This window comes from Streptomyces sp. NPDC005752 (assembly GCF_040630715.1).
Lineage (GTDB): Bacteria > Actinomycetota > Actinomycetes > Streptomycetales > Streptomycetaceae > Streptomyces.
Genome location: NZ_JBEXYB010000010.1, coordinates 112,816 through 212,392, shown reverse-complemented (window position 1 = coordinate 212,392; position 99,577 = coordinate 112,816). Strand labels below are relative to the sequence as shown.

Here is a 99,577-nt window from a genome sequence, read left to right as displayed (position 1 = left end):
CGGTCCGGCGCCGGGCCGGGCGGCGTGAATCCCGGCGCCGGGCCGGGCGGCGTGAATCCCGGCGCCGGGCCGGGCGGCGTGAATCCCGGCGCCGGGCCGGGCGGCGTGAATCCCGGCGCCGGACCGGGGCGTGAATTCCGGCGCCCTCCGGCCCGAACGGCTCGTCCCTGCCCTGGTTCCGCTCAGCGGAGCCAGGGCAGATCCGCGTCCACGTCCTCCGGCTGCAGCCCGGTGGCGATGACCTGCATGATCTCGCCGAGGCTCTGCACCTGCTGGGGGCTGAGCCTTGCGAACATCGCCTGGCGCACGGCTTCGACGTGTCCCGGCGCGGACCGCGCCAGCATCTCGTAGCCCTCGTCGGTGAGGACCGCGTTCTGGCCGCGCTTGTCGGAGGGGCAGTCCTCGCGGCGGACCCAGCCGTTCTTCTCCAGCCGGGCGACGGCGTGCGAGAGACGGGATCGGGTGATCTTGGCGTCCTTGGCCAGTTCGGTCATGCGCTTCTGCCGCCGCGGGGCCTGCGAGAGGTTCACGAGCAGCCCGTAGTAGATGTGCGGCATGCCGGCGTCGCGCTGCAACTGGCGGTCGAGATGGTCCTCCATGAGCGTGGTGGCGTGCAGGTAGGCGCGCCAAACGCTCTGCTCTTCGTCGGTGAGCCACCGGGGCCCGCCGGGTGATGCCGTGGTCATGTACTCCACTGTACGACCTTTTCTTGAAAGTTGAACTAGATAGAGCTAAGGTCTCCGGTAGTTGGAACTTGAAGATTCAAAGATTCGGTCCCGAAGAGCCGATCCACCGAATCCCAGGTGCTCGCGCAGATGCCCGTTCCCGGTACCTGTAGTGAACACACATACCTTGATCGGCAGAGGAATGGGAGTGTCATGACAGTCGCGGAACGTATGCCCGCCCTCTATCTCTCGCACGGCGCCCCGCCGCTCGCCGACGACCCGGTATGGCCCGGGGAGCTCGCCGCGTGGTCGGCCGGGCTGCCGCGCCCCAAGGCGATCCTGATGGTCTCCGCGCACTGGGAGGAGGCGCCGCTCGCCCTCGGCGCCACCGCGGCCGTGCCGCTGGTCTACGACTTCTGGGGCTTCCCGGAGCACTACTACCAGGTGCGGTACGCGGCCCCGGGCGCCCCGGAACTCGCGGACGACGTCCGCAAACTGCTGCGCGGAGCCGGGACCCCGGTCCAGGACATCCCCGACCGCGGCCTCGACCACGGGGCGTACGTGCCGCTGGTCGAGATGTTCCCGGCCGCGGACATCCCCGTCCTCCAGATCTCGATGCCGACGCTCGATCCCCAGAAGCTGATGGCCATCGGCCGAAAGCTCGCCCCGTTGCGCGACGAGGGCGTGCTGATCGTCGGGAGCGGCTTCTTCACGCACAACCTGGCTGCGCTGAGGCATGCCGGCGGTGGCACTCCCGGCTGGTCGGCGGAGTTCGACGACTGGGGGAACCGGGCGCTCCAGGCCCAGGACGTCGACTCCCTGCTGGACTTCGAGCACGCCTCACCGGCGGGCAGGCTGGCCCACCCCCGCACCGAGCACTTCGCGCCGCTGTTCGTCACGCTCGGGGCGGCCGAGGCCGAGCTCGGTCAGGGGCGCAGTGTCATCGACGGTTTCTGGATGGGCCTGGCGAAGCGGTCGGTGCAGTTCGGCTGAGAAGCGGCTTCTCGTACCAGGACACGTCCCAGTAGCGGCCGAACTTCCGGCCCACCTCCGTGTACGTGCCGATGTGGCGGAAGCCGAAGGCGTCGTGGAGCCGGACCGACGGCTCGTTCGGCTGCGCGATCGCGGCGTAGGCGCGGTGGACGTCCTCGTCGGCCAGAGCCTCGAACAGTGCCTTGTAGAGAAGCGTGCCGATGCCGCGGCCCGTGGAGCCGGGAGCGAGGTACGCGCTCACCTCGACCGATGTGCCGTACGCCGCCTTCGGGCGGTACGGGCTGCTGGTGGCGTAACCGAGGGCATGGGGCGCCCCGACCCGGGTACCCGGGTCCAGAGCAACCAGCAGCCTGTAGGGACCGTCTTGCGGGTGGGAGCGCAACCAGGGCAGGCGCTCCGCAGGAGTGAAGGCGGTCATGTCGAATGTGAGCGCGGTCTCACGGACGTAATGGTTGTAGATGTCCGTGAGGGCCTCCAGGTCGGCTTCCACGCCCGGTCTGACCTGCACTTCTGTGGGTATCTGCACTGGATGTCCCCTTTCTGGGGGCGACAGGGTACTGCATGATCTCGGAAGTGAATGGGCGTCGTGGGAATTCTGTCCGGATTCCAGTCGTTGTTTCCATCGGATGCAGGGCACCCGGGAGGGTGTCGCGACCTACTCAGCAAGGGAGCACGCATGGCAACCCGTGCCGTCGCCCGTCGTTCGTCCGCCAGCACCGGCGGGACCAACCGGGCAAGCAGTGTTCGCGCCGTGGGCGGGGAGATCGCCGATCGCGACCTGGTCGGCATGTACCTGGACGAGATCGCCCGCACACCGCTGCTCGACGCCGCCAAGGAGGTCGAGCTCTCACAGACGATCGAGGCGGGCGTCTTCGCCCAGCAGATCCTCGACGGGGTGGTGGAGAGCGAAGCCGGTGGAGCGAAGCGTGAGGAGCTTCAGGCGCTGGTCGCCGAGAGCGAGCGCGCCAAGGACATATTCATCCGCTCCAACCTGCGGCTCGTCGTTGCCGTGGCCAGGCGCTACCCGAGGGCGGGCCTGCCCCTGCTCGACCTGATCCAGGAGGGGAACGCGGGCCTGGTGCGCGCGGTCGAGAAGTTCGACTACGCCAAGGGCTTCAAGTTCTCCACGTATGCCACGTGGTGGATCAGGCAGGCCATCACCCGTTCCATCGCCGACCAGTCGCGCACGATCCGGCTCCCCGTCCACCTCGTGGAGGAGCTCGGCAGGATCCGGCGCGTGCAGCGCGAGTTCAACCGCGAGCACGGGCGCGACCCGGAGCACGCGGAGATCGCCGCCGAGCTCGACTCCAACACCGAGCGCGTCGGCAACGTCCTGGACTGGGCCCGTGACCCGGTCAGCCTCAACATGTCGGTGGACGACGACGGCGACACCCAGTTCGGGGACCTGCTGGAAGACACCTCCGCCGTGTCGCCGGAACAGTCCGTGATGACGCTGCTGCGCAGTGAAGAGCTCGAGGACCTGATCGGAAAGCTCGACAACCGCACCGCCTCCATCATCAAGATGCGGTACGGGATCGAGGACGGCCGCGAGCGGACCCTCACCGAGGTGGGCAAGCAGCACGGTCTGACGCGGGAGAGGATCCGCCAGATCGAGAAGCACGCACTGCTCGAATTGAAGCGAATGGCTCACGACACGGGCTTTGACGCTGCGGCATGAGCGGATAACCCGTAATCTCACCATCAAGCCGGTTCGCACCGGCCCGACGACCGGTCTCCTGCCGGTCCCATGAGCTGAGTCCCGGCGCCCACCCCCCCCCGGCGCCGGGGCTCATTCATGTCCGCCCCGCCGCCCGCCCGGATGACGCGGCGCGGGACAGACGGGCACCCAGGACGCCGAGGTACTCCACCAGCTCCGGAGGGCCGTGCGCCTCGAACGCGCAGTCCACCAGGGCGAGCCGCAGGGCCACCCACTCCAGCGAGCTCATGGAACTCGTCCGAAGCCGGCAGCCGTGTTCCCCGCTCGGCTCCAGCGCGCCCAGCTCCGCGGGCAGCCGGGCCGCCACGAAGTCGGCCGGCGCCTCGAACGTCACATCGATGTGCACCCTCGGCTGTGTGCGGGACCTCGACCGGGCGAGAAGCGCCGCGGCGTCCTCGCTCCCGGCGGGCAGCTCGCGAGGCGTGAAGCGGGCCCCGGTGGCGACGGGCTCACTCACCCGGTCCACCCGGAACGTGCGCCAGTCCTCGCGTTCCAGGTCGTACGCCACGAGATACCAGCGGCTGCCCGTGCTCACCAGCCGGTACGGCTCGACCTGCCGCTTCGACGCGGCGCCGTCCCTCGCCCGGTAGCCGAAGCGCAGCCGCTCACGCCCGGTGACCGCCGAAGCGATCACCGTCAGCGTCCGGGGGTCGATGGTCGCGCCGTCCCCACGAGTGAGGGGCACCGTGGCGTTCTGCAGGGAGGAGACCCTGTGCCGCAACCGGGACGGCAGCACCTGCTCCAGCTTCGCCAGTGCGCGTACGGACGCCTCGTCGACGCCCTCGATGGCATGCCCGGCACCCGCCCGCAGCCCCACCGCGATGGCCACCGCCTCCTCGTCGTCCAGCAGGAGCGGCGGCATGGCGGAGCCCGCGACCAGGCGGTAGCCGCCGATCGAACCGCGCGACGCCTCGACCGGATAGCCCAGATCGCGGAGCCGGTCGATGTCGCGGCGGATCGTACGCGGGCTGACGTCCAGCCGTCCGGCCAGCTCGCCGCCCGGCCACTCCCTCGGCGTCTGGAGGAGCGACAGGAGTTTCAGCAGCCGTGCCGGGGTGTCTGTCATGGGTAGAGGATGCCCGTCCATCAGGTCATCATCTGACCTGATGGACGTCTAACTTCCTCCCATGACTTCTCCCGAATCCCCGTCGGTCACCGCTGCCGCCCGCACGGCGTCAGCAGGATCGGCAACATCGCAGGACCCGGCGGACCGGCGCCGCTGGATCGCGCTCGCGATCGTGATGACCGCGGCCTTCATGGACCTGGTCGACGTCACGATCGTCAATGTCGCCATCCCGAGCATCACGCGTGACACCGGCGCCTCGTTCACGTCGATCCAGTGGATCACCGCCGGATACGCGCTTGCCTTCGCGGCGGGTCTGATCACGGGCGGCCGGCTCGGCGACATCCACGGACGCAAGCGGCTCTTCCTCGTCGGCATCGGGGGCTTCACGCTGGCCTCCGCCCTCTGCGGCTTCGCCGCCAACCCCGAGATGCTCGTGGCCTCGCGCATCCTGCAGGGCGGAATGGCCGCGCTGATGGTGCCGCAGGTGCTGTCGATCGTGCACGCCACCTTCCCGGCGCACGAGCGAGGCAAGGTCTTCGGACTCTTCGGCGCGATCGTGGGACTCGGAGCGGTGTCAGGGCCCCTGCTGGGCGCACTGCTCACCGAATGGAACCTCTTCGGCCTCGAGTGGCGGCCCATCTTCCTGATCAACCTGCCGGTCGGCATCGCCGGGCTGCTGCTCGGGAAGAAGTTCATCAGCGAGTCCAAGGCGCCCAAGGCGCTGCGCCTGGACCTGACCGGTGTGGCCCTGGTGACACTCGGCCTCCTCATGCTGCTCTACCCGCTCACCAGGGGACGTGAGCTGGGCTGGCCGCTGTGGGGCTACGTGTCGATGGTTGCGAGCCTCCTGGTCTTCGTCGCGCTCGTCGCCGTCGAACGCCGCAAGGCGAGTCGGGACGGCTCGCCGCTCATCGAACTGTCGCTGTTCCGGGTGAAGAGCTTCGCGGCGGGCACCGCGGTGCAGCTGACCTTCGGGATCGTCATGGGGATCTTCTTCCTGGTCTGGACGCTCTACATGCAGATCGGACTCGGCTGGAGCGCACTGCGGGCAGGCACGACCGGCGTCCCGTTCTCGGTCGCCGTCTCGTGCGCCGCGGGAATATCGGTACAGAAGCTCGTGCCCCGCTTCGGCCGGAAGGTGCTGCAGGCCGGCGCGCTGCTGATGATCACCGGGCTGCTGCTCTACATCTGGGAGGCCGGGCGGTACGGACTGGACATCAGCTCCTGGCAGATGGCGCTCCCGCTGGTGGTCATGGGCGCGGGCATGGGGCTGATCGTGGCTCCGCTGACGGACGCCGTGCTCTCCGGAGTGCCGAAGGAGCACTCCGGGTCGGCGTCCGGGCTGATCAACACCGTGCAGCAGATGGGTACGGCGCTGGGGCTGGGGCTCGTCTCGGTCGTCTTCTTCGGCTCGATCAGTGACCGGCTGCCGCCGGAGGCGATGGGTCCGGCGTTCGTGAACGCCTTCCAGCAGTCGCTGTGGTGGGTGGCCGGGGTCCTCGTGGTGATCTTCCTCGTGATGTTCGCCCTGCCCCTCAGGCCCGGGGTGCACCTGGAGGCCGGCGGGGACGACACGGAGCCTTCGCGGGCTCAGGACGACGCGATCCTGAAGGAGACCGAGCCGGCGGGCCTGGCCGGGTGATCCGCTGACGTTGGGCCGCGGCCCGACGAGGTCGGCCGGCACGGCTCCGGAACCCGGGGCCGTGCCGTCCTGGCGCTCCGCCCGCGGCGTCCGCGCCTGTCAGCAGATCCGGGTGCGGTCCTCCATGGCCAGGCGCGCGGCCTGTTCGTCGTCGTAGACCTCGCACATGTGGCGGCCGTCGGGTGTGGCCGTGTGCTCGACCTCCCACAGGCTGGTCTCGCTGCCGTCCAGGAGGAGGAAGGCGTGCTCGTAGAGCGTGAATCCGGCGTCACGCCCGTCGACGCGGTACTGGCGGCCGAAGACCTGGGTGATGTGGTGGGCGAAGGCCGACCGGAGGAGACCGGCCGTCCGGGCGCCCGGACGGCCGCCGTTCTCCGCGCGGCGCAGGACGCGGCGGGCGTGGTCCGCCGAGTTGTCCGGGGCGTACATCCGGGGCAGGGGTGCCGGGGGGACGCTCATGAGCAGGGTGAGCGCCTCCAGGTCCTCGCGCAGGCTGTCGTCACCGAGAGCGGGGGTGTCCCGGAAGCTGCCCGCGAGGCGCGACGCCGCGATCTGTGCGTCGCCCTCGTCGTCGTACAGCTCGTGGCGGGCCGGGGCCGGGACATCCCTGCCGCCGCCGTGCACCAGCTCCCACAGGGTGAGTGCGGTGCCGTCGGAGAGCAGATAGGTGTGCCGGTAGGTCTCGCGGTGCAGGACGGAACTGTGGTGGGACGAGTGCAGAGCACTGCTGTGCGCCAGCGCCGTCCCGAGCCTGTCGACCGTTGCATCGGACAGGTCGAAGGAGTTGAGGGCGCATCGCAGGAGTCGCTCGAGGTGCTGCTCGGTTGTCTCGTACGGATCGCTCAAGGTGCTGTCTCCAGGCCGTCGCCGCGTGTTACCCGATGCGTGCATAACGTAGTCCCTGGGGCTGACATCGTGACCGGGGTTCGCAAAAAACGTACCGCGCACGCAGAAAGTTCCCGGTTTGTTCGGAACGGTCACCTGAGAGGCTCCCGGCCGCCTCAGGATGCGCCGTAGAGCTCGCTGTACGAGGGGAACGTGCCTCCGGGGCCGTCGACCCCCCGGGCCGCACTGGCGGCCTTCACGACGGCGCGGGTCAGGGCGTCCGCCCCCGCGGCCAGGATCTCGTTGAGCGCGGCCGTGGGCTCCGTGGGCATCGTCAGTCGGCCGGTGGAAAGGGCGAACACGGTGTCCCCGTCGGTGAGCAGGTGCACGGGGCGGACGGCGCGGGCCAGCCCGTCGTGCGCCGTGCCTGCGAGCTTCTGCGCCTGGGGGCGGGTGAGCGCGGCATCGGTGGCGACGACGGCGAGCGTGGTGTTGAGGACGCCGCCCCTCTGCCTGCCGCCCTGTCCGCCGCCCCCGCCGCCGGCCTCGGCGCCGTCGCCCCGGAGCTCGGCGAGCCGTCGGCGCGCGGCCTCGTGCACCGTGTGCGCGGGGTGCACGGGTGGCTCTCCCATGCCGTACTCGCCGTACAGAACCCCGGTGCGGGGATCGAGGACGGAACCCGCCGCGTTGACGACGGCCAGTGCCGCGACGGTGGTCCCGGAGGCCAGGCGCACGCTGGCCGTGCCGACTCCGCCCTTGATCTGCCCGGCCACCGCTCCCGTACCGGCTCCCACCGTGCCCTCGGGGACCTGTGTCCCCGGCCCGGACGCGGCGGCGTCCTCCACGGCGGCACGTCCGGTCGACGCGTCGGGCCGGGCCCGCCACGCGCCGCCCCGGCCCAGGTCGAAGAGGCAGGCGGCCGGAACCACCGGCACCACCTGCGAGGGGTCGGGGCCGACCCGGACACCGCGCCCCTGCTCCTCGAGCCACGCCATCACGCCGGCCGCGGCGTCGAGCCCGTACGCGCTGCCGCCGGTCAGGACGACCGCGTCGATCCGCTGCACCAGATTGCGCGGATCGAGCGCGTCCGTCTCCCGGGTGCCCGGCCCGCCCCCGCGTACGTCGACGGCGGCCACGGCTCCGCCCTCGGGGGCGAGGACGACCGTGGTCCCGCTCAGCGCGCCCTCGCCCGGCACCCGGGCGTGCCCGACGCGGATCCCGGCCACGTCAGTCAGTGCGTCCAGCGGACCCGGACGGGGCTGTTCCTCGGTCATGGTGAGCTCCTCCGGAGGCGGTGGTGCCGTGTACCGGCGAACGTACAGGCGTCGGCGCGGGATCCGGGGGCGTCAGCACGGGCAGTGGTGTGCGCACCGGGGTGGAGCGGCGGCCCGCCGGGATTGCGGGCCACCTGGGCGACGCGATCACACCATCGAGTCACATACGGGGCCAATCGCCCCGTAACGGTCCTACGGTGGCCGGGTGACCGAGCCACCAGAACCGCCCGCCGCAGCCGAGCCGTCCGAGCCCGGTGCCCCCACCGGCACGTCCGGTGGGACGGACGGCCCGCAACCCGGGCAGGGAACCCCTGCAACCGGGCCCTCCCTCGCGGCGAGGGTTGCGCAGAGGCTCCCCCGGACCGTCTCCGGCCGCGCGACGCTGGCCGGAGCCGTCGTGTCGGGCCTGCTGATTTTGGCGATCGTGTTCGGCAGCCGCCTGCTGCACGACTTCGACTCGGCGCTGCTGCCCTACGCCGTCGCCACCGTCTTCCTCGCCTTCGGGGTCGCCCACCGCTACACGGTCTGGGTCTCGGCCCCGGGCGCCCGGCGGCTCTTCAGGAACGGCTGGCGGAGCCTGTTCTCGGCCGAGAACTTCCGCACGGCACCAACCGCCCTGCCGAGGATGATCGCGACCTACCTGGGCTTCCAGAAGTTCCTCGGGGCCCGCTCCCACGCGCGCTGGGCCGCCCACCAGTTGATCTTCTGGGGCTGCGTCCTCGCCGCGCTGATCACCTTCCCGCTGACCTGGGGCTGGTTCACCTTCACCTCCGGCAGCGGCTCGGGGCCCGGCTACGAGATGCGCGTCTGGGGCATCAAGATCCTCGGCTTCGACTCGCTGAACTTCATCGGCTGGGTGATGTTCCACGGCCTGGACATCGCCGCGGTCCTGGTGATCCCCGGCGCCTCGTATTTCCTCTGGCGCCGGATGAAGGACCGCGGGGCCATCACCGGACAGCGGTTCGCCTACGACATGGTGCCGCTGCTCGCCCTGATCATCATCTCCGTGACGGGCCTGCTGCTCACCTTCTCCTCGATCTTCCTGCACGGCGGAGGCTACGAGTTCCTGGCGATCCTCCACATGGTCTCGGTGGTCTTCACCCTGATCTACATCCCGTTCGGGAAGTTCTTCCACATCGTCCAGCGCCCGGCGGCGGTCGGCATGCAGCTCTTCAAGTACACCGACCGCCAGGACGACGAGGTCTTCGCCTGCCGCCGCTGCGGTGAGGCCATCGACACCGGCCCGTACGTCGAGAACCTCCGCGGAACCATGCGGGACCTCGAACTCGGCTTCGACGCATGGGCCGAATACTGCCCGCGCTGCAAGCGGGTACTGCGCGGCAACGCCTATCTCACCCAGGTCAAGAAGGGCTTCAAGTGACCGCGGACCCACGCGCAGCCGACGGCCGTACGGTCGTCCCCCTCGATCCCTCGCTCGCTCCGCCCGGCACCCGCGGCTTCCGGGACGCGGGCGGGATCCCGGCCGACCGGTGGCACGCCGACCAGAACGGCGAGACGCTCGTCCCGACCCACTGCTGCTTCTGCGGTGTCCAGTGCGGGATGTATCTGCGCGTGGACCGCGGCGGCAAGGTCTTCGGCGTGGAGCCCCGCAACCACGACATCAACCGCATGCGGCTCTGCCCCAAGGGCATCAACGCCTACCAGCAGGTCAACCACCCGGACCGGCTCACGGCCCCCCTGATGCGGCGCTCCCGCGACGAGGAGTTGCGGGAGGTCTCCTGGGACGAGGCGCTCGACTTCACCGTCTCCGAGATCAGGCGTATCCAGGAGGCCCACGGGAGGGACGCCTTCGGTGTGCTCGGCGGGGCCAGTCTCTTCACCGAGAAGACGTATCTGGTCGGCAAGTTCGCCCGGGTGGCGCTGAAGACGCGGCACGTCGACTACAACGGCCGGCTCTGCATGGTCAGCGCAGCCGGTGCCAACAAGCTCGCCTTCAACATCGACCGGGCCGGCAACCCCTTCTCCGACATCCTGCTCACCGACTGCCTGCTGCTCGCCGGGGCCAACGTCGGCGAGTGCTTCCCGGTGCTGACCCAGTACGTCTGGGGAGCCCGGGACCGCGGCGCCACACTGATCGTGATCGACCCGCGTGAGACGGCGGTCGCGCGCACCGCCGACATCCACGTCGCGCTCAGGTCGGGCACCGACTCCGCCTTCTTCAACGCCGTGCTGAACGTGGTCGTCGAGGAGGGCCTCACCGACGAGGCCTACCTCGCGGCCCACGCCACCGGCTGGGAGGAGGTCAAGGCCGACGTCGCCCACTACCCCCCGTCCCGGGCCGCCGAGATCTGCGGGGTCCCCGCGGAGCAGATCGTCCAGGTCGCCCGCGCCTTCGCCCGCGCGCCCAAGGCCATGGCCTTCCACGCCCGGGGGATCGAACACCACACGCAGGGCGTGGAGAACTGCCTCAGTGTGATCAACCTCTGTACCGCCACCGGCCACATCGGCAAGCCCGGTGCCGGCTACGGCACCCTCACCGGGCAGGGCAACGGCCAGGGCGGCCGCGAGCACGGCCAGAAGGCCGACCTCCTCCCCGGCGGCCGCTCGATCCTGAACGAGGAGCACCGTCGGCAGATCTGCGAGATCTGGGGCATCCAGGAGTCCGAACTCCCGGCCGCGGGGACCTCGATGATGGAGATGGTCTGGCAGATGCAGCGCCGCGAGATCCGCGGGCTGATCGGCATCTGCAACAACCCCTTCGTCTCGCTCCCCAACTACGCCGTGGTCAAGGAGGGGTACGACACCACCGAGTTCCACGCCCAGTTCGACTTCTTCCTCTCCGAGACGGCCGCCAACGCGCACGTCGTCTTCCCCGTCACGATCTGGGCCGAGGACGAAGGCGTGATGGCCAACGCCGAGGCGAGGGTCGTCAAGCACAACAAGGCCCAGGAACCGCCCGCCGGCGTACGCACCGACACCTGGGTGATGTGCGAGATCGCCCGGCGCCTCGGTGAGGGGGACAAATTCACCTACGGCGGCTCCCGCGACGTCTTCGACGAACTGCGCAGGGCCTCCGCGGGCACCGTCATCGACTACTCCGGCATCACCTACGAACGGCTCGAGGAGACCGGCGGGATCTCCTGGCCCTGCCCGTCCGCCGACCACCCCGGCACCCCCCGGCTGTTCGAGGACGGAACGACCTACCACGCGGACGGCAGGATCCACCTGCAGGTCGTCGAGTGGCATCCGCCGGCGGACCCCTACGACGACGAGCACCCGATGACGCTCACCACCGGACGCACCGTCGCGCACTTCCTCTCCGGCAACCAGACCCGCCGGCTGGGCGCCCTCGTGGAGCAGACTCCCCGGCCCTGGGCCGAGGTCCACCCCTCGCACGGATTCCGCAACGGCGAACCCGTCCGTGTCGTCACCCGGCGCGGCAGCGAGGTCTTTCCCGCCCTCGTCACCGAGGCGATCCGGCCCGACACGGTGTTCATCCCCTACCACTGGCCCGTCCCCACAGCGGCCAACGCACTGACCATCGACGCCCTGGACCCACGCTCCAAGATCCCTGAGTACAAGGTCTGCGCCTGCCGCCTCGAACCCGCCGAAGCGATCGACGAGGTCCCCGCGCCGCCCGTCGCCCCCGGCCACATCGCCTACCCCGAGACCCAGGTCTCCCGTACCGACCCGTTGCCGCCCACCGCACCGCAGGGCCGCGGCACCTCGGAAAGGAGCTGATGCCCGGATGATGGGCAGAACGATGTTCATCGACCCGGGGCGCTGCATCGGCTGTCAGGCCTGTGTCTCCGCCTGCCGGGAATGCGACTCGCACCGCGGCAAGTCGATGATCCACCTCGACTACACCGACGAGGGTTCATCCGTCGCGTCCCTTCCCACGGTCTGTATGCACTGCGAGGACCCGGTGGCCCCCTGTGCCGAGGTCTGCCCGGCGGACGCGATCCTGGTCACCGCCGACGGCGTCGTGCAGCAGGCCGACACCACCCGCTGCATCGGCTGTGCCAACTGTGTGAACGCCTGCCCCTTCGGTGTCCCGAAGATCGACCTCCAGGCGAAGCTTCAGATGAAGTGCAACCTCTGCTACGACCGCACCGCGTACGGGCTCGCCCCCATGTGCGCCACCGTCTGCCCGACCGGCGCCCTCTTCTACGGCACCGTCGAGGAACTCCAGGCGGAACGCCCCGGTGTGCAGGTCGCCGACACCTTCGTCTTCGGCGAGAGCGAGGTCCGCACCGGCGTGGCCATGGTCGTGCCCGCCGAGCGGGTCCGGTGGCCGGTACCCGGCGGACTTCCCGTCGTCGAGATCAACGGGAAGGACGTCAGCCGATGAGCGTCACCGAACAGCAGCCGCCGGGCCCCGACCACGGCCCCGGGAGCGATCCCCGCGAAGCGCTGCACGACAGGATCGCCGCGGACTCGCTGACCACCCGGCGCGACTACCTCCGGATCGTCGCCACGGTCTCCGGCGGCCTCGCCGTGGGAGGTCTGGCCGTGGCGGGTGGAATCCTCCACCGGCACGGTGACGCCGAGGACGGGAAGGCGCCCGCCCCGAAGCAGATCGCCGCGCGACTGCTGCCCGGCGAATCCCTCGCCTTCCGCTACCCCGGGGACGAGGACCGCGCGGTCGCCGTACGGATGGACGACGGCACCCTCGTCGGCTACTCCGCCGTGTGCACCCACCTGGCGTGCGCCGTGCTCTGGCGCAAGGACCGGGGTACTGAGGGCGAGCTCTACTGCCCCTGCCACGAGGGAGTCTTCGACGCCCGCACCGGCGAGGTCACGGCCGGCCCACCGCCGCGCGGACTGCCCAAGGTAGCCCTGACCGAGCTCGAGGACGGCAGCATCTGGGCCGTGGGCACCACCCGCTCCGGAGAGAGCATCGAGGAGGGGCTGTGCCGACAGCTCGGCGGCGACCGCCCGGACCTCGCCGGACGGATCGGCTGCCCCGGCACCGGAGGCGGCGCGGAGGCGCCACCCGCGTCCGCTCCGTCCGGTGACGCGACGGGGAGGCGGTGATGACCGAGCCCCTGGACCCGGTCGAGCCACCGAGGCCCTCCAACCCCGCCGGATCGGCGTATCCCGAGTACCACCCGGGCAGCGCCCGCGCCGCGCTGAACCGTCCCGTCCACGACCGCTATCCCCAGATCAGGCCCACCAGCGGCTACGCGGACCCCCGGGTGCGCCACACCGGCCCGGGGCCCGGGGCGGGCTCGGAGCAGGAACCCGAGCGCTCCGCGAAGCTGACGGCCCGACTGGTGCTGGCACTGAGCGTCGTCGTCGGCCAGCTCTGGGCGCTGACGGAGGTCGTCAACGTGTGGATGGAGGGCGACACGGGCACGGCCTGGTGGGGTGCCGGCTTTCTCTGCCTGTCCTTCCTCGTCGTGCTCGGGTTGTGGATGCTCGATCCGAAGGACCGCTGAGCCCGGCCGTACCCTGGAGGTATGAGTACCGCCCCCGCCCCCGGACCGCGAGAGTCGAAACCGCAGCCGCAGCAGCGGCCGACGCAGGAGCCCAGGCCCGAGCCGTCGGCTCTGGTTTTCGACGATCCGATGGACCGGCAGTCCTCGGACGACACGGATCAGGGGTGGGGTGAGCGGGCTCCTACGGGCGGCGGCGCGGCCGACCTCGCACGCTTCCTCGACGAGAAGCCGCCTCACCACGTCTGACACCGGCGGCCGTCGACGCTTCCGGCTGACTACGCCTGACCCCGCTGGGCGACCAGCGCGTCCCGGATCTCCTTCAGCACCTCCAGCTCGCTCACTTCCAGCGTCTCCTGCACGCCCTCCTTCGCGGCCTGGGCAGCCGCCCGCCCGGCGAGATACTTCGCCATCGGCAGCACCATCAGGAAGTAGACGACGGTGGCGGTGATCAGGAAACCGAGGGCGGCACTGAGCACCGATCCCCACAGGATCTCGATGCCGTCCGTCGTGCCGGTGTCCGGATCCACGGTGCAGGGGCCCTGGAGACAGGAGGTGTACTTCTCCAGATCCTGGGTGCCGAAAGCGCCGACCACCGGATTGATGATTCCTTTCACGACCGCGTTCACCACGTTCGTGAACGCCGCGCCGATGACGACGGCGACCGCGAGGTCGATCACGTTGCCTCGCGTCAGAAAGGTCTTGAACCCGTCCAGCAGGCCGGCTTTCTTCTCGCTCACAGGTGAGCCTTCCTCTGTGCATGCCGTGGGGGGAGTGAACTGCCCAGCCACGTAAGGCCGCAGAGGACCTCGCTGTCCAATCGTGTAATCCGGACGGGCTAGGCGACGTCAAGTCAGTTCTCTTCGGCATGTGCCACCGCCACCGCGAGCCGTCCCGATGCTCCGGCACCCGCAAGGTCCGCCGCTGTGTCCCTCTCCACGGACAGGACCACCAGGGCGCCGCCCTCCGGGCCCGCCCCGCCCCCTGCCTCCGGGAACGCCGCGTCCCCGCCGCCCGAACCGCGCGGGACCTCCGCGACCCGGACATCGCGCGCCACCACCCGGGCCTCGGTGTCTCCGTCGATCGCGGCGATCACATCGACACGATCACCCGGCCGCAGGAGCCCGACCGTCGCCGCGTCGGCGATCCGGACCGGAGCGGACACCAGCTGCCCGGCCGGCCGTTCGTTCCCCGGTGGCGTGTCTCCGGGGACTGTGGCCGCTTCTCTCGCGCCGCCCAGCCCCGACGCGGCGAGCACGGCGGAAGTCAGCGCGAACCCCGCGGCCAGCGCCCGCCGCTGTCCACGCAGCGCCCGCCGGAGTCGCCGCCCGCCGCCACCCCGCACCCGCAGGGGCCCGAAGGACGGGACCCCGCACGGTGCGGGTGGCGCGGGACGTGTATCGGGCACCGAGGGGAACATGGCCAACACCACCTGCCGTGAGGGAAATCTGCCGAGGACATCCATGGGGATCGCGCTGACGCGGCACGACGAACGCGCGAACAGGCACGACGAACGCGCGAAGAAGGCACGAGGAGATGCCAGAGGAATGCGTGAGGGGAGTCCCGCGGGAATCCCCGCCGAACTCCCCTCACGATCCACCCTCCGCCGAAGTACCGCTCGGCCCTGTGGACAGCCCACACGATGTGGAAAACCCGGTCACCCCCGCAGGAGCCCGATGCCCTACGGCAGTTCGATCCCCGTGTCGATCCCGTCCAGTGCGTGCGCGCAGACGCAGTCGCGGTCCTCGCCCTTCGGCAGAGCGGCCACCGCGTCGAAGAGCACCGACCGCAGCCGGTCCACATTGGCCGCGAACACCTCCAGCACCTCCGCGTGGCTCACGCCCTCGCCGGCCTCCGCCCCCGCGTCGAGGTCCGTCACCAGCGTCAGTGTCGTGTAGCAGAGGTTCAGTTCACGGGCGAGTACGGCCTCCGGGTGCCCGGTCATCCCGACTACCGACCAGCCCATCGCCGCGTGCCAGCGCGACTCCGCGCGGGTCGAGAAGCGAGGGCCCTCGACCACCACCAGGGTCCCGCCGTCCACCGGTTCCCAGTCGCGTCCGCGCGCCGCCGCCAGGGCGGCCCTGCGTCCCTCGGGGCAGTACGGGTCGGCGAAGGCGAGGTGCACGACGTTCGGCTCGGTCCCGTCCGCGAGGGGCTCCCCGTCGTAGAACGTCTGCGTGCGGGTTTTGGTGCGGTCGACCATCTGGTCCGGTACGAGCAGGGTGCCCGGCCCGTACTCCGGGCGCAGCCCACCGACCGCGCACGGGCCGAGCACCTGGCGTACGCCGACGGAACGCAGGGCCCAGAGGTTGGCGCGGTAGTTGATCCTGTGCGGCGGGAGGTGGTGGCCACGTCCATGGCGGGGGAGGAAGGCCACCCGGCGCCCGGCGATCTCACCCAGGAAGAGGGAGTCGCTCGGAGCCCCGTACGGGGTGTCCACCTGGATCTCGGTCACGTCCTCCAGGAAGGAGTAGAAGCCCGATCCGCCGATGACACCGATTTCCGCTGTACCCGATTCTGCGTTCACCATGCGGTCACACTAACCGGGCGCGCACGACAGGGACCCCGCCGAGTGGATCAGCGGGGTCCCTGTCGAACGTGTGGTGTGTTCCCGGCCTTCAGACCGCCGACGTACCGCTCGACGACGTGGAGGAAGCCGAGGACGAGGCCGTGGACGAAGCAGCCGGCTTCGCGTCGGCCTTCGCGTCCGCCTTCGCCGGGGACGACCCGGTGGACGAGTCCGACGCCTTGGTGGACGACGACGTCGCAGGCGCGCTGCTCGACGAGGAGCCGCGGCTGTCGTTCCGGTAGAAACCGGATCCCTTGAAGACGATGCCGACGGCCGAGAACACCTTCTTGAGGCGTCCCTCGCAGTTCGGGCACACGGTCAGGGCATCATCGGTGAACTTCTGCACCGCTTCGAGGCCCTCGCCGCATTCGGTGCACTGGTACTGATAGGTCGGCACTTGCTCCTCCTGGCACTCTCACTCAATGAGTGCTAACGACGCTCCATACTGACCTATTCCGAGCGTTCAGTCCACCGTGACCGGCTCTCGGTGACCGATCCCACGTGCCACGGTCCTTCCCCCGGCCCGTGGCGTCAGCCGGGACCGCAGGGTCAGGAGGGTCGCCAGCGCCAGTGCCGTACCGGCCAGCGGGACCAGGAAACCGGTGCTCGCGCCACGGGCGTCCGCGAGCTGTCCGGCCACCGTGACGGCCACGGCCTGCCCGAGCGCCACGGCCCCGGTCAGCCAGGTGAAGGCCTCGGTCCTGGCGGACGGCGGCACCAGGGTGTCGACCAGGGTGTAGCCGCTGATCAGTACGGGAGCGATGCACAGTCCCACCAGGAGTCCGAGCCCTGCCAGCAGCGGTACGGAGTGCACGGCCCAGAGCCCGGACGCGGTCAGCGTCAGGGCCACGTAGCCGACGAGCAGCCGGCGGCGCGGGCCGCTCTTCCAGGCGATGGCGCCGCAGGCGATACCGGCGAGCATGTTGCCGGCCGCGAAGACCCCGTAGAGCAGCCCGTTCACGCCGGGCCGGCCGATCTCCTCGGCGAACGCCGTCAAGGAGACCTGCATACCGCCGAAGACGGCGCCGATGCCCAGGAAGGTCACCGCGAGGACCCGCACCCCGGCCACGGAGAGCGCCGAGCGGTGCGGCTCGGCCGCCGTGGCGGCCCCGCGCGGGGCGGGCTGGGTGGAACGCTGGGCCGCGAACAGGACTCCGCCCAGCAGCGTCAGCGTCGCCTCGGCTACCAGACCGGCCGCCGGGTGCACTCCGGTGCAGAGCGCCGTCGCGAGTACGGGGCCGATCACGAAGGTGAATTCGTCCGTCACGGACTCGAAGGCGGCAGCCGTGTCCATCAGCGGGGAGGCCGGGCGCCCCGGGGCGGCGCCGAGACGCGCGGCCCAGCGGGCCCGCACCATCGGCCCGATCTGCGGAATGGAGGCCCCTGTGGGCACCGCCGCGAGGAACAGCGCCCACAGGGGCGCGTCCGCCAGGGCGAGCGCCGTGAGGGCGCCGACGGAGGCCGCGTGCACCAGGACGCCGGGCAGCAGCACGGCGCGCTGGCCGAACAGGTCGGCGAGCCTCCCGCTCTGCGGTGCGAACAGCGCCATGGAGACACCGGAGACGGCGGCCACGGCACCCGCACTGCCGTACGAGCCGGTGGTGTGCTGCACCAGGAGCACGATGCCGATGGTCAGCATCGCGAAGGGCTGCCGGGCCGCGAAGCCCGGGAGGAGGAAGGTCCACGCACCCGGGGTGCGCAGCAACTGCCCGTAACCGGGGCGGTCGGAGACCGTGGACGCCACGGCCATGCCTTTCTGCCGCCTGGTGGCCGTGCTCCCGGAGCGGCCCGCACCAGGGTGCGGGGAAGCGTGCGGGAACTGCCGAGAGCTGTCCTCTTCGCGCGGAACTGCGGTAGATGCCGGGCGCTCGCTCCAGAGGCGAAGGCGCCACGACCGCCATACGGTCGCGCCAGCTCTGCGTCAGGCAGAGTTGGTCGATCAGGTTCGAATCATGTGGATCATGAGATCCGGTCCTTCATCTTACAGGTCCACGCCTCCGCACACCTGCGATCGCACACAGACGCCTGAGCTCCCGGCGCCGCCGCCGCAGGTCAGTGTGGTGTGCGTGTGCCGCCCGTCCTGTCTCCCGTACGGTCCCCGCCGCCCCTGCCGAGCTTTCTGGCCAGCTTCGCCAGGTGCGGCAGGTCGGCCGGGCCGCTGGCCTGTCTGCCCGCACCGCCGGTGCCCAGCCAGCCGGCCAGCTTGCCGCCCTCGCCGACCGCGCGCAGCCGTGCCTCCGTGGCGTCGCGTACCGGATCGGTGGCGACGACCAGCAGTTCGTCCCCGTGGCGCAGCACGGTCGAGGGCGCGGGGACGAAGCTCTTTCCTTCCCGCACCACAAGGGTGACCGCCGCACCGGCGGGCAGCCTGAGTTCGGCCACCTCCACGCCGTGCATCCTGGACCTGCCGGGCACCTCGACGGACAGCAGATGGCCGCGCAGCCGCTCCAGGGGTGCCGACTCGATGCCGAGGTCCGCGGTCTCGGACGGGTCGTCCGAGATTTTCAGGGCCTTCGCGAGCCAGGGCAGTGTCGGTCCCTGGATCAGCGTGTAGACGATGACGAGCACGAAGACGATGTTGAAGACGCGGGTGCTGCCCTCGATCCCGGACACCATCGGAATGGTCGCCAGGATGATGGGGACGGCGCCGCGCAGCCCCGCCCAGGACATCAGGGCCTTCTCGCGTTTGGGAAGGCGGAACGGCGCGAGGCTGATGAAGACCGACAGCGGCCGGGCCACGGCCGTGAGGACCAGTCCCACGACCACGGCGGGCCAGAAGTCGTCGACGAGGTCGTGCGGGGTGACCAGCAGTCCGAGCAGGACGAACATGCCGATCTGCGCCAGCCAGCCGAGTCCGTCCGCGAAGCCCCGGGTGGCGGGCCAGTGCGGCAGCTTGGAGTTGCCGAGGACCATCGCGGCCAGGTAGACGGCCAGGAAGCCACTTCCGTGGGCCATGGCGCCGGCCGCGTAGGCGGAGACCGCGATGGCCATCACGGCGATCGGGTAGAGCCCGGAAGCGGGCAGCGCCACATGGCGGATCCCGAAGGAGCCGAGCCAGCCCACCGCGAGGCCGATCGCCGCGCCGATGGCCAGTTCCAGGGCTATCTCGCCGACGAGTACGTACCAGTGCTCGACGGGGCCGACGGCGGAGAACGCCACCACCAGGATGACCACGGGGGCGTCGTTGAAGCCGGATTCGGCCTCCAGGACGCCGGTGATCCGGGAGGGGAGGGGGACTTTGCGCAGGACGGAGAAGACGGCCGCGGCGTCGGTGGAGGAGACGACCGCACCGATGATCAGGGCCTGCCGCCAGTCGAGGCCGACGAGGTAGTGCGCCGCGCTCGCGGTGACGCCCACGCTGATGCCCACACCGACGGTCGACAGGACGGCCGCCGCCGGCAGGGCGGGTCTCACTTCTTTCCACTTCGTGCCCAGACCGCCCTCGGCCAGGATGACGACCAGTGCGGCGTAGCCGATCACCTGGGTCAGCTCGGCGTTGTCGAACTTGACGTCGAAGATGCCGTCCTGCCCCATGGCGATCCCGATGCCGAGGTACAGGAGCAGGCTGGGGAGCCCGCTGCGGGACGAGATGCGTACGGCCGCCACGGCGACCAGCAGGACGAGTGAGCAGACGAGCAGAAGTTCGTTGAGCGCGTGGACAGTCAGGGTCCGTTCCTTCCCTGCGTGCGCCTTCCGGATCGTGCTCCGGCGGCCGGTACTTCGTTACCTTACCTAATCTTTAACGTTTTCTTGACGCCTTCGAGTGTTCGTGCGAACCGGTGCGCAAATGGATGCATCCCCATACCGCGTCCGAGTGGCTTCGGCGGGGCGCCTATGGTTGCTCCAGCACGCCCAGGACCACCCTGCCCCTCGAAGGACAGCGATGCCCGCCAACACAACCGCCCCTTCCGGGTCTTCCGATGCGAAGAAGACCGGCAGGAAGAAGGGGCGACGCGCCCGCCTGTTCGTGATCGTCCTGGTGCTGGCGCTAGTCGCGGGTGTCGGATACGGCGCGTACTGGTCCGTCTCCACGGTCCGGGGCTCGTACCCGCAGACCACCGGCTCCATAGACCTCGAGGGGCTTTCGGGCGACGTCGACGTCAGACGTGACGACTACGGGATCCCGCAGATCTACGCCGACACCGACAGCGACCTCTTCCGCGCCCAGGGATACGTCCAGGCCCAGGACCGCTTCTGGGAGATGGACGTCCGCCGTCACATGACGTCCGGACGCCTCTCCGAGATGTTCGGAGCCGGCCAGGTCGAGACCGACTCCTTCCTGCGCACGCTGGGCTGGCGCAAGGTCGCCCAGGAGGAGTACGACACCGTCCTGGACGAGGACACCAAGAAGAACCTCCAGGCGTACGCGGAGGGGGTGAACGCGTATCTGGACGGCAAGGACGGCAAGGACCTCTCCGTCGAGTACGCGGCGCTCGGCCTGACCAACGACTACAAGCCCACCGAGTGGACCCCGGTCGACTCGGTCGCCTGGCTGAAGGCGATGGCCTGGGACCTGCGCGGGAACATGCAGGACGAGATCGACCGCTCGCTGATGACCAGCAGGCTCAGCAAGAAGCAGATCGCGGAGCTCTACCCGGACTACCCGTACGAGAAGAACAAGCCGATCGTCGAGCAGGGCGGGATCTCCCCGGTCACCGGGAAGTTCGACCCTGCCGCAGAGCCGTCGGACGGCATCGGCTCCCAGACCGCCGAGGGCGCGACCGAGGGCCTGAACACCCAGCTCTCCGCGCTCTCCGACACCCTGGACGAGATCCCGGCGCTGCTCGGCCCCAACGGCAACGGCATCGGATCCAACTCCTGGGTCGTATCCGGCGCGTACACGACGACCGGTAAACCGCTGCTCGCCAACGACCCGCACCTGGCGCCGCAGCTCCCCTCGCTCTGGTACCAGATGGGGCTGCACTGCCGTCAGCTCTCGGAGTCGTGCCAGTACGACACGGCCGGCTACACGTTCTCCGGTATGCCCGGTGTGATCATCGGCCACAACCAGGACGTCGCCTGGGGCTTCACGAACCTCGGAGCCGACGTCACCGACCTCTTCCTGGAGAAGGTCTCCGCCGACGGCTACCAGTTCGAGGGCAGGACCGAACCCTTCATCGCCCGTGAGGAGACCATCAAGGTCGCGGGTGGCCGGAGCCGGAAGATCACCGTCCGCGAGACCAACAACGGTCCGCTGGTGTCCGACCGCAGCGGCGAGCTCGCGAAGGTCGGCAAGAAGGCACCGGTCACCACCAACGCGCCCGACCGCGGCGACGGCTACGGGGTCTCCCTGAAGTGGACGGCGCTGGACCCTGGCAAGTCCATGGACGCGGTGTTCGAGCTCAACCGTGCGAAGGACTTCACGAGCTTCCGCAAGGCGGCCTCGCACTTCGAGGTGCCGTCGCAGAACCTCATCTACGCGGACACCAAGGGCAACATCGGCTACCAGGCGCCCGGCAAGATCCCGGTCCGCCTCAAGGGCGACGGCACGACACCGAGTCCGGGCTGGTCCGCCGACTACGGCTGGGAGAAGGAACCCGTCCCGTTCGACGAACTGCCGTACGAGTACAACCCGGACCGCGGCTACATCGTCACCGCCAACCAGGCCGTCATCGGTGACGACTACGAGCACATGCTCACCCAGGACTGGGGTTACGGCACCCGCAGCCAGCGGATCAACGACCTGATCCAGAAGAAGATCGACGGCGGCGAGAAGATCTCGACCGACGACATGCAGACGATGCAGATGGACAACCAGAGCGCGATCGCCGCGAAGCTGGTGCCGGAACTCAAGAAGGTCGGCATCTCCGACAAGTACGTGCGTGAGGCGCAGAAGCTGCTGGAGGGCTGGGACTACACCCAGGAGTCCGACTCGGCCGCCGCCGCCTACTTCAACGGTGTCTGGCGCAACATCCTCATACTGGCCTTCGGCGACAAGCTCCCCAAGGAGATGCGGGCCAAGGGCGACTGCATCTACGTGGAGCCGGTCACCGGCACCGGACCGGTCGACGAGCAGGACAAGCTCGTACGCGAATGCGGCCAACGTGCCCCGGAAGCGGCGCAGCCGGACGGCGGCGACCGCTGGTACGAGGTCGTCGAGAGCATCCTGGACGACCAGGACAACGAGTGGTGGAAGGTTCCCGCCAAGGGGCGCGAAGCCGCCGTCGACAGCCGCGACGAACTCTTCGCCCGCGCCATGAAGGACGCGCGCTGGGAGCTGACGGCCAAGCTCGGCAAGGACATGAGCACCTGGAACTGGGGCCGGCTGCACCAGCTGACCCTGCGCAACCAGACGCTCGGAACCGAAGGCCCCGGCCTGCTGCAGCGGGCCCTCAACCGAGGTCCGTGGGACCTCGGCGGCGGCGAGGCGGCGGTCAACGCCACCGGCTGGAACGCGGCGGGCGGCTACGAGGTCATCTGGGTCCCGTCGATGCGGATGGTCGTCAACGTGGGCGACTGGGACAAGTCCCGCTGGATCAACCTCACCGGCTCCTCCGGGCACGCGTTCAACGCGCACTACACCGATCAGACCGACAAGTGGGTCGAGGGCGAGCTGCTCGACTGGTCCTTCGGGCCGGACGCGGTGAAGCGGTCCACGGTCGACTCCCTGACACTCAGGAAACCCTAGGCGTCGTCCCCGGGCGGAAGCGCCGCGCTCCGGCGGGCGTGACCACGGCATCCACGGGGTGGTCGTGCGGTTCCTCGGGAACCCGCGCGACCACCTCGTCGTCGTACAGCAGGACCATCAGGGCGGGATGCGCCCCGGCGGACGCGAGCCGGGCCAGCACCCGGTCGTAGCTGCCACCGCCACGCCCCAGCCGCATCCCGCGCTCGTCCACGGCCAGCCCCGGCAGCAGGACCACGTCCGCGTCCAGCACCGCCTGCGGCCCGAGGCGCTCGCCGTGGGGCTCCAGCAGACCGCGTCCCGCGGGCACGAGATGCTCAGCCCCCTCGAACACGGCCCAGTCCAGGTCGTTGTCCGCCATGAGCACCGGCAGCAGCACCCGTACGCCCCGTGCGCGCAGGGTGTCCAGGAGCGCGTGGGTCCCCGGTTCGCGGCCCACGGACACATAGGCCGCCACGGTTCGGGCGGCGGCGAGCTCGGGAACGGCCGAGGCGGCCCAGGCGAGAACCGCGGCGGTCCTCCTGACGTCCTCCGAGGTGAGAAGGCGCCGTGCGGCGAGAAGCTCGCCGCGCAGTATCGCTTTTTCGGACATGTCATGGTTCAACGGGTGCTCACATAGTTCGTTTATGTGGATGTATGAGAAGAAAGTTAACCGGACGCTCATCTTCCGCCCATTCGCACCGGTTAGAGTTCTGCGCATGACTCAGTCGCACCCCAGGATCAGCAAAGCTGTCATCCCAGCTGCAGGTCTCGGCACCCGATTCCTGCCGGCCACCAAGGCCACTCCCAAAGAGATGCTGCCTGTCGTCGACAAGCCCGCCATCCAGTATGTCGTCGAGGAGGCCGTCGGAGCCGGCCTCTCCGACGTACTGATGATCACCGGCCGGAACAAGCGTCCCCTCGAGGACCACTTCGACCGGAACTACGAGCTCGAGTCCGCGCTGACCCGCAAGGGAGACGCCGAACGGCTCCTGAGGGTCCAGGAGTCCAGCGACCTGGCCACCATGCACTACGTACGCCAGGGCGACCCGCGCGGCCTCGGCCACGCCGTCCTCTGCGCCGCGCCGCACGTCGGCGACCAGCCCTTCGCCGTGCTCCTCGGCGACGACCTCATCGACCCGCGCGACCCCCTCCTCGCCCGGATGGTCGAGATCCAGGAGCGCGAGGGCGGCAGTGTCGTCGCGCTGATGGAGGTCGATCCCGCGCAGATCCACATGTACGGCTGCGCGGCCACCGAGCCCACCGGCGACGGCGACGTCGTACGGGTCACGGGTCTGGTGGAGAAGCCTGACAGGGCCGACGCCCCCAGCAACCTCGCCGTGATCGGCCGCTATGTGCTGGACCCTGCGATCTTCGGCATACTGCGCCACACCGAACCGGGCCGTGGCGGCGAGATCCAGCTCACCGACGCACTCCAACTGCTGGCCGAGGACGAGAAGATCGGCGGCCCCGTGCACGGCGTCGTCTTCAAGGGCCGCCGCTACGACACCGGCGACCGGGGCGACTATCTGCGTGCCATTGTCAGACTCGCGTGCGAACGTGAGGACCTGGGCCCGGACTTCCGGACCTGGCTGCGCAGTTACGTCACCGAGGAGTTGTAACAGCTTGAGCAGCACGATCTGGTCGGTGGACGAGCACCTGGACGACATCCTCGCCGCGGTGAAGCCGCTCGATCCCATCGAGCTGCAACTGCCGGACGCCCAGGGCTGTGTCCTGGTCGAGGACGTCGTGGTGGAGGTCGCGCTGCCGCCCTTCGACAACAGTTCGATGGACGGATACGCCGTCCGGATCTCCGATGTGGAGGGCGCGAGCGAGGACTTCCCCGCCGTCCTCACCGTCGTCGGCGACGTCGCGGCGGGTGACACGGGCCTGGCCGACGGCCGGTCCGTCGGACCGGGCGAGGCCGCCCGCATCATGACCGGTGCTCCGCTGCCCGCCGGTGCCGAGGCAGTCGTCCCGGTCGAGTGGACCGACGGCGGTACGGGCGGTGGCCCGGCCGACACCATGCGGGCCCACAGCGACGCTCCGGAGGGGGCGAGCGGCGAGGTCCGCGTCCACCGCTCCGTGAAGGCCCGTGCCCATGTACGGGCCAAGGGGAGCGACGTACGGCCCGGCGACCTGGCCCTGCGCGCGGGTTCCGTCGTCGGTCCGCCGCAGATCGGGCTGCTCGCCGCGATCGGCCGCTCGACGGTGAAGGTGCGGCCCCGCCCTCGCGTCGTGGTGCTCTCCACCGGCAGCGAGCTCGCGCAGCCGGGCGAGGAGCTGACCGGCGGCCGGATCTACGACTCCAACAGCTTCGCGCTGACGGCGGCCGCCCGGGACGCGGGCGCCATCGCCTACCGCGTCCCTGCGGTCGCCGACGACGCGGAGACGCTGCGGGCCACGATCGAGGACCAGCTGATCCGCGCCGACATCGTCGTCACCACGGGCGGCGTGAGTGTCGGCGCGTACGACGTGGTCAAGGAGGCGCTGTCCTCGGTCACGTCCGTGCACCCTGCCGGTGGGGACGAGGCCGACAGCGGCGTCGACTTCCGCAAGCTCGCCATGCAGCCGGGCAAGCCGCAGGGCTTCGGTTCGATCGGCCCCGACCACACACCGCTGCTGGCACTGCCCGGCAATCCGGTCTCCTCGTACGTCTCCTTCGAGCTGTTCGTCCGGCCGGCGATCCTCACACTGATGGGCCTCGAGGACGTCCACCGCCCGAAGGTGCGGGCCACCCTCAGCACCGACGTGCCGCTCACCTCGCCGTCCGGCAAACGCCAGTTCCTGCGCGGGACCTACGACGCGGAGGCGGGCACCGTGACTCCCGTCGGGGGCCCCGGCTCGCATCTGATCGCCGCCCTCGCCCAGGCGGACGCGCTCATCGTGCTGCCCGAGGACGTCACCTCCGCCGAACCCGGCACGGAGGCCGAGGTGATCCTCCTCCGCTGACTTCGGCGCTGTGGCGGTACGGTGTCTGGCGCTGTGCCTTACCGGGGGGAAGCCCCCCGGACCCCTCGGCCCGCGCCTCGGCGCACGGGACGGGCGGGCAACCGGCGCCCTACCGCTAGGCGGAGTGAGTTGAGTACGCAGAACAGGCTGACGCACATCGACGAGGCGGGTGCCGCCCGCATGGTCGACGTGTCGGAGAAGGACGTCACGGCACGTGTCGCCCGGGCCAGCGGCCGGGTCCTCGTGTCACCGCGTGTCGTCGAACTCCTCAGGGGCGAGGGCGTCCCCAAGGGCGATGCGCTCGCCACCGCGCGCATCGCCGGAATCATGGGGGCCAAGCGCACCCCCGACCTGATCCCGCTGTGCCACCCGCTCGCCGTCTCCGGCGTGAAGGTCGACCTGAGCGTCGCCGACGACGCGGTGGAGATCCTGGCGACCGTGAAGACCACGGACCGTACGGGTGTCGAGATGGAGGCCCTGACCGCCGTCTCGGTCGCCGCGCTCACGGTGATCGACATGATCAAGGCGGTCGACAAGAGCGCGGTGATCACGGACGTCCGGGTCGAGGCGAAGTCGGGCGGCAAGTCCGGCGACTACCGGCGCCCCGCACCGGAGGGGGCGGACGCATGACCGCCCCCAACAGCCCCCTCGCCACCGGCGGATACCGGGCCCTAGTGGTGACCGCCTCGAACCGTGCTTCCGCGGGTGTCTACGCCGACAAGGGCGGCCCCCTCATCGCCGAGGCCCTCACGGCTCTCGGATTCACCGTCGAGGGCCCGCAGATCGTGCCCGACGGTGATCCGGTGGAGGCGGCCCTCCGGGCCGGAGCCGCCGCGGGCTACGACGTGATCGTCACCACCGGCGGTACGGGCATCTCGCCCACCGACGCCACGCCCGAGGCCACCCGGCGTGTGCTCGACCGTGAGATCCCGGGCATCGCCGAGGCGATCCGTGCCGAGGGCCGTGACAAGGTCCCCACCGCCGCGCTCTCCCGCGGCCTCGCGGGCATCGCGGGCCGTACCCTCGTCGTGAACCTGCCCGGCTCGACCGGCGGCGTGCGCGACGGTCTCGCGGTCCTGAGCAGGCTTCTGGTGCACGCCGTCGACCAGTTGCGCGGCGGCGACCACCCCCGACCGGGGAGCCCGAGCTGAACGTCCGGACCTGGCCGGTGATCCTGACCGACGGCACCGTCACCCTCCGCCCGATAAAGCTGCGTGACCAGAGCATGTGGCGCGAGGTCAACCGGCGTAACCGTGACTGGCTGCGCCCCTGGGAGGCGACCGTGCCGCCGCCCGCTCCGGGTGGCCCGGTGGCCCGGCGCCCCACGTACCGTCAGATGGTCCGCCACCTGCGGGCCGAGGCGAACGCCGGCCGGATGCTGCCCTTCGCCATCGAGTACGAGGGGCGCCTCGTCGGCCAGTTGACGGTGGCCGGCATCACCTGGGGCTCGATGTGCTCGGGCCACGTGGGTTACTGGGTCGACCGGGGTGTGGCCGGCCGCGGCGTGATGCCGACGGCGGTGGCACTCGCCGTCGACCACTGTTTCCGCAACGTCGGACTGCACCGGATCGAGGTGTGCATTCGGCCCGAGAACGCCCCCAGCCGAAGGGTCGTGGAGAAACTCGGATTCCGTGCGGAAGGCCTGCGTCCACGCTATCTCCACATTGACGGTGCGTGGCGGGACCACCTGATCTTCGCCCTCACCGCGGAGGAAGTGCCTGACGGGCTGCTGCGGCGTTGGCGCAGGGTGCGGCCGGGGACGCCGGGGACACCGCGTATGCCCGGGGAAATAAAATAAGTGTTCGAATTTGATCGGTCTCTGAGCGTAATCAGCCTCACTTTCGACGACCTCTGGCCCGAGAAATCGCAAAAAAAGTCCGTCATATCAGCCTGATCGTGCGACACACCGGGCCAATTGGCGGATGCCGCCGTGCAATCCCCTCTACGGTGTGAACGTGAGCAGCAGCGGCCTCATCTACGCAGTCATCGTCGGGGCTTGGGCCGCCTACTTGGTGCCGATGTGGCTCCGCAGGCAGGACGAGCTCAACGAAGCCCGTCCGACGGAACGCTTCAGCACCGCCATCCGGTTGCTGTCCGGACGGGCGGCCATGGAGCGCCGTTACGCCAGGGAGCTGCGGGAGCGGGATGCCGAGGAGGCGCCTGACGACGTGGACCCGGATGTCGGGACGGACCGAATCGAGTCCGCCGACGTCCGGGCGTTTTCCGCGCCCCCGGCACATACCGAAGTGCGCCTGCGCGACCCGGCGCCCGTCCGGCCGGAGGGGACGGGACGCCCACACGACCGGCCCTCCCGCCCCGCGCCCGCCAGGCGCCCTTCCGGTGCGGAGTCCGAGCGGGAGCGCCGACGGCGGTCGCAGGTCCTGGCGCGCCGGCGTCGTACCACCACGGTCCTCTTCATGGCGTTCACCCTCGGCGCGGTCGTCGCGGCGGTGGGCGGACTCCGCTTCCTGTGGGCACCGGCCGTTCCCGCCCTGCTGCTGAGCACGTACATCGTGCATCTGCGTGGTCAGGAGCGGCGCCGGTTCGTCTTCACCATGGACCGGCGCCGGGCCGAGGTCGCCGCACAGCAGCTTCGCGAGAACCGCCCGCGCAGACACCAGGCCCCGTCCTCGGCTCCCGCCGAGCCCGACGAGGAGCCCGGAGGGGCGTCCGCGCCGGCTCCCACGGTCTCGCCGCAGGAGGCGGGCCGCCGCGCCCTCGTCGAGCAGACGGACCACGCCGAGTGGGTCGACCAGCAGCGCGAACGCGGACCGGCCCAGGGCGACAGCTGGGAGCCGGTACCGGTTCCGTTGCCGACGTACGTCACCGCCCCCGTCGCCCCGCGTGTGTCGGGCGGGGTCGAGGTCGGCGACCCGGAGACCTGGAGCGCGGCCCGCTCCAGCCCGGCCGAGCCCACCCGGACGGGCACCCATGACACCCAGGACTCCGACACACGCGATGCCGGTCCGGCTCCGCGCCGCCGCGGCAACCCGACCAGGCGCACCCGTGACCGCGGTCGGACGCCCCTCTTCGACCAGTACGACGACGAGGACCGGCCGCGCGCGGCCAACGAGTGAGCCGACGGTGAACCCGACTCGGTGACCTGCCGGGATACGGATTTCCGAGCACCCCGATGAGGGTGCTAGAGTTTCACTCGTTGCAAGGGCCTGTGGCGCAGTCTGGTAGCGCACCTCGTTCGCATCGAGGGGGTCTGGGGTTCAAATCCCCACAGGTCCACATACTGCACACACGAGATCCCGGTCAGACGGTCACCGTCTGACCGGGATCTCGTCGTTCGAGGCCCTGCGTGCCGGCTGCGAGGGCGGACTTCACCTGTACGCGGTCGCCGACGGTGTCGGCACCTCGGCGCCATGTTCACCTTCGGCGGGCAACGAGCCATGAGAGGGCCTGCTCCATCGCTGGATGTTTGCGCTGAGCTCCACGAACGCGGCCCAGGCAGTCGGCCTGACAAGCACGGTTCACGATGGGATCAGCTCATGGTGTCTGTCTCCACCGGCGTGGGTCGTCTTCCAACTGTTCCCGTTCCCAACCGCCGTGTTCGGCGGCGGCCTCGTAGGTGGTCTGCAGGAACTCCGTCAGCGCGCGGTCGGGGTCGGGGGCGGTGCGCACGGTCTCGTACGGGAGCAGGAACTGGCCGTTCTCCGTGCTGTAGTAGGCGCCCTCCGGTCCCACGGGATGGTCTGCGAAGCCTTCTGGTTCGGGGTAGGCGTAGGAGTAGAACGCGCCTTCCTCCCCGCCGCCCGGCCAGAAGCCGCAGCTGGACAGTTCGCGGGAGTAGCCCTCGACCATCACCCAGTCGCCGCAGTTCGGGGCGCCGCCTGGATGCGGGGGAGCGGAGCGGCCGGAGAAGCGGGTGCAGGCGAGGTCCATCGCGCCCCAGAAGAAGTGCACCGGGCTGGCCTTGCCCGTGAAGTGCGCCCGGAACTGGCCCATGACCCGGTCCGCCTGGAGCAGCTGCCGCCAGAACAGATGCGCCGCCTCTGCGTCGTAGGCGGAGTGCTGCTCGTCTTCCGCGAACGGGATCGAGGGGTCCACTTCGTTCGGACGCCTCTGGAAGTCCGCGCCGATGCCGAGCGCATCCAGCGCCTCCATGGTCTCGGCGTAGAAGGCGGCCACCGACTTGGGTGCCAGGGCCACACTGCGGTCGGCGCCGTCGCTGCTGCGGATCCGCAGCTGGTGGTCGACGAAGTCGAACTCCGCGTCGAACATGCCGCTGCGGTAGGGGACCGGCCCGGTGGTCAGCCCTCTGGGGGTGACGTACAGAGTGACCTGCCACCAGTGGTTGAGCAGGGGCGCGTGAGCCAGCCGGAGCTTGCCCACGATCTGTGTCCACATATGCAGTGTGTCCCGCGTCGCGGTCCAGTCGGCGACCCGCAGTGACGGCCATGCGGCACGCCCCGACGCCGCCGGCCGGGTGGGGGAGTGGTGCGTACTCACGGCGTCTTCCTCCAGAGGGGGCTATCGGTGCTCGGGGTTGCTGAAGCCGGGACGGCAGCCCGCGTCCCACTCGCTGCGCCGGTTGCCGTACGCCGGGATGCCGCCGGCTGTACGCAGCATCGCCGCCAGGTGCAGCAGGTTGTAGGTCATGAAGGTGGTGTTGCGGTTGGTGAAGTCGTTGTCGGGTCCGCTCGAACCAGGGTCGAGATAGGACGGGCCGGGGCCGGCCTCACCGATCCACCCGGCGTCGGCCTGCGGCGGGATCGTGTAGCCGAGGTGCTGGAGGCTGTACAGCACGTTCATGGCGCAGTGCTTGACACCGTCCTCGTTGCCGGTGATCAGGCACCCGCCGACCCGTCCGTAGTACGCGTACTGCCCCTCATCGTTGAGCAGGCTGGAGCAGCCGTACAGCCGCTCGATCACCCGCTTCATCACCGAGCTGTTGTCGCCGAGCCAGATCGGCCCGCACAGCACCAGGATGTCCGCGTCGAGCACCCGCTCGTACAACTGGGGCCAGTCGTCACGCTCCCAGCCGTGTTCGGTCATGTCCGGCCAGACTCCGGTGGCGATGTCGTGGTCGACGGCCCGTACGGTCTCGACGTCCACTCCGTGCTGTCGCATGATGCTGACACTGCGGTCGATCAGCCCGCCCGTGTTGCTGATCTCCGGCGACCGTTTGAGCGTGGTGTTGAAGAACAGCGCCCGCAGCCCGTCGAACGATGGCGTCGCGCCGTTTCTCTCCACGGCCTGGTCCATTGGCTGGCCTTCCGGTGTCGAGCGCGGCCTCCATGAGTCGGGCCGCTGCTGAGTACCCCCGTGGGGACAGGCCTTGAGGGGTGCTGGTTACTTTCTGCTTCCTCCACGGAGGCGCAACGTCAATCATGTGGCCGTCCGCGTGCGGCCGCCACAGCAGCCCGCACAGCGGGCAGGAGGCGTGCAGGGCGCACTGCCGCCCGTTCGACGTCCGGGACGGACCTGCTCTCGCGGGGGATGGGCGCGAACGCTGCCCGGCTGACCGCCGCCGCCCTCCCCGCCGGCCTCCGCTGCTTGTTCAACTCCTCGCGCTGGAGGGCGAGAACGCCGAGGCAAACCACGGGAGGACGTCCTCGTGCACCCCAATGGCTCCAATCCGGGTTCTCTGTTGAGCACGTCGCCATCACTGCCATTAGCGTTTCCGCATGACGGAGGCCCGTACCGGCCCGCCCTTCGTGTTCCTCGCTGTTGCGGTTCCCGGCGGTTCTGCCGGGCTCGCAACCCTTGGATTCGCGTCGGCAGACGTGGTCCCGCAGAAGGCCGTCCTGGACATCGACACGCCTTTGCGACCCGACCCGCACCGATCACCGCATATGGAGACGTCGTGATCAAGAACTTCCGCACATTCATGAGCTGGGGCGTCGCCCTGGCCACCGCCACGGCCGTCACCGTCACGGTCGGCGCAACCGCCGGTGGCCCGCCGAACCCGCGGCCGGCCGACCCGCAGACCCGCCCGACGGCCGGTCGGGGGGAGAAACCGCAGACTGCGCCTCAGGCGACAGAGCGCCGACGGATCGCCACGTCGGTCCTGGGCAGGGATCTCAAATTCACGCTCACCGCTTTGAGGTCGCAGACCGATCCGCTCGCGGCATCCGTGCGCCTCCAGGTCTTCACCTTCAAGAACGGTGCGTGGAGAGAATCGGACCGGGCTCCGGTCGGCGAGGCGGACGCCTGGTTCTGGTTCCCGCTGACCGGCCGCCACGCGGTGTGCGAGTTCTCCACCGCCGGCACGGACCCCGCACCGGTGGCGGTCAGCCTGCTGATCACACCATCGATCGGCTGCTCACCGGCCGAGAACTTCCAGATCGAGGACGGGCGGATCATCCCCGGCTGACAGCGGCTGGTGGCGATCGGACGGTGACGAGCCGTTGGGTAGGGTCGGCCGGTATGCCTGATGAACCCGCTGCCTCACCCTTCCGTATACCCGCCGAGTTCGTCCGGTTCGCCGCGGCGCTGGAGCCGGCCGAGGTCGGGTGGGGGTACGTGTCCGGTGCGCTGGGTGCGGAGGACGCCGTACGTCTCGCCTTTCTCCGACAGTGCGACCTGCGGGAGCCGGCAGGGGAATTCGACGCGCTCGCCGGGGTGGAGCCGTCCTCGCCGCAACTGGGTGCGCTGTGTCACCGCCTCGCGGGAGGGGGCGCGGATGCAGGGCGGGTCTGGACGTATCTGGCCTTGAGCTGGGCCTGTTCGCGTACCGGCGAGGAACGCGGCCGACTGCTCGGCGAGTTGGCGGCGTCGGGGGGCACCGTCGTGGCGCGTTCGGCGCGCGACCCCGAGGGCGAGGGGCTGCGTCTGCGGGCCGCCGGGCGGGACGAGTTCCTCACCGGCCGTGCCGCGTCGGGGCAGGGCATGAACTGGCGGAGCATCTCGGCTCTGATGGGGACCGACCGGCCCGAAGAGGTCGACGCGGCGTTCGACCGGGCGGAGGAGCTCGTCGGGGTGGCGCTGATCGGCCTGGCGTTGAACCACCCTGACGCAGAGGCCATCCTGCCCAGGGTGGCCCGGGCGTTGGAATCGGAGGGTGACGAGCTTCGCCATCAGGGCCGTGTGGCGCTGGCCCATGTCGCCCGGCTGCATTCCACCGTGAACCGTCGTTGTCTGCAGCTACTGCGGGCGCACCCCCGGGGCAGCGAGGCCGACGACGATCTGTGGGGTCATGTCCCGCACCGGCGTCTGCCGTGGTGGCTGTGGCGTCACCACCTGGGCGAGCGGGCGGCATGGCTCCTCCGCGACAGGTGGCGTGCGTGACGCATGAGGAGCCGGAGCCCTACCGCTTAGAGTGGTCTCGACCACCCGCCCTTCCGGGGACCGCTGTTGAGGCGTGAGCCGGATCGTGAGCGGGGTTCTCCGTCCGCGATTCCTCTGGAGGAGCGTCCTGTGACAGCCGGTATCCCCAGCTCCCGTATCGACACCAGCAGGCCGCACCCGGCCCGGGTCTACGACTGGCTGCTCGGTGGCAAGGACAACTACCCGGTGGATCAGGAGGTCGCGGAGAAGCTGCCCGCCGAGGCGCGGGCGAACGCGGCGCGGAACCGGGCGTTCATGCACCGGGCCTCCGCCTGGCTGGCCGGGCAGGGTGTCGACCAGTTCCTCGACATCGGCACCGGCATCCCCACCTCGCCCAATCTCCATCAGGTCGTCCAGGCCGTCACCCCGCAGGCCAGGGTCGTCTACGCGGACAACGACCCCATCGTGCTGCGTCATGCGGAGGCACTCCTGGTGAGCAGCCCGGAGGGTGCGACCGACTACATCCACGCCGATGTGCGGCAGCCGGAGGCGATCCTCGAACGAGCGGCGGAGCTGCTGGACTTCGGGAGGCCCGTCGCGCTGTCCCTCATCGCGCTGATGCACTTCCTGCCCGACGAGAAGGACCCGTACGGCATCACCCGCAGGCTGGTCGGGGCGCTCCCTTCGGGGAGCTATCTCGTGCTGTCGCACGGGACCGCCGATCAGCACCCGGAGCTGAAGCAGGAGACCGAGTCCGCGTACAGGAAGGGTGCGATATCGCTCCGCATGCGCACGCGTGCGGAGGTCGAGCCGTTCTTCGAGGGTCTGGAACTCGTGGAGCCGGGGCTGGTCACGGCGCCCGAGTGGTATCGGGACGAGCCCGCGCCGGTGTACGAGCGGAGCGGGTTCTACGTCGGGGTGGCGCGGCTTCCCTAGGCGGGCTGTCCCAGCGGCTTGGCCATGCAGATGCTGCTGTCGTACGTGCGGTAGTGGCCGAACTTCGCGCAGCGTGTGTAGCCGCTCGACGTGTACAGCGCGATCGCCTCGGGCTGCTGGTCCCCGGTCTCCAGCACCATGCGCGTACGGCCCGCCGCGCGGGCGTCGGCCTCCAGTGCGGCGAGGATGCGTCGCGCGAGGCCCCGGCCGCGGCCCTCGGTGATCACGAACATCCGCTTGATCTCGGCGTCGCCGTCCGAATACCCCTCGTCGTTCCGGTCCTGGCTGCGCCAGCCGCCGGTGGCCAGGGGACGGTCCTGCTCGTCGTAGGCGAGCAGGTACAGTCCGCGAGGCGGATCGAACATGGTGGCGTCGAGCGGTGTGATGTCACCGCCGTCTCCGTAGCGCACGGCATATTCGAGCTGCACCAGGTCGTTGAGTTTGAGCGCGTCGGGGTGGTCGAAAGGCCGCGGCTGGATATTCATGCGACTCATGGTACAGATATGCGATCCCACATGTAGGTACTGTGCCGGGATGCTGACTGTTACCACCGTGAACGTGAACGGCCTCCGTGCCGCCGCCAAAAAGGGCTTCGTCGAGTGGCTGGGGCGTACCGAGGCCGACGTCGTCTGCCTCCAGGAAGTGCGCGCCGAAGCGCAGCAGCTCCCCGAAGAGGTGCGCGAGCCCGAGGGCTGGCACGTCGTCCTGGCCCCGGCCTTGGCCAAGGGGCGCGCGGGGGTCGCCGTCTATACGCGGCGCGCGCCGGAGCGCGTCCAGATCGGTTTCGGCGGGTTCGAGGTTCCGGGGAGTGGGGAGTTCGACACCTCGGGCCGCTACGTCGAGATCGATCTCCCGGGTGTGACGGTCGCCAGCCTCTACCTGCCCTCCGGCGAGGTCGGCACGGAGAAGCAGGAGGAGAAGGAGCGTTTCATGGCGGCCTTCCTCCCTTATCTCCAGGGGCTGAGGGTGCGGGCGGCCGCAGGGGGGCGCGAGGTGGTCGTGTGTGGCGACTGGAACATCGCCCACCGTGAGGCCGACCTCAAGAACTGGAAGGCCAACAAGAAGAACTCCGGCTTCCTCCCCGAGGAGCGGGAGTGGCTGACCCGGGTGTTCGACGAGGCGGAGTACGTCGACGTGGTCCGCGCGCAGCATCCGGAGGAGGAGGGGCCGTACTCCTGGTGGTCCTACCGCGGCCGGGCCTTCGACAACGACGCGGGCTGGCGCATCGACTACCAGGTGGCGACCCCCGGCCTCGCCGGCCGCGCCGTCAAGGCGTGGGTGGAGCGCGCCGCCACGCACGGTGAGCGGTGGAGCGATCACGCGCCGGTGACGGTCGCCTACGAAGGCTGATCGTCCTCGCGCAGCCGCCGGTCGAGCGCCATCGACAGCTCCGCGTCCACCACCGCGTGGGCCAGCGTGCGCAGTTGGTCCGGCTCGGTGTGCGCGGTGTGGGTGCGCAGGACGCGTACGAAGAGGTCGGCGAGGGCGTCGGCGTGCTCGCGGACCTGGCGGCCCGAGGAAAGTACGGCGTCGAGCGGCACCCCGGCCCGGACGAGTTCGGACGACGCCTCCAGCAGGCGGCGGCTGATGTGGACGATCTCGTCGCCGTCGACGCCGAGGTAGCCCAGCTCCATGGATGCGGCGAGGTTCTCCGCCGTGGCCTGGTCCTGGAAGTAGTCGGCGAGCTGCTCGGGGGTGAGCCGGACCGGGGTCTCCTCGGTCGGTTCGCCCAGGCCCAGCACCTCGGCGACGTCGCGGCCGCTGTCGAACGTCGAGGCGAGATCGGCGATGCCGTTGAGGGTGTGGCCCCGCTCCAGCAGGCCCGTGATGGTGCGCAGCCGGGCCAGGTGGTGGTCGTCGTACCAGGCGATACGGCCCTCGCGGCGGGGTGGCTGGATCAGTCCGCGCTCCCGGTAGAAACGCAGGGTGCGCACGGTGATGCCGGCCTCCCTGGCCAGCTCCTCCATGCGGTACTCGCGGTGCTCGCGTCCTTCAGCCACACCCGCACCCTATGTTGTACCGCCGGTAACTTCCTCGCCCCGACCCCTACCCATCGGTACGGGGCTGCTCTAGTCTCCCAACAGTGCCAGTGATTGCTGGCAGAGTCGTGGCACGTACCGCGGGGAGGCGGCAGCATGGCCCAGCACGAGCACGTACGAGTGGCGGTGATCGGATCCGGATTCGGGGGCCTCGGGGCCGCGGTCCGGCTCCGCCGCGAAGGCGTCACCGACTTCCTGGTCCTCGAACGGGCCGGTTCCGTCGGTGGCACCTGGCGCGACAACAGCTACCCGGGCTGCGCCTGCGACGTACCGTCCCACCTGTACTCGTTCTCCTTCGCGCCCAACCCCGACTGGCCGCGCACCTTCTCCGGGCAGCAGCACATCCGTGCCTACCTGGAGCACGTGGCGGACACCTTCGGGCTGCGCCCGCACCTCAGGCTCGACCACGAAGTCACCGTCATGCGCTGGGACAACGACGAACTGCACTGGGTGATCGAGACGGCCAACGGCTCCACGATCACCGCTGACGCGGTCGTGTCCGCCACCGGCCCGCTCAGCGATCCGAAGCTGCCGGACATTCCGGGACTGGCCGACTTCCCGGGCAAGGTCTTCCACTCCGCGCAGTGGGACCACGACTACGACCTGAGCGGCAAGCGCGTCGCGGTGATCGGCACCGGTGCCTCCGCGATCCAGATCGTCCCGGAGATCCAGCCGAAGGCCGGCCGGCTGACCCTCTTCCAGCGGACCCCGCCCTGGGTGATGCCGCGCATGGACCGCGCCATCAGCGGCGCTGAGAAGTGGCTGCACCGCGCGCTTCCCTTCACGGCCACCGCGCGCCGCGGACTCCTGTGGGGCATCCGGGAGTTGCAGGTCGGTGCCTTCACCAAGCATCCCAACCAGCTCGGGCTCGTCGAGTCGATAGCCAAGTCCAACATGGCGCGGGCCGTCAAGGACCCCGCGCTACGGGCAAAGCTGACCCCCTCGTACCGCATCGGCTGCAAGCGCATCCTGCTCTCCAACGCCTACTACCCGGCGCTCGCGCAGCCGAATGTCGACGTGGTCGACTCCGGTCTGTCCGAGGTGCGGGGCTCGACCCTGGTCGGGTCGGACGGTTCGGAGACCGAGGCCGACGTGATCATCCTCGGTACCGGCTTCCATGTGACGGACATGCCGATCGCCAGCCGGGTCGTCGGCGCCGACGGCATCACCCTGGCCGAGTCCTGGAAGGACGAGATGCAGGCGCTGCGGGGCGCGACCGCGGCCGGCTTCCCCAACTGGATGACGATCATCGGCCCCAACACGGGTCTCGGGAACTCCTCCATGATCCTCATGATCGAGTCCCAGCTGAACTACATGGCCGACTACATGCGGCAGCTCGACGTCCTCGGCGGACGTGCCGCACTCGACGCGCGGCCCTCCGCCGTCGGCGCCTGGAACCGGCGCGTTCAGGACCGGATGAAGCGGACCGTCTGGAACACCGGCGGCTGCACCAGCTGGTACCTCGACGCCAACGGACGCAACACCACGGTCTGGCCGGGCACGACCGCCGAATTCCGGCGGGCCACCCGCTCGGTCGATCTGGGGGAGTACGAGGTCATCCGTCCTCCCGCCACCCACTCCACGGCACAGGCCGTGACCGAGGAGGCCGCACGATGAGCCGGCTGACACAGCTCGCGAACACTCCGCCCGTGCCCGTACGCGAGATGGACGTCGTCTCCGCCGACGGTTCGCGCGTCCACGTCGAACTGCACGGCCCCGAGGGCGCGCCCGCCGTGGTCCTTGCGCACGGCTGGACCTGCAACACCCGCTTCTGGGACGCCCAGGTGCGTGACCTGGCGGCGGACCACCGGGTCGTCGTCTACGACCAGCGGGGCCACGGGCGCACCCCCGAGGCGGGTGCCGGCGGATACAGCACGCGTGCGCTGGCCGACGACCTCGAAGCGGTCCTGAGGGCCACGCTCGGGCCCGGGCAGAAAGCGGTGCTCGGCGGCCACTCCATGGGCGGGATGACGCTGATGGCCGCGGCCGGCCGCGACGCCGTGCGGGAACACGGGGCGGCCGTGCTGCTGTGCAGCACCGGAAGCTCGCGCCTGACGGCCGAGTCGCTGGTGCTCCCGCTGAGGGCAGGCGCCCTGCGTACCCGGATCACCACGGCGGTGCTCGGCGCACGCGCACCGCTCGGGCCGGTCAACGCGGTGTCGAAGGCGATCCTCAAGTACGCCACGATGGGGCGCGGTTCCGCGCCGGAACGCGTGGACGCCTGTGCCAGGATCGTCCATGCGTGTCCCACCGGCGCACGTGCCGCCTGGGGGCACGTGCTCGCGGAGCTCGACCTCGAGGCGCGGCTGCGGGAGCTGCGGCTGCCGACCGCGGTGATCGCGGGCGCGGAGGACCGGCTGACGCCGCCCGTGCACGCGAGGGCCATCGAGGCGGCGCTGCCGCACAGCCTCGGGCTCACGGAACTGGCGGGTACGGGTCACATGACGCCGGTCGAGGCGCCCGAGGTGGTCACGGCGAAGCTCCGCGAGCTGGTGGCCTCGTACGTCACTCTTGAAGGTGCGGGCAGCACGGCGGAAGCCGTGAGCGAGGAGGAGGTCGCATGAGCGGCAGGCGGAGTCTCGAAGGACAGGTCGTCGTCGTCACGGGCGCGGCGCGGGGGGTGGGCGAACTGCTCGCCCGCAAGCTCTCGGCGCGCGGCGCCACGCTGGCGCTGGTCGGCCTGGAGCCGGACGAGCTGAAGAAGGTCTCGGAGCGGCTGCACTCCGCGAGCGACCACTGGTACGCCGACGTCACGGACCATGTGGCGATGAGCCGGGTCGCCCAGGAGGTCAAGGAGCGATTCGGGAAGATCGACGTCGTCGTCGCCAACGCGGGCGTCGCCACCGGCGGTCCGCTCGTCGACTCGGACCCTGAGGCATGGCGGCGGGTCATCGAGGTGAACCTGATAGGCGGCGCGGTGACGGCGCGGGCCTTCCTGCCGGTCCTCATCGAGAGTCGCGGCTACTTCCTCCAGATAGCGTCACTGGCCGCGATCACCCCGGCGCCGATGATGAGCGCGTACTGCGCGTCCAAGTCGGGCGTGGAGGCGTTCGCGCACTGCCTGCGCGGCGAGGTCGGCCACCGCGGAGTGAAGGTCGGGGTCGGCTATCTGTCCTGGACCGACACGGACATGGTGCGCGGGGCCGACGAGGACGACGTCATGAGGGAGTTGCGGCAGCGGCTGCCCTGGCCGGCGAACCGGACGTATCCGCTGGGCCCCGCCGTCGACCGGATCGTCGAGGGTGTCGAACGGCGCTCCGCGCACGTGTACGCCCAGTGGTGGCTGCGCGGGATGCAGTCGATCCGGGGGTACCTGCCGATGGTCATAGGGGCGGTCGGGCAGCGCGAGATGAAGCGGTTCGGGCCCCGGCTCGACGGGGTGAGCAAGGGGCTCGTGGGGGCCGGCGGCGCGGCCGACAGAGAGGCGCGAGTACGGCGCGGATGATCGAAATGCGATGAATGTCCCGGTGTGTAAGTCTGAGCAAGGCCCCACCGGGGCCACCCCCACGCACCCACATAGGAGTGAACAGCATGGGTATCGCAGACCAGTTCAAGGACAAGGCGCAGGAGCTCGCCGACCAGGCCAAGCAGCAGAAGGCGGGCGGCAAGCGGGACGAGGCGCGTGAGCGTCCCTCCGACCGTCCGGACCGTGCCTCGGACCAGGCCCAGGGCCGCCGGCCCGGCGCGCGGGACCGTGCGCAGGACGCGGCGGACCAGCCGCGTGAGCGCTGACGGCCGACGCGTCTGACGTCTGCGGTCGGTTGGGGCGTACCCGGGTGCCGGGTACGCCCCTTCTCGTGCGGGATGCGGGATGCGCCCTGCTCCGTCGGTCACCTCGGGGGCAGCGGCGGCCTTCGTAGGTTCGGGGCGGTGTCGTAGGTGGGGGGTGTGGCCGCCGGGTGGGCGGCCAGGAGGTCCAGGGCCACCCTGACGGCGTCGTCCAGGACCGCGTGGCGGCCCTCCGCCCAGTCCAGCGGGGTGCGCAGTGCCTCCAGATCGGGTTCGACGCCGTGGTTCTCGACGGACCAGCCGTACGTGTCGAACCAGGCCGCGTTCATCGGCACCGTGATCACCGTTCCGTCACCCAACCGGTGCCGCCCGGTCATCCCGACCACCCCGCCCCAGGTGCGCTGACCCACCACCGGCCCCAGCTTCAGCAGCCGGAACGCGGCCGTGATCATGTCCCCGTCGGAGGAGGTGGCCTCGTCGGCGAGGGCGACGACCGGGCCCCGGGGCGCGTTGGACGCGTACGAGACCGCCTGGGCGTTACGGGTCAGGTCCCAGCCGAGGATCGTGCGGGTGAGCTTCTCGACGACCAGCTCGCTGATGTGGCCGCCCGCGTTGCCCCGTACGTCCACGATCAGGGCCGGGCGCGACACCTCCAGCCGCAGGTCCCGGTTGAACTGTGCCCAGCCGGAACCCCCCATGTCGGGGATGTGCAGATAGCCGCACTTTCCGTGGCTCAACTCCCGTACGACTTCACGGCGTTTGGCCACCCAGTCCTGATAGCGCAGGGGGCGTTCGTCGACCAGCGGGACGATCGCGACGCGGCGTGACCGTCCGCCGCCCTCACCCTCGGCCGGCCGGAACGTCAGCTCCACCGTGGTGCCGCCTGCGGCCGTCAGCAGGGGGGACGGGCCCGCCACGGGATCGACCGGCCGGCCGTCGACGTGCGTGAGGACGGCCCCCTCGCGGATCCCCGTACCGGCCAGCGGAGAGCGGGCCTTGGAGTCGGAGGAGTCGCCGGGCAGGACGCGCTGCACCGTCCAGTCGCCGTCCCGGCAGACGAGGTTGGCTCCCAGCAGTCCGATCGCCCGCTGGTAGTGAGGGGGCCCCTCGTTGCGGCGGGCGGGGGAGACGTACGCGTGGGAGGTGCCCAGTTCGCCGAGGACCTCGCGCAGCAGGTCGGCGAACTCGTCGGGGGACGCGACCCGTTCGACCAGTGGGCGGTACTGCTCCAGTACGCCGCCCCAGTCGATGCCGCACATGTCCGGTTCCCAGAAGTAGGAGCGGATGATGCGCCCCGCCTCTCCGTACGCCTGGCGCCATTCGGCCGCCGGGTCGACGTCGTGCAGGATGCGGCGCAGGTCGAGGAAGACCGTCGTGTCGTTGTCGCCGGGCTCGTTGGACGGTACGGCGCGCAGCTCGCCGTCGTCCATGACGACGAGCCGGGAGGCGTCCCCGCTGACCGCGAACCAGTCGAGGTGGCCGACCAGTTCGGTCCTGCGGGCTTTGGCGATGTTGAAGTGCTCCAGCGTGGGCCGGCCCGACATGTCCGACGGGTTGGCGAAGGTCTCGCCCAGCGCTCCGGAGATCGGCCAGCGCAGCCAGACCAGGCCCCCGCCGCTGACCGGCTGGAGCGCCGAGTACTTCGACGCGGAGACCGGGAAGGGGGTCACCCTGCTCTCCAGCCCCTCGAACTCCACCATCACCGTCGGCCCCTCGACCGTGCCCTCGGCGATGTCCACCGGATCCAGGCCGCCCGCGGCGGGCCTGCCGTCCGGGAGCAGGGCGAAGGGGGAGGGGGTCGCCGAGGTGAGGGGGACCAGATAGGGGCGGCAGCCCAGCGGGAAGGAGAGGTCGCCGGTGTGGACGTCGTACACCGGGTCGAATCCGCGCCAGGAGAGGAAGGCGAGATAGCGGCCGTCCCCGGTGAAGACGGGGTTCTCGTCCTCGAAGCGCCCGTTGGTGACATCCACTGTCACCGGGGCGTCCGGGCCGGTGATCCTGGCCAGCTTGATCTGCCGCAGCGACCGGCCGATGCCGGGGTGCGACCAGGTCAGCCAGTGGCCGTCCGGGGAGAACGCCAGATCGCGGACCGGTCCGTTCACGGAGCGGATGAGTTCGGTGAGCCCGTCGGCCGGGGGCTCACCGGCCGGGGGCTCACCGGCCGGGGGCCCGTCGCCGCCCTTGGAGATGTCCCCGGAGGGTTCGTCGTCGGGGCTGTCCGTCCGGGCGAGGGCCTCCAGCGGGGCGACGGTCCTCGGCGGGGCCACGCCCTCGTCCTGACCGGGGGGCTCCGGTGGTGCGGACGTTTCCGGTGAGTCCGTGTCCGGGCCCAGGAAGTCCATGGCCGGTTCCGTGGCGTCCTCCGCGGTGTCCAGCAGGAGCAGCCGGCCGTCGTTCGACGCGATCGCCAGCCGCTCGCCCTCCGGGTCGGAGACGGTCTCGTGGACCCTGCCGAGCCGCCCGGCGGCCAGCCGGCGGGGCGGGCGGTCGCCGCTGGCCCGGGGCAGATAGGCGATCTCGACCGCGTCGTCGCCCTCGGCGTCGGTGACGTAGGCGATCCGTCCGCTGCTGCCGAGCATCTCGGGCAGCCGCACCCGCACCCCCGGGGTGTCGGCGATCGTGCGGGCGGGGCCGTCGCGGTGGGTGAGCCAGTAGAGGCTGCCGCGCACGGAGACGGCACTCGCCCGGCCCGTCTCGTCGACGGACAGCGAGTCGACATGGCTGGACGCCGGCACCTGGTACGTACGCCGGCCCGTCCGTGGGCCTCCGAGTCGCACCTCCAGTTTCCGGGGTGCCGCGTCCGGCGACTCCAGGTCCTCGACCAGCCACAGATCGCCGCCGCACTGGTAGACGACCCTGTGGCCGTCACTGGAGGCGTGCCGGGCGTAGAACGCGTCGTGATCCGTGTGCCTGCGCAGATCGCCGCCGTCCATCAGGCAGGAGTAGAGATTGCCGACGCCTTCGTGGTCGGAGAGGAACGCGATCCGGCGCCCGACGAACATCGGCGCGTCCAGGTGCCCGCCGATGCCGGGCAGCAGCCGTTCGCCGTGCAGCCACAGCCGGCCCGTGGCGCCGCCCCTGTACCGCTTCCAGGCCGCCGGCTCGTGCGGCGGCTTCCCGGTGAGCAGCAGGGTGCGCCGTTCGCCGTCGATGTCGGCGACGGCGATGTCGGAGACGGGGCCCCAGGGCAGCTTGCCACCGGGGCTGCCGTCCGTGGGGACGCTGTACGCCCACGAGAAGTACGAGAAGGGCTGGTTGTGCGAGGACACCGCGAGGATCTGGGACGACTCCCCGGGATCGGGGCTCCAGCCGCAGACCCGCGCGTCGGTGGAGCCCCAGTGGGTGAGCCGACGGGCCGGCCCCCCGTCGACGGGGACGATGTGGATCTCTGGATCGAGCGTGCGCCATGTCGTGTAGGCGATGAGACCGCCGTCGGGCGAGAAGCGCGGATGACTGACCCTGGTCCGGTCGACGGTCAGCCGCCACGCCCGACCGGGCCGCTGCCCCGCCGGGGCGAGGGGGGAGACCCAGAGGTCGTCCTCCGCCGCGAAGCAGAGCAGGTCCTTGTGGAGGTGCGGGAAACGGAGATACGCGACGTCGTCACTCACCCCCCAATGCTTTCCATCCGAAGGGTTCGCGGCAACTTGTGGTGCAGCACACAAGCGAAACTGTTTCGTTTCGATGAGGGTGGGGAGTATCTTCGAAGTGTACGAAACAGTTTCGTTCCGCTGGTCGATCTTCGACTGGCGTACCATCCAGCAGGCGCGATCAAGAGGAGGTCGACACATGGCACGCAGCCGGCTCACGCCCGAGCGCGAGGGTGAGCTGTACGCCGCCGTGCTCGATCTGCTCGGCGAGGTCGGCTATGAAGCCCTGACCATGGACGCTGTCGCCGCCCGTACCCGTTCCAGCAAGGCCACCCTCTACCGCCAGTGGGGGAGCAAGGCCGAGCTCGTCGTCAAGGCGCTGCGCCACAACAAGCCGGTTCAGCTCGCCGAGATCGACACCGGTTCTCTGCGCGGTGATTTCCACGCCGTGCTGCAGCGGACCGACGACTGTCAGATGGAGAAGAACTCCGCCCTGATGCGGGGGCTCGGCCAGGCGGTCCACGGCAATCCCGATCTCTTCCAGGCGCTGCGCGAGCTGCTGATCGAGCCGGAACTCACCGGTCTCGGGCTGCTGCTCCAGCGGGCCGTAGACCGGGGTGAAGTGCGTCCGGACAATCCGGCGCTGTCCTTTCTTCCGCACATGATGATCGGTGCCTTCGCCGCTCGTGAGCTGGTGGAGGACCGGACCGTCGACCAGGCGTTCCTCATCGACTACGCAGAAGCCGTGGTGTTCCCCGCCCTCGGTGTCTGACGTCCCCGCTTCCCTTCGCAGGGCACTCCGCACGACCTGATTCCCCGACGCTCCACCTGACACGCCGCTCTCGTCGTCGGGCTGGTTCCTCACGCCCTCTTCCGCGCAACGACCTGACCGGGAGTACCCCCTTCGTGGCTACATTCCTGTACAAACTAGGACGAATCGCCTTCCGGCGTCGCCGTTACGTCGCCCTGATCTGGGTCGCGCTGCTGGCGCTCGCCGGATTCGGCGCGGCCTCCGCGTCCACCGCCACCTCCAGTTCCTTCTCCATCCCCGGTACGGAGGCCCAGCGGGCCTTCGACCTGCTCGACGAGCGCTTCCCCGGGGGCAGCGCCGACGGCGCGACCGCCCGGGTCGTCTTCAAGGCGCCGGGGGAGGAGAAGGTGACCTCGGCGGCCAACAAGGCCGAGATCCAGGAGATCGTCGGCGACCTGAAGTCCGGCTCGGACCAGATCGCCTCGGTCGCCGACCCCTTTGCGGCGAAGGCGGTCAGCCAGGACGGTTCCACCGCGTACATCTCCGTCTCCTACAAGGTCAGCTCGATGGAGCTGACCGACGGGACGCGAGGGGCGCTGGAGGACGCGGGTGAAGCCGCGCAGAGCAGCGGAATGACCGTGGAGATCGGTGGTGACGCGCTCCAGGTGATGCCGGAGACCGGGGCCACCGAGATCATCGGGGTCGCCGTGGCCGCGGTGGTCCTGGTGATCACCTTCGGGTCGCTGATCGCCGCGGGGCTGCCGCTGCTGACCGCCCTCATCGGGGTCGGCATCGGAGTGTCCACGATCACCGCCCTGGCGAACGTGCTCGACCTGGGCTCCACGACCTCCACGCTCGCGATGATGATCGGTCTCGCGGTCGGCATCGACTACGCGCTCTTCATCGTCTCCCGCTACCGCGCCGAGCTGGCCGAGGGCCGGGAACGCGAGGAAGCCGCCGGCCGGGCCGTCGGCACGGCGGGGTCCGCCGTCGTCTTCGCCGGCCTGACGGTCGTCATCGCCCTGGTGGGCCTCGCCGTCGTCAACATCCCGATGCTGTCCAAGATGGGCTTCGCCGCCGCCGGTACCGTCGTGATCGCCGTCCTCATCGCGCTCACCCTCGTCCCGGCGATGCTGGGCTTCGCGGGCAAGCGGGTCATGGGGCGCAAGGCGCGCAAGGCCGCCGAGGCGGAGAACAGGACCGACGCGAAGCCGAACATGGGCACCCGCTGGGCGCGGTTCGTGCTGCGCAAGCCGGTGTGGGTGCTGCTGGCCGGGGTCATCGGCCTCGGTGCCGTCGCCCTGCCGGCGGCCTCGCTGGAGATGGGACTGCCCGACGACGGATCCCAGCCGAGGAGCACCACGCAGCGCCAGGCCTACGACCTGTTGTCCGAGGGCTTCGGCCCCGGATTCAACGGTCCCCTGCTGGTCGTCGTGGACACGAAGAGCAGTGAGGACGGCAGGGCCGCCGTCGACCGGGTCTCCCAGGAGATCGAGGGCATCGACCACGTCGCCGCCGTCACCCCGGCCGCCTTCAACAAGGCCGGCGACGCCGCGACCATCACGGTCATCCCCGAGGACCGGCCGAGCTCCGTCGAGACGGAGGACGTCGTCCACGCGATCCGCGACGCGGGCGCGGACGTCGAGGGAGACACCGGCGCCGAGGTTCTGGTCACCGGCGCGACGGCGATGAACATCGACTTCTCCGAGAAGATGAACAACGCGCTGCTGCCCTACCTGGCACTCGTCGTCGGACTGGCCTTCCTGCTCCTGATGGTGGTCTTCCGCTCGTTGCTGGTGCCGCTCAAGGCGGCCCTCGGCTTCCTGCTCTCGGTCGTCGCGGCCCTGGGCGCGGTCGTCGCGGTCTTCCAGTGGGGCTGGCTCGCCTCGCTCTTCGGGGTCGAGCAGACCGGCCCGATCATGAGCATGATGCCGATCTTCATGATCGGTGTGGTCTTCGGTCTCGCGATGGACTACGAGGTCTTCCTGGTCACGCGGATGCGTGAGGCGTACGTCCACGGGGAGACGCCCGGCCAGGCGATCGTCACCGGATTCCGGCACGGTGCCAGGGTGGTCACCGCCGCAGCGGTGATCATGATGGCCGTCTTCGCCGGTTTCATCGGCTCCAGCGAGTCGATGGTCAAGATGATCGGCTTCTCGCTGGCCATCGCCGTCTTCTTCGACGCCTTCGTCGTACGGATGGCCATCGTCCCGGCGGTGCTCGCCCTGCTGGGCAGGCGCGCCTGGTGGCTGCCGCGCTGGCTGGACCGGGTGCTGCCCAACGTGGACGTCGAGGGGGAGGGCCTGCGCAAGGAGCTCTCCGACGGCCCGGCCGACGGTGGCGGGGAGCGGGAGCTGGTCCGCGCCTGATCCGCGGTGTGCGTGGCGGCGTGAGCCGCACGAGCCCCGGGGCCGGCTTCTGAGCGGATGAGCGCAGCGCGGCCCCGGAGCGCCGGTTACCTGTGGGGACGGGGGACCGGGGCGGACGGAAGCCCCCGTGCACGCGGCACGGGGGCTTCCGTCCTGTTCAGGCGCGGGTGGCGGGGGCGGCCGCCGGGAGCTTCTGCTTCGCTGTGCCCGCACGGACCCGCGACAGGAAGCGGATGAAGGGCGCCCTGTCGAACTGGAAGACCGCGACGCCGTCCGGAGAGTGCAGTTCCAGGACCAGCTGGGCACGGCCGCACGGCCATACCCCTATGTCACCGCGGGTGGCGGGGGAGCGCAGACCGCGTTCCAGGAGGTCCTGGCCGACGGCCCAGTCGGCGCCTCCGGGAAGCCGGACGTGGACGGTTCCGGGCTCCTGCGGGTCGCAGCGCAGTTCGACGGGGACCACTCGGGGGTCGGGGCCGTCGGTGATGAGCCGGGCTTGGGCGTGTTCTTGGATCACGAGGGACATGGCCGGCTCCTCCGGTACGGAAACCTGTTCCCCTAATGTCCCATATATTCCCATTTGGGCATATCGAGGCTAGGGTCAGTTGTCGACCCTGCGCTCTTGCGAACTATTTGCAACAGGGCCCTATCATGGAGCGCTTCCCGACCCCGCCAGTCATCACGCCCGAAAGCGGAGCCACTCCATGCATGTACCCGACGGTTTCATCAACGCACCTGTCTCCGCCGTGGCGGGTGTCGTCGCCGCGGGCGCGGTCGCCGTCGGCCTCCGGGGGGCACGGCGTGAGCTGGACGACCGCACGGCTCCGCTGGCCGGGCTCGTCGCCGCGTTCGTCTTCGCCGTGCAGATGCTCAACTTTCCGGTCGCGGCGGGCACCAGCGGCCACCTCCTGGGCGGGGCCCTGGCCGCGATCCTGGTCGGGCCCTACACGGGCATGCTCTGCATAGCTGTCGTCCTGCTGATGCAGAGCATCCTCTTCGCCGACGGCGGCCTCACCGCACTCGGCGTGAACATCACGGTGATGGGGGTCGTCACCACCGTCGTCGCCTACGCCCTCTTCCGGGGGCTGACCCGTGTGCTGCCCCGCACCCGGCGCTCCACGACCGTCGCGGCCTTCGTCGCCGCACTGGTCTCCGTCCCGGCCGCCGCCGTCGCGTTCACCGCGGTCTACGCGATCGGGGGCACCACCGACGTCCCCCTCGGCAAGGTCCTCACCGCGATGGTCGGCGTCCACGTCCTGATCGGCATCGGTGAGGCGGCCATCACCGCGCTCACCGTCGGCGCCGTGATCGCCGTGCGTCCCGACCTGGTGCACGGTGCCCGCGGGCTCGCCGCCCCGCTCAAGCTCCGCGTCGACGGCGCACTCGTCGACGCCCCGGCCGCCGCCGCCCCCTCGCCCGCCCCGGCCCGCTCCACCCGCAAGGTCCGGGCCGCCGGCCTGGCCGCCGCGCTCGTCCTCGCGGGCTTCGTCTCCTTCTACGCCTCCGCGAACCCCGACGGCCTGGAGAAGGTCGCCGCCGACAAGGGCATCGACGAGAAGGTCCAGGAACACGGCGCCGCCGACTCACCGCTCGCCGACTACGGCGTCAAGGACGTCGAGAACGCCCGGATCTCCGGCGGTCTCGCCGGAGTGATCGGGGTGGGCGCGACCGTAGCCGTCGGCAGCGGGGTCTTCTGGTCCGTGCGCAGGCGCCGTACGCCCGAGGAACCCACCACCCGCACCACCGAGTCCGTCTGACATGGGCGCCGGCCACGCGCACACGCTCTACCGGCACGGGCACTCGCCCGTCCACGATCTCCCCCCGCACTGCAAGATCGCCGCCGTGCTCGGCTTCGTCGTGGTCGTCGTCTCCACCCCGCGCGAGGCCGTCTGGGCCTTCGCGCTGTACGGGGTGCTGCTCGCAGGGGTCGCCGCGGTGTCCCGGATCCCCGCCGGTTTCCTGCTGAAGCGGCTCGTCATCGAGGTGCCGTTCGTCGCGTTCGCGCTGCTCATGCCGTTCGTCGTGCCCGGCGAGCAGACCGAGCTGCTCGGGGTGTCCGTCAGCGTCCCCGGCCTCTGGGGCGCCTGGAACGTACTCGCGAAGGGCACCCTGGGTGTCGCCGCGTCGGTGATCCTGGCCTCGACCACCGAGCTGCGCTCCCTGCTGCTCGGCCTCCAGCGGCTGCGGCTGCCGTCCCTGCTCGTCCAGATCGCGTCGTTCATGATCCGGTACGGCGACGTCATCACCGACGAGCTGCGCCGCATGTCGGTCGCCCGCCGCTCACGTGGCTTCGAGGCCGGCGGCGTACGGCACTGGGGCGTCCTCGCCAAGACGGCGGGTGCCCTCTTCATCCGGTCCTACGAGCGCGGGGAACGCGTCCACCTCGCGATGGTCAGCCGCGGCTACACCGGCACCATGCCGGTCATCGACGAGGTGACCGCCTCCCGGACCCAGTGGGCGCACGCCGCGGCACTCCCCGTGCTCGCCCTCGTCGTATGTCTGCTGGGATGGACCGTATGAGCCTGCCCCCCGCGCCCGCGCCGTCCCTCGAGGTCAGCGGCCTCGCCTACGCCTACCCCGACGGCCACCAGGCGCTCTTCGGCGTCGACCTGACCGTGGCCCGCGGTGAACGCGTGGCACTCCTCGGTCCCAACGGCGCGGGCAAGACCACCCTCGTCCTCCACCTCAACGGCATTCTCGACGCGGGCTCCGGCACCGTCCGGATCGCCGGACTGCCCGTGGAGAAGAGGAACCTCGCGGAGATCAGGCGCCGCGTCGGCATCGTCTTCCAGGACCCCGACGACCAGCTCTTCATGCCGACCGTCCGCGAGGACGTCGCCTTCGGGCCCGCCACGGCCGGACTGCGCGGCCCGGAGCTGGAGGAGCGAGTCATGACCGCCCTCGGGAGAGTCGGTATGGAGGAGTACGCGGCGCGGCCCCCGCACCACCTCTCCTTCGGCCAGCGCCGCCGCGTCGCCGTGGCCACCGTGCTGGCCATGGAGCCGGAGATCCTCGTCCTGGACGAGCCCTCCTCCAACCTGGACCCGGCCTCCCGGCGCGAACTCGCGGACATCCTGAGGTCCTTGGACGTCACCGTGCTGATGGTCACCCACGACCTGCCGTACGCCCTCGAACTCTGCCCGCGCGCCGTCATCCTCAGCGACGGGGTGATCGTCGCCGACGACCGTACCCAGGACCTGCTGTGCGACGACGCCCTCATGCGCGGCCACCGGCTGGAGCTGCCCTTCGGCTTCGACCCGCGTTCCGTGTCCGTCCCGCGTTCATGAACAGATGGTGACCCGCCCCCCGTTCCACCTGCGGCGCGATGCACCATGGGGGGATGAGCGGGAGCGCGGGAGCAGGCGTGGATGTACGAGGCACGGTGGCGCCGGGATTCGAGGCGGTACGGGACGCTTTCGTCCGTAACTTCGAACAGCGCGGGGAGCGGGGAGCGGCTGTCGCCCTCTACCGCCACGGCCGCAAGGTCGTGGATCTGTGGGCCGGGACGAGGGATGTCGACGGCGTGGAACCCTGGGCCGTGGACACCGTGCAGATCGTCCGCTCAGCCGGAAAGGGCGTCGCCGCCGCCGTACCGCTGCTGCTGCACCAGCGCGGGCAGGTGGACCTCGACGCCCCCGTCGGCACGTACTGGCCGGAGTTCAAGGCGAACGGCAAGGAACGTGTCCTCGTGCGGCACGTCCTCGCCCACCGTGCCGGGCTCGCCGCCCTCGACGCGACGCTGACGCCCGAGGAGGCCGCGGACCAGGTGTCGGGGCCGCGGGCCGTCGCCGGACAGCGGCCCCAGTGGGAGCCCGGCACCGACCACGGGTACCACGCCCAGACCTACAGCTGGCTCGTCGCGGAACTGGTGCGCAGGGTCACCGGACGGACCATCGGCCGCTGGATCGCGGAGGAGATCGCACGCCCGCTCGGCCTGGACTTCTGGTTCGGGCTCCCGGCCGACGAGGCGCACCGGATCGGGCGCATCGGCCCCGTCGAGCCCCCGGCGGCCGAGGGCGGCGGTGCTCTTCGCGTGCGGCCCAAGCGTTCCGTCGTCGAGGCCTACCGCGATCCGTCCTCGCTCACCCGCCGCGCCTTCGGGGCCATCGACCCCTTCCCCGACGAGAACGCCCCGGCCTACCGAGCGGCGGAACTCCCCGCGTCCAACGGCGTCGCCACCGCGCGCGGGCTCGCCCGCTGTTACGCCGCGATGATCGGCGAGGTCGACGGGCAGCGGCTGTTCGCCCCCGCCACCCTCACCCTGGCCCGCACCGAGGAGTCCGCGGGACCGGACCGCGTGCTGGTCGTCAACACCCGTTTCGGACTCGGCTACATGCTGCACGGCCCCGCCGCGCCGCTGCTCGGCCCCGGGTCGTTCGGACACCCCGGCCGCGGGGGTTCGCTCGGCTTCGCCGACCCCGGATCCGGCATCGCGCTCGGCTATGTGACGAACGGTCTGCAGAAGGGAGTCACCGCCGACCCCCGTGCCCAGGCACTGGTCAGGGCAGTACGGTCGGCGCTATGACTCCTCCACGCTTTGACGGTCACGCCGCGCTCCTCACGGGCGCGGGGCAGGGCATCGGGGCGGCCACCGCCCGCCGGCTGGCCTCCGAGGGCGCGGCCGTCCTGGTCACCGACCTGGACGCAGGGCGCGCCCGGCGCACGGCGGACGCGATACGCGGGACGGGCGGCACCGCCGAATCCCTCGCCTGCGACGTGGGCGACCGGGCGGCGGTCGACGCGGCGGTGGCCCGGGCCGTCGCCGCGTTCGGACGGCTCGACGTCCTGGTCAACAACGCCTACGCCAACCATGACGACGCCGCGCTGTTCGAGGACGAGGAGGACGCCTCCTGGGACCACACCCTGGACGTCACCCTGACAGGCCCCTACCGCTGCTCCCGTGCCGCGCTGCCGCACCTGGTCGCCTCCGGCCGCGGCGCCATCGTCAACATCGGCTCGGTCAACGGCGAACAGGACTTCGGCGGCCACGCCTACAGCGCCGCGAAGGCGGGCCTCGCCGGTCTGACCCGTACGCTCGCCGGTCACGCGGGACCACGCGGTGTCCGCGTCAACCTCGTCGCACCCGGCACGATCCGTACGGACGCCTGGGCCGGCCGCGACGCCGAACTGGACCGGGCGAGCGCCCTCTACCCGCTCGGCCGGATAGGCGAACCGGACGACATCGCGTCCGCCGTCGCCTTCCTCGCCTCCCGGGACGCGGCCTGGATCACCGGCACCACACTGCGGGTGGACGGGGGCCTCCTCGCCGTCAACACGGGGTTCCGCAAGGCGATGACGGGGGACTCCGAGGCGCGGTAGGACCGCTGCCGGCCGTGCCGTACCCCTGTGGCATCGCCCCGGCTTCCGGGGCGGCCGCCGCTCTCCGCCCGGTCAACTCGTGTGCAGCATCAGCCCGATGCCCACCACCATCAGCCCGGCGGCCGCGATCCGGGGGCCGCCGAACCTCTCCTTGAAGAACAGCGTCCCTATCACGGCACCCACGATGATCGAGGACTCCCGGAGTGCGGCGATCGGGGCGAGCGGGGCCTTCGTCTGCGCCCACAGGACGAGACCGTAGGCCAGGACCGACAGCGCCGCGCCCAGCAGTCCCCGGCTGACGAACGGGCGGAGCTGAGAGACGAGTGCGCCCCGTCTGCGCCAGTAGGCGTACGCCGGGATGACCATGCCCTGCACGAGCATCAGCCAGCCGATGTAGCCGACCGGGGTCCCCGAGGCGCGTACCCCGATCCCGTCGACCGTGGTGTAGCCGGCGATCGCCAGACCGGTCGCGAGGGCCGCCAGGACCGCCGGCCAGTGGGGGCGGCTGCCGGAGCCCCGGATGCCCCACAGGGCCAGCCCGACGAGCCCCGCCGAGGCCACGGCCACGCCCGCCGTCGCCCAGCCGTCCGGGACCTCACCGATGAAGACGGCGGCCAGGACCGTCACGACGAGTGGGGCGGTGCCCCGCGCGATCGGGTACATCTGGCCGAAGTCGCCCAGGGTGAACGAACGCATCAGCAGCAGCATGTAGACCACGTGAAGGGCCGCCGAGGCGAGCAGGTACGGCCAGGCACCGGACGCCGGCATCGGTGTGGAGCAGGCCAGCACGGCTCCGATCAGCGCCCCGCCGCCCGAGATCAGGGTGAAGGACAGCAACTGGTCACGTATGGCGTGGGCGATGGCGTTCCAGCTCGCGTGCGTGATCGCGGCGGCCAGGACGGCCGCCGCCACCAGCGGGGTCACGCGACCGGCTCGCGTACGTCCACGAGGGTGCCGCCCGCGAGCTCGACGAGCGTGGCGGGATCGAGGCGGAAGACGGTGTGCGGATGACCCGCGGCGGCCCACACCTCGGCGTGACCGAGCAGACCCCGGTCGGCCAGCACCCGGGTCTTCGTCCGGTGGCCGAACGGCGGCACGCCGCCGATCGCGTATCCGGTGGTCTCCCTGACCACGGCGGCCCGCGCCCGCTCGACCTTCGCGGCGCCCAGCTCGCTCCGTACGAGCTCCACGTCCACCCGTGAGGATCCGTCCATCAGGACCAGGACCGGTACGCCGTCCGCCTCGAAGATCAGGGACTTGACGATCTGACTGAGTGCGCAGCCGACCGCCGCGGCGGCCTCGGCCGCGGTGCGGATGGCGTCGGGGAAGCGGCGTACGTCGACCTGGAGGCCCATCTCGTGGAGGGCCTCGGCGAAGCGGGGATGCGCATCGGAGACGGTCGTGGCGGGGGTGGCGTCGGGAGTGCTCATGCCCGCACGCTACTGAACCGTCCCGGCGCCGGACCACAGCCTTTCCGGCTGCTGTGCACATCCGTCCCCGGCCCGCCCCTCCGGGCAGCCGCCCCGGGGCGATGCGGGTGTCCGGCTCCCCGGCGGTATCGCTGAACAGCCGCGCCGCGTCCGGGTCCTGGGGGCCGGCACCCGCCCGGACCACCGTGGAGCCCGGCGTCCGGCGCGAAGCGCCGGGCCGGGCCGCCCGAGGTGACCGGGGCCGCCGTCGGCGCGCTACGACCCCGCGCGCAGCACCGCCGCCACCACCGGGCCGGCCGCGTCACCACCGTGGCCGCCGGACTGGACGACCGCCGCCGCCGCGAGGTCGTTGCTGAAGCCGGTGAACCAGCTGTTGGACGTGCCCTGTCCGTCGACCTCCGCCGAGCCCGTCTTGGCGCCCTTGTCGCCACCGACCGAGGCCATGGCGGTCTTGCCGGTGCCCCACGAGGCTGTGGCCCGCATCATGTCGTTCAGCTGCCCGGTGACGTTCGGGGACAACGAGCGTGAGGCGGTGGCGAGCGGACGGTCGTCCAGGGACTGCGGGACGATCACGGGCTGGCGGAACGTCCCGTTGCGGGCGGTCGCCGTGATGGACGCGATGTTGAGGGCGTTCATCTGCACGGTGCCCTGGCCTATGTACTGCGCCGCCGCCTCACCGCCGGTCTCCTCGGGCACGCTCCCGTCGAAGGAGACGACACCGGTCTTCCAGTCCAGGCCGATCCCGAAGACGTCCCGTGCCTCCTTGGCGAGCGCGGTGTCGTCCTTGGTGTCGTCGATCAGTTTGATGAAGGCGGTGTTGCAGGAGCGGGCGAAGCTTGTGGTGAACGTGTCGGTGGGCGGGAGCTCGAAGTAGTCGAGGTTGTGGAACGTCCTGCTCTGCCAGGTCGCTTCCTTCGGGCACTCGACCGGGCTGTTCGCCGAGACGAGTCCCTTGTCCATCAGCATCGCCGCGGTCATGATCTTCAGCGTGGAGCCGGGTGCCTGCTTGCCCTGCATCGCCGCGTTGAAGCCGGTCGCCGGGTTGTTGGCGACGGCGCGGATCGACCCGGTGGACGGCCTCACGGCGACCACCGACGCCCCGCTGAACTGCTTGACCGCCTTCTCGGCCGCCGCCTGGGCGTCCGCGTCGAGCGTGGTCTGCAGCTTGCCGGGCTTCCCCTTGGCCAGCGTCAGCAGGGTGGTGTCCGGGAGCTGTTCGTCCGCGGGTTCTATCCAGGTCTCGATGCCCGCGGAACCGCCCGCCTCGTCGCCGTACTTCTCGCGCAGGCTGTCCAGGATCGGCCCGAGCGACGGGTACGTCTCCTTGTCGAGCACCTTGCCGTTGTGGTCGACGGCCTCGATCGCCGCCGTCGAGGACTCACCGGTCCTGAGCGTCGCGCCCTCGGTCAGCTGCGGATGGATCACGGCGGGCTGCCAGTCGACCAGCGCCTTCCCGGTCGTCAGTCCGCGCACCACGGTCAGCTCGGAGGAGTACGACCAGGGCTTGGTCCGCCCCTCGAACGACACGGTGGCCTTCACCGTGTACGGCACCTTCGTACCGACGGCGGCGCCAGGTGTGATCACCGCTTTCGTGACGTGGGCCTCGTCGGCGTATGCCGTCAGCAGCGGCTCGGCGACGGTCTCGTTGTTCGTGAGCAGGGCGGCTGCCGACGCGTCGCCGGACGCCCATGCTTCGAGGAAACCCTTGGCGGTCTCCTGGATCTCCTCCTTCTCGGGCGGCCCGGTCCTCACCTCCGAGGACGCCGAGGCGCTCTCCGTGTCCCCGGTCCCGCCGCCTCCCAGCACCACGTCGTACACGCCGTACCCCAGCCCCCCGGCCACGAGTACGAACACCCCGCCGACCACGGCGACCTTCGCTCCACTGCGCATCTGTGCGTTCCCCTCCCCGTGAGCGCCCCCTTGAACGTGTTCAAGGGGGCCTTCCTTCCGCACAGTACGGGACGGCATGGGGCGTTGAGGCGGTTGTTATCGGACTGCTACGCCCTTCGAGAGAGCGCTTTCCGGCTAAGGGTGGCGTTCGCGGCTACACCCAGGTGTCCAGCCACATCCGGTCGCGCCAGGCGTCCTCCGGGATCGACGTGCCGGTGTAGAGGGGCCAGAAGTACACGAAGTTCCAGACGATCAGCAGCACCAGGACCCCCGCCGCGATCACGCCCAGGGTGTGTCTGCGTTCGCCCGACGGGTCGGTGGTCTCCACGCCGAGGCGGTGTTCGGTGCCCGTTCCGGTCGCGGGGCCGATGAGAGCGCCGATCATCATCGTGACCGCCAGACACAGGAACGGCACGAACACGACCGCGTAGAAGAGGAAGATCGTCCTCTCCTGGTAGAAGAACCAGGGCACCCAGCCCGCTGCCACCCCGCACACGATCGCGCCCGCCCGCCAGTCCCGGCGGAAGAACCAGCGCCACAGGACGTACAGCAGCGCCACGCACGCCGCCCACCAGAGCAACGGGGTGCCGAGCGCCAGCACCTCGCGGGCGCACTTCCCGGTCCCTGACGTGAGGCAGCCCGTCTTCTCCTCGTAGAAGTACGAGACGGGCCGGCCCAGCACGATCCAGCTCCACGGATTGGACTGGTAGGTGTGGCCGGAGGTCAGGCCGACGTGGAACTCGTAGACCTGGTACTCGTAGTGCCACAGGCTGCGCAGCCAGTCCGGCAACCAGGTCCAGCTGCCGCCCCTGCCCTCGGTGGCCGCCCAGTTGCGGTAGTAGCCCTTGTCCGTGACGATCCAGCCGGTCCACGACACGACGTACGTGCCGATCGCGACCGGCACCGTGGAGACGAAGGCGGGCAGCAGGTCCCTCAGGACCACGGCCCGGTACGGCTGTACGGCGCCGGCCGTGCGCCTGGCGCCGACGTCCCAGAGCACCGCCATCACACCGAACGCGGCCAGGATGTAGAGCCCGTTCCACTTCGTCGCGAAGGCGAGGCCGAGCATCAGGCCGGCCGCGATCCGCCACGGACGCCACCCGAGGCGGAGCGTTTCCGCGATGTGGGCGTCCGGGCGCAGGATCCCGTCCTCGTCGACCGGGAGCGCCGCGGCCAGTTTCCGGCGGGACCGGTCACGGTCGACGAGGAGGCAGCCGAACGCCGCGAGGACGAAGAACATCAGCACCAGGTCGAGCAGCGCGGTGCGGCTCATCACGAAGTGCAGACCGTCCACGGCCAGCAGGGTTCCCGCCAGGCAGCCCAGGAACGTCGAGCGGAACAGCCGGCGGCCGATGCGGCACAGCATCAGGACCGAGAGGGTGCCGAGCAGCGCCACCATGAAACGCCAGCCGAACGGGGTGAAGCCGAAGAGCTGTTCGCCGAACCCGATGATCCACTTGCCGACCGGCGGATGGACGACGTAGCCCGGGTCCACCGGGATGTCCACCGAGGACGGGTCCCTGAGGATCAGCTTGTCGACGTCCTTGGGCCACGAACCCTCGTACCCCTGGTTGACCAGCGCCCAGGCGTCCTTGGCGTAGTACGTCTCGTCGAATATCACCGCCTTCGGGCTGCCCAGGTTCCAGAACCGCAGCAGCCCGGCGACCAGGGCGACCAGCAGCGGCCCGCCCCACGCGGACCAGCGCACCAGCCGGCCGGCGAGGCCGGGCGGCACGGCGAGCACGCTCCAGAACTGGCGCCCGGGGCGGGTGTAGGGCGGGATCAGGCGCTCGCGCAGCCCCGTCTCCGGACGTGGGGAATGGCCGAAGCGGCGCAGCCGCTGCTGCCAGGAAGGCGGCTGGTCGCCGGTGTGATCCCCGGCGTCGTTGCCCTGCTGGGCCTCGGGCGCAGTACTCGTCACCGCGCCATCGTAAGGAACGCATCTGTGCGAGTGGTGCCGCCCGTGCTGGGAGGATGGCCGATGTGACTGGAACGACTGGAACGCTCGTACTCGCAGGGACCCCCATCGGCGACGTGGCGGACGCCCCTCCACGGCTCGCCGCCGAGCTGGAGACGGCCGACGTCGTGGCCGCCGAGGACACCCGGCGGCTGCGCCGGCTCACCCAGGCCCTGGGCATCCACACGACGGGGCGTGTCGTGTCCTACTTCGAGGGCAACGAGGCCGCGCGGACGCCCGAACTCGTCGAGGCGCTGGCCGGCGGCGCGCGCGTCCTGCTCGTCACCGACGCCGGGATGCCGTCCGTCTCCGACCCCGGCTACCGGCTCGTCGCCGCCGCCGTGGAGCAGGACATCAAGGTCACCGCCGTACCGGGACCGTCGGCGGTGCTGACCGCGCTTGCCCTGTCGGCGCTGCCCGTGGACCGCTTCTGCTTCGAGGGCTTCCTGCCCCGCAAGGCGGGCGAACGGCTCGGGAAACTGCGCGAGGTCGCCGGCGAGCGCCGCACGATGGTCTTCTTCGAGGCCCCGCACCGGCTGGACGACACCCTGGCGGCGATGGCCGAGGTGTTCGGGACGGACCGGAGGGCCGCCGTGTGCCGCGAGCTGACCAAGACGTACGAGGAAGTGAAGCGCGGCCCCCTGGGTGATCTCGCCGTCTGGGCGGCGGAGGGCGTGCGCGGCGAGATCACCGTCGTCGTCGAGGGCGCCACGGACTCGGGGAACGAAGGACTGGACCCCGCCGAGCTGGTGCGCAGGGTGCAGGTGCGCGAGGAGGCGGGGGAGCGGCGCAAGGAGGCCATCGCGGCGGTCGCCGCCGAGGCGGGGCTGCCCAAGCGCGAGGTGTTCGATGCGGTGGTCGCGGCAAAGAACGCGGCTCGGACCGGCCAGGAGCAGGGCAAAGGACTAGCCTGAAATGTAAAGCCCGAGCCGCGTTCCCGGTCCTCCGGCCACGGAACGGCCAAAAGCGTTCCAACACTCGGCAGACCTGGTGCTTCGCCGCCGGTGAGGGCGTCCACTTGAGGGTGGAACGCATCATCCGGAGTGCTTGTCCGGAGTGCTTGTCCATCGGACAAGAGGAGCAGGCATGAGTGAGATCGCAGCAACCACCGTGCACGAGGCGTACGCCTTCGCCTGCATGAGGTGTGGGTACGGCTGGGAACAGGCCTACGAGATAGAACACCACGTCGACCGCTCGGGCAACGCCTTCGTGGTCTACAAGGCGGACGGGCGGCAGGTGCCCTCACCGCTGTCCACGCCCTCCTGCGCGAGGTGCGGCGGTCACGTCGTCCGGATCATGCGGGCCGGCCGGGTCTCCCTCGTCCAGCAGCTGCTCCGGCCCCAGCAGCCCCCGCTTCCGAAGAGGGCCGGTGAGGAGACGGCCGCCGAGGAGATGGCGGTCGCGGCGGTGCGGGCTCCCGGGCCCGAGGCGCACCACTGGCACCTGTCCGACCTGCTGCGTCCCTTCCACCGGCGGTGAGAGAGAGCTCATGCCCTCGTAGAGTCGTGGGCATGAGCCGTACCGAAGCCCCGCCGCTCCCCGAACCCCTCAGGGTTCCGGTCGCCGATTCGCACACCCACCTGGACATGCAGGACGGAACCGTCGAGGAGGGCCTGGCCCGCGCCGCGGCGGTCAACGTCACCGCCGTCGTCCAGGTGGGCTGCGACGTGAAGGGATCGCACTGGGCCGCCGAGACCGCCGCCGCGCACCCGTCCGTGCACGCCTCCGTCGCCCTGCACCCCAACGAGGCGCCCCGCATCGTGCACGGAGACCCCGAGGGCACGGCCCGCCAGGGGGCACGCGATCCCGGCGGGAGGGCGGCGCTCGACGAGGCCCTCGCCGAGATCGACGCCCTGGCCGCCCTCGACCACGTACGCGCGGTCGGTGAGACCGGCCTCGACTTCTTCCGTACGGGACCTGAGGGCATCGCCGCCCAGGAGGAGTCCTTCCGCGCCCACATCGAGATCGCCAAGCGGCACGGCAAGGCCCTGGTCATCCACGACCGTGACGCCCACGCGGACGTGCTCCGCATCCTCGCCGACGCGGGCGCCCCCGAGCGGACCGTCTTCCACTGCTACTCCGGGGACGCCGAGATGGCCCGGATCTGTGCGGCGGCCGGGTACTTCATGTCCTTCGCGGGCAACGTCACCTTCAAGAACGCGCAGCCGCTGCGCGACGCACTGGCCGTCGCCCCCGCCGAACTCGTGCTCGTCGAGACGGACGCGCCCTTCCTCACCCCCGCCCCGTACCGCGGCCGGCCCAACGCGCCCTACCTGATTCCGGTCACCCTCCGTGCCATGGCGGAGGTGAGGGGCACCGACGAGGACACCCTGGCCGCCGCCGTCTACGACAACACCGCCCGCGCGTTCGACTTCTGACGTCCAATACCCACCCCGGCCCGCACGGTGGGTGATCGTACGACTTTGGACGGTGACGACGACTCCGCTATCGTGCCCGCGCAACGGGGTCGGCAGGGCGGAACGTCTGGAGCGTCGTGGGCCATTCGCAGGGCAGTCACCGCGCACCGCGCGGCGGTGGGCGTACGAGTCGGGCGCGGGTCCCCGCCCCGCCTCCGGCACCGCCGCGTTCCCTCCACGAGGAGCGGACGATCGTCGCCCGGCGGTGGCCGGGCGCCTCGCCGGTCCATGTCCCCACCGTGCTGGACACACCGCTGGCGTCCCGGCAGCCGGCCCCGCGGAGGAAGACCCCCGGACACCGGGCCACCCGGCGTCACCGGGGCGCCCCGGACAGCCTGCGGCGGATCGTCCCGCGCGCCCTGGTCGTCGCGGTCCTGGCCGGCGGCACTGCCGCGTTCCTCGCGCAGGACAAGGCCGTCCGCGTCAGTGTCGACGGCACGTCGCGCACCCTGCACACCTTCGCTGACGACGTCGGCGAACTCCTCGACGCCGAAGGCGTCACGGTCGGAACCCGCGACACCGTCGCCCCCACCCCCGCCACGGGGCTGGACGACGGCGACGAGATCGTCGTCCTCCGGGAGACACGCGGCTTCGGGCCCGTGCCGGGCGGCGGTCCCGGGGTCCCGCGGCGGCCGTAGGCTTAACGGGTGAGCACCACAGAGCCCGACGCCCTCCTGGGCCCCGCAGACATCCGCGAGCTGGCCGCAGCGCTGGGCGTACGCCCCACCAAGCAGCGCGGCCAGAACTTCGTCATCGACGCCAACACGGTCCGCAGGATCGTACGGACCGCCGAGGTGCGGCCCGACGACGTGGTGGTCGAGGTCGGGCCCGGCCTGGGCTCGCTGACCCTGGCCCTGCTGGAGGCGGCCGACCGGGTCGTCGCCGTGGAGATCGACGACGTGCTCGCCGGCGCCCTGCCCGCCACGGTCGCCGCCCGCCTGCCGGACCGGGCCGGCCGGTTCGACCTCGTCCACTCGGACGCGATGCTGGTGAAGGAGCTGCCCGGCCCCCCGCCCACCGCGCTGGTCGCCAACCTTCCCTACAACGTCGCCGTGCCGGTGCTGCTCACCATGCTGGAGCGTTTCCCCACCATCGAGCGGACGCTCGTGATGGTGCAGGCCGAGGTCGCCGACCGGCTGGCCGCCCGGCCCGGGAACAAGGTCTACGGCGTGCCGTCCGTCAAGGCCAACTGGTACGCCGACGTCAAGCGCGCCGGGTCGATCGGCCGCACGGTGTTCTGGCCCGCGCCCAACGTCGACTCGGGGCTGGTGTCCCTCGTCCGGCGCGCGGAGCCGGTCCGCACCACCGCGAGCAGGGCCGAGGTCTTCGCCGTCGTGGACGCCGCCTTCGCCCAGCGCCGCAAGACGCTGCGCGCGGCCCTGGCCGGCTGGGCCGGCTCCGCACCGGCCGCCGAGGCCGCACTGACCGCCGCGGGGATCTCGCCGCAGGCCCGGGGTGAGGCGCTGACCGTCGAGGAGTTCGCCGCCATCGCCGAGAACAAGCCGGAGCCCTCCGCATGACCCGCAGCGTCACCGTCCGCGTACCCGCCAAGGTCAACGCGCAGCTCGCGGTGGGCGCACCCCGCCCCGACGGCTTCCACGACCTGGCCAACGTCTTCCTCGCCGTCGGCCTGTACGACGAGGTCACCGTCACCCCCGCCGACGCCCTGAGCATCACCTGCTCGGGACCGGATGCCGCGCAGGTCCCGCTGGACGCCACCAACCTGGCCGCCCGCGCCGTGATCGCCCTGGCCGCCCGGCACGGCATCGCCCCCGATGTGCACATCCACATCGCCAAGGACATCCCCGTGGCCGGCGGCATGGCGGGCGGCAGCGCCGACGGCGCCGCCGCCCTGCTGGCCTGCGACGCCCTGTGGGCCACCGGCACGAGCCGGGAGGAACTCCTGGAGATCTGCGCCGAGCTGGGCAGCGACGTGCCGTTCAGCCTGGTCGGCGGGGCGGCACTCGGGACCGGACGAGGTGAGCAGCTGACCACCGTCGAGGTCGGCGGAACCTTCCACTGGGTCTTCGCCGTCGCCGACGGCGGGCTCTCGACCCCCGCGGTGTACGGCGAGTTCGACCGGCTCACCGCCGGTACGGACGTCCCCGAGCCGGCCGCGTCGCCCGCGCTCCTGGGCGCCCTGCGCAAGGGGGACGCCACCGCGCTCGCGGACGCCCTCGGCAACGACCTCCAGGCCGCCGCCCTCTCTCTGCGTCCCTCGCTCGCCGACACCCTCGCGGCGGGCACCGCCGCGGGCGCCCTGGCCGCACTGGTCTCGGGATCAGGGCCGACCACGGCGTTCCTGACCGCCGACGAGGAGTCGGCGGGGAAGGTCGCCGACGCGCTGATGGCCTCGGGCACCTGCCGCAGCGCACGGGTGGCGGCATCCCCGGCACCGGGCGCCACCGTCGTCTGACCGCCGGTACTCAGCGGGAACCGAGTACGGTCGCGCTGCCGCCCTCCCGGGGTGCGGCGCGACCGTATGCGCATGGGATCAGGTCGAGCTGCTGCGCGCACCCGGCGGCCCGGCCGGCGGCCCGGCCGCGCGTCTGGCGCACGGTCGTGGCCGCCAACGGCGTCGCGATGACCGCGTTCCTGTGGCACCTCACCGCGATGCTCGGCGTGTACGGCGCGATGCTCGCCCTCGGCGTCCCGCTGCCGGACCCGGCCACCGGCGCCTGGTGGGCGCAGGTACCGGTGCGGATCGCGGCCGCCGTCGCGGTCACCGCCCTGCTGGTCGCGGCCTTCCCTGCGTTCGAGCGCCCCGTCCGGGGCGTCCCCGACAGGGCGGCGAGCGGCGCCGGAGCCGTCTCGGCGATCGGAGTGACCCTCGCCCCGCTCGGAGTGCTGGGCCTGTCCATGGTCGGCTACGCGGGGCTGCTCGAGGGGCACACCGCACTACTGATCGCCGTCCACGTCAGCCCCCCGGCGGCCGTCGCCATGGCGCTCGGAGGCTGGCTGCTGGTGGAAGGGGCGGGGCGGTGAACGTGAGGGGCGGCGCTTGCGGGAAGCCGCTCAGCGACCGTAGTTGTAGCGGCACGAGACGATACGTACTTCGTCTTCGTTCACGCGGTAGATGAGTCGGTGTTCCTCGCTGATCCGGCGTGACCAGTACCCGCGGAAATCATGCCGTAGAGCCTCCGGCTTGCCGATGCCTTCGTTTCCGTGGAGGTCGATGTCCTGGAGCAGGGCGTTGATCCGCTTGAGGATCTTCCGGTCCTGGGTCTGCCACCACACGTAGTCCACCCATGCGGATTCGTGCCAGACCAGCTTCATTCGACGAGCTCCCGTACGGTGCCGCCGCCGTTCTCGAGATCATCGATCGCTGCCAGGACGTACGTACGGGATGTGTGCGCCCGAGTCCGACGGGGCAACGTGCGGTGACGGCGGCGTCAGCCCAGCTTCAGCGTCTTCCTCGCCAGCTCGTACGCCGGGAGCATCTCCTCGTGCTCCTGCGAGTCCAGCCCGCCCAGGTGCACCACGACCGGCCCCTCCGGCGTTGCGACCGCGAAGGCCCGCTCGGCCTTGGGGTCGTCCAGCAGTTCGGCGTCCACCGTGTAGGTGACCTCCACAACTGCCACCGGCCCACCTGTCTCCTCGTACGACGCCTTGGACGCGTTCGCGTCGCCGGCCACGAAGTCCTCCAGCGCCGCTCGCGGAGTGGTGCCGGAGCCCTTGCCCTGCCAGACCCGGAGGTAGCCGATGTTCCCGGCCGGCTTGGCGTCGATCTCGCAGACCATGGTCGCCGAGCCCTGCTGCGCCAGTTCCGCGAACTCGGATCCGGGATCCACCTCCACGGCCTCCGGCTTCCAGTCCGCCGCAAGATCGAAGGTCACCGGCAGCTCACAGGCCGAGCCCGGGCCGCCGAGCGTGCCACCCTTCTCCGCGACGGCGCTCTCCGACGCCTTCGCGGGGGCGCTGTCCCCGTTCTTGCCGGTGCCCGAGTCCGTGCCGCCGTCGGACGACGACGAACAGCCCGCCGATACCGCCGCCGCCAGGACCGCCGGAACCAGAGTCCGTATCGCGTAACGCATCATGAAGTCCCCACCCCTGAGATGTTCCGTACCGCTCCGACCTGGGGTTACTCCCCATGATCGATCGCCGCACGCTATCGCACCCCGCGCGGCGACTACTCTGGGACGTCGAGCGGTCCCCGACGCAGGGATCCCCGAGGCAGGAGTGAAATGGCCGTCAATCTGGTCAATGTCGAGCAGGTCAGCAAGGTGTACGGCACCCGTGCCCTGCTCGACGGTGTATCCCTCGGGGTGTCCGAGGGCGACCGGATCGGCGTCGTCGGCCGCAACGGCGACGGCAAGACGACGCTCATCCGGATGCTCGCCAAGCTGGAGGAGGCGGACACCGGCCGGGTCACCCACAACGGCGGGCTGCGCCTGGGGGTCCTCACCCAGCACGACTCCCTCGACCCGCAGGCCACCATCCGGCACGAGGTCATCGGCGATCTCGCCGACCACGAGTGGGCGGGCAGCGCCAAGATCCGCGACGTGCTGACCGGGCTCTTCGGAGGCCTCGCCCTGCCCGGCTTCGAGCACGGCCTGGACACCGTCATCGCCCCGCTCTCCGGCGGCGAGCGGCGCCGGATCGCCCTGGCGAAGCTGCTCATCGCCGAGCAGGACCTGGTCGTCCTCGACGAGCCCACCAACCACCTCGACGTCGAGGGCATCTCCTGGCTGGCCGGACATCTGCGGACCAGGCGCTCCGCACTCGTCTGCGTCACCCACGACCGGTGGTTCCTGGACCAGGTCTGCACCCGCATGTGGGACGTCCAGCGCGGCTCCGTCCACGAGTACGAGGGCGGTTACAGCGACTACGTCTTCGCGCGGGCCGAGCGGGAGCGGATCGCCGCGACCGAGGAGTCCAAGCGGCAGAACCTGATGCGCAAGGAGCTGGCCTGGCTGCGGCGCGGCGCCCCCGCCCGTACCTCCAAGCCGCGCTACCGCATCGAGGCGGCCAACGAGCTGATCGCCGATGTGCCGCCCCCGCGCGACACCAGCGAACTCATGAAGTTCGCCAACGCCCGGCTGGGCAAGACGGTCTTCGACCTGGAGGACGTGACCGTCCAGGCCGGCCCCAAGACCCTGCTCACCCACCTCACCTGGCAGCTCGGCCCCGGTGACCGCATCGGCCTGGTGGGCGTCAACGGCGCGGGCAAGACCTCGCTGCTGCGTGCGCTGGCCGAGGCGTCCCGCAGCCAGGGCGACGTACAGCCCGCCGAAGGGAAGGTCGTCGTCGGCAAGACGGTCAAGCTCGCCTACCTCTCCCAGGAGGTCGCCGAGCTCAACCCGAACCTGCGGGTGCTCGAAGCGGTCCAGCAGGTGCGTGACCGCGTCGACCTCGGCAAGGGCCGTGAGATGACCGCCGGGCAGCTCTGCGAGCAGTTCGGCTTCGTCAAGGAGAAGCAGTGGACTCCGGTCGGTGACCTGTCCGGTGGCGAGCGGAGGCGGCTGCAGATCCTGCGGCTGCTGATGGACGAGCCCAACGTCCTCTTCCTCGACGAGCCCACCAACGACCTCGACATCGAGACGCTGACCCAGTTGGAGGACCTCCTCGACGGCTGGCCCGGATCGATGATCGTGATCTCCCACGACCGGTTCTTCATCGAGCGCACCACGGACAAGGTGATGGCGCTCCTCGGCGACCGCGCGCTGCGGATGCTGCCGCGCGGTCTCGACGAGTACATCGAGCGCAGGCAGCGCATGGAGGAGACGGCGACGCCCGCGTCCTTCGCCGGGTCCTCGGCGCCCAAGGCGGCGCCGGCCGAGACGGTCTCCCCGCAGGCGGCGCGCGCGGCGAAGAAGGAGCTGCAGAAGGTCGAGCGGCAGCTCGAGAAGATGTCGACGAAGGAGACGTCGCTGCACGCGCAGATCGCCGACAACGCCACCGACTTCGCGAAGGTCGCCACGCTCGACGCCGAGCTGCGTGAACTGGTCGCGGAACGTGACGTGCTGGAGATGCGCTGGCTGGAGCTGGCCGAGGAAGCCTGAGGGCCGCCGGGCGGGACCGGGATCGGCGGGGCCTGCCGACGCATGAGGGGGAAGAGGCCCAAGAAACCACCGGTGGTAGAAAGAGGGTCCGCCCGACTCACCATCACCTCGCGGAAACCAAGCCCGATTCGCTCCTTTCCGGTGCGCTCCGGGGAGCGCTGTCCCCGGCTCCCGGAGCGCACCGGAAGCGCGGGGGAGACCGGAAAAGGGTCCGGTCCGCAGAAAAGGGGACGCACCGATGTCCCAGCCGCCCGGCCCGCACTCGTCGCACGAGGGCTTCGGAGCACCGTTCGACCCGGCGGAGGGTGCGGCTCCCGGCTCTCAGCCGCCCGCACCACAGCCCGGGTACGGGTATCCGCCCGCACCGCAGCCCGGGTACGGCTATCCCGCAGCACCGCAACCGGGCCCGTACGGTGCCCGGTCCGGCCCTTACGCGCCGCAACCGCCCGGGCCCCACGGTCCGCAGCCCGGGCCCCACGGTCCGCAGCCCGGGCCCCACGGTCCGCAGGAGGGTCCCTACGGTTCGCCGCCTCCCGGAGGAAGCCCCGGAGGGCGGGGGAGGTTCGGGGGCAGGCCGGCGCGAATCGTCGGGGTGGTGCTCGCCGTACTCCTCGTCGCGGGCGCCGGTGTCTGGTTCGCCACCGGCGGCGGCGACGACGGTGAGCGGCCCACCGCCGGTGGCGGTGACCGGCCCGCGGCCTCGCCCACCGCGGAGGGGAAGGGTGACACCACGGACCGGACCGACTCCGAGCTCGTCGATGCGGTTGACGCCGGGCGTGAGCAGGGCGAGGCGAAGCTGCGCTGGGTGAAGAGCCTCGGCGTCGACCTGCCCGGGCAGGCCCTCACCGTCTTCGGCCCGTGGCAGTCCGGGGACGTCGTGGCGCACGCCGTCCGCCGCACCGTCTCCGGCTACTCGGCGCAGGACGGCCGGAAGGTGTGGAGCCTGAAGGTCTCCGCCGACATATGCGCGGCACCGACCCTGCCGACAGGGGACGGCAAGATCGTCATCGCGTTCGAGGAGCACACCGAGGACGGCGCGGACTGTTCGGTCCTGCGGATGATCGACCTGAGGACGGGCAGGGCGGGATGGACGAAGACGCTTCCTGCAGGCGGGTTCAGGGAGATCCGGCGGGACGTCGCCATGTCCTTGAACGGCGGCACCGTGACCTACGCGCGCGCCGGCCGCGTGCTCGCCTACGACGTCGGAGGCGGCAAGGAGGTGTTCGGGATGCCGGCCGGACCCTGCCGGCCGTACGCGTTCACCAGCGGTCCGCGGATGATCGCCGCCACGTCCTGCGCCCCCTTGGGCGACGACCGGGCGGACCAGCGTATCCAGGAGGTCGACCCGCTGACCGGCAAGGCGCGATGGACGTACGACGTGGGGGCGGGCTGGACCGTCGACCAGGTCTATTCGACCGATCCGCTGGTGGTCTCCGTACAGAAGGGCGACGCGTGGAAGGCCGTCGCCCTGAGGGCCGACGGTACCCTCCGCGCGGAGATCGACCTGGGCACCCGTGACGTCGACTTCGGCTTCGCCGACTACGAAGTGCGCTGCGGCGGCTACCAGATGGTCACCTCGAACAAGGACGACTGCGCCGGCGTGGCCGTCGACTCCGACACGTTCTACGTGTCGACGAAGCGGCAGCACGCCGAGTTCGACATCGACAACAAGCTTGTCGCCTTCGACCTGGACTCCGGCGAGCAGAAGTGGACGGTGGCCGCACCGCTCGGACGCAGGGTCGAACCGCTCGGCACCGAGGACGGCCAGGTGCTCGTCTACGTCGCTCCCACGAAGAAGCAGGGCGGTGAGATCGCCACGGTGCCGGCTGCCGGCGGCGACCTGAAGACCGTCCTCGCACATCCCGCGTCGACGGCGGCCATCGAGGACGGCTTCGCCGGCGGCAAGGTCGACTACACGAACGGCCGCTCCCTCGTCACCCGGTCCGTGGTCGGTCTGGAGGAGGACGACAACATCGAGGTCACGACGAAGATGTTCATGGCGTTCGGTGACTGAGGCGTTCCTCCCGCACCTGAAGCCCTCATTCCGGTGAAACCCGCCCACTCCGAGGGGTGTTGACGCCGGGGCGGCCGCCGGTGCGGCCGCCCGCCCGCACCGGGCTCGTAACGGCGACATCACGGGCCGGTTCTCCCTTGGGAACAGGGCATGGACCGAGCCGGTGCCCGGTGGGTGCGGGTGGTACAAAGAAGCCCCGCTCGACTGTCGTAAAGCCGCGGAAGCCATGCCCGATTCGCTCCTTTCCGGGGGGAATTCAGAGATTTCTCGCACCTGATCCTCTGAACCCAGCGGAATCGCGGGGGAGACCGGAACGGGCACCGGACCGCACGAAGGGGGACGTGCTGATGACCCAGCCGCCCAGCCAGCAACCGCCGCAGGGGGGCTTCGGGGCTCCGCAGGAACCGCAGGGCACTCCTCAGCCGCCCCAGCCGCAGTCACCTCCGGCCGCTCCACCGCAGATGCCGCCCGCACCTCCGCAGATGCCGCCCCCGGGGGCGCCGCAGCCGGGTTACGGCTATCCGCAGGCCCCCGGAGCACAGCCCGGCTACGGCTACCCCCAGGCCCCCGGCCAGGCCGCTCCGGGCCCGTACGCCCAGCAGCCCGGTCCCTACGGCGCCCCGGCCGGCCCCTACGCGCAGCAGCCCGGCCCGTACGGCCAGCAGCCCGGCTACGGCTATCCGCAGCAGCAGTACCCCGGCGCACCCGCGCCCGGCGGCTCCGGCGGCGGCCCCTTCAAGGGCAAGCCCGCCGTCGTCATCGGCGCGGCGCTCGCCGCACTGCTCGTCGTCGGCACCGGCATCTTCTTCGCCACGAGCGGGAGCGACGAGGAGAAGAAGCCCGTCGCCAAGTCGAGCGAGAACGCCGTGGACCCGAGCACCTCGCCCAGCGTCGACCAGGGCGACGGCAAGGGCGACGGCCGTGAGGCGAACGACGACCTGAACGCCGGTCGCAAGGAGGGCGAGGCCAAGGTCCTCTGGCTGACGAAGAACGACGTCGACCTGCCGCGCAACGGCGCGAACGTGTACGGCCCGTGGATCGTCGGGGACACCCTCGTCAAGGGCATGTACCGCTCGGTCGTCGGCTATTCGGTGGCCGACGGCAAGGAGAAGTGGAAGCTTCCGCTCCCCGCCGACATGTGCGCCGCGCCCGTCACGCCCACCTCCGACGGCAAGATCGTCATCGGCGTGATGAACGGCACCACGGACAAGGCCGACTGTGCCGACCTCCAGATGATCGACCTCAACACCGGCAAGGCCGGGTGGAAGAAGGCGGTCAAGAAGAACGGCACCTGGGACCTGCTGTCCGACATCGGCCTGGCGATCAGCGGTGACACCGTGACCGTCGGCCGCACGAGCAACTCCAGCGCGTTCCGCGTCAGTGACGGCAAGGAACTGTTCGGCAACCCGTCGGGCGACTGCAAGCCGTACGCCTTCGCCGGCGGCCCCAAACTCATCGCCGCGGTCAACTGCCGAACCGATGACGTGGACAACCCGCAGCAGCAGGTCCAGGAGGTCGACCCGGCCACCGGGAAGGCCAAGTGGACCTACGAGCCGAAGCGCGGCTGGGAGATCGACAAGGTGTACTCGGTGAGTCCCCTCGTCATCTCGCTGACCCAGCGGGAGGAGAAGAAGTGGGCCGTCCTCGCGCTCAAGGAGAACGGAACGCTCCGCTCCCAGCTGATCAGTGACAAGGGCGACAAGCTCTCCGTCGACTGCGGCGGAGGCTTCTCGATCTTCGGCAAGAAGCTCGAAGGCTGCAGCGGCGTCGCCGCCGACGCCAACACCTTCTACATGATGACCGAGGACGACACCAGCGGCACCGGCCGCACCAACAAGGTCGTCGCGTTCGACCTGAACACCGGCAAGACCAAGTGGAAGGCCGCGGCCCCCGCCGAGCGCACCATGAAGCCGCTGCGCATGGAAAGCGGTGACGTCCTGGTCTACCTGGAGCCCTCGTACGACAAGGGCGGGGCGATCGCCACGATCGCGCCCACCGGCGGCACGCCCGAGGTGGTGCTGCAGCACCCGGACTCGACGACCAGGATCGAGAGCTTCTTCTCGTCCAAGACCGTCTATGCCGGAAGCCGTTCCTTCGTCGTCAGCGACCGCGTCAGCGCGAGCAACGACGAGGAGGAGAAGGAGCAGACGACCATGATGGCCTTCGGCAAGTGACGGCCGCCGACGGCAACCGCAGCCCCTTCTCCTCAGAACCAGCAGAGGTACGTACGCCATGACCCAGCCGCCCCAGCCGCCCAACGAGCCGCCCCAGGGCGGATTCGGCGCCCCGCAGGACCCGCCGCCCGGCGGATTCGGCGCGCCCACCCCGCCGCCCGCCGACCCGTTCGGCAAGCAGCCCCCGGCCACGCCGCCCACCCCGCCCGCGGGCGGCTACGGCAGCCCGCCCCCTCCGCCCGCCGGCGGCTACGGCACCCCGCAGGCCCCGCCGCCGGTCCAGCCGCCGACCCAGCCCGGCTACGGGTATCCGCAGGCACCCCCGCCGGGGCAGCCGCCGACCCAGCCCGGCTACGGGTATCCGCAGGCACCCCCGCCGGGGCAGCCGCCGACGCAGCCGGGCTACGGCTTCCCGCAGGGGCAGCCCGGCATGCCCCCGCAGGGGTACGGCTACCCGACCGCGCCCATGCACCCGCAGTACGCCACCCCGCAGCCCGGCGGCGGCAAGAAGTTCACCACCCAGATGCAGATCATCGTCGCCGCGGTCGTCGCCGTCGTGCTGATCGTCGGCGGCGGGGTCATCTACGCCTCCAGCGGCGGTGACGAGGGCGGCAAGCAGGACGAGGCGTCCTCCGCCGGAACCGGCGGCGAGGGCAAGGGCGGTGAGGGCGACGGCCTGGCCGGCGGGACCGAGAAGGCTCCGTCCGACACCAAATCCAAGGTCGGCTTCCAGCTGCGCCACCCGAAGGTCACCGACACCACGGTCGTCGACGGCTCCTGGGTCACGGACAAGGTGTACGTGAAGACCGGCGTGTACGAAGTCGTCGGCTACGACCTCGCCAAGGGCACCAAGGTCTGGTCGATCCCGCTGACCGGCCAGGTCTGCGCCGCGTCCCGGCACATGAGCAAGGACTACAAGACGGCCATCGCCTTCCAGGACGGCAAGCCGAGCGCCGAGGACAAGTACCCCTCCTGCACCCAGATCGGTGCCCTCGACCTGGCCACGGGCAAGCTCATGTGGAGCAAGTCCGTCACCTCCGCGTCCAGCGGCGACGAGCCCGTGAGGTTCGGCGAGGTCACGCTCAGCGGCTCCACGGTCGCGGCGGGCGGGACCAGCGGCGGCGCCGCCTTCAACCTGGCGAACGGCGCCGAGCTCTGGAAGCCGAAGGCCGACACCAACAACTGCTACGACATGGGCTACGGCGGCGGCGAGGCCCTCGCGGTGGTCCGCAAGTGCGGCAGTTACGACGACCCGCAGCTCACCGTCCAGGCCCTGAACCCGACCACCGGCGCACCGCTCTCCTCGTACAACATGCCGCCCGGCGTCGACTACGCGAGCATCGTCTCCACCAAGCCGCTCGTGGTGGCGGCCGACGTCGGCGACACCGCCGGTGACGGCAGCAGCATCTCGGACTTCTTCTCCATCGACGCGGCCACAGGCAAGCTGATCGTCCGGATCTCGGCCGACGCGGACAAGTACGCCGCCGACTGCGGCTCGACCGAGGTCGAGCAGTGCTCCTCACTCGCCGTCGGCAACAACAGGCTCTACGTACCGACCGAGGAGCACGAGGGCGGCGGCGAGTACGGCGACACCAACGAGATCGTCGCCTTCGACCTCACCACCGGCAAGCTCGTCGGAGGCAGGGCGGACGCAGGCGACCGCTACACGCTGACCCCGCTGCGCATGGACGGCTCCAACCTCATCGCGTACAAGCGGCCCCCGTACGACAAGGGCGGCCAGATCGTCTCCATCAACGGCTCCACGTTCAAGGAGACCGTGCTGATGGTCAACCCGGACGACGAGTCGGTCCGCGAGGCGGAGACCAGCTTCTCCATCGACTACGCCGAGTTCATCTACGAGAAGGGGCGGCTGTTCATCTCCGAGAAGATGGTCAGTGAGCCCAGCAAGTCCAGCTCGCTGGACGACAAGCAGTACCTCGTCGTCTCCTTCAGCACCGTCTGACCCCTCCGGCCCCTTTCCGGGCCGGACGGTAACGGCCCTGCCGGTTGATCATCCGACCGGCAGGGCCGATCGTTTTCCGACGCACAAGGAGCCCTGGACTGAGCAGAATTCGGCATTCTGGGGGGCTTCCGTCCGGTAGAGGGCGCGCCACGTCGAACAAGCGTGTAGCTTGCCGGGTCAGAGGGGCCGGGGGGCCTGTTCAGGGTGACGCAGCGGGGCTGCGCTGTACACATGGGGGCTTTTCCGATGGGCGTGCGGCTCATGGTGGTCGATGACCACCGTCTGCTCGCCGAGGCACTCGCCTCGGCGCTGAAGCTGCGGGGGCACCGGGTGCTCGCGGCGGCCGCGCCGACGTCCGGGGCCGCGGAACTCGTCGTCAGCAGGGCGCCCGAGGTCTGCCTGTTCGGCACATCGGCGCCCGCCGAACCCGGGGTGTTCGACCCGATCGTACGGATCGGGCGGGAGCGACCGCAGGTGGCCGTGGTGGTGCTCGGCCCGGTGCCGAGCCCACGCGGGATCGCCGCGGCCTTCGCCGCCGGAGCGGCCGGGTACGTCCGCCACGACGAACGCATAGAGGGCGTGGAACGCGCCATGGTCAAGGCCCGCGCGGGCGAGAGTGCGGTCGCCCCGCAGCTGCTGCGCGGTGCGTTCGCGGAGCTGCTGCATCCGGCGGTCCAGCCGGACGACGAAGGGCAGCGGCTCCTGAGGATGCTGACCCCGCGTGAGGTCGAGGTGCTGGTGCGGGTTGCCGAGGGGGAGGACACCCGGCTGATCGCGGCCGGCATGAGGATCGCGCCGAGCACCGCACGCACGCACGTGCAGCGGGTGTTGATGAAGCTGGGTGTCGGCTCCCGGCTGGAGGCCGCCGCGCTCGCGGCCCGTACGGGGCTGCTCGACAGGGCGGCGGGAACGCCTCGGGGGCCGGGCGGCCACGCGTGAACGCGGGAACGCCCGGCCCCCGAGGGGTGGTGCCGGTCAGTCCTCCGGCGTACCGGGGGCCTCGTGCGGCACCTGGACGGGGCGCAGCTTCATCCAGATCAGGAAGAAGAGCCCGAGTGCCAGCATGGCCAGGCCGGTCCAGAGGTTTATGTGGACGCCCTCGGCCTTCTTCAGGTCGGCTTCGGACGGGTTGATCCCGGCGATGGTGACGATCACTCCGTAGACCACGAAGAGACCGCCGATGATCCGCCGGATGTCGAAGAGCCGGGCCGCGGTCGCGGACGTGCGCTCCAGTTCGGAGACTTCCTTGTGCAGGTCGGACATGGTGAGTGCCTCCGATCAGAGCGAGTAGGGCAGGTAGCAGAGTGCGGCGAGGACGATGGCGCCCCAGCCGAGCAGGGCGGGCTTGCGGTACCAGGCGCTGTCGCCCTCGTCCGGGGCCTCGTCGGCGTCGGGGGACTCCGTCCCGTAGACCAGACCGGCCAGTTCGGCATCGGGCTTGGGAGCGGTGAAGAGGGTGACGACGACCATGACGACCGCGCCGGCCACGAATCCGACGATGGCGGAGACGAAGTTGGCGCCCTGGTCGGACGGGATGTCGATGATGCCCTGCTCGTAGAAGACGAAGTAGTTCACCATCGCGGCCGTGGTGCCGGCGACGAGGCCCCAGACACCGGACTTCACGGAGGCGCGCTTCCAGAACATGCCGATGATGAAGACGACGAACATCGGGACGTTGAAGAACGAGAACAGCGTCTGCAGGTACGTCATGATGTTGGAGAAGCTGGCGGCGATGAACGCCGTGCCGATCGAGGCCAGCACACCCACCGCGGTGATCACGCGGCCGAAGCGCAGGTAGTACGCGTCCGGCTGGTCCTTCTTCACGTACCGCTGCCAGATGTCCGTGGTGAACACCGTGTTGAACGACGACACGTTGGCCGCCATGCCGGCCATGAACGCGGCCAGCAGACCGGTCACCGCGATGCCGAGCACACCGTTGGGGAGCAGCTCGCGCATCAGCAGCGGGATGGCGTCGTTGTAGGTGAGGCCGGATTCCTTCGACCCGATGTTCGGGACGACGACGGCGGCGACCAGGCCCGGGATCATCACCGCGAAGACGATGAAGATCTTCGGGAAGGCGGCGATCAGCGGGGTGCGCTTCGCGGCGGACAGGTTCTTCGCGGACAGGGCGCGCTGCACCTCGGCGAAGTTGGTGGTCCAGTAGCCGAAGGAGAGCACGAAGCCGAGGCCGAGGATGATCGTCAGCCAGTTGGCGCCGAGCGGGTTGGCGTCACCGATGCCGGTTCCGCCCCAGGCGGACATGAAGTCCGCGCCGTGCTGTTTCTCGAGCGAGCCGCTGAGGCCGTCCCAGCCGCCGACACGCTTGAGGCCCAGGATGGTGAGGGGGATCAGCGCGGCGAGGATGACGAAGAACTGCAGCACCTCGTTGTAGATCGCCGAGGAGAGTCCGCCGATGGTGATGTAGAGCAGGACGAACACGCCGGCGACGACGATGGCGACCCAGCGGTCCCAGCCCAGCAGCGCCTCCACGACGATCGACAGGGCGTAGAGGTTGACGCCCGCGATCAGGATCGCCGCGAAGGCGAAGAGTATGGAACTCAGCAGGTGTGCCGACCTGTCGAAGCGCTGGAGCAGGAACTCCGGCACGGAGCGGACCTTCGACCGGTAGTAGAAGGGCATCATCACCAGGCCGAGGAAGACCATGGCGGGGATGGCGCCGATCCAGTACCAGTGGACGACCGCGACGCCGTACTGCGCGCCGGTGGCCGCCATGCCGAGGATCTCGGTGGCCCCGAGATTCGCCGCGACGAAGGCCAGGCCGGTCACCCAGGCGGGCAGCGAACGTCCGGAGAGGAAGAAGTCGAGACTCGTCTTCACACTGGCCCGGGCGGCGAAGCCGATGCCGAGCACCACGACGAAGTAGATCGCCAGGATTGTGTAATCGAGCCCGTTCGTGGGGAGCCGGAGCCCTTCGGCCAGATATTGCATGGGGGGTACTCGCTTCGTTGCGCGAACTGAACCCGAGGGAACCTACGCCTTTGTGTTCAGAAACTGAACAGTTCGAGTGGTGTTCTTTGTTTGATCGTGATCGCGCGGGTTGATATGTCTTGATTTGGCTCCCGTGTCCGCACGGTCCGGCCACAGGGTTCGTCGGCATTGACGCCTCTGTTGAGTTGTGATTAGTTATGTGCGGTTCTGTTTAGAGGGCGCTGTATGGAGGAGCCTGGTGAAGAAGACGGTTACGACCCTCGCCGACGGCCGTGAGCTGATCTACTACGACTCCGCGGACGACACCGTCCGCGACGCCGTCGACCCCCGGCCGCTGGATGCCGTCTCGACGTCGTCGGAGATCCGCCACGACGCACTGCTCGGCGACTCGGTGGCCATCGCCTCGCACCGGCAGGGGCGCACGTACCACCCGCCGGCCGACGAGTGCCCGCTCTGCCCCTCGCAGGAGGGCCGGCACAGCGAGATCCCGGACACCGGCTACGACGTCGCCGTCTTCGAGAACCGCTTCCCCTCCCTCGCCGGTGACTCGGGCCGCTGCGAGGTCGTCTGCTTCACCTCCGACCACGACGTGTCGTTCGCCGGCCTCACCGACGACCAGGCCGCCCTGGTCCTGGAGGCATGGACCGACCGCACCGCGGACCTCGCCGAGCTCCCGCAGGTCGCCCAGGTGTTCTGCTTCGAGAACCGGGGCGCCGAGATCGGCGTCACCCTCGGCCACCCGCACGGGCAGATCTATGGATACCCCTTCGTCACCCCGCGCACCGAGCAGATGCTCCGCTCGATGGAGACCCACCGCGCCGTGACCGGCCGGAACCTCTTCGACGACGTCGTCGCCCGGGAGCTGGCCGACGGGGAGCGCGTGGTCCTGGAGGGCGAGCACTGGGTCGCCTTCGTGCCGTACGCCGCGCACTGGCCCTACGAGGTCCACCTCCACCCGCGCCGCCGCGTCCCCGACCTGCGGGAACTCGACGAGGCCGCCCGCATGGAGTTCCCACAGGTCTATCTGGAACTCTTGAGGCGATTCGACCGGATCTTCGGCCCCGGCGAGCCGCCGACCCCGTACATCTCCGCCTGGCACCAGGCTCCCTTCAAGGCCCCCGGCCGGGAGGAGTTCGGGCTGCACCTCGAGCTCTTCACGATCAGGCGGACCACCGGCAAGCTGAAGTTCCTCGCGGGCTCCGAGTCCGGCATGGGCGTGTTCATCAACGACGTGCCGCCGGAGGCCGCGGCCCAGCGACTGCGAGAGGTAGCGAGCGAGTGAGCAACACCGGCAAGAAGTACCTGGTGACGGGCGGCGCGGGATACGTCGGGAGCGTCGTCGCCGCACACCTGCTGGAGGCCGGTCACGCCGTGACCGTCCTCGACGACCTGTCGACCGGCTTCCGTGAAGGCGTCCCCAGGGGAGCCGAGTTCATCGAGGGCCGCATCCAGGACGCCGCCAAGTGGCTGGACGCCTCCTACGACGGAGTGCTGCACTTCGCCGCGTACTCCCAGGTCGGCGAGTCCGTCGTCGACCCGGAGAAGTACTGGGTCAACAACGTCGGCGGCACCACCGCCCTGCTCGCCGCCATGCGCGACGCCGGGGTGCGCACCCTCGTCTTCTCCTCCACCGCCGCGACCTACGGCGAGCCGGTCTCCAGCCTCGTCACGGAGACCGACCCCACCGCCCCCACCAGCCCGTACGGCGCCTCCAAGCTCGCCGTCGACCACATGATCACCGGCGAGGCGGCCGCCCACGGCCTGGCCGCCGTCTCCCTGCGCTACTTCAACGTCGCGGGCGCCTACGGCAGCTGCGGCGAGCGCCACAGCCCCGAGTCGCACCTCATCCCGCTGGTCCTCCAGGTCGCCCTCGGACAGCGCGAGTCGATCTCCGTATACGGCGACGACTACCCGACCCCCGACGGCACCTGCGTACGCGACTACATCCACGTCGCCGACCTCGCGGACGCTCACCTGCTGGCCCTGGGAGCGGCCACCACGGGCGAGCACCTCATCTGCAACCTCGGCAACGGCAACGGCTTCTCCGTACGCGAAGTCATCGAGACCGTCCGCCAGGTCACCGGCCACCCGGTCCCCGAGACCGCCGCACCCCGGCGCGGCGGGGACCCCGCCGTCCTCGTCGCCTCCGCCGCCACCGCCAGGGAGCGGCTCGGCTGGCAGCCGTCGCGCGCGGACCTGGCCGCCATCGTCGCCGACGCGTGGGCGTTCGCCCGCCGAGAGGAGCCCACCGCACCATGACCGACAACGCCGAGCTGACCGCCTCCTTCGCCGAGCTGTACGGGAACGCCCCGGAGGGGATCTGGGCAGCACCCGGACGAGTGAACCTGATCGGTGAGTACACCGACTTCAACGGCGGCTTCGTCATGCCGCTCGCCCTCCCGCACCACGCCCGTGCGGCCGTCGCCCGCCGCACGGACGGACAGCTGCGCCTGCACTCCACCGACGTGCCGGGCGGCGTCGTCTCCCTCCGCGTCGACGAACTGGTACCGCGTTCCGGCCACGGCTGGGCCGCCTACCCGGCCGGCGTCGTCTGGGCGCTCCGGGAGGCCGGCCACGCGGTCACCGGTGCGGACATCCAGCTCACCTCCACCGTGCCCGTCGGCGCGGGCCTCTCCTCGTCGGCCGCCCTGGAGGTCGTCACCGCGCTCGCCCTGAACGACCTCTTCGGGCTGGGACTCAGCGCACCGGAGATCGCCGTGCTCGGCCAGCGCGCCGAGAACGACTTCGTCGGCGTGCCCTGCGGCGTCATGGACCAGATGGCCTCGGCCTGCTGCACCGAGGGCCACGCCCTGTACCTCGACACCCGCGACCTCGCCCAGCGCCAGGTCCCCTTCGACCTGGCCGCACACGGGCTGCAGCTGCTCGTCGTCGACACCCGGGTCAAGCACGCCCTGGGCGACGGCGCCTACGCGGAGCGCCGGGCCGGCTGTGAGGCGGGCGCCCGGGCGCTCGGCATCGAAACCCTGCGCGACCTTCCGTACGAGGACCTGGAGGCAGCGCTGGGGACGCTCGCCGCGGCCGGGGAGGGCGAGTCGGTCGTGCGCTACGTCCGCCATGTGGTGAGCGACAACCACCGGGTGGAGCAGGTCATCGCGCTGCTCGACGCCGGTGACGTACGCGCGGCGGGGCCGGTACTCAACGAGGGCCACCTCTCACTGCGTGACGATCTGCGGGTCTCGTGCCAGGAGCTGGACCTCGTGGTCTCCACGGCGAACGTGGCCGGGGCGCTCGGGGCCAGGATGACCGGGGGCGGCTTCGGCGGCTCGGCGATCGTCCTGGTGGAGGAGGCGATGGCGGACACCGTCGCCAAGGCCGTCACCGAGGCGTTCACCTCGGCCGGTCACGCCGCCCCCGGAATCTTCCCCGCGGTCCCCTCGGCGGGCGCCCGGCGGGTCGCTCCAGCCGCTTGACCAGGATGAACTCCGAGACGCCGGGCGGATAGTCCTCGACCTCGCCGACCACCTCGTACCCCTGCTTCCGGTAGAAGTCCGGGGCCTGGAAGCCCCAGGTCTCGAGCCGGGAGCGGGTGCACGCCCGGTCGGCGCGGGCGAGGCGCTCCGCCTCGGCCAGCAGCCGCGAGCCGAGACCGAGGCCGCGGTGGCGGGAATCCACCCAGAGCAGGTCCACATGGAGCCAGTAGGCCCAGGTCCGCCCGCTCATCCCGCCGGCGAGTTCTCCGGCGTCGTCCAGGAGCCAGACCTCCAGGGGCACTTCGTGCTCAGCGGTGGTGGAGCGCAGGGCGCGCAGCTCCGGGGATCCGTCCCAGTTGTCGTCGTGCAGCCGACGGCCCAGCAGAATACGACGCTCCCTGTCCACTTCTGTCTCAAGACGGAACATGAACAACACCCTAAACATCCATGGGCGATCAGTTCCGCGAATCGCCTTCCGGCTCCCACCGCCCGCCGTACGCTGATGCTCAGCACCGGTGGGGGCCGGTGTCGTTTCAGGGGACGAGACAGTCGGACACGACGCCCGGGGCGGGTGCCGTCCGGCACGCGGCGGCGGCCGCATGTCGGCGGTTCACCGAGTGCACCGGGCGTCGTGTCCGCCGCGGTCCGTCCCAGTCGGGGGCCGGCCAGGAACAGGACGCCCCAGGAGCTCACGCAGCATGGGGGTGTCCGTGGCTCGAATCCGGGTTCTGGTGGTCGACGACCACCGCATCTTTGCCGAATCGCTCGCGGCGGCCCTCGCGGCCGAACCGGACGTCGACGTGTCCGCCGCGGGCAGCGGTCCCGCCGCGCTGCGGTGTCTGGAGCGCGCGACCGCCGAGGGACGACGCTACGACGTGATGCTGGTCGACGCCGAACTGGGTGTCCTCGCCGCCTCGGGCGGCGCACACACCGTTCCCGCGCCGCGCGGCGCCCCGGACGGCGGAGGGGGCCCGAGCTTCCCGGTGGACGGCATCTCGCTGGTGGGCGGGGTGCGTTCGACCCATCCGCACCTGCGCACGGTGGTGCTCGCCGAGAGGGACGACCCGCGCCGTGCCGCGACGGCGCTGCAGGCCGGAGCCTCGGGGTGGGTCGCCAAGGACTGCTCGCTGCAGCGCCTGCTGACGGTCATACGCGGCGTGCTGCGCGGTGAGACGCATCTGCCGCCCGCCCTGCTGACCGGTGTCCTGCGCGAGCTGACGGCTGCTCGCAAGCACCGCACCGAGAGCGAGCAGCTCGTCGAGTCGCTGACACCGCGCGAGCGTGAGGTGCTGCGCTGCATGGTGGCGGGCCTGGGCCGGAAGGCGGTCGCGGAGCGCCTCTTCCTGTCCCCGCACACGGTGCGCACACACATGCAGAACGTTCTGGGGAAGCTGGGGGTGCACTCGACCCTGGCAGCGGTGGCACTGGCACGCCGGGCGGGGGTCGGCCCGGCCGTGCTAGCCGGGGATGTTGTCGAACGGGGCGGTCAGCCGGCGTAGCAGTCCGGCGAGCTCGGACCGCTGCGGGCGGGAGAGCTCGCCCAGGATGGCCCGCTCCTGGGCGAGCAGCCCGGCCAGCGACTGGTCGGCCTTGTCGCGGCCCAGGTCGGTCAGCCGGACCAGCACGCCACGGCGGTCACTCGGGTCGGGCAGTCGCTCCACCAGGTTCTTCTTGGTCAGCCGGTCGATGCGGTTCGTCATCGTGCCGGAGGTGACCAGCGTCTGGGTGAGGAGCTGGCCGGGGGAGAGCTGATACGGGGCGCCGGCGCGGCGCAGGGACGTCAGGACGTCGAACTCCCAGGGCTCAAGCTGGTGCTCCGCGAAGGCGATCCTGCGGGCCCTGTCCAGATGCCTGGCGAGGCGGGAGACACGGCTCAGGACCTCGAGTGGTTCCACGTCGAGGTCGGGGCGCTCCCGGCGCCATGCAGCGACCAGTCGGTCGACCTCGTCCTCCATGTCGATCAGTGTAGAGGGTCCCTCGACATGAAGTCTCTTGAATTCAAGTGTCTTGACATCAAGATACATTCCTGGTGATCCTGGCTTCATGACAGCACCCACCTGGGACCCGCAGCAGTACCTCCGCCACGCCGACCACCGCACACGGCCCTTTCACGACCTCCTGGCCCGGATCGGCCCCCTCCCGCACGGACCGGCGCCCAGGATCGCCGACCTCGGCTGCGGCGCGGGCAACGTCACCGCCCACCTCGCGGAGCGCTGGCCCGGCGCCCGCGTCACCGGCTACGACAGCTCCCACCGGATGCTCGAACGCGCCCGCACCCACGCCGGCCCCCTCCTCGACTTCGCCGAGGCCGACGCCGGCACCTGGGCCCCTACCGAGACGTACGACCTCATCGTCTCCAACGCCCTGCTCCAATGGGTCCCCGGCCACACCGCCCGCTTCCCCCAATGGCTGGACGCCCTCACCCCCGGCGGCACCCTCGCCTTCCAGATCCCCGGCAACTTCGACGCCCCCAGTCACACCCTGATGCGTGAACTCGCCGAGTCCCCCCGGTGGCACGACCGCCTCGGCGGCATCCTGCGCCACGCCGACGCCGTACACACCCCCACCGACTACCTGGAACACCTCACCGCACCGGGCCGCACCGTGGACGTCTGGGAGACCACCTATCTGCACCTGCTCCAGGGCGAGGACCCCGTCCTCGACTGGGTCAAGGGCACCGGCCTGCGCCCCGTACTCGACGCTCTCGCCGACACCCCAGGGGCCCACGACGCCTTCCTCGCCGAATACCGCGCCCTGCTGCGCACCGCCTACCCGACGGGCCCGCACGGCACGGTCTTCCCGTTCCGCCGGATCTTCGCCGTCGTCCGCACCCCCGAGGAGCAGCTTTGATCACCGCCGTCGACCACGTCCAGCTGGCCGCTCCGACCGGATCCGAGGACGCCCTGCGGGCCTTCTACGTGGGCGTACTCGGCCTCACCGAGATTCCCAAACCCGAGGCACTCGCGGCCCGGGGCGGCTGCTGGTTCGGGACCGGCCCGGTCCAGCTGCACCTGGGCATCGAAGAGGACTTCCGCGCGGCGCGGAAGGCCCACCCGGGCCTGCGCGTCACGGACATCGACGCCTACGCGGCCCGCTGACCGCACACGGCGCCCCCGTCGAATGGGACGACAACCTCCCGGGCCACCGCCGCTTCCACTCCCAGGACCCGGTGGGCAACCGGCTCGAATTCCTGGAGCCGGTCACCGGGTGAACGTCAGAGCGCGTCGAGTGCCTCCGCCGAGATGTCGATGTCGATGGGGAAGGGGACGCCGGTCTTGAGCCGGTCGTGATGGATGCCGGTCAGCGCGTATGCCTTGTTCACCGGGTCCAGCTCGTATACCCGCACGACCGGATGCCGGTCGCTGCCCGCCATGTCGACCAGCCAAAAATTCGGGATGCCCGCCGCCGCGTACTTCTGCGGCTTGGTGTCACGGTCGCGGGCCTCGGAGTCGGGTGAGACCACCTCGACGGCGAGGAGCACGTCCGCAGCTGCGAAACGGGTCAGCTCCGGCCCGGTGACCGCTTCCGCCCGGACGACGGACACATCCGGCTCGGGAGCGTTGCGCCGGTCGAGGACCACGGTCATCTCGCGGCGCGCCCTCAGTTCCGGTGGGGCGCTGTGCCGGAGCCCGGTCACCAGAAGGTCGATCATCGTGCTGTGGAAATCTCGCTGCGGACTCACAAAGATCAGGCTCCCGTCGAGCAATTCCGTGTGCGGCGGGAGATCGGGCAGCGTGAACAGGTCGTCCACGGTGTATCCGTCCTGCGGGGGCACCGGCCAGCGGCTGCTGTGCCCGGTGATCGGCTCGGCGGTCATGGTTCCTCCCATGGACGGGATCCTGTGCCCTGCCGACCACACTACGGCCGGGAATCCGCAGGCGTCATCACAACGGGTGACGTGCCGGGCGTCAGCTCTTCCGGTGCCCTATCAGCCGTGGCTTCGACTCCAGGTTCTCCAGCCCGTGCCACGCCAGATTCACCAGATGGGCGGCCACCTCGGCCTTCTCCGGCTTCCGTACGTCGAGCCACCACTGGCCCGTCAGCGCCACCATCCCGACCAGGGCCTGGGCGTACAGCGGGGCCAGCTTCGCGTCGAAGCCCCGGGCCTTGAACTCCAGGCCAAGGATGTCCTCGACCTGCGTCGCGATGTCGCTGATCAGGGACGCGAAGGTGCCCGTGGACTGCGCGACCGGGGAGTCACGGACCAGGATCCGGAAACCGTCCGTGTACGTCTCGATGTAGTCCAGCAGCGCGAACGCCGCCTGCTCCAGCAGTTCACGCGGATGCCCCGCCGTGAGCGCACCCGTCACCAGGTCCAGCAGTTGGCGCATCTCGCGGTCGACCACGACGGCGTACAGGCCCTCCTTGCCGCCGAAGTGCTCGTACACCACCGGCTTGGAGACCCCGGCGCGCGCCGCGATCTCCTCCACCGACGTGCCCTCGAAGCCCTTGTCGGCGAACAAGGTGCGGCCGATGTCCAGGAGTTGCTCGCGCCGCTCCTTGCCCGTCATACGGACCCGCCGGGCCCGTCGGGTGGGAACGGGCATGCTCTTCTCGCCGCTGGTGCTTCCGTCGGTCGCCACGTCGTCAATCATGCCGGGTCGGCGGCCACGGGCTTGCGCCGGGAGGCGATACGTGAGGCGTCGGGCCACCGGACGTCGTGCGCCCAGCCCAGCTTCTCGAACCAGCGGATCAGCCGGGCGCTGGAGTCGATCTGGCCCCGCATCACCCCGTGACGCGCGCTCGTCGGGTCCGCGTGGTGCAGGTTGTGCCAGGACTCGCCGCACGAGAGCACCGCCAGCCACCACACGTTCCCGGACCGGTCACGGGACTTGAAGGGCCGCTTGCCGACCGCGTGGCAGATCGAGTTGATCGACCACGTGACGTGGTGCAGCAGCGCGACACGGACCAGGGAACCCCAGAAGAAGGCGGTGAACGCACCCCACCACGACATGGTGACCAGGCCGCCGACCAGGGGAGGGATCGCCAGCGAGAGGATCGTGAAGCTGAGGAAGTGACGCGAGATCGCGCGGATCGCCGGGTCCCTGACCAGGTCCGGGGCGTACTTCTGCTGGGGCGTCTGCTCCTCGTTGAACATCCAGCCGATGTGGGCCCACCACAGGCCCTTCATCAGCGCCGGCAGGTTCTCGCCGAACCTCCACGGCGAGTGCGGGTCACCCTCGGCGTCCGAGAACCTGTGGTGCTTGCGGTGGTCGGCCACCCAGCGCACCAGCGGCCCCTCCACCGCCATCGAACCCGCGACGGCCAGAACGATCCGGAGCGGTCGCTTCGCCTTGAAGGAGCCGTGTGTGAAGTACCGGTGGAAGCCGATCGTCACGCCGTGGCAGCCCCAGTAGTACATGGCGACCAGCAGGCCCAGATCGAGCCAGCTGACACCGCGGCCCCAGGCCAGCGGCACCGCCGCGACCAGTGCGGCGAACGGCACCACGATGAACAGGAGCAGCGCGATCTGCTCGACCGAACGCTTCTTGTCGCCGCCGAGCGTGGCGGAGCGGGCTGCGGGGTCGCCTGCCGCCGTCGGCAGGCCGTCGTCGATCACATCGGGGCTGGTGGGCATTGGGGAGTCCCCTGTGAGGTGAGGAAATATGATGGTATGAGCGGTCTACGCTTCCGTAACCTACGGCAACGTAAGTATGGCAGCGAACGGGGCCAGGACACGAGAGCGCCGCCGCGACAACCTCCGCACAGCCGGGCCGCACCCCTCCGCACACCCCGGATCCGCACCGCCCCGCAGGGCAGCGAGCACGCCGAACCCCCGGACACCTATCCTGGGTGGGTCGGACAGCGCGGTCCGCACTCTGCACATCCGGGGTGACCCGTCAGCACCGCGAGCGCCCCGGCCCCCCTGACAGACGTGCTCAACCACTGCAAGGAGCCGCACACTGTGAGCAGTGCCGACCAGACCCCTGCCGCCAACACCGAACTGCGGGCCGACATCCGCCGCCTCGGCGACCTCCTGGGCGAGACCCTCGTACGACAGGAGGGCCAGGACCTCCTCGACCTCGTCGAGCGCGTCCGCGCCCTCACCCGCACCGACGGTGAGGCAGCCGCAGAGCTCCTCGGAGACACGGACCTGGAGACCGCCGCACAACTCGTGCGCGCCTTCTCCACCTACTTCCACCTCGCCAACGTCACCGAGCAGGTCCACCGTGCCCACGAGATGCGCGACCGCCGGTCCGCCGAGGGCGGGCTCCTCGCGCGCACCGCCGACCGTCTCAAGGACGCCGACCCCGAACACCTGCGCGAGACGGTCAAGAACCTCAACGTCCGGCCCGTCTTCACCGCACACCCCACCGAGGCCGCACGACGCTCCGTCCTCAACAAGCTCCGCCGCATCGCCGAGCTCCTCGAAACCCCGGTCATCGAGGCCGACCGCCGACGCCACGACCTCCGGCTCGCCGAGAACATCGACCTCATCTGGCAGACGGACGAGCTCCGCGTCGTACGCCCGGAGCCCGCCGACGAAGCCCGCAACGCCATCTACTACCTGGACGAACTCCACGCCAACGCGGTGGGCGACGTCCTGGAGGACCTGGCCGCAGAGCTGGAGCGCGTCGGCGTCGAACTGCCCGCCGGCACCCGCCCGCTCACCTTCGGCACCTGGATCGGTGGCGACCGCGACGGCAACCCCAACGTGACACCCGCCGTCACCTGGGACGTCCTGATCCTCCAGCACGAGCACGGCATCACCGACGCCCTCGAACTCGTCGACTACCTGCGCGGACTCCTCTCCAACTCCATCCGCTACACCGGAGCCACCGACGAGCTCCTCACCTCGCTCCAGACCGACCTGGAACGCCTCCCCGAGATCAGCCCCCGCTACAAGCGGCTGAACGCCGAGGAGCCCTACCGGCTCAAGGCCACCTGCATCCGCCAGAAGCTCGTCAACACGCGCGAACGACTCGCCTCCGGCACCCCGCACCGCCCCGGCTGCGACTACCTCGGCACCTCCGAACTCATCGCCGACCTCGCGCTCATCCAGACCTCCCTGCGCGAACACCGCGGTGGCCTCTTCGCCGACGGCCGCATGGACCGCACCATCCGCACGCTGTCCGCCTTCGGCCTCCAGCTCGCCACCATGGACGTCCGCGAACACGCCGACGCCCACCACCACGCGCTCGGCCAGCTCTTCGACCGGCTCGGCGAGGAGTCCTGGCGCTACACCGACATGCCCCGCGACTACCGGCAGAAGCTCCTCGCCAAGGAACTCCGCTCCCGTCGCCCCCTCGCCCCGACCCCGGCCCCGCTGGACGCCGCCGGCGAGAAGACCCTCGGGGTCTTCCACACCATCAAGCAGGCATTCGAACGCTTCGGCCCCGAAGTCATCGAGTCCTACATCATCTCGATGTGCCAGGGCGCCGACGACGTCTTCGCCGCCGCGGTCCTCGCCCGTGAGGCCGGACTCATCGACCTCCACGGTGGCTGGGCCAAGATCGGCATCGTGCCGCTCCTGGAGACCACCGACGAGCTCAAGGCCGCCGACGTCATCCTCGACGAGATGCTCGCCGACCCCTCCTACCGTCGCCTCGTCTCACTGCGCGGCGACGTCCAGGAGGTCATGCTCGGTTACTCCGACTCCTCCAAGTTCGGCGGCATCACCACCTCCCAGTGGGAGATCCACCGCGCCCAACGCCGCCTCCGCGACGTGGCCCACCGCTACGGCGTGCGCCTGCGCCTCTTCCACGGCCGCGGCGGCACCGTCGGCCGCGGCGGCGGCCCCTCGCACGACGCGATCCTCGCGCAGCCCTGGGGCACCCTCGAGGGCGAGATCAAGGTGACCGAGCAGGGCGAGGTCATCTCCGACAAGTACCTCATCCCCGCCCTCGCCCGGGAGAACCTGGAGCTGACCGTCGCGGCCACCCTCCAGGCCTCCGCGCTCCACACCGCACCCCGCCAGTCCGACGAGGCGCTGGCCCGCTGGGACGCGGCCATGGACACCGTCTCCGACGCCGCCCACGACGCCTACCGCAAGCTCGTCGAGGACCCGGACCTGCCCGCGTACTTCCTCGCCTCCACCCCGGTGGACCAGCTCGCCGACCTGCACCTCGGCTCGCGGCCCTCCCGCCGCCCCGGCTCGGGCGTCTCGCTCGACGGCCTGCGCGCCATCCCGTGGGTCTTCGGCTGGACCCAGTCACGCCAGATCGTCCCCGGATGGTTCGGCGTCGGCTCCGGCCTCAAGGCGCTGCGCGAAGCCGGCCTCGACACCGTCCTGGACGAGATGCACGAACAGTGGCACTTCTTCCAGAACTTCCTCTCCAACGTCGAGATGACCCTCGCCAAGACCGACCTGCGCATCGCCCGGCACTACGTCGACACCCTCGTGCCCGACGAGCTCAAGCACGTCTTCGACGTCATCCAGGCCGAGCACGAGCTCACCGTGCAGGAAGTCCTCAAGGTCACCGGCGGCAAGGAACTCCTCGGCACCAGCCCGGTGCTCCAGCAGACCTTCGCCATCCGCGACGCCTACCTGGACCCGATCTCCTACCTCCAGGTGTCCCTGCTCGCCCGCCAGCGCCAGGCCGCCGAACGCGGTGAGGAAGCAGACCCGCTCCTCGCACGCGCCCTGCTGCTCACCGTCAACGGTGTGGCAGCGGGACTCCGTAACACCGGCTGACCCTCACACGGGAAGACCGCGCGGGTGCGGTCCTGTCAGAGGGCGACGAACGTCGCCGTCAGCAGGGCCGCACCCGCGATCCCCGCACCCCACGCGATCCGCGTCATCCGCATGCCGCCGCCGATCACGAGCGCGGCCAGTACCAGCGCACCACCCAACGGCACCCAGGCATGCAGCAGACCCGGAGTCCCGGTACGCACCACATCACCGGACCCGGGCTTCACCACCACGGGGAAACGATCCCCCTTCTTCGCCGCGACGGACCGCTCGATCGTCACCGACGACCGCTCCCGCGCATCCGCGTCAGGTGAGAACGACCCCGTACACGCGTCCTCACCGCACACCGTCACCGACATCGTCCCGTGCTCACGACCCTTGGCCAGAACGATGTGGTGCGCGTTCTCCCACGACGCCCACACACCCGCGACCAGCAGCAACACGGCGACACAGCCCGCGGCGAAGGTACGGGCGTGGGCCAGCAGCCGGTGCGAGGAACTCCGTTTCATGGGGGCTGATCCTTGGGCAGAGCCCTGCCCTCGGTCAACCCGTGGCCGAAGAACACCCGAGAAGCGGCAGGAATGTCAGGAGTTGTACGCCGACTGAGCCCGCTCCAGCCCCTCCGCCAGCAACGACTCCACCGCGTCCGCCGACCGGTCCACCAGATACGCGAGCTCCTTGCGCTCCGCGGACGAGAAATCCTTCAGCACGAAGTCCGCGACCTGCATCCGCCCCGGCGGCCGGCCGATCCCGAACCGCACCCGGTGATAATCCGGACCCATCGCCTTCGTCATCGACTTCAGCCCGTTGTGCCCGTTGTCGCCCCCGCCCAGCTTCAGCCGCAGCATGCCGAAATCGATGTCCAACTCGTCATGAACCGCCACCACGTGATCGGTCGGCACCTTGTAGAAGTCCCGCAGCGCCGTCACCGGACCACCCGACAGGTTCATGTACGACATCGGTTTCACCACCACCACACGCCGGCTGAGCGGCCCGGGCGGACCGATCCGCCCCTCCAGCACCTGCGCCTGCGCCTTCGGCGCTCGCTTGAACTTCCCGCCGACCCGTTCCGCCAGCAGATCGGCCACCATGAAACCCACGTTGTGCCGGTTGGCCGCATAGTCGGGACCGGGATTGCCGAGGCCCACGATCAGCCAGGGGTCGGTGGGATCGGACATCAGAACGCGGTCTCCTCATAGTGCGTCAATACCGGTCGAAACAGAGAGACGGGGCGGCGGAACCCCGGAAGGGAACCGCCACCCCGTCAGTCAAGCAGGTGGGGCGAGGCTCAGGCCTCGGCGCCTGCGGTCTCGGTGCCCTCGGCAGGCGCTTCCTCGGCCTGCGCGGCGACGACCTGCAGCACGATGGCGTCCTCGTCACCGGCGAGAACGGCGCCCTTCGGCAGGGTGATGTCCTTGGCGGCGATCGAGTCACCCGCGTCCAGACCGGCGACGGAGACCGTGACCGACTCGGGGATGTGGGTGGCCTCGGCCTCGACGAGCAGGGTGTTCTGCACGTACTCCAGCAGGTTGGCACCCGGCGCCAGGTCGCCCTCGGCGTGCACCGCGATCTCGACGTTGACCTTCTCGCCGCGCTTCACGGTCAGCAGGTCGACGTGCTCGATGTTGCCCTTGATGGCGTTGCGCTGCACGGCCTTCGGGATCACCAGGGCGTCCTTGCCGTCGATCTCCAGACCGATCAGGACGTTGGCGGTGCGGAGCGCGAGCTGCAGCTGGTGGCCCGGCAGCGTGATGTGGACGGGCTCGGCGCCGTGGCCGTAGACGACTGCGGGGACCAGGTTGGCACGACGCGTACGGCGGGCGGCGCCCTTGCCGAACTCGGTACGGACCTCTGCGGCGAGCTTGATCTCGGCCATGATGCACTCCTCGTAAGGTGACGAAACTACGGTGGTCACCCGGCCCACGACAGGCCTGCTACGAAGAGCGCGTCGATAACGGACCACCGATTCCCATGACCACGCATGAGAACGGCCTCCCTCGCCGAGCAACTTGACCAGTCTACCCGGCGGGGAGGCCGCGCCCAAAGTCGATCACCCGGAGGCCGTCCTCCACGGACGGCCGACCGGAATCGGTCAGCCCTGCTCCTCGAAGAGGCTCGTGACCGAACCGTCCTCGAACACCTCGCGCACCGCACGCGCGATCGTCGGCGCGATGGAGAGAACCGTGATCTTGTCGATCTCCAGCTCACCCGGGGTCGGCAGGCTGTCCGTGAAGACGAACTCACTGACCTTCGAGTTCTTGAGACGGTCCGCGGCCGGGCCGGACAGCACACCGTGCGTGGCCGTCACTATGACGTCCTCCGCACCGTGCGCGAACAGGGCGTCGGCGGCGGCACAGATCGTGCCACCCGTGTCGATCATGTCGTCGACCAGGACGCAGACCCGGCCCTCGACGTTGCCCACGACCTCGTGGACGCTCACCTGGTTCGGCACGTCCTTGTCGCGGCGCTTGTGGACGATCGCCAGCGGAGCGTCCAACCGGTCGCACCAGCGGTCGGCGACACGCACGCGGCCGGCGTCCGGGGAGACGATGGTGAGCTTCGAACGGTCGACCTTCGCGCCCACGTAGTCCGCCAGGATCGGCAGCGCGAACAGGTGGTCGACCGGGCCGTCGAAGAAGCCCTGGATCTGGTCGGTGTGCAGGTCGACGGTGAGGATGCGGTCCGCACCCGCCGTCTTCATCAGGTCCGCGACCAGACGCGCCGAGATCGGCTCACGGCCACGGTGCTTCTTGTCCTGGCGGGCGTAGCCGTAGAACGGCACGATCACCGTGATGGACCGGGCGGACGCGCGCTTCAACGCGTCCAGCATGATCAGCTGCTCCATGATCCACTTGTTGATCGGAGCCGTGTGGCTCTGGATCAGGAAGCAGTCGGCGCCGCGAGCGGACTCCTGGAACCGTACGTAGATCTCACCGTTGGCGAAATCGAAGGCCTTCGTCGGCACGAGACCGACACCCAGTTGATGTGCGACCTCCTCGGCCAGCTCGGGGTGGGCGCGGCCGGAGAAGAGCATCAGCTTCTTCTCGCCGGTCGTCTTGATCCCGGTCACAGCACAGTCTCCTCAGACGTGTATCTGGCACCGCACGCATGAGTCCCGATCTGCGACGAGCCAGCCGAAATGGGTGAGCATCTATCACGGTACGCCGCCTTTGGCGCACCTGTTTCCGGTCAGCTTTCGCCTTCGGCCGCCTGTCTGGCCGCCTGAGCGGCCTGGGCCGCCGCGCTCCCGGGGCGCTTCCGAGCGACCCAGCCCTCGATATTCCGCTGCTGGCCCCGGGCCACGGCCAGCGAACCGGACGGTACGTCCTTGGTGATGACCGAGCCCGCCGCGGTGTAAACGCCGTCCCCGACCGTGACAGGCGCCACAAACATATTGTCCGACCCGGTCCGGCAATGGGACCCGATCGTGGTGTGGTGCTTCGCCACCCCGTCGTAGTTCACGAACACGCTCGCCGCACCGATGTTGGTGTGGTCACCGATCGTCGCGTCACCGACGTAACTCAGGTGCGGGACCTTCGTGCCCTCGCCGATCGTCGCGTTCTTCATCTCGACGTACGTACCCGCCTTGGACTTCGCGCCGAGCCGCGTACCCGGGCGCAGATACGCGAACGGACCGACGCTCGCCCCCGGGCCCACCTCGGCACCGTCGGCGACCGTGTTGTCCAGGCGCGCGCCCGCGTGCACGACGGTGTCCTTCAGCCGGGAGTTCGGGCCCACCTCGGCGTCCTCCGCCAGGTGCGTCGTGCCCAGCAGCTGGGTCCCCGGGTGCACGATCGCGTCACGCTCGTACGTCACCGTCGCGTCGATCAGCGTGGACGCGGGGTCCATGACCGTCACACCCGCCAGCATCGCCCGCTCCAGGAGCCGCTCGTTGAGCAGTCGCCTCGCCTCGGCCAGCTGGAGCCGGTTGTTGATGCCGAGGATCTCGCGGTGATCGCCCGTCACCGACGCACCCACGCGGTGCCCGGCCTCACGCAGGATCGACAGCACGTCGGTGAGGTACTCCTCGCCCTGGCTGTTGTCCGTGCGCACCTTGCCCAGGGCGTCACTCAGCAGACGGCCGTCGAAGGCGAAGACACCGGAGTTGATCTCCCGGATCGCACGCTGCGCGTCGGTGGCGTCCTTGTGCTCGACGATCTCGGTGACCGCCCCTGTGGCCGCGTCGCGGACGATCCGGCCGTAGCCGGTCGAGTCCGGGACCTCGGCGGTCAGCACGGTGACGGCGTTCGCGTCGGCGGCGTGGGTCGCGGCGAGCGCGGAGAGGGTCTCGCCGGAGAGCAGCGGGGTGTCACCGCAGACGACGATCACGGTGCCGTCCACGGTGCCGCCGAGCTCCTCCAGGCCCATCCGCACCGCGTGGCCGGTGCCGTTCTGCTCGGCCTGGAAGGCGGTGCGCACGGGGGTGCCGCCGGCGGTCAGGTGCGCGGTTACCTGCTCACCGGCGTGGCCGACGACCACGACGAGGTGCTGGGGGTCGAGCTCGCAGGAGGCGGCGACGACATGTCCGACGAGCGAGCGCCCGGAGATCTCGTGCAGGACCTTGGGTGTCTTCGACTTCATGCGGGTGCCCTCACCCGCTGCGAGGACGACGACGGCTGCCGGGCTTGTGGCGCTCACGGATGTGCCCTTCGGCTTCGGGTGGTGGACACCCGCAGGATACCGGGGGCGTATATGCCCGAAACGAGTGCGGGCCCCGACCGGTGAGGTCGGGGCCCGGTGCGTGGGCTCCGCCGGCTGGATTCGAACCAGCGTCTCAAGGCTCCAAAGGCCTGCGGGATGCCGCTACCCCACGGCGGATCACTGCGTCAGACCCTACCTGAGGTGGAGTTGGGCCTGTTCCACGATTCCGCGCCACCACCCCTCAACTCGACGGTACAACTCCGCACCTTGGGAAACGCGGATCACCAGACACCCGTGGTAGGACTCGCCGGTGTTCTTCCGTGCAGTCGTTGGGTTGTGCTTCTTCAGCGTTGTCTTCTGGAGGGCGGAGGCGTCGATGCTCACAAGCTTCGCCCAGTAGCGTTCGGCGGCCACGACGTCTGCTGTCTGGTGGATCATGACCCTGAAGCAGATGCGGTCGCGCGTGACCCCCACTACGGCCAGCCAGGCCAGATAGGTCTCGATCATGCCCGGGTCGCTGTTGACGAACGTGAGGTTCTCCCGGCGGTCATACGGTTTGTCCTTCGTCCCCTCGGCCCAGTAGAGGCCCACGCCGATGAGGAGAAGCTCACGATTCGTGAGGTCGCCGATCTCCGCCTTTGCAGTGGTCTTTGTCCGCTGTCGTTCGTTGTCGCGCACGGCCAGTTCGTGATCCCAGCGCATGCGCCCGGCGAGCCGTGCCTGCTCGATGGCGCTTCGGCTGCGCTCCGGCTTCGGCAGGTCCCGCACCCACAGCGAGATCGAACCCTTCGAGCACCCCAGCTCCACCTGGATCTGGTCGTAGGTCATCCCCTGGAGCCGCAGCTCCCGTGCCTTTGCTCGAAGGTCGTCCTTCGCATTCGGGCGCTTCGTCCACTCCGGCGCCGGCTCGCCCTCCAGAAGGCGGTTGAGGATGTCGTTGTTGTCGACGTGCAGCCGGTCCCGGATCTGGCGCCGACTCAGCCCCTCCCGCCGCAGCGCGACCGCCTTCTCGCGTAGTCCCTCGAAGTCCGCGTACTTGCCAGTGGCATGTGTCATACGAACAGCGTCGTCCGGAATGCGGACGTCCGGGTCGAAAGCGCGCTCGATTCACCGGATCGTGCGATCTAACCGTCTTTGCGGTCTGACCGGTCCCTTTCTGTGCTGATGGCGTCTCCCGAAAATGAGATGCGACCGCCCGTAGGCTGGATGCCATGACCGCAACGGGGGCAGACCGGGAAGCGGCGGGTCCGACCACCCGCGGCTACTGGTGGTGGGAGCGGCGGCGCAGTGTCGCCCTGGACGTCGGGCTGGCGCTGGTTTCCGCGCTGGAGTGTGCGCTGGAGGGGGTGCAGTTCGCCCGGGACACCGGGCTGCCGGTGCCGCTCGCGGTGCTGTTCGGGCTGCTGGCGGGGTCGGCGCTGGTGCTGCGCAGGCGCTGGCCGATCGCGGTGGTGCTGGTGTCGATAGCGACGACGCCGGCCGAGATGGGCTTCCTGATGGGGATCGTCGGGCTGTACACGCTGGCGGCGTCCGAGGTGCCGCGGCGGATCACGGTCGTGCTGACGGGGATGACGCTGGTCGGCACCTTCATCGTGTCGTACGTGCGGTTGCGGCAGAGCGTCGACGCGGATGCCGATTTCGGGCCGGGTGTCTGGTACGTCCCGGTGGTGTCGCTGTTCATGTCGCTGGGGCTGACAGCGCCCTCGGTGCTGTTCGGTCTGTACATCGGGGCCAGGCGCAGGCTGATGGAGAGCTTGAGGGAGCGTGCGGATTCGCTGGAGCGGGAGCTGTCGCTGCTGGCCGACCGGGCGGAGGAGCGGGCCGAGTGGGCGCGTACGGAGGAGCGGACCCGGATCGCCCGGGAGATGCATGACGTCGTGGCGCACCGGGTGAGCCTGATGGTGGTGCACGCGGCGGCGCTGCAGGCGGTGGCTCCGAAGGATCCGGCGAAGGCGGTGCGTAACGCGGCGCTGGTGGGGGACATGGGCCGGCAGGCGTTGACGGAGCTGCGGGAGATGCTCGGGGTGCTGCGGAGCGGGGACGCGTCGGTGGCTCCGCGGGCGGGCCGGGTGCCGTTGGCCTCGGTGGGGCGGGTGGCTTCCGCCGCCGTGGTGGTCGCGGTGGAGGACGGGCCGCGGTTGTGCGAGGTGGAGGCGTTGGTGGCGCAGTCCCGTGAGGCGGGGATGACGGTGGAGCTTTCGGTGGAGGGGGTGCTGCGTCCGTATGCGCCGGAGGTGGAGCAGACGGCGTACCGGGTGGTGCAGGAGGCGTTGACGAACGTGCACAAGCATGCGGCGGGTGCGAGGACGTGGGTGCGGCTCGCGCATCGCGGTGCCGAGGTGGCGATGCAGGTGGAGAACGGTCCGACGGACGGTGCGACGGCGGATGCCGGGCTGCCGAGCGGTGGAAACGGTCTGGTGGGGATGCGGGAGCGGGTGCTGGGGCTCGGGGGTGTGTTCGTGTCGGGGCCCACGGACGCGGGGGGTTTCCGGGTGTCGGCGGTGCTGCCGGACGCCGGGGAGGCGTGAGGGGGCTCAGCCCGAGGTGAGGCGTGCGGGCTGGACGCCTGTCATGAGGGTTTCGAGGGCGCGGTCGATGTCGGAGCCGAGGTACCAGTCGCCTGTGTGGTCGATGGAGTAGACGCGCCCTTCGCTGTCGATGGCGAGGACGGCTTGTCCGTCGCCTTCGTCGCCGAGGGGGGCGACTTCGGTGTCGAGCGCGCGACCGAGGTCGGCGAGTGTGCGTGCCAGGTGGAGTCCGCCGAGCGGGTCGATGCGCACGGTGGCGGTGGCGATCTGGCGGCCCGGTGCGGTCGAGGTGATGCGGAGGCCGCCGAATTCGGCCCAGGCTTCGACGGCCGCGGGGAAGACGGCGTGCTGGTGTCCGGCGGGGGAGGAGTGGGAGCGGAGGGCGTCGGCCCACTCCTCGGCCTGGCGGATGTCCCAGCGGCCGGGTTGCCATCCGGCGTCGCGGAGTGCGGCGTCGACGGCGACGGGGAAGCGGGTGGTGGAGGTGCGGCTCTGCTGGCCGGGTACGTCGGTCCGGTTGGGCATGGTGGTGCGCTCAGCCCTTCTCGGCGGTGGTCGCCGCACTCGTGGTGAGGTCGACGGGGCGTACGCCGAAGTGGGCGAGCATCACCGTGCAGGAGCGGCAGGGGGGTGCGTAGCTGCCGTGGAGGGGGTCGCCGTCCTCGCGGATGCGGCGTGCGGTGAGGCGGGCGTGTTTGAGCGCGCGGCGGGCCTCGCTGTTGGTGAGGGGCTTGCGCTGGGCTCGTTTGGAGCGGCTGTCGTCGGCTGCGGTGAGCTGGCGTGACAGGAGTATGGCTTCGGGGCAGCGCCCGGTGAAGCGTTCGCGCTGGTTGCTGGTGAGGGTGTCGAGGAAGTCCTGTACGAGTGGGTGGAGGACGGGCGGCTGGTCGCCTTTGCCCGCGGTGCAGGTGAGTGTCTCTCCGCGTACGGACAGGGCTGCGGCCACCGCGGGCAGGATGCCGTCGCGGCGGTGCTGGAGGTGGGGTGCGCGGTTGGGTTCGGTGGTGCTCCAACCGAGTCGCGGGTCTCCGGATGTGACTGCTTGTGCTGTGTGCATGGTGTTGGTGTCCCTCCCGTGCAATCCCCCGAGTTGCGGGGACAGCCTGCCAAATGTGCAGGGTGGTGGGGAAGCGGGGTGGGTGAATCGTGTCTTCGTGTCGCGGCCGGGGGCCGGCTGTCGCGTGTCCGTCACCCGGTGGTGACGTTCGGTGAGCGGGGGTGCGGGGGCGGGGGGCGTTGTTGCGCCACCGCATAGGCTGTGCGGAACACCAGACGCAGCAGGGGGCAGACGCCATGACGACAGGTCGGCTCGGGCAGCAAGCCGCGCCACCGAATGCGGCCTATGCCGGGCAGGTCGTGCATTTCCCGGATCCTGTCCGGGCGTCCCGCCACCCCAGGGGTGTGCGCGTGGACGGGAACGGCTTTCCGGTGCTTTCGCCGTACGCGCGTGCGGTCGCGGAGATCGCGGATCCTCCTCCGGGTTTCGGTGTCGACGAGTTGCGGTTGACGGACTACGTGTCGGCGAACGCGGCGTTGGCGGCGAGTGGTCATGAGCTGTGGGACACGATTCCCGCGGTGGCGACCCCGCACGGCTGGACGTGGCACCACGTGGCGGGTGGCCGGCGGATGGAGCTGGTGCCCGTCGAGGTGAAGGCGTTGTTGCGTCATCACGGTGGGCTGGCGACGACCGCGGTGGATCAGAACCGTCGGGGTACGCGGCCGTTGCAGGAGACCCGGCCCGCGCACTTCCGGCTGCCGAAGGGTTCTGTGGCGGTGGGTGAGCAGCAGGTCCTGGGCGTCGAGGAGGACCTGGGGTACCGGCTTCCGGGTGCGTACCGGTCGTTCCTGAAGGCGGCGGGTGGTTCGGCTCCGGTGGGTGCGGCGCTGGACGCGGAGCTGGGTCTGCTGGTCGATCAGCCGTTCTTCACGGTGCGCGAGGAAGCGGCTGTGAACGATCTGGTCTACGTCAACAAGTGTCTGCGTGATCACTTCACGAAGGATTTCCTGGGTGTGGGTTTCGTCCAGGGCGGGATCCTGGCGGTGAAGGTGCGTGGCACCGGTGTGGGGTCGGTCTGGTTCTGTGCGTACGACGACGCCCGGGATCAGGACGGCTGGGGTGTGCAGGAACGGGTCGACCGGCTCCTGCTGCCGTGTGGTGAGGATTTCGATGCTTTCCTTCAGCGTCTCGCGGGTAATCCGCCGGAGCTGGAGACGGTGGCGAACCTGATGGTGGACGGTGGCTTCGCGCGGGCCGTCCCGGTGGAGGGGTGAGCGCAGTGGTGACGTTCGCGCAGGCGCAGGAGCGTGCGGATGAGTGGGTCAACGGTGATGTGCCGGCGTATCAGCACCGTGAGGTCCGGGTCCGTGAGTTCGAGCTGGGTTTCGTGGTGTGGGCCGAGGACCGTGCGGAGGGTCCTCGTTCGGACGGGGGTCGTCAGCGGCTGGTGATCGCCCGGGACAGTGGTGAGGCCACGTTGTGGCCGGGGCTGCCGGTGGGTGAGGTGATACGGCGGTATGAGGAGGATTACGGGGCGTCCGCGGAGGTGGGTGCTGCTCCGGAGCCGCCGGAGCGTATCGATCTGAATCAGACGTCGTTCCTGCTGACTCCGCCGGAGTGGTTGCAGGAGGCGGCGGACAAGTTGGGGATTCCGGACAGGCGTACGGGGGTGGACGCGTCGTCGTCCTCCTCCGGCGGAACCGCGGAGTCCGACGGGACCGCGGAGTCTGCTGGGTCCGCCTCCTCTGCCGGGTCTGCTGTGCCGGCCGCGTCGTCGCCCTCCGCTCCCGCTCCGGTTTCCCCGTCTCCTTCGGCTTCTGCGTCGGAGCCTGCGGACTCCGGTGCCGGGTGGCCCGCTGCCGGTGTGCAGCGGGATCATGAGCCGACGGCGAACGACGGGGTGCCGGCCGGAGCGACTCCCTGGGCGGGTACGGATACGAACGCCGGTGCGGACGAGGGCGCGGTGCCGTTGCCCGCGACGGTGTTCGCGCCGCCGATCTCGGGGTCGGACGACGACGCGGCCCGGCCGCCGGTCGTTTCCGCCGAGGCGCCCACGGCGTTGATGTCGGGTGGCAGTCAGCTGCCGCCGACCGCGGTCCGTCCGGGGCTCGACCCGCTGGCGCCGCCGCCGCCGGGTGTTGCTTCCGCTGCGGCTCCTGCCGCGCCGGGGGCCGGGGACATCGCGGACGCGGCGACGAGCAAGGCCGTCGTGCCGCCGCGGGGTGCTCGGGGGGCACACCCGGCGACACCGCCTCCGCCCGGGGCGCCGGGTGTGCCGGGGGCGACTCCGCCGCCGTCGGGTCCGGGTGCGCCGGAGGGTGGTTATGCGCCGACGCAGTTGGTATCGCAGCAGGGCCCTCCGGGTGCACCGCGACCGCCCGGTCCGCCGGCGCCGCCCGCGCCGCCCGGTCCGCCTGGTTCGACGCCGCCTCCGGGGGGCGGGATGCACCACGCCGCGACGATGTTCGCCGATGCGAGCATCGGTGGCCCGAACGCGCCGCGTCCTCCGGGCCCGCCCGGCCCTCCGGCTCCTCCCGGGCCTCCTGGTGCTCCGGGTATGGCGCCGCCGCCTCCGCCCGGCCCCATGCCTCCGCCCGGCCCTCCCGGTCCTCCCGGCCCGCCTCCGGGCGCGACCCCTCCTCCTGGGGGCGGGGTGCACCACGCCGCGACGATGCTGGCTGCTCCGGGGCAGGCCGGCCCCGGAGCGACGCCCCCGCCGGGTACTCCTGGGCCGCCCGGTATGCCGGGCCAGGGGCCGCACACTCCGCCGCCCCCCGGGGCGTACGGCTATCCGCAGCAGGCCACGGGTCAGCCGACGGTCGGTCCGGGGTATCAGGCCGTGCTGCGATTCCGTGCGGCCGACGGCAGTGAGCAGCAGCTGATCCGGCGTTCGGCGCCGGGTACTCCGCATCCGGAGTGGCAGATGCTGCATGAGCTGCGCGCGATGAACGTGCCGCCGCAGCAGGTGATCGAGCTGCACACGGAGCTGGAGTCGTGCGAGCTTCCGGGTGGTTACTGCGCTCGGATGATCCGGGAGACGTGGCCGCAGGTCAGGATCACGAGTGTGGCGCCGTACGGTACGGATCATGCGAGCCGGCAGCAGGGTATGCAGCATCTGCTGACGCATCAAGGTGAGCTGCATCAGGTGGCGGACGGTCCGGCGCGGCCGGCTCCGGTGCGGGCGCCGTTGCCGCAGATGCCGCCTGCGGCGGCGTTGCCGCCGGAGGCGCTGGCGGAGGAGTTGCACGGGGCGTTCGGTCCCGGTGTGCTGCGTTTCGACCAGCGGGCGGTGTCGCGTCAGGGTGTGCCCGAGGTGGTGGCGCGGACCCTGGTGTGGGCGGGTCTGCCGGCTGACTTCGGGCCGTTCTTCTGGGCGCAGCCGGGGCATCCGGTGATACCTACGCTGGCGGAGCTTGCGGCGCAGCGGCAGGTGAAGCCGGCGTCGGACGCGGGTTCGTATCTGGTGATGGGTTCGGACTTCGGCCGGGCCGTCTGTGTGCAGTACGGGACGGCGAACATCGTGGCTGTTCCGGTGGAGGCGGGGCCGGGTGGTCAGCCGGTGCCGCCGCAGTTCGTGAACACGGGGCTGCCCGAGTTCGTGCGGTCGATGGCGTTGCTGGGCCGGATGTGGCGGTTGCGGTTCGGGCTGAATCCGGAGCAGGCGGGCCGGTGGACGGTCGATTTCCAGGCGCAGCTGGTGGCGATCGATCCGGCGGCGCTCGCTTCGCCGGACGGCTGGTGGTCGGTTCTGCTGGAGCAGATGTGGGACGGGCTGCTGTGATCCGTTCGGATCGGGTCTGATCTTTTGTGTGCGAGAGGCGCTCGCCCCCTGGTGGGGGTGGGCGCCTTTTGTGTCGGGTTCTGTGATGCGGGTCGCTTCCGTCCTGAAAGCAACTGATCGATTCCGACTTCCGGGCGAATTGCCGCATCCTTGGCGTATTGCTTCATGGTCGGGGAGTCGGAGAGCGGGAAGAGGGCTTCAGGGATGAGTGGTGGACCGGTGTCCGCGCACGGTTTTGTCGGCTCGCGGGGGCGTGGTTACCGCCCTGAGCAGGTGGACCGCGTGGTGGCCTCGCTGTCGGCGGAGCGGGACGGGGCTCTGGAGCGCCTCTCGCGGCTGACCGGGATGGCCCAGGAGCTGGCGGAGGAGTCGGCGCGGCTGGGTGAGGTGGTGGCCTCGCTCGCGCCGCAGACGTACCAGTCGCTGGGGGAGCGGGCGCAGCAGATCCTGGCTCTGGCCGAGGCCGAGGCGGAGGCTGCGCGGGGTGCGGCGCAGGAGGAGGCGCAGTCGCTCGGAGACGCGGCGGATGCGGCGGGCCGGGAGGTCCGCGACGCGGCGCGGGCGCGGGCGGGGGAGCTGCGTGCTGCGGCGGACGCGCGGGCGGAGGAGGAGCTGGCGGCGGCGCGGGACGCGGCCGGGGCGCTGGTGGGTGAGGCGCGCCAGGATGCGGGTGAGGTGCGTGCGGCCGCGGAGGCGGAGATGGCGGGGACGCGTCGCCGTACGGCGGGGGTGCTGGCGCATCAGGAGCAGGAGCACGCCGAGCGCAGTAAGGCGGCGGACGCGGAGATCGCCGGGGCTGAGGCTGCCACGGCGGAGCGTGAGGCGGAGCTGACGGCGCGTGGGGAGGCGCTGCTCGCGCGGGCGCGGCGGGAGCTGGCGGAGACGAAGGAGGCGGCCCGGCACGGTCAGGAGGACGCGGAGGCGCGGGCCGCGGAGCTGGTGTCGGAGGCGAGGACGGCGGAGGAGCGTGTGGTGCGGGAGACGGAGCGTCTCCTGCGGGAGCACGAGGAGGGTCGCGAGGAGGTGCAGGCGCACATGACGCATGTGCGTAATTCGCTGGCGGCGCTGACGGGGCGCGCGGTGGCGGGTCCGGTGGAATAGCGCTCGGCGGGCGTCG

The 99,577-nt window shown here is 70.6% G+C and carries 89 protein-coding genes, 2 tRNA genes and 4 pseudogenes; 55 read left to right on the top strand and 40 right to left on the bottom strand.

Features of this window, described 5'->3' with window-relative positions:
• Positions 1 to 182: 182 nt before the first annotated feature.
• On the bottom strand, positions 183 to 695 hold the full coding sequence (locus ABZ441_RS11470; protein WP_358971118.1) for a MarR family transcriptional regulator: 513 nt from the start codon (positions 693 to 695) through the stop codon (positions 183 to 185).
• Positions 696 to 878: 183 nt separating this feature from the next.
• Between ABZ441_RS11470 and ABZ441_RS11465 the strand changes: the two genes are divergently transcribed.
• Positions 879 to 1,658 (top strand): class III extradiol ring-cleavage dioxygenase, encoded by a 780-nt coding sequence (locus tag ABZ441_RS11465; protein ID WP_358971116.1) that lies wholly within the window; start codon positions 879 to 881, stop codon positions 1,656 to 1,658.
• Here the strand turns inward: ABZ441_RS11465 and ABZ441_RS11460 are convergent.
• Positions 1,606 to 2,184: an N-acetyltransferase family protein gene (locus tag ABZ441_RS11460; RefSeq protein ID WP_358971113.1), complete on the bottom strand. Its 579-nt coding sequence runs from the start codon at positions 2,182 to 2,184 to the stop codon at positions 1,606 to 1,608. The genes ABZ441_RS11465 and ABZ441_RS11460 overlap by 53 nt on opposite strands.
• A gap of 150 nt (positions 2,185 to 2,334) precedes the next feature.
• On the opposite strand from ABZ441_RS11460, the gene ABZ441_RS11455 reads away from it, so the two are divergent.
• The gene (locus ABZ441_RS11455) at positions 2,335 to 3,336 is read left to right on the top strand and encodes a sigma-70 family RNA polymerase sigma factor (protein ID WP_358971111.1); all 1,002 of its coding nucleotides are present in this window, start codon (positions 2,335 to 2,337) and stop codon (positions 3,334 to 3,336) included.
• Positions 3,337 to 3,451: 115 nt separating this feature from the next.
• Here the strand turns inward: ABZ441_RS11455 and ABZ441_RS11450 are convergent, their stop codons facing one another.
• Positions 3,452 to 4,441: a YafY family protein gene (locus tag ABZ441_RS11450; RefSeq protein WP_358971108.1), complete on the bottom strand. Its 990-nt coding sequence runs from the start codon at positions 4,439 to 4,441 to the stop codon at positions 3,452 to 3,454.
• A 61-nt stretch (positions 4,442 to 4,502) separates the two neighbouring features.
• Between ABZ441_RS11450 and ABZ441_RS11445 the strand changes: the two genes are divergently transcribed.
• Positions 4,503 to 6,083 (top strand): MFS transporter, encoded by a 1,581-nt coding sequence (locus ABZ441_RS11445; protein WP_358971106.1) that lies wholly within the window; start codon positions 4,503 to 4,505, stop codon positions 6,081 to 6,083.
• 99 nt (positions 6,084 to 6,182) lie between these two features.
• On the opposite strand, the gene ABZ441_RS11440 is transcribed toward ABZ441_RS11445, so the two are convergent.
• Positions 6,183 to 6,929, bottom strand: coding sequence for a DUF6227 family protein (locus tag ABZ441_RS11440; RefSeq protein WP_358971102.1), 747 nt, complete (start codon positions 6,927 to 6,929; stop codon positions 6,183 to 6,185).
• A gap of 155 nt (positions 6,930 to 7,084) precedes the next feature.
• Complete coding sequence (locus ABZ441_RS11435; protein ID WP_358971099.1) at positions 7,085 to 8,182, bottom strand: P1 family peptidase; 1,098 nt, start codon at positions 8,180 to 8,182, stop codon at positions 7,085 to 7,087.
• A 205-nt stretch (positions 8,183 to 8,387) separates the two neighbouring features.
• Between ABZ441_RS11435 and ABZ441_RS11430 the strand changes: the two genes are divergently transcribed.
• Genes ABZ441_RS11430 through ABZ441_RS11405 form a run of 6 tightly spaced genes read left to right on the top strand, consistent with a single transcriptional unit; the run spans position 8,388 to position 13,830 of the window.
• Entirely contained in the window at positions 8,388 to 9,563 is a 1,176-nt protein-coding gene (locus tag ABZ441_RS11430) for an MFS transporter (protein ID WP_358971096.1), read from the top strand.
• Positions 9,560 to 11,884: a molybdopterin oxidoreductase family protein gene (locus tag ABZ441_RS11425; RefSeq protein WP_358971093.1), complete on the top strand. Its 2,325-nt coding sequence runs from the start codon at positions 9,560 to 9,562 to the stop codon at positions 11,882 to 11,884. The genes ABZ441_RS11430 and ABZ441_RS11425 overlap by 4 nt, the downstream gene beginning before the upstream one ends.
• Before the next feature lie 7 nt (positions 11,885 to 11,891).
• A complete protein-coding gene (locus ABZ441_RS11420; RefSeq protein ID WP_358971090.1) occupies positions 11,892 to 12,494 on the top strand; it encodes a 4Fe-4S dicluster domain-containing protein in 603 nt (200 codons plus the stop codon).
• Positions 12,491 to 13,180, top strand: a complete 690-nt coding sequence (locus ABZ441_RS11415) for a Rieske (2Fe-2S) protein (RefSeq protein WP_358971087.1) — start codon at positions 12,491 to 12,493, stop codon at positions 13,178 to 13,180. The genes ABZ441_RS11420 and ABZ441_RS11415 overlap by 4 nt, the downstream gene beginning before the upstream one ends.
• A complete protein-coding gene (locus tag ABZ441_RS11410) occupies positions 13,180 to 13,584 on the top strand; it encodes a DUF6755 family protein (protein ID WP_358971084.1) in 405 nt (134 codons plus the stop codon). Before ABZ441_RS11415 ends, ABZ441_RS11410 begins: the two co-directional genes overlap by 1 nt.
• A gap of 21 nt (positions 13,585 to 13,605) precedes the next feature.
• Positions 13,606 to 13,830 (top strand): hypothetical protein, encoded by a 225-nt coding sequence (locus ABZ441_RS11405; protein WP_358971081.1) that lies wholly within the window; start codon positions 13,606 to 13,608, stop codon positions 13,828 to 13,830.
• A 29-nt stretch (positions 13,831 to 13,859) separates the two neighbouring features.
• On the opposite strand, the gene ABZ441_RS11400 is transcribed toward ABZ441_RS11405, so the two are convergent.
• The 6 genes from ABZ441_RS11400 to ABZ441_RS11375 form a co-directional block, all read right to left on the bottom strand.
• Positions 13,860 to 14,321 (bottom strand): MscL family protein, encoded by a 462-nt coding sequence (locus ABZ441_RS11400; protein WP_358971078.1) that lies wholly within the window; start codon positions 14,319 to 14,321, stop codon positions 13,860 to 13,862.
• 113 nt (positions 14,322 to 14,434) lie between these two features.
• Positions 14,435 to 15,001 (bottom strand): RcpC/CpaB family pilus assembly protein, encoded by a 567-nt coding sequence (locus tag ABZ441_RS11395; RefSeq protein WP_358971075.1) that lies wholly within the window; start codon positions 14,999 to 15,001, stop codon positions 14,435 to 14,437.
• Positions 15,002 to 15,262: 261 nt separating this feature from the next.
• Entirely contained in the window at positions 15,263 to 16,111 is an 849-nt protein-coding gene (locus ABZ441_RS11390) for an S-methyl-5'-thioadenosine phosphorylase (protein WP_358971073.1), read from the bottom strand.
• 88 nt (positions 16,112 to 16,199) lie between these two features.
• Positions 16,200 to 16,547 (bottom strand): FmdB family zinc ribbon protein, encoded by a 348-nt coding sequence (locus tag ABZ441_RS11385; RefSeq protein ID WP_358971070.1) that lies wholly within the window; start codon positions 16,545 to 16,547, stop codon positions 16,200 to 16,202.
• Positions 16,548 to 16,613: 66 nt separating this feature from the next.
• Entirely contained in the window at positions 16,614 to 17,894 is a 1,281-nt protein-coding gene (locus ABZ441_RS11380) for an MFS transporter (protein ID WP_358971146.1), read from the bottom strand.
• Between the two features lie 308 nt (positions 17,895 to 18,202).
• Positions 18,203 to 19,756 carry a potassium/proton antiporter gene (locus ABZ441_RS11375; protein ID WP_358971068.1) on the bottom strand — a complete coding sequence of 518 codons (1,554 nt, stop codon included), beginning with the start codon at positions 19,754 to 19,756 and terminating at the stop codon, positions 18,203 to 18,205.
• 277 nt (positions 19,757 to 20,033) lie between these two features.
• Here ABZ441_RS11375 and ABZ441_RS11370 point away from each other — a divergent pair, with 277 nt between their 5' ends.
• Positions 20,034 to 22,778: a penicillin acylase family protein gene (locus ABZ441_RS11370; protein ID WP_358971066.1), complete on the top strand. Its 2,745-nt coding sequence runs from the start codon at positions 20,034 to 20,036 to the stop codon at positions 22,776 to 22,778.
• Here the strand turns inward: ABZ441_RS11370 and ABZ441_RS11365 are convergent.
• Positions 22,765 to 23,367, bottom strand: coding sequence for a 5-formyltetrahydrofolate cyclo-ligase (locus ABZ441_RS11365; protein ID WP_358971064.1), 603 nt, complete (start codon positions 23,365 to 23,367; stop codon positions 22,765 to 22,767). The genes ABZ441_RS11370 and ABZ441_RS11365 overlap by 14 nt on opposite strands.
• 106 nt (positions 23,368 to 23,473) lie before the next feature.
• Between ABZ441_RS11365 and galU the strand changes: the two genes are divergently transcribed.
• The 7 genes from galU (at position 23,474) to ABZ441_RS11330 (ending at position 28,943) form a co-directional block, all read left to right on the top strand.
• Positions 23,474 to 24,376 (top strand): UTP--glucose-1-phosphate uridylyltransferase GalU, encoded by a 903-nt coding sequence (gene galU, locus ABZ441_RS11360; protein WP_358971061.1) that lies wholly within the window; start codon positions 23,474 to 23,476, stop codon positions 24,374 to 24,376.
• Positions 24,377 to 24,380: 4 nt separating this feature from the next.
• Entirely contained in the window at positions 24,381 to 25,706 is a 1,326-nt protein-coding gene (glp, locus tag ABZ441_RS11355) for a gephyrin-like molybdotransferase Glp (RefSeq protein WP_358971059.1), read from the top strand.
• Positions 25,707 to 25,835: 129 nt separating this feature from the next.
• Entirely contained in the window at positions 25,836 to 26,336 is a 501-nt protein-coding gene (gene moaC, locus ABZ441_RS11350; protein WP_031098527.1) for a cyclic pyranopterin monophosphate synthase MoaC, read from the top strand.
• Positions 26,333 to 26,857, top strand: a complete 525-nt coding sequence (locus ABZ441_RS11345) for a MogA/MoaB family molybdenum cofactor biosynthesis protein (RefSeq protein ID WP_358971056.1) — start codon at positions 26,333 to 26,335, stop codon at positions 26,855 to 26,857. The genes moaC and ABZ441_RS11345 overlap by 4 nt, the downstream gene beginning before the upstream one ends.
• Positions 26,858 to 26,874: 17 nt before the next feature.
• Complete coding sequence (locus tag ABZ441_RS11340; protein WP_358971053.1) at positions 26,875 to 27,504, top strand: GNAT family protein; 630 nt, start codon at positions 26,875 to 26,877, stop codon at positions 27,502 to 27,504.
• A gap of 124 nt (positions 27,505 to 27,628) precedes the next feature.
• Positions 27,629 to 28,783: a gephyrin-like molybdotransferase receptor GlpR gene (gene glpR, locus ABZ441_RS11335; protein WP_358971051.1), complete on the top strand. Its 1,155-nt coding sequence runs from the start codon at positions 27,629 to 27,631 to the stop codon at positions 28,781 to 28,783.
• 86 nt (positions 28,784 to 28,869) lie between these two features.
• Positions 28,870 to 28,943: transfer RNA gene (locus ABZ441_RS11330), tRNA-Ala, on the top strand.
• A gap of 258 nt (positions 28,944 to 29,201) precedes the next feature.
• Here the strand turns inward: ABZ441_RS11330 and ABZ441_RS11325 are convergent.
• Together ABZ441_RS11325 and ABZ441_RS11320 are read right to left on the bottom strand one after the other, a co-directional pair.
• Positions 29,202 to 30,164, bottom strand: coding sequence for a DUF5996 family protein (locus tag ABZ441_RS11325; RefSeq protein WP_358971049.1), 963 nt, complete (start codon positions 30,162 to 30,164; stop codon positions 29,202 to 29,204).
• A 21-nt stretch (positions 30,165 to 30,185) separates the two neighbouring features.
• Entirely contained in the window at positions 30,186 to 30,920 is a 735-nt protein-coding gene (locus ABZ441_RS11320; protein ID WP_358971047.1) for a flavodoxin family protein, read from the bottom strand.
• A gap of 601 nt (positions 30,921 to 31,521) precedes the next feature.
• On the opposite strand from ABZ441_RS11320, the gene ABZ441_RS11315 reads away from it, so the two are divergent.
• The 3 genes from ABZ441_RS11315 to ABZ441_RS11305 all read left to right on the top strand — a co-directional run bounded on the left by ABZ441_RS11315 (position 31,522) and on the right by ABZ441_RS11305 (position 33,860).
• Complete coding sequence (locus ABZ441_RS11315; RefSeq protein ID WP_358971045.1) at positions 31,522 to 32,031, top strand: hypothetical protein; 510 nt, start codon at positions 31,522 to 31,524, stop codon at positions 32,029 to 32,031.
• Positions 32,032 to 32,084: 53 nt separating this feature from the next.
• Positions 32,085 to 32,945, top strand: coding sequence for a hypothetical protein (locus ABZ441_RS11310; RefSeq protein WP_358971042.1), 861 nt, complete (start codon positions 32,085 to 32,087; stop codon positions 32,943 to 32,945).
• Positions 32,946 to 33,074: 129 nt separating this feature from the next.
• Entirely contained in the window at positions 33,075 to 33,860 is a 786-nt protein-coding gene (locus tag ABZ441_RS11305; protein WP_358971039.1) for an SAM-dependent methyltransferase, read from the top strand.
• Here ABZ441_RS11305 and ABZ441_RS11300 read toward each other — a convergent pair.
• Positions 33,857 to 34,345, bottom strand: coding sequence for a GNAT family N-acetyltransferase (locus ABZ441_RS11300; protein ID WP_358971036.1), 489 nt, complete (start codon positions 34,343 to 34,345; stop codon positions 33,857 to 33,859). The two genes, ABZ441_RS11305 and ABZ441_RS11300, sit on opposite strands and share 4 nt — an antisense overlap.
• Before the next feature lie 49 nt (positions 34,346 to 34,394).
• Here ABZ441_RS11300 and ABZ441_RS11295 point away from each other — a divergent pair, with 49 nt between their 5' ends.
• Positions 34,395 to 35,210, top strand: a complete 816-nt coding sequence (locus ABZ441_RS11295) for an exodeoxyribonuclease III (protein ID WP_358971034.1) — start codon at positions 34,395 to 34,397, stop codon at positions 35,208 to 35,210.
• Here the strand turns inward: ABZ441_RS11295 and ABZ441_RS11290 are convergent.
• A complete protein-coding gene (locus ABZ441_RS11290) occupies positions 35,198 to 35,827 on the bottom strand; it encodes a MerR family transcriptional regulator (protein ID WP_358971142.1) in 630 nt (209 codons plus the stop codon). The two genes, ABZ441_RS11295 and ABZ441_RS11290, sit on opposite strands and share 13 nt — an antisense overlap.
• Positions 35,828 to 35,995: 168 nt before the next feature.
• On the opposite strand from ABZ441_RS11290, the gene ABZ441_RS11285 reads away from it, so the two are divergent.
• The 4 genes from ABZ441_RS11285 (at position 35,996) to ABZ441_RS11270 (ending at position 39,631) form a co-directional block, all read left to right on the top strand.
• Complete coding sequence (locus ABZ441_RS11285) at positions 35,996 to 37,516, top strand: NAD(P)/FAD-dependent oxidoreductase (RefSeq protein WP_358971031.1); 1,521 nt, start codon at positions 35,996 to 35,998, stop codon at positions 37,514 to 37,516.
• Positions 37,513 to 38,463, top strand: a complete 951-nt coding sequence (locus ABZ441_RS11280; protein WP_358971028.1) for an alpha/beta fold hydrolase — start codon at positions 37,513 to 37,515, stop codon at positions 38,461 to 38,463. Before ABZ441_RS11285 ends, ABZ441_RS11280 begins: the two co-directional genes overlap by 4 nt.
• Positions 38,460 to 39,344 (top strand): SDR family oxidoreductase, encoded by an 885-nt coding sequence (locus tag ABZ441_RS11275; RefSeq protein WP_205022458.1) that lies wholly within the window; start codon positions 38,460 to 38,462, stop codon positions 39,342 to 39,344. The genes ABZ441_RS11280 and ABZ441_RS11275 overlap by 4 nt, the downstream gene beginning before the upstream one ends.
• Before the next feature lie 86 nt (positions 39,345 to 39,430).
• Positions 39,431 to 39,631: a hypothetical protein gene (locus tag ABZ441_RS11270; RefSeq protein WP_358971024.1), complete on the top strand. Its 201-nt coding sequence runs from the start codon at positions 39,431 to 39,433 to the stop codon at positions 39,629 to 39,631.
• A gap of 98 nt (positions 39,632 to 39,729) precedes the next feature.
• Here the strand turns inward: ABZ441_RS11270 and ABZ441_RS11265 are convergent, their stop codons facing one another.
• Positions 39,730 to 43,236: a S41 family peptidase gene (locus ABZ441_RS11265; RefSeq protein ID WP_358971021.1), complete on the bottom strand. Its 3,507-nt coding sequence runs from the start codon at positions 43,234 to 43,236 to the stop codon at positions 39,730 to 39,732.
• A gap of 178 nt (positions 43,237 to 43,414) precedes the next feature.
• Between ABZ441_RS11265 and ABZ441_RS11260 the strand changes: the two genes are divergently transcribed.
• Together ABZ441_RS11260 and ABZ441_RS11255 are read left to right on the top strand one after the other, a co-directional pair.
• Positions 43,415 to 43,987, top strand: coding sequence for a TetR/AcrR family transcriptional regulator (locus ABZ441_RS11260; protein ID WP_358971018.1), 573 nt, complete (start codon positions 43,415 to 43,417; stop codon positions 43,985 to 43,987).
• Between the two features lie 134 nt (positions 43,988 to 44,121).
• Complete coding sequence (locus ABZ441_RS11255) at positions 44,122 to 46,335, top strand: MMPL family transporter (RefSeq protein WP_358971016.1); 2,214 nt, start codon at positions 44,122 to 44,124, stop codon at positions 46,333 to 46,335.
• Between the two features lie 157 nt (positions 46,336 to 46,492).
• On the opposite strand, the gene ABZ441_RS11250 is transcribed toward ABZ441_RS11255, so the two are convergent.
• Positions 46,493 to 46,861, bottom strand: a complete 369-nt coding sequence (locus ABZ441_RS11250; protein ID WP_358971014.1) for an SsgA family sporulation/cell division regulator — start codon at positions 46,859 to 46,861, stop codon at positions 46,493 to 46,495.
• A 178-nt stretch (positions 46,862 to 47,039) separates the two neighbouring features.
• Between ABZ441_RS11250 and ABZ441_RS11245 the strand changes: the two genes are divergently transcribed.
• The 5 genes from ABZ441_RS11245 (at position 47,040) to ABZ441_RS11225 (ending at position 51,654) form a co-directional block, all read left to right on the top strand.
• The gene (locus ABZ441_RS11245) at positions 47,040 to 48,092 is read left to right on the top strand and encodes an energy-coupling factor ABC transporter permease (protein WP_358971011.1); all 1,053 of its coding nucleotides are present in this window, start codon (positions 47,040 to 47,042) and stop codon (positions 48,090 to 48,092) included.
• 1 nt (position 48,093) lies between these two features.
• Complete coding sequence (gene cbiQ / locus ABZ441_RS11240) at positions 48,094 to 48,855, top strand: cobalt ECF transporter T component CbiQ (protein WP_358971009.1); 762 nt, start codon at positions 48,094 to 48,096, stop codon at positions 48,853 to 48,855.
• Entirely contained in the window at positions 48,852 to 49,622 is a 771-nt protein-coding gene (locus ABZ441_RS11235; RefSeq protein WP_358971006.1) for an ABC transporter ATP-binding protein, read from the top strand. The genes cbiQ and ABZ441_RS11235 overlap by 4 nt, the downstream gene beginning before the upstream one ends.
• A gap of 77 nt (positions 49,623 to 49,699) precedes the next feature.
• On the top strand, positions 49,700 to 50,860 hold the full coding sequence (locus ABZ441_RS11230; protein ID WP_358971139.1) for a serine hydrolase domain-containing protein: 1,161 nt from the start codon (positions 49,700 to 49,702) through the stop codon (positions 50,858 to 50,860).
• On the top strand, positions 50,857 to 51,654 hold the full coding sequence (locus tag ABZ441_RS11225; RefSeq protein WP_358971004.1) for an SDR family NAD(P)-dependent oxidoreductase: 798 nt from the start codon (positions 50,857 to 50,859) through the stop codon (positions 51,652 to 51,654). The genes ABZ441_RS11230 and ABZ441_RS11225 overlap by 4 nt, the downstream gene beginning before the upstream one ends.
• Before the next feature lie 72 nt (positions 51,655 to 51,726).
• Here the strand turns inward: ABZ441_RS11225 and ABZ441_RS11220 are convergent, their stop codons facing one another.
• From ABZ441_RS11220 to ABZ441_RS11205, 4 genes are all read right to left on the bottom strand, one after another.
• Positions 51,727 to 52,578 (bottom strand): DMT family transporter, encoded by an 852-nt coding sequence (locus ABZ441_RS11220; protein ID WP_358971001.1) that lies wholly within the window; start codon positions 52,576 to 52,578, stop codon positions 51,727 to 51,729.
• Entirely contained in the window at positions 52,575 to 53,084 is a 510-nt protein-coding gene (locus ABZ441_RS11215; RefSeq protein ID WP_358970998.1) for a YbaK/EbsC family protein, read from the bottom strand. Before ABZ441_RS11215 ends, ABZ441_RS11220 begins: the two co-directional genes overlap by 4 nt.
• Positions 53,085 to 53,339: 255 nt before the next feature.
• Entirely contained in the window at positions 53,340 to 54,974 is a 1,635-nt protein-coding gene (locus ABZ441_RS11210) for a penicillin-binding transpeptidase domain-containing protein (RefSeq protein WP_358970995.1), read from the bottom strand.
• Positions 54,975 to 55,128: 154 nt separating this feature from the next.
• Complete coding sequence (locus tag ABZ441_RS11205; protein WP_358970993.1) at positions 55,129 to 56,895, bottom strand: phospholipid carrier-dependent glycosyltransferase; 1,767 nt, start codon at positions 56,893 to 56,895, stop codon at positions 55,129 to 55,131.
• Positions 56,896 to 56,948: 53 nt separating this feature from the next.
• On the opposite strand from ABZ441_RS11205, the gene rsmI reads away from it, so the two are divergent.
• The 7 genes and pseudogenes from rsmI to ABZ441_RS11170 form a co-directional block, all read left to right on the top strand.
• Positions 56,949 to 57,845 (top strand): 16S rRNA (cytidine(1402)-2'-O)-methyltransferase, encoded by an 897-nt coding sequence (gene rsmI / locus ABZ441_RS11200; RefSeq protein ID WP_358970990.1) that lies wholly within the window; start codon positions 56,949 to 56,951, stop codon positions 57,843 to 57,845.
• A 172-nt stretch (positions 57,846 to 58,017) separates the two neighbouring features.
• Positions 58,018 to 58,410, top strand: coding sequence for a hypothetical protein (locus tag ABZ441_RS11195; RefSeq protein ID WP_358970987.1), 393 nt, complete (start codon positions 58,018 to 58,020; stop codon positions 58,408 to 58,410).
• 32 nt (positions 58,411 to 58,442) lie between these two features.
• Complete coding sequence (locus ABZ441_RS11190; RefSeq protein ID WP_358970984.1) at positions 58,443 to 59,309, top strand: TatD family hydrolase; 867 nt, start codon at positions 58,443 to 58,445, stop codon at positions 59,307 to 59,309.
• 365 nt (positions 59,310 to 59,674) lie between these two features.
• Positions 59,675 to 59,920: pseudogene (locus ABZ441_RS11185) on the top strand (ubiquitin-like domain-containing protein); the annotation flags it as partial.
• A gap of 75 nt (positions 59,921 to 59,995) precedes the next feature.
• A complete protein-coding gene (rsmA, locus tag ABZ441_RS11180; protein WP_358970981.1) occupies positions 59,996 to 60,868 on the top strand; it encodes a 16S rRNA (adenine(1518)-N(6)/adenine(1519)-N(6))-dimethyltransferase RsmA in 873 nt (290 codons plus the stop codon).
• The gene (locus ABZ441_RS11175) at positions 60,865 to 61,764 is read left to right on the top strand and encodes a 4-(cytidine 5'-diphospho)-2-C-methyl-D-erythritol kinase (RefSeq protein ID WP_358970978.1); all 900 of its coding nucleotides are present in this window, start codon (positions 60,865 to 60,867) and stop codon (positions 61,762 to 61,764) included. The genes rsmA and ABZ441_RS11175 overlap by 4 nt, the downstream gene beginning before the upstream one ends.
• Positions 61,765 to 61,865: 101 nt before the next feature.
• Positions 61,866 to 62,333: pseudogene (locus ABZ441_RS11170) on the top strand (acyltransferase); the annotation flags it as partial.
• A 30-nt stretch (positions 62,334 to 62,363) separates the two neighbouring features.
• Here the strand turns inward: ABZ441_RS11170 and ABZ441_RS11165 are convergent.
• Together ABZ441_RS11165 and ABZ441_RS11160 are read right to left on the bottom strand one after the other, a co-directional pair.
• Complete coding sequence (locus ABZ441_RS11165; RefSeq protein WP_358970975.1) at positions 62,364 to 62,624, bottom strand: Txe/YoeB family addiction module toxin; 261 nt, start codon at positions 62,622 to 62,624, stop codon at positions 62,364 to 62,366.
• Positions 62,625 to 62,740: 116 nt separating this feature from the next.
• Complete coding sequence (locus tag ABZ441_RS11160) at positions 62,741 to 63,385, bottom strand: lipoprotein (RefSeq protein WP_358970972.1); 645 nt, start codon at positions 63,383 to 63,385, stop codon at positions 62,741 to 62,743.
• 147 nt (positions 63,386 to 63,532) lie between these two features.
• Between ABZ441_RS11160 and ABZ441_RS11155 the strand changes: the two genes are divergently transcribed.
• The 5 genes from ABZ441_RS11155 to ABZ441_RS11135 all read left to right on the top strand — a co-directional run bounded on the left by ABZ441_RS11155 (position 63,533) and on the right by ABZ441_RS11135 (position 72,440).
• A complete protein-coding gene (locus tag ABZ441_RS11155; protein WP_358970969.1) occupies positions 63,533 to 65,350 on the top strand; it encodes an ABC-F family ATP-binding cassette domain-containing protein in 1,818 nt (605 codons plus the stop codon).
• A gap of 595 nt (positions 65,351 to 65,945) precedes the next feature.
• Positions 65,946 to 67,364, top strand: a complete 1,419-nt coding sequence (locus ABZ441_RS11150) for a PQQ-binding-like beta-propeller repeat protein (RefSeq protein ID WP_358970966.1) — start codon at positions 65,946 to 65,948, stop codon at positions 67,362 to 67,364.
• A gap of 347 nt (positions 67,365 to 67,711) precedes the next feature.
• Positions 67,712 to 69,538 (top strand): PQQ-binding-like beta-propeller repeat protein, encoded by a 1,827-nt coding sequence (locus ABZ441_RS11145; RefSeq protein WP_358970963.1) that lies wholly within the window; start codon positions 67,712 to 67,714, stop codon positions 69,536 to 69,538.
• Between the two features lie 58 nt (positions 69,539 to 69,596).
• A complete protein-coding gene (locus ABZ441_RS11140; RefSeq protein WP_358970960.1) occupies positions 69,597 to 71,501 on the top strand; it encodes a PQQ-binding-like beta-propeller repeat protein in 1,905 nt (634 codons plus the stop codon).
• A 246-nt stretch (positions 71,502 to 71,747) separates the two neighbouring features.
• Positions 71,748 to 72,440: a LuxR C-terminal-related transcriptional regulator gene (locus tag ABZ441_RS11135; protein ID WP_358971136.1), complete on the top strand. Its 693-nt coding sequence runs from the start codon at positions 71,748 to 71,750 to the stop codon at positions 72,438 to 72,440.
• Positions 72,441 to 72,476: 36 nt separating this feature from the next.
• Here the strand turns inward: ABZ441_RS11135 and ABZ441_RS11130 are convergent, their stop codons facing one another.
• Positions 72,477 to 72,764 (bottom strand): hypothetical protein, encoded by a 288-nt coding sequence (locus tag ABZ441_RS11130; protein WP_358970957.1) that lies wholly within the window; start codon positions 72,762 to 72,764, stop codon positions 72,477 to 72,479.
• 15 nt (positions 72,765 to 72,779) lie between these two features.
• Entirely contained in the window at positions 72,780 to 74,450 is a 1,671-nt protein-coding gene (locus ABZ441_RS11125; protein WP_358970954.1) for a sodium:solute symporter family protein, read from the bottom strand.
• 238 nt (positions 74,451 to 74,688) lie between these two features.
• Here ABZ441_RS11125 and galT point away from each other — a divergent pair, with 238 nt between their 5' ends.
• From galT to galK, 3 genes are read left to right on the top strand one after another with little or no spacing between them, the layout of a single operon-like run.
• Positions 74,689 to 75,732 (top strand): galactose-1-phosphate uridylyltransferase, encoded by a 1,044-nt coding sequence (gene galT, locus ABZ441_RS11120; RefSeq protein WP_358970951.1) that lies wholly within the window; start codon positions 74,689 to 74,691, stop codon positions 75,730 to 75,732.
• Positions 75,729 to 76,709: a UDP-glucose 4-epimerase GalE gene (gene galE / locus ABZ441_RS11115; RefSeq protein ID WP_358970948.1), complete on the top strand. Its 981-nt coding sequence runs from the start codon at positions 75,729 to 75,731 to the stop codon at positions 76,707 to 76,709. The genes galT and galE overlap by 4 nt, the downstream gene beginning before the upstream one ends.
• The gene (galK, locus tag ABZ441_RS11110; protein WP_358970945.1) at positions 76,706 to 77,881 is read left to right on the top strand and encodes a galactokinase; all 1,176 of its coding nucleotides are present in this window, start codon (positions 76,706 to 76,708) and stop codon (positions 77,879 to 77,881) included. The genes galE and galK overlap by 4 nt, the downstream gene beginning before the upstream one ends.
• Here galK and ABZ441_RS11105 read toward each other — a convergent pair.
• Positions 77,871 to 78,308: pseudogene (locus tag ABZ441_RS11105) on the bottom strand (GNAT family N-acetyltransferase); the annotation flags it as partial. The gene galK and the pseudogene ABZ441_RS11105 overlap by 11 nt on opposite strands.
• 271 nt (positions 78,309 to 78,579) lie before the next feature.
• Between ABZ441_RS11105 and ABZ441_RS11100 the strand changes: the two are divergent.
• Positions 78,580 to 79,380: a response regulator transcription factor gene (locus ABZ441_RS11100; protein ID WP_358970940.1), complete on the top strand. Its 801-nt coding sequence runs from the start codon at positions 78,580 to 78,582 to the stop codon at positions 79,378 to 79,380.
• Here the strand turns inward: ABZ441_RS11100 and ABZ441_RS11095 are convergent.
• Positions 79,339 to 79,836, bottom strand: a complete 498-nt coding sequence (locus tag ABZ441_RS11095; RefSeq protein ID WP_031098619.1) for a MarR family transcriptional regulator — start codon at positions 79,834 to 79,836, stop codon at positions 79,339 to 79,341. The genes ABZ441_RS11100 and ABZ441_RS11095 overlap by 42 nt on opposite strands.
• 88 nt (positions 79,837 to 79,924) lie before the next feature.
• Between ABZ441_RS11095 and ABZ441_RS11090 the strand changes: the two genes are divergently transcribed.
• The gene (locus ABZ441_RS11090; protein WP_358970937.1) at positions 79,925 to 80,731 is read left to right on the top strand and encodes a trans-aconitate 2-methyltransferase; all 807 of its coding nucleotides are present in this window, start codon (positions 79,925 to 79,927) and stop codon (positions 80,729 to 80,731) included.
• Positions 80,728 to 81,092: pseudogene (locus ABZ441_RS11085) on the top strand (VOC family protein). Before ABZ441_RS11090 ends, ABZ441_RS11085 begins: the two are co-directional and overlap by 4 nt.
• Before the next feature lie 3 nt (positions 81,093 to 81,095).
• Here ABZ441_RS11085 and ABZ441_RS11080 read toward each other — a convergent pair.
• From ABZ441_RS11080 to ABZ441_RS11070, 3 genes are all read right to left on the bottom strand, one after another.
• Positions 81,096 to 81,698, bottom strand: coding sequence for a Uma2 family endonuclease (locus tag ABZ441_RS11080; protein ID WP_358971133.1), 603 nt, complete (start codon positions 81,696 to 81,698; stop codon positions 81,096 to 81,098).
• Positions 81,699 to 81,789: 91 nt separating this feature from the next.
• Positions 81,790 to 82,476: a TetR/AcrR family transcriptional regulator gene (locus ABZ441_RS11075; protein ID WP_358970934.1), complete on the bottom strand. Its 687-nt coding sequence runs from the start codon at positions 82,474 to 82,476 to the stop codon at positions 81,790 to 81,792.
• Positions 82,473 to 83,459: a fatty acid desaturase gene (locus ABZ441_RS11070; protein ID WP_358970930.1), complete on the bottom strand. Its 987-nt coding sequence runs from the start codon at positions 83,457 to 83,459 to the stop codon at positions 82,473 to 82,475. The genes ABZ441_RS11075 and ABZ441_RS11070 overlap by 4 nt, the downstream gene beginning before the upstream one ends.
• A gap of 327 nt (positions 83,460 to 83,786) precedes the next feature.
• Here ABZ441_RS11070 and ppc point away from each other — a divergent pair, with 327 nt between their 5' ends.
• On the top strand, positions 83,787 to 86,516 hold the full coding sequence (ppc, locus tag ABZ441_RS11065) for a phosphoenolpyruvate carboxylase (RefSeq protein WP_358970927.1): 2,730 nt from the start codon (positions 83,787 to 83,789) through the stop codon (positions 86,514 to 86,516).
• A gap of 35 nt (positions 86,517 to 86,551) precedes the next feature.
• On the opposite strand, the gene ABZ441_RS11060 is transcribed toward ppc, so the two are convergent.
• The 7 genes from ABZ441_RS11060 to ABZ441_RS11030 form a co-directional block, all read right to left on the bottom strand.
• Entirely contained in the window at positions 86,552 to 87,022 is a 471-nt protein-coding gene (locus ABZ441_RS11060) for a hypothetical protein (protein ID WP_358970924.1), read from the bottom strand.
• Positions 87,023 to 87,097: 75 nt separating this feature from the next.
• Positions 87,098 to 87,691, bottom strand: coding sequence for an aminoacyl-tRNA hydrolase (pth, locus tag ABZ441_RS11055; RefSeq protein WP_358970921.1), 594 nt, complete (start codon positions 87,689 to 87,691; stop codon positions 87,098 to 87,100).
• A gap of 110 nt (positions 87,692 to 87,801) precedes the next feature.
• Complete coding sequence (locus ABZ441_RS11050) at positions 87,802 to 88,389, bottom strand: 50S ribosomal protein L25/general stress protein Ctc (RefSeq protein ID WP_358970918.1); 588 nt, start codon at positions 88,387 to 88,389, stop codon at positions 87,802 to 87,804.
• A 216-nt stretch (positions 88,390 to 88,605) separates the two neighbouring features.
• A complete protein-coding gene (locus ABZ441_RS11045; RefSeq protein WP_358970915.1) occupies positions 88,606 to 89,583 on the bottom strand; it encodes a ribose-phosphate diphosphokinase in 978 nt (325 codons plus the stop codon).
• 119 nt (positions 89,584 to 89,702) lie between these two features.
• Positions 89,703 to 91,151, bottom strand: a complete 1,449-nt coding sequence (gene glmU / locus ABZ441_RS11040; protein ID WP_358970912.1) for a bifunctional UDP-N-acetylglucosamine diphosphorylase/glucosamine-1-phosphate N-acetyltransferase GlmU — start codon at positions 91,149 to 91,151, stop codon at positions 89,703 to 89,705.
• A gap of 108 nt (positions 91,152 to 91,259) precedes the next feature.
• Positions 91,260 to 91,331: transfer RNA gene (locus tag ABZ441_RS11035), tRNA-Gln, on the bottom strand.
• Between the two features lie 15 nt (positions 91,332 to 91,346).
• On the bottom strand, positions 91,347 to 92,210 hold the full coding sequence (locus tag ABZ441_RS11030; protein ID WP_358970909.1) for a hypothetical protein: 864 nt from the start codon (positions 92,208 to 92,210) through the stop codon (positions 91,347 to 91,349).
• Positions 92,211 to 92,365: 155 nt separating this feature from the next.
• Between ABZ441_RS11030 and ABZ441_RS11025 the strand changes: the two genes are divergently transcribed.
• Complete coding sequence (locus ABZ441_RS11025) at positions 92,366 to 93,682, top strand: histidine kinase (protein ID WP_358970906.1); 1,317 nt, start codon at positions 92,366 to 92,368, stop codon at positions 93,680 to 93,682.
• Positions 93,683 to 93,688: 6 nt separating this feature from the next.
• Here ABZ441_RS11025 and ABZ441_RS11020 read toward each other — a convergent pair whose 3' ends face one another.
• Complete coding sequence (locus ABZ441_RS11020; RefSeq protein WP_358970903.1) at positions 93,689 to 94,207, bottom strand: SUKH-3 domain-containing protein; 519 nt, start codon at positions 94,205 to 94,207, stop codon at positions 93,689 to 93,691.
• A 10-nt stretch (positions 94,208 to 94,217) separates the two neighbouring features.
• On the bottom strand, positions 94,218 to 94,739 hold the full coding sequence (locus ABZ441_RS11015) for a YwqJ-related putative deaminase (RefSeq protein WP_358970900.1): 522 nt from the start codon (positions 94,737 to 94,739) through the stop codon (positions 94,218 to 94,220).
• Positions 94,740 to 94,975: 236 nt separating this feature from the next.
• Here ABZ441_RS11015 and ABZ441_RS11010 point away from each other — a divergent pair, with 236 nt between their 5' ends.
• From ABZ441_RS11010 to ABZ441_RS11000, 3 genes are all read left to right on the top strand, one after another.
• A complete protein-coding gene (locus ABZ441_RS11010; protein WP_358970897.1) occupies positions 94,976 to 95,953 on the top strand; it encodes an SMI1/KNR4 family protein in 978 nt (325 codons plus the stop codon).
• On the top strand, positions 95,950 to 98,460 hold the full coding sequence (locus tag ABZ441_RS11005; protein ID WP_358970894.1) for an SUKH-4 family immunity protein: 2,511 nt from the start codon (positions 95,950 to 95,952) through the stop codon (positions 98,458 to 98,460). The genes ABZ441_RS11010 and ABZ441_RS11005 overlap by 4 nt, the downstream gene beginning before the upstream one ends.
• A 204-nt stretch (positions 98,461 to 98,664) precedes the next feature.
• Positions 98,665 to 99,561 (top strand): cellulose-binding protein, encoded by an 897-nt coding sequence (locus ABZ441_RS11000; RefSeq protein WP_358970891.1) that lies wholly within the window; start codon positions 98,665 to 98,667, stop codon positions 99,559 to 99,561.
• Positions 99,562 to 99,577: the final 16 nt, after the last annotated feature.

Bases quoted from the DNA above. Each gene is read 5' to 3' on its own strand.
- ABZ441_RS11465 (WP_358971116.1), top strand. From the start codon at position 879: ATGACAGTCGCGGAACGTATGCCCGCCCTCTATCTCTCGCACGGCGCC.
- ABZ441_RS11455 (WP_358971111.1), top strand. From the start codon at position 2,335: ATGGCAACCCGTGCCGTCGCCCGTCGTTCGTCCGCCAGCACCGGCGGG.
- ABZ441_RS11450 (WP_358971108.1), bottom strand. From the start codon at position 4,441: ATGACAGACACCCCGGCACGGCTGCTGAAACTCCTGTCGCTCCTCCAG.
- ABZ441_RS11445 (WP_358971106.1), top strand. From the start codon at position 4,503: ATGACTTCTCCCGAATCCCCGTCGGTCACCGCTGCCGCCCGCACGGCG.
- ABZ441_RS11435 (WP_358971099.1), bottom strand. From the start codon at position 8,182: ATGACCGAGGAACAGCCCCGTCCGGGTCCGCTGGACGCACTGACTGAC.
- ABZ441_RS11420 (WP_358971090.1), top strand. From the start codon at position 11,892: ATGATGGGCAGAACGATGTTCATCGACCCGGGGCGCTGCATCGGCTGT.
- ABZ441_RS11415 (WP_358971087.1), top strand. From the start codon at position 12,491: ATGAGCGTCACCGAACAGCAGCCGCCGGGCCCCGACCACGGCCCCGGG.
- ABZ441_RS11410 (WP_358971084.1), top strand. From the start codon at position 13,180: ATGACCGAGCCCCTGGACCCGGTCGAGCCACCGAGGCCCTCCAACCCC.
- ABZ441_RS11405 (WP_358971081.1), top strand. From the start codon at position 13,606: ATGAGTACCGCCCCCGCCCCCGGACCGCGAGAGTCGAAACCGCAGCCG.
- ABZ441_RS11395 (WP_358971075.1), bottom strand. From the start codon at position 15,001: ATGTTCCCCTCGGTGCCCGATACACGTCCCGCGCCACCCGCACCGTGC.
- ABZ441_RS11390 (WP_358971073.1), bottom strand. From the start codon at position 16,111: ATGGTGAACGCAGAATCGGGTACAGCGGAAATCGGTGTCATCGGCGGA.
- ABZ441_RS11370 (WP_358971066.1), top strand. From the start codon at position 20,034: ATGCCCGCCAACACAACCGCCCCTTCCGGGTCTTCCGATGCGAAGAAG.
- ABZ441_RS11365 (WP_358971064.1), bottom strand. From the start codon at position 23,367: ATGTCCGAAAAAGCGATACTGCGCGGCGAGCTTCTCGCCGCACGGCGC.
- galU (WP_358971061.1), top strand. From the start codon at position 23,474: ATGACTCAGTCGCACCCCAGGATCAGCAAAGCTGTCATCCCAGCTGCA.
- ABZ441_RS11345 (WP_358971056.1), top strand. From the start codon at position 26,333: ATGACCGCCCCCAACAGCCCCCTCGCCACCGGCGGATACCGGGCCCTA.
- glpR (WP_358971051.1), top strand. From the start codon at position 27,629: ATGCCGCCGTGCAATCCCCTCTACGGTGTGAACGTGAGCAGCAGCGGC.
- ABZ441_RS11320 (WP_358971047.1), bottom strand. From the start codon at position 30,920: ATGGACCAGGCCGTGGAGAGAAACGGCGCGACGCCATCGTTCGACGGG.
- ABZ441_RS11310 (WP_358971042.1), top strand. From the start codon at position 32,085: ATGCCTGATGAACCCGCTGCCTCACCCTTCCGTATACCCGCCGAGTTC.
- ABZ441_RS11300 (WP_358971036.1), bottom strand. From the start codon at position 34,345: ATGAATATCCAGCCGCGGCCTTTCGACCACCCCGACGCGCTCAAACTC.
- ABZ441_RS11295 (WP_358971034.1), top strand. From the start codon at position 34,395: ATGCTGACTGTTACCACCGTGAACGTGAACGGCCTCCGTGCCGCCGCC.
- ABZ441_RS11290 (WP_358971142.1), bottom strand. From the start codon at position 35,827: ATGGAGGAGCTGGCCAGGGAGGCCGGCATCACCGTGCGCACCCTGCGT.
- ABZ441_RS11285 (WP_358971031.1), top strand. From the start codon at position 35,996: ATGGCCCAGCACGAGCACGTACGAGTGGCGGTGATCGGATCCGGATTC.
- ABZ441_RS11280 (WP_358971028.1), top strand. From the start codon at position 37,513: ATGAGCCGGCTGACACAGCTCGCGAACACTCCGCCCGTGCCCGTACGC.
- ABZ441_RS11275 (WP_205022458.1), top strand. From the start codon at position 38,460: ATGAGCGGCAGGCGGAGTCTCGAAGGACAGGTCGTCGTCGTCACGGGC.
- ABZ441_RS11270 (WP_358971024.1), top strand. From the start codon at position 39,431: ATGGGTATCGCAGACCAGTTCAAGGACAAGGCGCAGGAGCTCGCCGAC.
- ABZ441_RS11260 (WP_358971018.1), top strand. From the start codon at position 43,415: ATGGCACGCAGCCGGCTCACGCCCGAGCGCGAGGGTGAGCTGTACGCC.
- ABZ441_RS11250 (WP_358971014.1), bottom strand. From the start codon at position 46,861: ATGTCCCTCGTGATCCAAGAACACGCCCAAGCCCGGCTCATCACCGAC.
- ABZ441_RS11245 (WP_358971011.1), top strand. From the start codon at position 47,040: ATGCATGTACCCGACGGTTTCATCAACGCACCTGTCTCCGCCGTGGCG.
- cbiQ (WP_358971009.1), top strand. From the start codon at position 48,094: ATGGGCGCCGGCCACGCGCACACGCTCTACCGGCACGGGCACTCGCCC.
- ABZ441_RS11235 (WP_358971006.1), top strand. From the start codon at position 48,852: ATGAGCCTGCCCCCCGCGCCCGCGCCGTCCCTCGAGGTCAGCGGCCTC.
- ABZ441_RS11225 (WP_358971004.1), top strand. From the start codon at position 50,857: ATGACTCCTCCACGCTTTGACGGTCACGCCGCGCTCCTCACGGGCGCG.
- ABZ441_RS11215 (WP_358970998.1), bottom strand. From the start codon at position 53,084: ATGAGCACTCCCGACGCCACCCCCGCCACGACCGTCTCCGATGCGCAT.
- ABZ441_RS11210 (WP_358970995.1), bottom strand. From the start codon at position 54,974: ATGCGCAGTGGAGCGAAGGTCGCCGTGGTCGGCGGGGTGTTCGTACTC.
- rsmI (WP_358970990.1), top strand. From the start codon at position 56,949: ATGGCCGATGTGACTGGAACGACTGGAACGCTCGTACTCGCAGGGACC.
- ABZ441_RS11195 (WP_358970987.1), top strand. From the start codon at position 58,018: ATGAGTGAGATCGCAGCAACCACCGTGCACGAGGCGTACGCCTTCGCC.
- ABZ441_RS11190 (WP_358970984.1), top strand. From the start codon at position 58,443: ATGAGCCGTACCGAAGCCCCGCCGCTCCCCGAACCCCTCAGGGTTCCG.
- ABZ441_RS11175 (WP_358970978.1), top strand. From the start codon at position 60,865: ATGACCCGCAGCGTCACCGTCCGCGTACCCGCCAAGGTCAACGCGCAG.
- ABZ441_RS11165 (WP_358970975.1), bottom strand. From the start codon at position 62,624: ATGAAGCTGGTCTGGCACGAATCCGCATGGGTGGACTACGTGTGGTGG.
- ABZ441_RS11160 (WP_358970972.1), bottom strand. From the start codon at position 63,385: ATGATGCGTTACGCGATACGGACTCTGGTTCCGGCGGTCCTGGCGGCG.
- ABZ441_RS11155 (WP_358970969.1), top strand. From the start codon at position 63,533: ATGGCCGTCAATCTGGTCAATGTCGAGCAGGTCAGCAAGGTGTACGGC.
- ABZ441_RS11145 (WP_358970963.1), top strand. From the start codon at position 67,712: ATGACCCAGCCGCCCAGCCAGCAACCGCCGCAGGGGGGCTTCGGGGCT.
- ABZ441_RS11140 (WP_358970960.1), top strand. From the start codon at position 69,597: ATGACCCAGCCGCCCCAGCCGCCCAACGAGCCGCCCCAGGGCGGATTC.
- ABZ441_RS11135 (WP_358971136.1), top strand. From the start codon at position 71,748: ATGGGCGTGCGGCTCATGGTGGTCGATGACCACCGTCTGCTCGCCGAG.
- ABZ441_RS11130 (WP_358970957.1), bottom strand. From the start codon at position 72,764: ATGTCCGACCTGCACAAGGAAGTCTCCGAACTGGAGCGCACGTCCGCG.
- ABZ441_RS11125 (WP_358970954.1), bottom strand. From the start codon at position 74,450: ATGCAATATCTGGCCGAAGGGCTCCGGCTCCCCACGAACGGGCTCGAT.
- galK (WP_358970945.1), top strand. From the start codon at position 76,706: ATGACCGACAACGCCGAGCTGACCGCCTCCTTCGCCGAGCTGTACGGG.
- ABZ441_RS11100 (WP_358970940.1), top strand. From the start codon at position 78,580: ATGGGGGTGTCCGTGGCTCGAATCCGGGTTCTGGTGGTCGACGACCAC.
- ABZ441_RS11095 (WP_031098619.1), bottom strand. From the start codon at position 79,836: ATGGAGGACGAGGTCGACCGACTGGTCGCTGCATGGCGCCGGGAGCGC.
- ABZ441_RS11090 (WP_358970937.1), top strand. From the start codon at position 79,925: ATGACAGCACCCACCTGGGACCCGCAGCAGTACCTCCGCCACGCCGAC.
- ABZ441_RS11080 (WP_358971133.1), bottom strand. From the start codon at position 81,698: ATGACCGCCGAGCCGATCACCGGGCACAGCAGCCGCTGGCCGGTGCCC.
- ABZ441_RS11075 (WP_358970934.1), bottom strand. From the start codon at position 82,476: ATGATTGACGACGTGGCGACCGACGGAAGCACCAGCGGCGAGAAGAGC.
- ABZ441_RS11070 (WP_358970930.1), bottom strand. From the start codon at position 83,459: ATGCCCACCAGCCCCGATGTGATCGACGACGGCCTGCCGACGGCGGCA.
- ABZ441_RS11060 (WP_358970924.1), bottom strand. From the start codon at position 87,022: ATGAAACGGAGTTCCTCGCACCGGCTGCTGGCCCACGCCCGTACCTTC.
- pth (WP_358970921.1), bottom strand. From the start codon at position 87,691: ATGTCCGATCCCACCGACCCCTGGCTGATCGTGGGCCTCGGCAATCCC.
- ABZ441_RS11050 (WP_358970918.1), bottom strand. From the start codon at position 88,389: ATGGCCGAGATCAAGCTCGCCGCAGAGGTCCGTACCGAGTTCGGCAAG.
- ABZ441_RS11030 (WP_358970909.1), bottom strand. From the start codon at position 92,210: ATGACACATGCCACTGGCAAGTACGCGGACTTCGAGGGACTACGCGAG.
- ABZ441_RS11025 (WP_358970906.1), top strand. From the start codon at position 92,366: ATGACCGCAACGGGGGCAGACCGGGAAGCGGCGGGTCCGACCACCCGC.
- ABZ441_RS11020 (WP_358970903.1), bottom strand. From the start codon at position 94,207: ATGCCCAACCGGACCGACGTACCCGGCCAGCAGAGCCGCACCTCCACC.
- ABZ441_RS11015 (WP_358970900.1), bottom strand. From the start codon at position 94,739: ATGCACACAGCACAAGCAGTCACATCCGGAGACCCGCGACTCGGTTGG.
- ABZ441_RS11010 (WP_358970897.1), top strand. From the start codon at position 94,976: ATGACGACAGGTCGGCTCGGGCAGCAAGCCGCGCCACCGAATGCGGCC.
- ABZ441_RS11000 (WP_358970891.1), top strand. From the start codon at position 98,665: ATGAGTGGTGGACCGGTGTCCGCGCACGGTTTTGTCGGCTCGCGGGGG.